Consider the following 114778-nt stretch of genomic DNA (forward strand, 5'->3'; position numbering starts at 1 on the left):
CTCCGAGAAGTTCGCGGCCACAGTCAAATCTGTTTCAGGTGCAGACTGTTCGGTTACAGCGTGACAACCATCTTGCCGGTGTTCGCACCGCGCATCAGGTCGATGAACGCTTGCGGTGCATTCTCCAGGCCTTCGACGATGGTCTCGTCCCACTGAATCTTGTTGTCGGCGAGCCACGCTGCCATATGGGTGCGGAATTCGCCGCCGAGGTGACGGTAGCCGCCCACGAGGAATCCGCGCAGGGTGAGCTGCTTGCCGATCACCAGTGCCAGGTTGTGGGGAGCGGTGGGCTTGTCGGTGGTGTTGTACTGAGCGATGGCTCCGCACAGGGCAATCCGGCCGCCCTGGTTCATGGCATCGATGGCGGCTTCGAGATGTTCGCCACCGACGTTGTCGAAGTACACGTCGATGCCGTCAGGGGCAGCAGCGGCTAGCAGTTCGGTGATCGGGCCGTCGTGGTAGTCGAATGCCGCGTCGAATCCGAGCTCCAGCAGTCGGGCGACCTTCGCCGGCGAACCGGCGCTACCGATAACTCGCTTCGCACCGAGCAACTTGGCGATCTGACCGACGAGCGATCCGACGGCACCTGCTGCGCCGGAGACGAATACGGTGTCGCCTTCCTTGAACTCTGCAACCGCGGTGAGGCCGGCATATGCGGTGAGACCAGTCATGCCGAGGGCACCCAGGTACGCCGTCGCCGGCGCGATGGACGTGTCGGCCGGAGTCACTGCGGATCCGTCGAGGATGGCGTATTCACGCCATCCGAGGCCGTGAACGACCACGTCGCCCACGGCGCGATCAGCCGACTTGGATTCGACGACCTCGCCGACAGCACCACCGTCGAGCGCTGCACCGACCTGGAACGGCGGAAGATAGGACTTCACGTCGTTCATCCGGCCGCGCATGTACGGGTCGACGGAGATGGCGATGTTGCGGACCAGGATCTGGCCGTCTTCGAGTTCGGGGAGTTCTACCTCGGCGGTGGAGAAATTCTCCGGGGTAGGCCAACCGTCGGGGCGTGAAGCGAGATGGATTTCTCGGCTGACAGTAGTGGTGGTGCTCATTCGTCGTCCTTACTTACTTCGAGGGTGACCTCGATGTTGCCGCGAGTCGCGTTGGAGTACGGGCACACCTGGTGCGCCTTCTCCGTCAGCTCGACGGCCTGATCGTGGGGCAGGTGGGGGAGTGAAACTTCCAGCGTCACAGCGAGTCCGAAACCACCTGCACCGTTGGGGCCGATGCCGACTCGCGCGCCGACTGCGGAATCGGCCACGTTGGCCTTCTCGGCTCGGGCGACCATCTGCAGTGCGGAGTGGAAGCAGGCTGCGTACCCGGCGGCAAAGAGCTGCTCAGGGTTGGTGCCTTCGCCGCTGCCACCCATTTCCTTGGGAATGGCGAGACCGAGATCGAGGCGGCCGTCCGAGGTGCGAGCGTGACCGTTGCGGCCTTCGCCGGTGGCAAGTGCTTCTGCGGTGTAGACGATGTTCATGACTTCTTCTTTCCGTCGGAGTGGGCATTGGATGCTTGAAGTGACTCGCCGAGACGAGTGAGAACGTCTCGGAGCTCAGTGAGTTCGTCGTTACTCAGACCAGTGGCGCCTGCGAGCTTGGCCGGGATGTCCTCGGCCTTGCTGCGCAAGGTAGAACCCGACTCGGTCAGATGGATCTCGACGCGACGCTCGTCGGTGGTGAGGCGTCGGCGTTCGATGAATCCCAGGCCCTCGAGCCTCTTGAGCAGCGGCGACAGAGTTCCGGTATCGAGATCGAGTGCCTCGCAGATCTCTCGCACGCCGCGGCCGTCCCGTTCCCAGAGTGTCAGCAGGACGAGGTACTGGGGGTACGTGATCCCCAGGTCGTCGAGCATTGCTCGGTACGCGGCCGTAGTAGCCCGCGACGCCGAATAGAGGGCGAAGCAGACCTGGCGTTCGAGGGCGAGTGGGTTGGTCACAAGAACAACTGTAGCGCACAGTTAAGTTGTGCACAACAAAGAAGTGTCAAACAGACCTGGGGGTGATCAACAGTCTGTCTACGGCGTCGACAGAATCTCGGAGACACGCTCGAGGAAGGTATGCACTGTCCGGGCCGCGGGTGCCGGAAACCTGGTGCGCACTGCCAATCCGTCGTGAGTGCGTGAGAACCAGAACTGAACGTCGTCCGCGCTCGACACGCGACTGAGTTGCTGCGGATTGATCGGCGCGGGCTGTGATTTGCAGGGCTGTGATTTGCAGGACGGCGATTCGCTGGACTGTGATGTACGGGGGCGCGATCCACCAGGCATGCTTCGGTAGTCGGCGTAGGACACCGAGAAGATGTCTCTGCGAGTGGGCGAAACCTCGGGCCCCAAGCTCCGCAACACTTGTCTCGAAGACACGGACGACAGTGAAAGTGACTCGTGGAAAGCGAGATTGACTGCCCGAGCAGTGCTGTGAAGATTGTCCATGCTCGTCACGGTGATGGGCGCATTGGCCACCAGCCAACCGAAGGTGTGGTTGTGTCGCGGTTCTCGACGGGTGTGGACAGGGAACAGTAGGGGTGTGTCCCTCTTGCCGGTCAATTGTGTTGTGGCCAAACCGATCGACGCGAGAATCGCGCCGAACGACGAGTGTCGATGATCGGCGCAGTTCTGGTCGAACAGCTCTGCTTCGCCGGCGTCGAGGAGCATCCGGGTGTCTGTGCCCTGGGGCGACATGGTCCCGGCGGGCAGTCCCAGATCTACGGGAAAATGGGGAGTGTCACCCCCGCATGATCGGAGGAAGGACCGCCAACCCGCAATGCGGTGGTCGCCGGGCTCTGGATCCGCGGTTGCCGATTCACGGAAGCAGTAGTTGAGGAAACTCCCGGGCTCCGGCAAGAGATCCGACGCGATCGGAACACGGTCCGCCCGCGTGTATTCGCGATACAGAGTGCTGATCTCGGTAATTGCGATGCTCATGGACCAACCGTCGCAGATGGCGTGGTCGAATCCGCAGATCACTGTTGACTGGTCCTCGCGGGTGATGGCACCGAGAAAGTACGCGGGAAACGCAAAAGGGTTGCACCATCGATCCAAGCGCTCGCCCAAGAGTTCTCGTACCTGTTCAGGTGTTCGTGCGTCAGCCACTGTTTCCTCACGCAGGCGCAGATCGCCGACGTCGGCGACGTCGACGAACAGTGCCGAGGATTGGCCCGGATCTTCGGCCTGGGAGAACGAGCACGACAGGGCGTCGTGACGGGACGTCCATTCCTCGAAGCTGGCCTTGAGTGCGTCCGTGTCGATGGGGCCGGGAACGTCGAAAGTGGCAGCGAGCCAAGTCGTATCGCCGCGGCTGCCGGCAAGATGCAGCTGCTGATTGGAGGTCGGAGGAACCGGATACGTCGATCCGGTGGAGATGTCGGTCGGCGTCCACTGCAGGATGCGGCCCGGCCGTGCCTCGAACCTGTCGAGAAAAGTGATGTGCATCAGGCGGTCTCCACTTCCTGACGCGCATCCGCCTGACGAACGACGCGGTAGTCGCCGGCATCAGCGACCGTTCTCAGGACGTTGCGGAGATGTCGAAGGTATCGATCCACCGATGTGTGTGCCTGTTCGGTGTCGGGAAAACTGACCATCACATACGTACGGTCCTCCTTCCTGTTGATCCACATCGACAGATCACCCGTCGTTCCAGGTCCACCCAGTGCGCGTGCTTCGAGTTCGTCGTGGTGCTCGGCACCGGGAATGAGGCGCATGTCGATGTACGACACCATCGGCGGGACCGACGTTCCGCCGAAGTCGGATCCGGTCAACTTCGACACCTGGGCGATCACCGAATGAATGGACACGTCCGCAAGTCCCTTCACTGCGACGCGAGCAGCGTGGGCAAGGGGGAGTGCATCGGTGAAGCTCGTGACACCACTCAGCGTGAACGAGACCGGGACGAGATTGATGAACCATCCTTGAGAAGAAAGGTATCTCGGATCGGAGCGAGTACCGACCGCGTTGAGTGCGAAGTAGTTCGCTCTGTCCGCGACCTCGATCTCGGTGAGGGCGAGGGCGGCGAATATCCCCGTGGAGAAGCCGACGCCACTGGCCTTGCACAGCGCTGCGAACGCGGCCGACTCGTCGCTGTCGAGAACGTCGATATGTGTGCGGGTCGACCGGGTCTGCTCGCCCCGCGGCACGCCGAGGTCGAGGGGGAACGTCGGGAGTTGTCCGGCATTGGCGGCGAGAATCGAAATCCACTGCTGCACAGGCGCTGCGGCCAGGTCGAGGTTCCCCGCTGCTGCCCGTTCTTCGCCGCTGTACTCGACATAACTGCCGGGAGAGGGAAGCTGATCGTCGATGCCGGCGCTTTCGGCGATGTACAGGGCACGAAGTTCTTCGACGCCCAGCATCAGCGACAGGCCGTCGGTATGCGAGTGATCGACGCCGTAGTAGATGGTGAAGCCGGCGCCCGTGCCGTGTTCGACGGCGCCACTGATGAACGAGGGCCACTGCAGTGGGCTGGTATCGCCGGCGAAACTTCGGCTCACGTGTTCGCGAACCGCATCTGTCGTGTTCAGGGGACCGACGCTGTGTGACGTGAGTTCGATCGTCGACGCCTCCACCACCCGACGGTCGATGACCCCACTACCAGCGGGATCTTCGGATGGTCTGACCTCGAACCAACTGTGCAGTGTGTTGTGCCGCAGGACAAAAGCCTGCACTGCCCGCCGCAGTGCCTCCCGATCGAGATCACCGGGCAGAGTGAAGGTGAATCCGATCCACGGTGACCAGTCGACGCCTTGTGAGCGCTTGTGGTCGGCGGTACGAATGTGTCCCTCTTGCAGGAACGAGAGTGGTTGATCGCTCCGTGGTGCCCCGGATGCTGCCGCCAGGGATTGCTCAGTAGGCCTGAACTCGGTGAGCGTCCCGGCTTTCGGTGCCCAGAGATCGATGGGTGTCATTTCCATGGGAGTTCTCCTCGATCGTTGCAGCGGTATTGATCGGTGCAGCGGGGTTCGTCGACGCTGCGGACGTTTCGGTCAGGAAGGCAAAATCCTCCATCTCACGGCGTAGCAACCCTGCGAACTGATGGATGTGGCGGCTCGTGCGCGCGTTGCCCGGGTGGCGTATGGCCAGATTGAGCCCTTCCGGCGTCCGCGTCAGCCAGATGTAGACGTCGGTTCCCGAATGATCGCGACTACGAAGGCCTCTGGTCTGCCAGCTCGTCCACTGCTCGGCGCCGGGAACGTGACGAACGTCCATGTAGGAGAGCACGAACGGCAGGTGCTGCGGGCAGTCGATCAGCTCGCACACTTTCGAATACGGCAAGGCCGCTGCGGGTCGGACGCGTCGTACCGCCGCGCCGGCAACCTGGGCCAGATCGCTCACGGTAGCGGCGGGGGCAATCGGAATCCTCACCGGCACAACACCGATGAACCATCCCAGGGATGCAGCCCATCGAAGCTCCGATCGGGTGTGTTGCGGCACGACGACGCGGAATTCGTCTGCACCGGTGAGATCGCCGGTCACTTTGGCCGCGCACGCGAGTATCGCGGCAAGGAAACCTTGGTTGCTGCGCTTGCTCGCTTCTGCCAGGCGTTCGGCTCCCCGGGCGCTCAGAAGCCAGGCGGACAGGCTTTGCTGAGGAACTCGGCGTCCGGTGACCGGTTCGGGTAACGCCGGAAAGAGCGGAGCCTCACCGTGCGTGTAGAACTCACGCCACGTCTGCACCGCAGGGTGGGAGCAGTCCGCGTGTTCCACGAGATCTCGTTCCGTGGTGCCGAAGTCGATGTAGCTCCCGGTCTCCGGCGGCGAGGTAGGGCTTCCCTCGCTCAACGATCGGTAGATCGTCTGCAGTTCATGCGCGGTCAGCGCAACCGAATATCCGTCCAGCAGAGCATGATCAGCGGCGAAAACCACGGTGAAATGATTGGGACTTTCAATCGTCGCGAATTGATACGCAGGCCAGACGAGTGGATCGGTCGACCGGTCGAGCAGTTGCTGCAGGTGCGTGAAGACGGACATCGAGGACGCCAGGTGTCCGACTTCGGTGCCCAGAATCCGGACCTCTCCGGGCCCCGCGGTGCGTCGGACTATCGCTTCGCCCTCTGTGGCGACGTGTGTCCGCAGCACTTCGTGGCGATCGATCCAATGATCGAGTGCAGCCGCCCAGATCCTTCGGTCGAGTCGATCGTGGATGCGAAACGAGGTACCCAACCAGGAGGGAGTGCATCCGTCGATCTGATGGTGCACCTGCTGTCTCACCTGTTCGGCATGTTTCAGGTGTGCTTCGTGAATGTAGCTGGCGGGACGCTGGTCGACAGGCCAATGCTCGGGCGGATTCACCGCAGCGGGAGTCCACTCGGTGACGGTCCCAGGCGGTAAGGGATAGTCGGCAAGTTCCGTGAATTCCATTGGGAAACCTGATCTCTCGAGATGGCGAAAGGTGGGGATCGTGAACGGGGCGGATGTTTGTAACCGAGAGTGACAGATGATTAGTCAAGGCAAGTAGAACGCGACCCGAGGCTGCGCGCAACTGCTTCGGTCCGGGATGTGACGAGGAACATTCCGCTCGTTATTTCGGACAATTCGAATACTGGACATCCGGTTTACAGCCCTGGTCAGCTGTCAGTTTATCGATCAATCACTCTGTGGTGAAACAAATTTCATCAACCTGCTTCAACAGCTGTGAGATTGCGACACATTCGAATATGCAAATAGTGGAATATGTTTGTGTGTAGTAAGTTTCGTAGAGATTCTGATGTATCTCTTTCTATTGCAACACGGTTCGTGTAGGTCCGGCGTGCGCACTCGGTGCCGCGGATTGTTCACCGAGTATTGACATGCTCGGCATCTGCCGGTCGTATGCAGACGGTATCTGTAAGCGATGACTGATCCGATGGAATACGACCTGGTTGTGATCGGCTCCGGCCCGGGTGGGCAGAAGGCTGCCATCGCGGCCGCCAAGCTGGGTAAACGGGTGGCGATGGTCGAGAAAGGCAACATGCTCGGGGGAGTGTGCGTCAACACCGGCACCATTCCGTCGAAAACACTGCGCGAGGCGGTTCTCTACCTCACCGGGATGAACCAGCGCGAACTGTACGGTGCGAGTTACCGTGTCAAGGAGAACATCACTCCGGCCGACCTGCTGGCGCGAACCCAGCATGTCATCACCAAAGAGATCGAAGTCGTGCGATCTCAGCTCTTGCGCAACCGTGTCGAATTGTTGGTAGGGGTCGGCTCGTTCGTCGACGAGCACACCATCCTCGTCGAGGACGCCTCGCGCGGAGACAAGATGACGATCACTGCGAAATTCGTCGTGATCGCGACCGGAACATTGCCTGCCCGTCCGTCCGGTGTGTCCTTCGACAGTCACCGGGTGCTCGACTCCGACGGAATCCTCGATCTGACCTCCATCCCGACCACCATGGTCGTGGTGGGTGCGGGAGTGATCGGTATCGAGTACGCGTCGATGTTCGCGGCGCTCGGCACCAAGGTCACCGTCGTCGAGAAGAGAACGTCGATGCTGGACTTCTGTGACCCCGAGGTCATCGAATCGCTGCGGTTCCATCTGCGCGATCTGGCGGTCACCTTCCGATTCGGTGAGGAAGTGACGGCAGTCGACGTCGGAGCGAACGGAACGCTCACGACGCTGCGCAGCGGCAAGCAGATTCCCGCCGAGACCGTGATGTACTCGGCTGGACGTCAAGGTCTCACGGCGCCACTGGCGCTGGAGAACGCCGGCCTGGAGGCAGACGAACGCGGGCGTATCTACGTCGACGACAATTTCCGCACCAAGGTCGAACACATCTACGCCGTCGGTGACGTCATCGGATTCCCCGCATTGGCGGCGACGTCGATGGATCAGGGTCGACTCGCGGCCTACCATGCCTTCGACGAACCCGGCGCGAAACTGATGGATCTGCAGCCGATCGGCATCTACTCGATTCCCGAGGTGTCGTACGTCGGCGCCACCGAAGTGGATCTGACCAAGGAGTCGGTACCGTACGAAGTCGGGGTTTCCCGATACCGTGAACTCGCGCGTGGGCAGATCGGCGGCGACACCTACGGAATGCTCAAGCTCCTGGTGTCGACGGATGACCTCAAACTGCTCGGTGTTCATATCTTCGGCTCGGGTGCAACGGATCTCGTGCATATCGGTCAAGCGGTGATGGGGTGCGGCGGGACCGTCGAATACCTTGTCGACGCCGTCTTCAACTACCCGACGCTGTCCGAGGCGTACAAGGTGGCGGCGCTCGACGTCATGAACAAGATCAGGGCTCTCAAGCAGTTCCACTAGGGGTCGGGGTGTCCTCAGGTACCGGTCAGGGTTGGTCGGTGTACTTCTCGGGTAGCACTTGTTCGAATACCTGAGGGTGATGTCAGGACTGGGGAAATAGGGCAGGGTTTACGTCTATGACCATTGCTCTGGAACTTCGTGTGGACTTTCGATGCTGATCGGACTGATAGCCGCAATCGTGGCGTGTGTCGGATACGGCGTTGCGTCGGTGCTGCAGGCGTACGGTGCGCGCAAGTCGGCAGCAGCCGCCGAGCAGCGGGGCGAGTCCGGGCACGTGACGGCCTCGGGTGGCCCGACCTTGCGGTCGACGTTCGCAGCCGCGCTGACGGCGTCGTTCATTCTGGGCACCGTGCTCGATGCGGTCGGATTCGCCGGTAGTGCGATCTCCGCGCGGCTCATTCCATTGTTCTTGTCGCAGACCGTGGTCAGCGCCAATCTCGTCATCACGGCGGTGCTGGGGACCGTGGTCCTGGGCATCCAGCTGCATCGCCGCGACTGGTTCGCGATCGCCGCTGTGATCGGATCGCTCCTACTGCTCGGCTTGTCGTCGGGTCACGCGGGCGGCGGGAGTTCCAATGACGTCGTCCACTGGGGCGTCCTCGTGGGCTCGGCGTTGATCTTGTCGATCGGCATCGGTTTGATCCGATGGTTGGGTTCACGCGCAGCAGTTGTCGCCGGATTGATCTCGGGTGTGCTGTTCGGCTGTCTGGCCATTGCCGTACGCGTGGTCTACGGAATCGATCCGTTCGAAATCGGCACGATGCTCCGCGATCCGGCCGGGTGGGCAATCCTCGTCTCGGGCCTGGGCGGTTTCTATCTGCACACGGTCGCGCTGCAGCTGGGGTCCGTCAACGGAGCGACGGCGGCCCTTGTCGTCGGCGAGACGGTTGTTCCGGGAATCGTCGGCGTCGTGGTACTCGGTGACGCGTCGCGACCGGGACTGGAATGGCTTGCCGTCGTCGGCTTTGTCGGGGCGATCGCCGGTGCCGTCGCCGTGGCCGTCTTCGGCGCCGCGACCCACGAGGAGAAGCCGGTCGAAGAAGTGACCGTTTGATGTGCCGGAAGTCGCGTGGATCGTAGTCCTTTCGAGCTAATACTTTTGGTGGATAGCGCTTTTCGCTCGAACTCTGCATGGCGTTGTTGCAACCGTTCGACGGCATCTGCAGTTCCAGGGTTCGCAAGAACAGTTGTCGCTGTTCGGTGGGCCCAGCGGTAACGGAAACCGCATTCTGGCAGATAGTTCTAGTGCGCGACCGATGCCTCGCATACGTCATGTGGTCACAGGCAGCGGGATGTTGACCGGAGGAAATCAATGAGCAGCTTGGACATTCAACGTTGGTCGAACGACTTCACCGCCCTCACCAAGGTCATATCGGAAGGCATCGAACAGTTTGTTCTTCGGTTCATTTCCAGCTGAAATGATCTGCTGAATTGTGATGAAGCAGAGTTACTTACGGAGTTTCCGAGGCCTGGGCCGGGGCGAGCACGTAGGAGAACACGTACGTCATCAGGGCGATGGCCGCCAGTACGATCAAGGACGTAGGGAATCCTCCCGCATCTCGTACCGGCTCGCCCGTAGCGATGACAGCCGCCATGAACACTGTCGCCACCAGTAGCGTCACCGCCATTGCCGAGTACGCAGCGAACCGATGCTTCCAGCGGCGGACAGTGCGCGCCGGCCATCTCCGGCCTGTGCTCAGCGCACAGCGCCCGCCTGCAACAGCGCTCGAGCCGACAATCAGCCCGACTAGTGCTCCGATGAAGGCGGGTATGAACAGTCCTACCCAGGACCAGGCTTCATCGCCGACTATCGGGATCATCACGGCGACACCTGTGACGGCGCCGGTGAGCGCGGCCAGACTCAGTTCCTTGTCGACCCAGCTCATGGATCAACTAGAACACAGGCACGATCGCGGGGCTGTGAAGTATTGCGATTCAAGGGCTGAAGAACTCGAGGCGGCGGTGCAGACGCGAGATCGACGGGTCTCCGATCGTGCGTCTGCCGTCTGTGCGTGCCTGGCTCGGGGTCATCCCGTAGAAGTCCTTGAACGCGCGCGCCAACTGGGACTTGGACGTGAAGCCGCAACGCTGCGCCAGCGCTTCGATCGTTTCGTTCGGCATCTCGGCTCGGGTCAACTCGCGATACACGAGTTCGAGACGCTTGCGCCGTATGACGAGCGCAATTCCGCCGTCGGACGCGAACGCGCGGTAGAGCTGGGCCCGGGAGACCGACAGGGCCGCGCACATGGTCGTAGGCCCCAGCCAGGTCTCGGAGAGATGCTCGGCAATGTAGGCGTACGCACGATCGCGGAGAGAGTGATCGGGCCGTGGCAACAAGTCGGGCTCGGCGATACCCAAGCTGACGCGGAGAAGTGAAGCGACGACGTCCTCGTAGCCGGCCGCGGCATCGGGGTCGAGATGCGGCAGCGCCAGTACGACCGATTGCAGGCACTGAGCGAGAACGTAGGCGGGAACTCCGCGCAGGACCGTTCCGTGGAGGGAACGACCCTTGGACTCGGCCTCGACGAGAGAGCGCGGGGCGAGGAGCGTGATGGTGCGCCCTGTCGCCTCGGCTTCGGCGGCGGCGGTCCAGGTCCGCCCTAGGTCGAAGAACGTGACGTCCCCTGGGCGGGCGACGAAATCCACCCCCTCGGCATTACCACTCACCTGCCCGTCGAGGACGACCTGGATCATGTACTGATCGTCGAGTCCGCTCTCGGCGATGACGATTTTGTTTCGGGTGTACTTCTGCGCATTGAAGGTAGTTTCACCGATCAGCGAGGTCCCGATGGGCAGAGCGGATATCGAGCCTTCGAGCGGAGTGTCGGCACCCACCGGTTCGGTGACGAAGAACGGACGCGTCGCGTCGCGCCAGAAGTCGTCGGCATCTGCGGGGTCGACCGATCGGGTCGACACGCGGATGCGGGCGGAATTGATCGACACGCGGGCATGATATGTCAGATCCTGCAGGCCGCAGTCACTCTCCCGCAAATAATCGTCGATAGTGATCGAGCCCACATATTGAGACAAAACGGACGAGTTTTTGAGACGCACGGCCCTCGCGTGTCGTGCAGATTCTGTCTAAGTTGTTCGTTATGGGTGGACAGGCTGTGAGTTCGGTTCTCGAACGAAATCTCGAATTCGGTGGGGCTCGGCTGCTCACTGGCCGACAATCGTGACGTCCCCTCCGAATCGATCACAGCTATCCCGAGCAAAGCGAAACCCGCGCGGAACGGGCTCGCTGCATCGGCGTCTCGCGGGTCGTGGACCGACCGCGGTACGCCCTCGCCTCCTGGCTTTGATGGAGCGCCCCGCGGGGTTGACGGTCATCGACTCGCCCCGAGGGTTCGGCAAGACCGAACTCGCGGCCTTGTGGTTGACGACTCTCGGGACGGTGCCGAGTAGACCGGTTGTGTGGGTGCCGGCACCGTCGAAACGGATGACCCCCGTCGACTACTGGAACTCGGCTTTCGCCCTGATTCAGGATTCGCTGGAATCGCTGAAGGCTCCGCCACGAATCCTCGACGATCCGGTGGGAGCTGTCGAATCACTTCTCCACTCCTCGGCTACGCCGTTCGTGTTGGTGTTCAATCGCATCGACCTGGTCGAGGGAGACGAGGTGGGGCACCAACTCGTTGACCTGATCGTGCGGTTGCCCGGGTTGAAAGTGATTGTCACGCTCCAGGATCGATCTGCAACGGACTTGCTCGACGGTGTACGCGTGGACGAGTACCTATGCATGAACGACCTCAGATACACACTCGACGAGTCCACGATTCTGTTTGCGGACGCCGGGATTCACCTTCCGTCCGGCATCGTGCATTCGATCTGCGAACGCGTTGCGGGTGTCCCTGTTCTGATGAAGGTTGCTCTGAGCGCGGTTGCGGGGCTGAGTGAACCGAATCGCGGGCGTGAACGCGTTCGGAAGCGGGTGGACCAGGCGATCCTCGCTTACGTCAGTCGCACCGCTCCTCGATCGGGCAAAGCGCTCGAGCTGTTCGACTTCGCGACGACGATCGCCGCCGCGGGCACGGTCACGCCTGCGATCGCGGCGGTCGTGTCCGACGACCTTGACGTGACGGGCAAACTCGACGTGCTCGAGTCTTTCGGGCTCATCTTCCGGGACGGCCGCGCCGGGGAGCCGGCCTGGTATTTTGCGCCATCAGTTCGACTGGCGCTCATACGGATACGGTCCGAACAAGGGTCGAGATTCGAAGACCCCTTTCCGATGCTCGTCGATCACGCTCTCGCGACTTCGGATTTCGCCAGTGCGGTCCGCTACGCGATGGACGGTCGTCAGTGGCTTCGCGCGCTCGACATACTCGAACGGCACTGGGCCGATCTCTTGGTTGATCACACTGGACTGATTCGAACGGCGTTGCAATCGATTCCCAGTGACGTCTTGGCCGAGAACCCCTCGATCCTGGTGGGGCGTGACCTACTCGAATCACGCCTTCGTCCACAGTTGATGAACGGCGATTCGCTACCGACGGAACCTGCGGAGTTGCGCGCAATAGGCGGTAGTTCGCAAGCATGCAGTTTGTTGAACGTCGGGACCGTCCAATCCGTCGTACTGAGAACGTCCGGAAAGTACCAGCGCTCAACCGACATCACACGCAAGTTGGCGCACGTCGTGTACGGACTCGGCGACGAATCGTTGGGCGCGTTGGGGTCTCAACTGCCCGCCCTGCGGCTGATCTGGGGAGTCTCGCACCAGCTGACCGGTGACCTCGGTGATGCCGCGGTGGAATTGCGGCTCGCGTATCACGGCGCCGTGCAGCACGGTCCGGAGTTCGTCCTGCGGCACGCCGCAGGCAACGCTGCGCTCAACTCCGCGCTGATCGGCGATGTCACACACGCGACAGAGTGGCTTCAAGTCGAAAGCATGCACCCGGACGTTTCGGGATGGTTGGGACCACCTTCGCATATGGGCGGAGCGATCGCGCGTGCACTGGTGGCGTACGACAGCGTGGACCGAATTGCGGGCGCTGCCGCGATGGACGTGCTCGCCGAGATCACGCCGCCAGGGGATCTCTGGGCATTTGCCGCCTACGCGTACACGAGATTCGCACTGCTGCAATCAGACCCGTTCTCGGGCCTGATTTCATTGCAGCGTGCAGTGGCTACGCATGGGCACGTGAATCCGTGTGAACGATCGCTCGGTGACGCACTTCTCACCGCAGCACGCATCGATCTTCTTTTGGCGTCCGGGGAGGGTGCGAAGGCACTGGAAGAAGCAGTTGCTGCCGCGCACACGTTTGCTGTTGTCACGGTTTCTGTCGCTCGTGCGCATCTACTGACCGGAGCGCCGGCACAGGCTTTGGAATTGTGCCGTGAAATTGACTGGAGTGGAGAGTATCTCACCAGAAATCGTCTCGAATCGCTGTTGATCGAATGCGTAGCGCTGTGCGAACTGGGCACAATCGCCGCTGCCGCGCGTCCATGGGAGCAGGCCCGCGGACTGCTCGAAACCTCGGGTGTCCTGTCGGCGCTGGCGACGATACCGCGGGATCTGATCGAGCGACTCGAGGAGCGGGCCGAGGGCTCGAGCAGTGCCGTCGCAGACTTTCTCGAATCCGAGGTGCCGCAGATGTATCCAGCGGTGATCGTTCGAGTCCAATTGACGAAGCGGGAGATGGACGTTCTCGTGGAACTCGGTCTCGGCATCCCGATCGGTGAGATAGCGCGAAAGTTGTTCGTATCCAACAACACGTTGAAGAGTCACCTGCGAGCCCTGTATCGCAAACTCGGTGCGCATTCCCGCGAAGAGGCCGTCGCGGCAGCGCACCGACACAACCTGCTCGGCAGCGGGCAGGACTGATTGCCGGTTAGTGCAGATTGCGCTGGGCGTAGACCTTCATCGCATCACGGACCAGCACAGCGGTGCCTTCGCCGTACTTGTCGTAGTTTGCAGTGAAGCGAGGGTCGTCGACGTACATCTGTCCGAGTCCGGTGAAGGCGTCGGCGCTGGGAGTCCTTCCCTGCCAACCGATTTTTATCCACTCGAACTGTCTCTTGGTGATCGACTGGACGTCGTCGCTATCCGCGGACAGACCGGCTGTCAGTGCGGTGCCGAATGCTTCTGCGATGTCAGCTTGAGTCTGCAGATGCGCCTTCCGGTCCTGCTCGGACATCGATCGCCACCAGTTGTCCCCGCTGGTGTAGGCGTCCTTGCCCCAACGCTCGATGACCTCGTCCTTGTATCGGGTGTGGTCGAACCCGTCGAAAACATCTTCCGGCATGAGTGATTCACCCTTCTTCGTCTTGTTCAAGGTCCTGTTGACCGATTCGATCTGTCTCGAGATCCGCGTGCGCTCTTGCTCGAGAAGTTCGAGGTGGGTACGCAGCGCGGCGGCCGTGTCGCGTTCACCGGTGAGGACTTCGGCGATGGCCGGCAATCCGAGTCCGAGTTCTCGGAGCAGCAGGATGCGCTGCAACCGCACCAGGGCGTCTTCGTCGTAGAAGCGGTAGCCGTTGGCGCCGATGCGGCTCGGTTCCAGGAGTCCGAGATCGCCGTAGTGACGCAGCGTTCTGCTGGTGGTACCGGCGGATTTGGCGAGTTCTTGGATGGACCATTCGCTCACGTGGAGTTCCTACTCTCGGATCGGTTGTGCTCATTCAGCATGCAAGTTGACGTTGCGTCAATGTCAAGAATGTTCTCGGGATGCATTGTCGGGAATGTTTTATGTCCGTTTCGCCGTATCGCCACGAACGGGTCTCCAACTGATTGATTCGATGACCTAGGTCACGTGATTTGGCTCACAAATTGTCAATTTGAATAGTTGAACAAGCCTCTGTTGACGCTTTCACATACCTCGACCACGATCATCTGAACAGATCGAGTTACGCGGTTGTTGAAAATGCACGGTAGTTGAAATGCACTGCAGACGGAACGGTGGTCCACGATGACTGAACTGGTGTCGGGCGTAGCCCAGGCCAAGCCCTATGACCTCGATGATCGGTACCGGTCGGGATCGGGACCGGTGCTGCTGACCGGTGTTCAGGCAATTGCACGCGGCTTCGTCGAGCAGCACGTTCGCGACATTCGGGCAGGTAAGCGTATTGCCACCTTCGTGTCCGGTTACCAGGGCAGCCCGCTCGGCGGCGTCGACAAGATGCTTCACGGCATGCCGAAGGTACTCGCAGAACACGACATCACCTTCATCCCCGGCTTCAACGAGGAACTTGCTGCCACCGCGGTGTGGGGAAGCCAGACGGACCTCCCCGCAGGAACCGCGACCCATGACGGCGTGACCGGCGTCTGGTACGGCAAGGGCCCCGGCGTCGACCGCGCTACCGACACCATTCGCCACGCCAACATGTACGGCGTGAACCCCAAGGGTGGCGTCGTCCTCCTGGTGGGCGACGACCCGGCGTCGAAGTCATCTACGGTTCCTGCCGTCAGTGAGCGCTCGCTTGCCGCGATGGGTGTGCCGGTTCTGTTCCCGCGCAATGCCGAAGAGATCATCACGATGGGTATGCACGCTGTTGCACTCTCGCGTGTGTCCGGTTGTGTCGTGGCGCTCAAGATCGTCGCCGACGTCGCCGACGGTGCCTGGACGATCGACGGCAGCATCGCGGACTTCGACATCGTGGTTCCGGAGGTGCAGTTCGAGGGCAAGCCCTTCGTCTACAAGCAGCGTCAGATGGCCGCGCCGCCGGACAGCGTCATCGCCGAGGCCGATCTGTACGGCCCGCGATGGGATCTGGTGCACGCGTACGGAACTGCCAACAATCTCGACGTCATCGAGGTCAACCCGTCCGGTGCGAAGATCGGTATCGCGGCCACCGGTACAACTTTCGACTCCGTTCGCCAGGCGCTGGCAGACCTCGGTGTCGACGACGCCGCGCTGCACCGCGCGGGTATCCGCCTCCTCCGCATCGGCATGTGTTATCCCGTTGTGGGCGAGAAGGTTCGCGAGTTCGCCGAAGGTCTCGAGCAGATCGTCGTGGTCGAGGACAAGACCGCGTTCATCGAGGCTCAGATCCGGGAAGTCCTGTACGGCACCGACGATGCCCCACGCATCATCGGCAAGCGCGACGGCCAGGGCCGTCTGCTCATGCCTGCCAGTGGTGAGCTGACCGCAGGTCGGCTGCTGGCCCCGTTGCGCCGCGTACTCAAGCCGCACGTCGAGCTCAAGCGCACCCTCCCGGCCCCGCTGTCGCTGAACGTGCTCTCCGCCAAGCGAACCGCGTACTTCTGCAGCGGGTGCCCCCACAACCGTTCCACCGCTATCCCCGAGGGTTCCATCGGCGGCGGCGGAATCGGTTGCCACACACTCGTCACCATGTCCGGCCGTGAGGACAGCGCTGTCACCGGTTTGACGCAGATGGGCGGCGAGGGCAGCCAGTGGATCGGGCAGGCACCGTTCACCGACGTGCCTCACTTGTTCCAGAACATCGGCGACGGCACCTTCTTCCACTCCGGTCAGTTGGCTGTCCAGGCGTGCATCGCTGCAGGCGTGAACATCACCTACAAGTTGCTCTACAACGAGGTAGTGGCGATGACCGGTGCGCAGGACGCGGAAGGTGCCCTCTCCGTTGCTCAACTCAGCCACAAGCTGACCACCGAGGGCGTCAAGCAGATCATCATCTGCGCCGACGAGCCTTCGCGTCACAGCAAGCGTGCACTGGCCAAGGGCACCAAGCTCTGGCACCGCGATCGCCTCGACGAGGCTCAGAAGGAGCTTCGCGAGATCAAGGGCGTCACAGTGCTGATCTACGACCAGCACTGTGCGGCCGACGCTCGTCGTCAGCGCAAGCGCGGCACGCTGCCCACTCGCAACACTCGCGTCGTCATCAACGAGGCGGTGTGCGAGGGGTGCGGTGACTGCGGCGTCAAGTCCAACTGCCTCTCGGTCCAGCCCGTGGACACCGAGTACGGCCGCAAGACGAAGATCGATCAGACGTCCTGCAACACCGACTACACCTGCATGGATGGCGATTGCCCTTCGTTCGTGACCGTCGAACTGGTACCGGGCAAGAAGGCTCCCAAGGCCGCACGTCCCGTCCCGCCGGTCGTCGCAGATCCTGATTTCGGCCCGCTCACCACCACGCAGAACGTTTTCCTGGCGGGTATCGGCGGAACCGGCATCGTGACCGTCAACCAGGTGCTCGCCACTGCTGCATTGCGCGCAGGCCTCGAGGTAGAGAGCCTTGACCAGATCGGACTGAGCCAGAAGGCCGGACCCGTCGTCTCGCACCTGCGTTTCAGCTCCAGCGCGCTCGAGCCGTCCAACCGCCTCACCCCGGGCAGTGCGGATTGCATCGTCGCATTCGACCTGCTGACCGCGACGGACAACAAGAACCTCGACTACGGCAACTCCGAGAAGACGGTCTCCATCGCGTCGACGTCGCAGACGCCGACCGGAGACATGGTCTACGACAAGGCTGTTCGCTACCCCGAGGAGACTTCACTCCTCGCCCGCCTCGACAAGGTGTCGCGCACCCTGCGTTCCTTCGACGCCCTCGCAGCGGCGCAGGAGCTGTTCGGTAACACCGCAGCTGCCAACTTCCTACTGATCGGTGCGGCCTACCAGAGCGGCGGACTTCGTCTGCCGGCCGAGGCCATCGAAGAAGCGATCGGCATCAACGGCGTTGCCGTGGACGCGAACATCGCAGCATTCCGTTGGGGTCGCGCAGCAATTGCCGACATCGCTGCATTCTCGGCCGTCACCACGCCGGCCAAGTCCGTCCGCGAACCCGTTGTCGCACCGGCTCACATGTTCGCCGGAACCACCTTCACCGGTGAAACCCTGCGACTGGTGGAACTGCGTGCTGCGCAGCTCATCGAATTCCAGTCCGTCAAGATCGCCCAGCGTTACATCGATCAGGTCCAGGCAGTCTGGACTGCCGAGCGTGCCGCAACCGAGCGGACCGACTTCAGCGAAGCGGTTGCCCGCGGCCTGTTCAAGTTCACCGCGTACAAGGACGAGTACGAAGTGGCTCGTATGCTGGTCGACCCCGCATTCATCGAGGACGTCAAGTCTCAGGTGCCGGCCGGGGAGAACCTGACCTACAAGCTCCACCCGCCGATCCTTCGAGTGATGGGCCGCAAGAAGAAGATCGGTCTCGGACCCAAGTCGCATGTTGCACTGAAGGTCCTGGCCAAGGGCAAGAAGCTTCGCGGCACCAAGCTCGACCCCTTCGGCTACATGCACGTCCGCAAGGTCGAGCGTGAACTGCTCGCCGAGTACGAGGCCATGATCGCTGACCTCTCTCGTACGCTCGCAACCGACGGATACGATCGCGCCGTCGAGATCGCGGCACTGCCGGACGTGGTTCGTGGCTACGAGGACATCAAGCTCGGCAACATCGAGCTGTACAAGACTCGCCTGCGTGAACTCGGTGTCGGTGAGTAGGAGCGCCGGCGAGTAGCTCGAAGAAACTGTGCCCCAGCAACCGTTGTTGCTGGGGCACAGTTGTGTTCGGAGCCGAATCGTGCGTAGACAGGTTCAGGAGGGCGGGAACTGCCCGTCGGCAACCACGGCGCTTCCGTTCCACGTGAAGTTCACGATGTTCGGTCCTCCTTGGGGGCAGCAGAACGCGTCGTCGTCCAGCAGCCATCGGTATTGGACGGATACCGAATCCTTGTTGCTGTCGATGACGTGTGTGTATGAATACGGCTTACTGGTAGCCGTGCCCAGGTAGGTTCCGTCGCGGAAGAACAGAACGTGTGTCTGATACGTAGCATCGCCGACGCCGTCGCCGTCGACCGAAACCCAGAGCAGGTCAGGGCAATTACCGACCTGCTCCTCGCTCGAGGATGTCGGTATCCAGTTACCTCCGTTGACGTCGGTACCCAGCGTGCTGATGGCATCGGTGACGAGCGGAGAGCCGACGTCGAGACAGGGACCCGAAGCGGGGATTGCTGTCGTGGATGCGCTTGTGCGGGTGTCCGATTGTGGCGGGGGAGAACTCGCTACCGTCGTCTCGGATTCGCTTGCCGTCGAAGACGCCGCCGCCGAACTTGCTGTCGTTGAACTCGCCGCTTCAGGTGTTCCTTCGGTCGACCCGCAACCGGCGACCGTCAGGGCAGTGGCCGTCACCAGTGCAATGGCCGCGGCGACGACCGAAATCGGAGCTTTCCTGCGCATGCGTCCTCCAGAGAGTATGGGTTCACGTGTTCACGTCCCTCCTTCGTTCTGTCGCCGGGATATGCGCTTGCGTTATCGAACAACTGGTAACGATCGGCTATCAGGCTTCGGTGTCGACGACTTCTGAGGCGTCGTATCGCACGGATCCGGCAACCACGGTCATTGCGATCTCCGTGGTCAGGAGAGAATCGGCCCCTTCGGTGAACGGATCTTGTTTCAGCACGACAAAATCGGCTGATTTACCCCGAACCAGTTGGCCGGTCACATCTTCCCATCTGCACGAGTAGGCAGCGTCACGAGTTGCGTGGGCCAACGCATCCGCAAGGGGGAGGGCGTACTTCGGCAGATTGGGTGCCAGTGACGGATCGATTGCGGATCGGCGGGTGGTGGCGATGAACATGTTCGGCAGCGGCGGGTGAGGCGCCGTCGGAGCGTCGGAACCCAACGCCAGAATCGCTCCGGCCTCGGTGAATTCAGGCCAGGGGTACGCGCGATTCACGCGATAGTCGCCGAGCATCGCCTGCCAGTTCTCCTGAATCGCAGGGTCAGCGTGAACCGGTTGCATCGAGGCGATGATGCCCAGGCGGGCCAGCCGTTCGACGTTGTCTCGCGTGATGGACTCCAAGTGTTCCATTCGGTGCCTGCGGGGAATGTCTCCGTTGGCGGCGATCGCGTACTCGAGTGCAGTCAATCCGATTTCCGACGCCTCGTCGCCGATCGCGTGCATGGCGATCTGCAGGCCGGCGGCGTCAGCTGCGGTCACGACCGGGATCAAGGACTCCAGATCCCAGATGGGCTCGGCGTTGGTGCCGTTCGAGTAGGGTTCTTTCATTGCGGCAGTGCAGCTGTCGATCACTCCGTCGATGATGATCTTGATTCCGGCGATGCGGAGCCACGGCCCTTGGATGCGTTTGTGGAGTTCGGTGGCCTGGTGAACTTGCCGCACGTTGTCGGCCTCGTTGTCTTCGCGGGTCATCAGCCAGTGAGCCGCGACTCGTAGCGGGAGGGTGCCGTTCCCGGCGTCCAAAGCTCTTTCCAGCGCGGCCAATTCGTCCGCGCCGAGGGCCATGTCCACCGCACCGGTCACGCCGTCCTCGAGATAGTGGCGGAACGTGAGCGCGAGGGCGGCGTCCCGGTCCTCGTCCGAAGCGAGTTCCGCCAGTTTCGGCCAGACGTAGAGCATCATGGCCGTCTCGTACAGCATTCCGGTGGCTTCTCCGGTGTCCGGATCCCGGCCGATACGACCGCCGATCGGATCGGGAGTGTCCGCGTCGATGCCGAGTTCTCGCAGTGCTGCGGTGTTCACCCAGACCGAATGTACGTCGTTGGCGTCGAGGTACACCGGGCGATCGGGTACGACGGCGTCGATCATCTCTCGCGTGGGGTGCTCTCCGTTCAGCGCCGAGAACAACCAACTGCGACCCAACAGGCGCGGCGCGTCCGGGTTCGATTCCGCGAATTGCCGGATGCTGGACTGAATGTCGGCAAGATCGGTGGCATCGAGGAGATCGAGCTTCTGCAGCGCGAATCCCATCATGACCAAATGTGTATGGGCGTCGACAAAACCGGGGAGCACGACCGCACCTTCCAGGTCGACCACCTCGGCGTTGGGAGCCAGGATTTCGGCATAGACGGTCTGGCCCACGAACCTGAGCTGTTGGCCCTCGACGACTATCGATTCGGCCCACCCGTCCTCGGCGGCCGTGAAGATCTTTCCGTTTCGGTAGTGAGTGATGCTGTCATTCATGACTTCTACGTGATCCTTACGCGATGACGGTGGTAGTGATGGCGGCGCTGTGGTGACGATACGCACCCTCGGTACGTGCGGAGAGCCGCGATACCAAGGCGAACGGGACCAACAAGACGAAGCTGATCCCCGAGATGATGACTCCGAAGGTCGGATAGCCGAGGCTCGCAGTCACCGAAGTGCCGAACAACGGCGCAAACGCGGAACCGATGAGGTAGGTACCGAGCAGTGGGGCGGACCATCGGCCGGCGGCGTCGAGGGCCGCCGAGATGGCGACCAAGACGATGAACGTTGCCGCGTAGGTTGTGTTCCAGGCGATCACCAGGATGAGGTAGATCGTGGAATCGGTTGCGAGGCAAGCCGACAGCTTCAGAATTGCCCCGAGGATCAGGAGTGCCGAGATCGACACTGTCCGGCTGACGCGGGAACCCAGCGCGGTCAGGACAACTGCCGCGAGGACACCACCTGCCGTTGATGCGCTCAGCGCGAGCCCCATCTGTTGGTCCGAAAGTCCGGCGTGCTCCGAGCCCATGATGCCGAGTACTGCCCACAGTGAGTCCTCGCTGATCGCCCAGACGGCGAGCATCGCGAGGAAGGCGGTCCCGGCAAAAGTGAGTCGTTTCGCGCTGACCCCGGCGGGGAGAGTTGTGGTCGCCTTGGCGGACTTCGTCGCCTCCGGCGACTCTTTCACCGGGGATGACGGCAACCAGGTCACCGTCGCGGCGGTGGCAAGCGCCAGGACCGCGACGATGCCGAAGGCGTTGGTCATATGTGTGCCGAGGATGGGAATGAGAGCGAGGACCGCTGTGACGACGACCCGATTCACAAGTCCGCTGATGCTTGATACCCGGTCCGGGTTCGTGAGCGCTGCCAATGCCGCGCCACCGACGGATGCGGCGCCACCAGCGCCGACGCCGCCGATGATGATCGCCGCACACGCGATTGCCGTGGTCGGTGCGATGGCCGCGACGCCGAATGCAGCCGCCATCGCGATCAGACTGATGCGGCCGAGCAGGTGACGACGCGGACCCGATGCGATCCGCGTGGTGGCGAGGCAGGTGCCCGCGCAGACCAGCAGCGACGCGGTCAGGACGGCACCAGCGGCAGATTCGGTGACACCGAGGTCATCGACCATTGCCACGATCATCAATGGGATGAGGTTCGCGGTGATGAACCCCATGACGCCGATGCTGAAGACGGCAACACCGCGGTTGGTGGTGAGTGGAACCCGGTCTGACTTCGTATTCGCAGAAGCGTTGTTTGGCACTAGGGCAACCCCAAGTCCTGAAGGGGGTGGCGGAACCGACCCCTGATGGCGTGATGCGAGTCACTTAATGAATGTGATTCGTTAAGTATGGGGACGGCCGAGGGCTCGGTCAAGAGGTATAACGAATTTGATTCGTTAATTGTATGTTTCGGGATATCGACTCTCCAAAGTGGCGTCACCGGTCTGTTTCTTGTTGCGAGGCTTATGCTTCCGCAATGGCTGAGATCGAGGAACGAACCCGCTACTTCGAGCGCTACGTCACTTTCATCGACGCGATAGTTGCCATCGCGATCACGCTGCTCGTCCTGCCGTTGGTCGAATTGACCAGCGACCACCACGGCACCACGTCCGAGCTGCTGCGCGAGCACGCGGCGCAATTCTGCTCCTTCGCCCTGAGCTTTCTGGTGATCTTCCGGCTGTGGTGGTCGCAGCATCGACTACTTCGTTTTGTGATCGACGGGGACAAGGTGGTCGTGCGCGGGCTGGGGTTGTGGGTACTGACGATCGTGTTCTTGCCCTTCCCGACGGCGCTGGTTGCAGCGCCGTCTCAGGACCTGGGAACCAGGGCTCTCTACATCGGGACGATGGCCGCCAGCGCTGCGTGCCTGGCGGTGGTCGCGTGGGGTCTGGTCCGCAACCCGTCGTTGAGCGAAGAGAGTGCACAGCCGCACTTCACGGCCGAGATCGTCACCGTCCTGATAATGCTGGTGGCACTGCTCGTCAGTGTGTTTGTCCCGGTGACGTCGTACTTCCCGTTGCTTCTTCTCCTCTTGTCGACCCCGATCGAAAAGCTGTGGGATCGAGCGGCGGTGAAATCGAGAGGCGGTGAAATCGAGAAGCGGTGAAATCGAGAGGCGGCGAAGGTGAAATGAGCTAGTCGGCGCGCGCGGTCATCGCGGATTTCTTCGCCTTGTTTCCGCAGATGTTCATCGAGCACCAGCGTCGGTTGTTGCCGCGACTGGTATCGACGTAGAGGCCGGTGCACCCGTCGCCTTGGCATGCTTTGACGCGGTCGCGGTCGGGACCGCCCAGTACCGCGATCGCGTCGGCTGCCACGATCGACAGGGCGTCGCGGACCGGATTGTCTCCGGTCGATTTCCAGAGGGCTCGGCCGCCGTAAAGGGTGAGGTGGGCGCTGCCGAGTTCGGATGCGGTGTTGACGATCGCGACATCGGCGCGTGAAGCCTGGCGGTTCTCGCACACGGCGGTTCCAATGCGATGAATGGACTCACGTAAATCCTGCGCGTCGTGGAGGTCGTCTGTCGTTGCTCTTGCCGCGGTGTTCATCAGATCGTTGGCGCGCAACCATAATTCGAGCCGCTGCGGGCTCGTGAGTCGCTCGAACCTCGAGCCGTTTCGATTGGTGAGGGTGGCGGTGAAGCGGAACGCGAGCGTGTCGTTGTCGAGTCGAAAGACGTCCCGAGCGGATTCATCAGCTCCTGCTTCGTTCACTTTCGCCCTCCTTCGTGGTGAACCATCTCAACCGGTTCGACACCAACTGTACCTGTATGAGAGTGTTGAACCGTCTTAGATGGTTCAACACTTTCGAGAGGGAAATCCATGACTTCTGTTTCCGTGGTCGGTTTGGGCGCGATGGGTCGTCCCATCGCTCGAAATCTGATGGGCGCAGGGTTTGACGTGACGGTGTGGAATCGCAGCCCTGAAGCGGTAACCGAACTGGTCGAGGAAGGGGCGACCGGCGCGAAAACCGTTGCCGAGGCATTCGAGTCCGGTGTGGTGCTGTCGATGTTGGCGGATGATTCGGCCGTGTCTACGGCCATTCTGGATCCCGCCGTACTCGCATCCGTTCCGAGTGGAACCGTGCACGTCAACATGGCCACCGTCAGCGTCGATCTTGCCAAGCGCGCCGCCGCACTGCACGCCGAGCACGGCATCGGTTACATCGCGGCGCCGGTGTTCGGACGCGTTTCTGTTGCTCAGGCTGGTCAGTTGAACATCATCGCCGGTGGCGACAGTGCCCTTCTCGAACGAGTACAGCCGTTCTTCGACGTCATCGGGGCTCGCACCTGGCCACAAGGTGAGCGTCCGGAGCAGGCCAACATCGTCAAGATCATCGGCAACTACCTCATCCTCTCCGCGATTCAATCCTTGGGTGAGGCAATCGCATTGGGGGAGAGGTCAGGTGTGGACGGAAGCCAACTCGTAGAATTGCTGACCTCCACGATCTTCCCGGGGCCGGTTTACTCCAGCTACGGAAACCTCGTCGCGTCGCGTCAGTACGAGCCTGCGGGATTCACCACAGCCCTGGGCTTCAAGGATCTGAGGCTTGCGCTCGACGCCGCCGACAGCGTCAATCTGGATTTGCCGTTCGGTGGCGTACTTCGAGGCGTGCTCACTCAGGCTCTGGCGAACGGTCAGGGCGAGATGGACTGGGCGTCGATTGCAGAACTGGTTCGTTCCGGCCAGTCGGGCGAAGGCAGTCCCGAAACACCGACGAGGTGAGCGCGACTTCGGACGGGACTGTGACTTCTGACGGGACTGCGACTTCGGCACTGGCGGAGACCGATTCCGTCCGGACACTACCGCTTTCCGGGTTGTCGGCACTCGCAATGGCAGGTTTCATCGCGATCACAACCGAAACCATGCCGGCCGGACTACTGGTGCAGATCGGGTCAGGACTGTCCGTATCTGTCTCCGGCGCCGGGCAATTGGTCACTGCATACGCGTTGGGCTCTGTCGTCGGGGCTGTACCGCTGATCGCAGTGACGCGGGGATTGCGACGGCGCGCGGTCCTGGTGTCGGCGATTGTAGGGTTCGGTGTCTTCAATCTGGTGACAGCGCTGTCGTCGAATCTTGTTCTCACCTTGGGTGTTCGGTTCCTGGCGGGCATGGCGGCAGGTGTGGTGTGGGGATTGCTTGCCGGGTACGCACGTAGGATGGCGCCCCCTCACCTGCAGGGGCGGGCCGTTGCGGTTGCCTCAGTCGGACAGCCGATTGCGTTGGCAATCGGCGTTCCGATGGGGGCGTGGCTCGGGACCTTGGCCGATTGGCGCGTCGTCTTCGCCTTGATGTCGGGTTCTGCGCTACTTCTGGTGGTGTGGATACTCGCAGTGATGCCGGACTTTCCCGGGCAACAAGCGGATCGGCGGCTGTCGGTGCGGAAAGTCCTGGTCTTGCCGGGCGTACGACCGATTCTCCTTGTCGCGTTCTTGTGGATCCTCGCGCACAACATTGTGTACACGTATCTGGCGGCGTTCCTGGATCGCATCGGTTTCGGCGATCGGTTGGGAATCGTCTTGTTCGTGTTCGGACTTTTCGCCTTCGTGGGCATCGGTGTGGTCGGGGTGCTCGTCGACCGGGCGCTTCGAAGCCTCACCGTGTTGAGCTTGGTGGTCTTTGCCGCAGCTTTGACGGCCTTGGGTGTCGGCGGCGAGAACTTCGCAGTGATCGCACTCAGCGTTGCAGTATGGGGTGTGGCATTCGGAGGCGCTCCCACTCTCCTTCAGACTGCGCTCGCGGAAACGACGGGTGACGCGGTGGACACTGCACAATCGGTTTTCGTGACGATCTTCAATTCGGCGATCGCAGCGGGTGGCGTCGTCGGCGGCCTGATCTTGGCGAACAGGGGTGCGGGAGCGTTGCCCTTGGTGGCGCTGGTGCTCATCGTGGTCGGTGTTCTTGTGGCCAGTGTCCGACAAATTGGACATCGCTTGTGATTCACTTCACGCATGCGGAAGTCATTGTCGGTGGTTGCGCTGGTTGCTGCTTGGTTTGTCGCAGGGGCGATGCCTGCGGGGGCGGCGGATGCGAACTGGTCCGGTGATTACTCGCTCAAGCGCTTCGCCGCGACCAAGACGGGTACAAGTCTGGCCGCCGGCCAATGGGAGCCGGATTTCTCCGATACGTACACGTTCGAGACGGACTGCTCGGGCGGAGTGTGTGTTGCCACTGTGGTGGGCGGGCCGGCTCCCGCCAATCCGACTCTGCCGCAGCCGGCGCAATACACCTGGGACGGAACCAGTTGGGTGCACCCCTATGACTGGGAGTGGGATTGCTACCAGGGTGAGGGTGTACCCAAGGTGTGGGCGCCGGCACACTCGGACGCGTACTACACACCTCAGCCCGATGGCAGCCTGAAGGGTTCGTGGCGTACCGACATCAAGAGTGGTCCCTGCGAGGGGTCGGTGATCATGCACATCGAGGCGTACCCGGTCGGTCGATCTACCGGATCTTTCGGTAGTTGAGAACGATCTTCGTCCCGAGTGTGTTGAAACAAATCTGAGCCCACGGGAATTGATCGAGCCCCATGCACGTTAATTGAGTCAGTAACGCTCAACTTTCTGCAAGGAGGCTTCGGAATGCCAGCATTCTTCGGGCCCGAGGGTCCCGGTCGCATCGATATTTCCCGGCTCATGAGCAGGGCCACCCAGCAACTCATGGCTGACGCTGCACGCGTAGCGGCTGCTCGCGGTGATTCGGATCTCGATGCACTGCACGTTCTCCGCGTCATGGCGGAGCAGGATCCGGTCCGCACGCTCATGCAGCGCGCCGGAGCCGACCCGAAATCCGTGGTCGACGCCGTCGACCTGCGACTGCCACAAGGCCGTGAGCAGGGTGCATACTCAGCTCCCGCGCTCAGCAGCGCCGTCAAAACTGCTTTACTCGAGGCACATCAACTGGCCCGAGCCCTGGGATCGACGTACATCGACCCCGAACATCTCTTCATCGCACTGGCCGGTGACCCCGATCATGTCCCGGGTCGCCTGCTCGCTTCCGCCGGTATCACGCCGGAGAAGCTGCAGGCCGCTGTTCAGAATCCCGCGGCCGGTCCAGTGGAGGACGAGTCCACCACTCCGACGCTCGACAAGTACGGCGTCGATCTCACCGATCGGGCTCGCAACGGCGGCGTCGATCCGGTGATCGGCCGCGCCGACGAGATCGAACAGACCATCGAGATCCTCTCCCGCCGTACCAAGAACAACCCGGTCCTGGTGGGTGAGGCCGGCGTCGGCAAGACTGCCATCGTCGAAGGGCTGGCCCAGCGCATCGTCGACGGGGACGTCCCGGAATCGTTGGTGGGCAAGAAGATCGTCCAGCTCGAACTGTCGAGCATGGTTTCGGGTACCCGCTACCGCGGTGACTTCGAGGAACGGCTGACCAAGGTGATCGACGAGATCACCGCACACAAGGACGAGCTGATCGTCTTCATCGACGAGATGCACACCATCGCCGGTGCAGGCGGCGGTGCCGAAGGCGCGATGGATGCCGGAAACATCCTCAAGCCCAAGCTCGCTCGCGGTGAACTGCACATCGTCGGCGCCACCACGCTCGACGAATACCGCAAGAACATCGAGAAGGATTCCGCGCTCGAGCGGCGCTTCCAGCCCGTACAGGTCGGAGAGCCGTCGATCGAGGACGCGATCGCCATCTTGAGCGGACTGCGCAGTCGCTACGAGGATCACCACAAGGTGCACTACACCGACGAGGCGATCACCGCTGCGGTGGAGCTGTCGGCACGGTACATCGGCGACAGGTTCTTGCCGGACAAGGCAATCGACCTGATCGACCAGGCCGGCGCCAGGCTCCGTTTGAGGACGGCCACCGTAGACACCGCTGCCCTGCAGCAGCGTCTCGAGCAGCTCGAGAGCGACAAGGAAAAAGCCGTCGCCGACGAGTTGTACGAGAAGGCGTCTACCCTTCGTGACGAGATCAACGGCGTCGCAAAGCGTCTCGAGAAGGCGGGATCCTCGGTTCCTTCGGAGGAAACTCCGGACGTGACCGCTCAGCAGATCGCCGAAGTTGTCGCTCGCGCCACGGGTATTCCGGCCAGCCAGATGACTCAGGCAGAGAAGGATCGCCTGCGCCGTCTGGAGGAGGAACTGCACGGTCGGGTCATCGGACAAGATGATGCCGTTCGCGCCATCGCTCGTGCGGTGCGTCGTAGCCGGACAGGTATGAGCGATCCTGATCGCCCCGTCGGCAGCTTCCTGTTCCTCGGGCCTACCGGTGTCGGTAAGACGGAGCTCGCAAAAGCTCTGGCTGCCACACTCTTCGGTGACGAGAACAAGATGTTGCGCTTCGACATGAGTGAGTTCGGGGAACGCCACACGGTCAGCCGATTGGTCGGTGCTCCTCCCGGATACGTCGGCTACGGCGAGGCAGGACAGCTCACGGAACAAGTGCGTCGTAACCCGTACTCGGTGATTCTGCTCGACGAGATCGAGAAGGCGCACCCGGACGTGTTCAACACTTTGCTCCAGGTACTCGACGACGGGCGTCTGACCGATGGCCAGGGTCGCACGGTGGACTTCAAGAACACCGTAGTGATCATGACCAGCAACCTCGGCTCGGACATCATCTCGAGCAAGTCCGGTGGACTCGGCTTCACCACAGGTGATGCAGAGTCGGCGGAGAAGCCACTGCGCGACCGCGTGATGGCCAGGTTGCGCGAATCGATGCGGCCGGAGTTCCTCAACCGCATCGACGAGATCGTGATCTTCCGCAAGCTCGACACCGAGCAACTGCACCGGATCACTGATCTGTTGCTTGACGACAGCCGGAAGCGGTTGCAGTCCAAGGGCATCGAGATCGAGTTCACCGCCGACGCGGTGGACTGGATCGCCGAGCACGGGCACCAGCCCGAGTTCGGGGCCCGGCCGTTGCGCCGCTCGATCCAGCGAGTGGTCGACGACAAGATCGCCGACATGCTGCTCGACGATCTCCTCGAAGAGGGTGGCAGCATCACCGTCGCGGTTGACGAGGGTGAGTTGGTGTTCAGCTAGGGGCACAGCCCCCGTGAGCGGTTAGGGAGTCTCTGGGCTCCTTAACCGCTCACAGGCGCGCAGCGCCCAAAATCTCCGCCGCCAGAGCGTCGTTGTGCCGGAAGAACCCTGCATTGGTGCGCGGGCGAGGGAACGCCGCCGACCAGTTGTGTCCGGCAACCCACGGCCCAGCAGCAAAGCGGCGAGGATGAGCAGTGTTGTCCTGATGAAGAATTCGCGACGTGCCGTCGACGGCGAGCTTCGCAGCACTGTCGGCGGTGGCGCGTAGTTCGACTGCCTCGCCCCGCCCGTGAAGTGTCCGCAGGAGCGAGTCACCGCTCGCGCTGATGGAAGCGACCGGCAAGCGTGCCTCGACGAGGGTATTCGCGGCCACGATATCGGTGTGCGACGCACTGCGAGCGACAAAGATCCCTGCTCCCGTTGCCGGGTCGATCTCGGTGGAGAACACCGAATCCGGCCCGAGGAACTGGACGATGCCGGCCTCGTTGAGGGCGACCAACTGTTCCAGACGCTCGGGCGGCGGACCACTGGCAATGAAGCTGAAGAACGAATGTAGCCAACCCTCGACGTCCTTGGCTACGGATTCGGCCGGGATTCTGCCGCGCCGCAACAATTCTCCGACAGTCATGTACGTCGACAGCAGCGCTGAGAAGACAGCTGCGTCGGCGCTGAAATACGGGTCCGACCGGCGTGCGACGTCTGCCGAGATGTATTCGGTGATCCGAGATTGGACCTCGGCAAGTCCGTCGTAGCGCTCACCGCCGAGTGGGCGGTTGAGCCGTTCGAGATCGATACGGTCTTCCGGCTTCGGGACCGCGTTCTCGACCAGTTCCTGCAATCGAGGCGATCCCCAAGCCAGCGAGGCGAATTCGGTGTCGAACTCCTCCCAGGTGCCCACCGTCCGATCCGGGTGCGAGGCGAACAGTTCGTGATAGTGGGCGCCTGCCAGTTCTTTCGACGCGAGCGGCCAGATGTCGTTTCGGAAATCCAAAGGCCCGTCGCCGGGAACAAGATCAGCGGTGAAGAACCGCGGTAGCGGTGGCCGGGCGTCAGCGATCGAGTACGAGATCTTGGAGTGATACGGCACGCCGCGACGAGATCCGGCATACAACAATGGTTCCCGACCCGAGGGAGCGTAGGTGAGGGCGCCGTCGTCACCGCGTTCGAAAACGCCGCCGCGGCTCTCGGCGAGTAGAACCATCCAGTCGATGAAAGCCAACCCGAGTCCGGCGATCAGTACCGGCTCGCCTGCTGGAATGACATCGGCGTCGAGGTCGGCGGTGTATCCCGGACCTACATAGGTCAACCCGTGCTCCGACGCGAAGCCGCTCAGTGAGGTTTCGCGCGGAGCAGCCAACGCATCCGGGTGCCCCTGTGCAAGAAGGACGGCCGTCGCCTCTATGACAACGCCGTCGTCCAGATGAACATTCTGTACTTCGCCCACGTTCACGATGTCGACCACGGATCGTCGATGAACCCGAACATCGACGTGCGCTGGAGCAGAGTCGACCGCGGTCTGGAACACCCAGTTCAGGTACCGGCTCTGCAATGACCTCGATGCAAACGACGACGGCGTGACGGTCGGCACTTCTGCCGCGATTTCAGGGAAGTGGGCAAGCTCTGCCGAGTTCTCGGCGACCCATTCCGCGAGCGTCGGACCCGGAAGTACCGGACCGGTCACTGCGGTGGTCTCGTCGGTGAACATGGTGACGTCTGCGGTCGTCGAATTCATCCACAGAAGCGGCGCCTGGCTGCCTCGCCAAATACGGCCGGCACCTGCCGGATACGGGTCGACAACATGAATGTCGATCGGTGTGGGATCGGCGTCCACCGATTCGTGAGCGAGGATCCGCTCGAGTACGCCGGTACCGCGGGGACCACCGCCCACGATCACGATGACAGTTGCTGTCCCCACTGAGGTACGGGGTCGATCGCCGGGCACGAGTCCTCCATCGGACCTGGCAGAAAGCACCCGCACCTCAGCTGAGGGGGTTGCTGCGACGTCACGGAGCCAGGACTCTCGATCGCTCTGGATGGTTAGTCCAGCTTATCTTCGGAGAATCGTGAGGCAAGGAATTCCGGACATCAGATCAGCGTGAATCAAACAGTTGTCAATCGCTATCTTCCGGTTTGAGTTGCAGGCAGGATCCGAGCGTGAACATCCCCGAAGCCGATTCGTGAACCGCCGACGCCGGGAGCGGTGGCCGAGATGGCGATGGTGTCGCCGTCTTCGAGAAAAGTACGGGTCTCGGAGCCCACAGCCACAGGTTCCTTGCCACCCCACGTCAGCTCGATGAAGGCGCCCCGCTGATCTCTGTCCGGTCCGGAAATGGTTCCGGACGCAAAGAGATCGCCGGTACTGGCCGCCGCGCCGTTGATAGTGGTGTGCGCGAGCATCTGCGCCGGCGACCAGTACATCTGCGAGTAGGGCGGTCGCGAGACGACGTGGCCGTTCCATTCGACGGCCAAATCGATGTCCAGTCCCCACTTCTCCTCACCGCGCAGGTAGGAGAGCGGTTCGGGGTCCTGCACCGGAGTGTCGATTCGGGCTGCTTCGAGGGCGAGCAACGGTACGACCCACGGCGAAATGGACGTCGCGAAGCTCTTCCCCAGGTTCGGACCGAGGGGGACGTACTCCCACGCTTGGATGTCTCGCGCAGACCAGTCGTTCACGACGACAGCGCCGAAGACGTGCTCGGCGAATTCGTCCGGGGTGATGGAATCGCCCATTTTCGAGGGAGTTCCGACGATGAACCCCATCTCGGCTTCGATGTCGAGGCGACGAGACGGTCCGAAGTCCGGGCTTTCCTGATCGGGTGCCTTCCGCTGTCCGCAGGGACGAACGATGTCGGTGCCGGAGACGACGATGGTGCTCGAGCGCCCGTGGTATCCGACGGGAAGGTGCTTCCAGTTCGGCATCAAAGGCGCGGCGTCGGGACGGAATAGCCGTCCGAGGTTGGTTGCGTGATTCTCCGAGGCGTAGAAGTCGACGTAGTCGGCCACGGCGATCGGCAAGTGCAGTGTCACCGCGTCGACGGAAAACACTGCATCCGAGTCTATTTCACCGGTCACGAGTTCCGAGATCCGGTTTCGCACAGATATCCACTGATCTCGGCCTAGGGCCATGAATGCGTTCAGGGTCGGTTCGGAGAAGACGGAATCACCCAGTGTGGCTGCGAGATCGACCACCGAGTCGGCGACCCGTACACCGATGCGCGGCGACCCTCCCGCGGGGGAGAAGACCCCGTACGGCAGATTGTCGAGCCCGAACAGTGAGTCGGCGGGAATGTCGATGGTCGTGACGGTCATACGAGTGTTCCTTCGGTTTTGTCGGAGCGGACGATCAATCCGAGCCCTTCTAGCTCGGTGAGAGGGTCCGAGATGCTGCAGGTACCGAACGAGAGGAATCGGCGACGCACCTCGCCGGCCTCGGGCTCGGTCAATCCGGCCAGGATTCGCGCGATTGAATCTTGATCACGCTGCGCCAGTGCGGCAACAACTTCCGAACGACCGGCGCCCCGTCTCGCAGCATCGACGGCCACCATGATGTTGAGGAAGCCGTGTTGCTCGAAGCCTGTTTCCGGATCGGTGTTGCGCACGCCGTGGTGCAGTCCCGCGGTTGCCTTGAACGGGATATTTGCTCGGACAACCGATATCACCGCATCTGCGAGCTCTTCCTCGTCCGGGTACGCCTCGGCGACAATCCCGCCGGTTCGAAACTTTGCGGAGTACCCGGCAGTTTCGAGAGCTGTCAGATAGTCCGCGCGCCGATCACCGCGGGGTACCTCGACAAAAATATCGACGTCGGGATGAGCGGCATGGACACGAGCGAGTTCCTCGAAGGCCGCATCGGCGTCCAGCCCGTCAGGAATTCCCACCTCGACGGCGGCGACGTGAACGCCACGGATGGCGAGCGCATTCGACAGCGCGGCCGCTGTATCGGCTGGGCCGGCCGGCACGGTCAGACTCAGCGTCACCGGGTTGTCTGCCGAAACATACGCGGCCAGTTCGCTCAATCGCGGTGCGGGAAAGACGAAGGGCCCGACCAGTGCGTCGTAGTCCGCCTGCAGGTAGGCGCCGTGGGCCGAAACTGCCTCGGCGAGAGGAGCATTGCCGGGTGGGAAGAGTGCTGCGTCGTCACACAGGCCGCGAAGGAGGGGAGAGATGACCGTCATTGCTGCGGCCCCCGTCCCGCCCAACTCCAGGCGTAGGCACCGTCTTCGCAAGCCAATGCCCCCTCGCCCAATTCGAGCGGCCGGAACGTATCGACCATCACGGCCAGTTCGTCGAAGAACTCGGCGCCGATGCTTCGCTCGTACGCGCCGGGTTGTGGGCCGTGAGCGTGGCCGCCGGGATGAATCGATATCGATCCCTGCCCGATGCCGGAACCCTTGCGTGCCTCGTAGTCACCGCCGCAGTAGAACATGATCTCGTCCGAGTCGACGTTGGAGTGGTAGTACGGCACCGGGATCGACAGGGGGTGGTAGTCGACCTTGCGCGGTACGAAGTTGCAGATAACGAAGTTGTTCCCCTCGAACGCCTGATGTGCCGGCGGCGGCTGGTGAACGCGGCCCGTGATCGGCTCGTAGTCCGAGATGTTGAAGGTGTACGGGTACAGGCAGCCGTCCCAGCCGACGACGTCGAAAGGATGCGTGGGGTACACCATTCGGGTTCCGACGATGCCTGCCGACGTACGGTGCTTGACCAGTACCTCGACGTCGATGCCTTCGGCGATCATGGGCGCGGTCGGTCCGTGCAGATCTCGCTCGCAGAACGGTGCGTTCTCGAGCAGTTGGCCGAAGCGGGAGAGATAGCGCTTGGGCGGGACGATGTGACTGTTCGCCTCGATGGCGTAAGCGCGGAGTGGCTTGTCGCCCTTGGGGATCCACCGGTGGGTCGTGGACATCGGGATCAGGACGTAGTCACCCTCGCGGGCGTCGAGCGTGCCGAAGACGGTCTCGACGGTAGCCTCGCCGGACTCGACGTAGACCATCTCGTCACCGATTGCATTGCGGTACAGGGGGGATGGTGCGGAAGCAACCACGTAGGAGAGTCGGACATCGGCATTGCCGAGTATGAGACGACGGCCGGTTACCACGTCGGTCTCGTTCCAGATGCTCTCGGGGAACAGTGCATGGAGTTTCAGATGGCGGGGTTTGAGGGGGTGGTTGGGCGTGGTGCTTTGGTCGCGCAGTTCCCAGACCGTTGCGTCGACGATGGCCGACGGAATTTCGCGGTGGTAGAGCAGCGACGAGTCGGAGGAGAAACCTTCCTCACCCATCAGTTCTTCGTAGTAGAGGTTGCCCGACTCGTCACGGTGTTGGGTGTGACGTTTCGGTGGAATGTTGCCGAGTTGTCGATAGAACGCCATGACGGGGCTCCTTCTGTGCTGTTCTGCCTGGCTCACATCCACCAGATAGTAAATACATTAACTAAAATGATGTGATGCGTGCAACCCTCGAGACGGTGTTGATTCGCGTCAGTTACGCCCGCGTACGTCGAATTGGCTGCGGTTGGTGATCAGTTTGTCCAGGAGCATGACAAGGATGCGCTGTTCGGCTTCGCTCAGGACGCTGACCCAGGCGTGCTCGCGTTCGTTTTGCTCGCGAAATGCCTCGACCATGGCTTCCCGGCCCTTGTCGGTCAGGTACAGCTGGACAGAGCGTCCGTCGTTCTCGGTGGGGCGGCGATCGATCAGTCCGTCTGCCAGCAGGGACTTGGACAGGTTGGAGACCGCGGCTCGACTCATCCCGGTGAGCTCGGCGGCAGCCTTCGGCTCGATCGGTCCGGCGAGCCAGGTGACGAACAATAGTCGGAACGACGACCATGACCAGCCGCGAGGGCGGTGGATCGACGACTCGAGATCGTAGGTGACGACGTTGGAGGCTCGATTGAGCGTCAGGAGTACCTCGGTGGCCAGCTGATCGCGAAAGCCGTGTTCGGTGGCCAGTCGCTTGTTGGCCAGTTCGATGAACGACCAGAAATTCAGTTCGCCGACGGTTGCCTGGTCATCGGTTGCCTGGTTGTCGGTCGTCGGGTCATTCATGGCCTAACCCTAGCGTGATCGCGTGGTTCACCACTTAATTAATGTGTGTATTACTTCTCTGGACTGTGACGAACCTTGACGACTCGGAAATTCGAGCGCTGTTCCGAACGATCGTGATTGCGCAAGGCGGAGACGACGGCAGGCGGGAGATCGAGCACCCTTCGTGGTGGGATCAGTTCGCCGAGGCGCAGTGGAAGGCTCGACGATGCCATCTGGTTGGTGTTCAGCGGACCAGAGTCATCTAGAATTCGATTCTCTTTTCCTCGTCAATATTGTGAATCATCGTCTCAGCTTTGCGAAATCGCAGACACAGAATGAGTCCTTACCTAGAATTCACTCACAAATCTGTCGGGTGTTGGATCCATGAGATCGACGTGTCCGTGAACTGTGAAAGTGAGTCGCAATGAAGCGCTCGTACCGAGCTCGCGCTCGAATCTGGATGGTTGTCCTGGCGTCGGCGACACTGGTGGTGACCGGGTGTGCGAGTAGCGGCCAAGGTACGACCACGGATGCATCGGACGTGACGGCCGGAGTTGTCGGCGACCAGAACGACGGGGGAGAGCCACGCTCGGGTGGCACGGTCTCGTTTGCGACGTACAACGGAATCAGCAGTCTCGACCCAGCAGACCGTCAGGACGGCGGCGCTACCGGTGGTAGCGAAATGGCAGCCATTTACGACCTTTTGATGCGCTTCGACACCGCTGCGGGAGAATATGTTCCCCACATGGCGCAGTCTTTGTCTGCCAACGACGACAACACGGTGTGGACACTGAAATTGCGCGACGGTGTCACCTTCAGCGACGGCACCGCGATGGACAGTGCAGCAGTGTTGTGGAGCATCGATCACTATATGCAGAAGAAGGGAACTCACGCGCTGGTGTGGAAGACCGCTGTGCGCGAGATGAATTCACCGGATCCGAGTACGGTCGTCTTCACCTTGGCGCAGCCGTGGGACGAGTTCCCGATCATGTTCACCACTGGCCCCGGCATGATCGTCGCACCCTCGTCGATGGCAACCGGCACGTTCGTCCCGGTCGGGGCAGGCCCGTTCACCGTCGAGAAGTTCGCTTCCCAGGACGAATTGGTGCTCGCTGCCCGTACGACGTACTGGGACGGGGCGCCGTATCTCGAGAAGTTGCGCTTCCCGGCAATTGTCAACGAGAAGAGCAAACTGGAGGGCCTACACACCGACGGAATTCAGGTTGCCTATCTGAAGTCTCCCGATTTCATTCACGAGGCTTTCGAAGCCGGCGATCCAGGATTTGTGTACTCGGCCAGCATGGCCGGAGTCCTGGCGATCAATCAGCGCGACGATCGGGCGGCGAAGGACGAGCGTGTGCGAAAGGCGATCGTCGCTGCGGTGGATCCGAATACGTTCAACGAGCGGGTTCAAGGCGGCTTCGGTGAACCTGGCACCGACATGTTCGCGTCGTGGTCGCAATGGCACGGTTCGGTGGCGGGAAACGGTTTCGATCCCGAGGCTGCGAAGAAGTATCTGGCCGAGGCGAAGGCCGACGGTTACGACGGAAAACTGACCTACGTCGGAATGAACGACCCGGCGACGCAACGCAGCGCGCTGACGTTTCAGTCGCTCTTGCAGGCAGTGGGTTTCACGGTCGACATCACCTACGCAACCAGCATCAACGATCTGATCTCCATGCTGTATGCCAAGCACGACTACGACGTGTCCTACTTCGCGTTCAACGTTCTCGAAGAGTCACCGTTCGTGCGTATGTACGGCAATCTGTTCAGTGAGTCGCCGTCGAATATCCTCGGCTACAAGAACGCTCGGATGGACGAGTTGCTCGGCAAACTGCAGACGGCGTCGGGGGAGGAAGAGCGTCGAGCCGTCATCGACGACATCCAGACAGTAGTCAACGAGACGGCGCCGATGGCTGTGGTCAACTCCGGCAAGGTCTTCATTCCGTGGCGCGAGAACGTGCACGGAGTGACGCCGAGTGCGGACGGAATTCTGCTCTTCGGCAATACGTGGTTGAGCTGACCCCCCGTGCGCCTTTTTGGTAGTGCCCACTACCAAAAAGGCGCACAGGGGCTTTGCCCCTAAAGCTCCGCTCGGACCAACTTCGCGGCTTCGACGAGGTTACGCAGCGACGCTTCGACCTCGACCGGGCCGCGGGTCTTCAAACCGCAGTCCGGATTGACCCACAACCGTTCGACTGGAACGGCTTTGAGTGCTTCGCGCAGTGACTCGGCGATCTCGTCGACGCTCGGCACACGCGGTGAGTGGATGTCGTAGACGCCCGGGCCGACGCCGAGGTCGAACCCGACCGAACTGAGATCGTCGAGCACCTCCATGTGTGATCGCGCCGCCTCGATGGACGTGACGTCCGCGTCGAGACCGGCAATGGCACCGATCACCGCTCCGAACTCGGAGTAGCACAGGTGGGTGTGGATCGCGGTGGAATCTGCGACGCCCGAGGTGGCCAACCGGAAAGCGCCGACGGACCAGTCCAGATAGGCGGGCTGGTCTGCCGCACGCAGCGGGAGTAGTTCACGTAGTGCGGGCTCGTCGACCTGGATGATTCCGATACCGGCGGCCTGCAGATCGACCGTCTCGTCTCGAATGGCCAGTGCGACTTGATTTGCCGAGTCGGCAAGCGGTTGGTCGTCGCGGACGAAGGACCAGGCAAGGATGGTGACGGGCCCGGTCAGCATGCCCTTGACCGGCTTGTCGGTCAGCGACTGTGCGTACGTGATCCAGTCGACGGTCATCTGCTTCGGACGCGAGACGTCGCCGTACAGAATCGGCGGACGCACGCAGCGGGTGCCGTACGACTGGACCCACCCGTTGGCGGTGGCGAAGAACCCGTCCAACTGTTCCGCGAAGTACTGGACCATGTCGTTGCGTTCCGGCTCACCGTGAACAAGGACGTCGAGATCCAGCTTTTCTTGGAGCGCAACAACTTCGGCGATCTCGGCGCGCATACGGTCGACGTACTCGGCTTCGTCGATCTCGTCCTTGCGCAGCGCCGCGCGAGCGATGCGGATCTTCGACGTTTGCGGGTACGAGCCGATGGTTGTCGTGGGGAGCGGCGGAAGAGAGAGCAACTCGTCCTGGGCCGCACGGCGTTCGGCGGCGGGTGCGCGACCGGTTGCCGAGTTCAGAACGGCGTCGAGACGGCCTCGAACACTCGCGTCGTTGAGTCTGCGATCGTCCTTGCGGGTCGAGGCGGCCGCTCGTGCCAGAGCGAACTCGTCTTCCACCGATTCTCGGCCCTGTGTGAGAGCGGTTGCGAGAGCAACTACTTCCTTGACCTTCTCGGTGCCGAACGCGAGCCACGAGCGCAGTGCCTTGTCGACCCCGGCTTCCGCGTCGAGCGTGTACGGAACGTGCAGCAGAGAGCACGACGTCGAGACGGCAAGCGTATCGACGCTTCCCAGCAGAGCGCCCAATGTGCTCAGTGCCGAGTCCAGATCCGACCGCCAGATGTTTCGTCCGTCGACCACTCCGGCGACGACCAGCTTGCGGGCGAGTTCAGGTACGGAGCCGATCGAATCCTGACCGGCCACCAGGTCGACGGCAAATCCTTCGACGCCGGTCGAAGCAAGTGCGGGCAACGCGTCACGCAGCGAACCGAAGTACGACGCCAACAGAATCGACGGTCGCTCCGAAAGTGCCGAAAGCTGTTCGTACGCAGCGCGTGCCGCTTCGATCTCCTCGTCGGTGCGATCGCCCACGAGTGCCGGTTCATCGAGCTGGACCCACCCTGCACCGGCCTTCGCGAGCCGGCCGAGTAGGTCCGCATAGAGGGGGAGTAGTTCGTCGAGCCGCGAGAGCAGCGGCTCGTCTGTGCCGACAGCCTTCGAGAGCAGCAGGAAGGTAACCGGTCCGATGACGACCGGGCGGGCTGCAATGCCGTCGGAAAGCGCTTCTGCCAGTTCGGACAAGACCTTGGACGGGTCGAGTTCGAAAGTGGTGGACGGTGAGATCTCCGGCACCAGGTAGTGGTAGTTGGTGTCGAACCACTTCGTCATTTCCAGCGGCGCAATGGTGTCCGTCCCACGGGCAGCTGCAAAGTAGCGGTCCAACGGATCGGCGACGGGCGCGACGCGATCGGGTAGTGCGCCGAGAAGAACTGCGGTGTCGAGCATCTGGTCGTAGAAGGAGAAGGTGTTGACCGGGATTGAGTCGAGGCCCAGGTCACGGAGGTCGGCCAAGCCCTGCCGACGGAGGTCACGGGCCACGCTCTGCAAGGCGTTGGCGTCGATGCGCCCCGCCCAGTAGCTTTCGGTTGCCCGCTTGAGTTCTCGATGAGGACCGATGCGCGGTGAGCCCAGCACGGTCGAAGTGAATGTCGTTGTCACGGAGTTTCTCCAGATTGCCAATGCATTGATGGCCACTGCCGGCAGACGGGTACACCTCACGAGACCTCGAGTTTCGGCGGGCAGCACTGCCCGCACCGCACACGAGGTCCGATGGAGATCTACACGCCCATTCCACGAGGCGGTGGACCGTCGGGCACGGCGTGCCCGACACAGTCGGCAGGTCTTCGGACTCGCGGGCACTCGATCGAGTTGGATCGAACCTACTGGCCGTCGCTTCCCAGGCGGATGCCCAGTGCACATAAACGGCGGTCGTTCCTGCTTACCGCTGCGGGACAGTCCCGGATTTTCACCGGGTTCCCTCTCACTCCGACAGCTTGCGCTGACGGGGCTTCGACGCCGGGAACGGTCTTCGGGGCTCCTCATGACCGTGCCGGGCGAACCAGCTGCATCGACCAGCATAAGGCCAACCCTCCCTGAGCGGTCAAGGAGAGTCGACGAAGCACTAGGCGCGAGACATGTAGGAATTCGAGTCCGGTGGTACGCGCGGAAGATTCTCCGAGGAGCGCAGATTTTCCGCCATTTCCACGAGCAGATCCTGCGACGACGGTGAGAGGTCGACGACTCGCGAGGTGAGGTTTCGCAGCCGCACGTTGTGCAACTGTTCGAGCAGAGAAAGGTCAGCTTCGCCACCGGAGATGGCGGGCGGAGTGTGGTCGGACGGGGCGTAGAAGTAGTCCGGATGGACGTTGAAGAAGTGCGCGAGGGCGGCAACCACTTCCGGTGACGGATTGGTTCGGACGCCGGTGCGCAGTTGTGACAGATACGGAGTCGAAATGCGGCAACCGAAATCGGTCATGCCGCGAACGACCATCGCATTGGTGACGTGAAAGTCGGCAGTCTCGAACAGCGAGTTCAATCGATCGTTGAACTGGTTCGACATGAGACGCCCCTTCCCCGTTACACAGGCTCCGTCAATTCAATTAACTGCATCATAGCCAGTTATCGAACGATTAGCTGTTTCGGACTTGCGTGACCGGGTAGTTTTCCGGGCAAATCCCTAGGGTATAAGGTCCCTACTTTGAGTGATCTGGACAAATTGCCATCGATGAACGAGCGGCGAACTATTTGCCGGGAAGCGGGTTCTCTCCCGTTCTGATCAGAGCCAGCCGTTCGACTCGGCAATCCTGACGGCTTCGGCACGGGTCGTGGCACCGGTTTTACCCATCGCGGCCGACAGATGATTTCGAACCGTTCCCGGGGAGAGGAAGAGTTCCGCCGCGATTGCCGCCACGGGCGCGCCGTCGTGTGCGGCCCGAAGGACTTGGGTCTCACGTTCTGTTAGGGGCGACTCGCCGCTGACGAGGCTGTCGGCCGCAAGGGTGGGATCGACGACGCGCAATCCGGCGTGGACACGTCTGACGGCGTCGGCAAGCTGCCTGGCGGGCGTGTCCTTGACGACGAACCCGCCGGCCCCGGCGTGCAGGGCTTTGCGAAGAAATCCGGGACGTCCGAACGTGGTGACGATCAGGACTCGGGTGTCGGGTGCTGCCTCGCGAAGGGCTGCCGTCGCGGCGATCCCGTCCATGCCAGGCATCTCGACATCGAGAAGCGCGACATCCGGGCGGTGCTCGAGAACTGCGGCCACTACCTCGTCACCGCGGCCGACCTCGGCCACTACGGACAGGTCGGATTCCAGATCGAGCAGCGCGGCCAGCGCTCCTCGCACGAGTGCCTGGTCGTCCGCCAAGAGCAGCCGTATGGATGCCCGCTCGCCCTGGTTGCTCACACTTTCTCCTGTTCGACTACCTGAAGTGCAAACCCCTGCGGCTGGGGATGAGTGATGATCACTCGAGCGCCCGACGCACCGGCTCGCTCTCGCAATCCGATCAGACCGTTGCCGGAAGACACCGACCCGGCCCCGTGTCCGTCGTCGACGACAGTCGCGCTTTTCTCGTCGACCGTGATCCGGCAGTGTGTTGCCCCGCTGTGCCGAACCACGTTGGTCACGCCCTCGCGGATCGTCCATGCGAAGAGTTCACGAAGCCGCGTAGGAACCATATCGGTACTGCTCGGCACCTCGTCGTCGATCCCTGCCGCACGCAATGCCTCTCGCGCACGGGCTATCTCGACGGGTAGCGAAATCCCACGAAATCCTTCGACTGCCGAGCGGACGTCTGCCAACGCGTCGCGAGAGAGTCTTTCGAGGTCGTCGAGTTCGCTGCGCGCGCGTTCGATGTCCACGTCCAGTAAGCGGTTGGCCAACTCGGCTTTGATCGTGATGACGGTCAGTGAGTGCCCGAGTATGTCGTGCAGATCACGCGCCATTCTCGTTCGCTCCTCCATGATCGCTTGCCGCTCCTGCTCTTCGCGTTCATGGAGCATGGCGAAGTTACGGCTGATCAGGGACATGATTCCCCACGTCGCAAAAGCGGCCGCGCAGACACCGAGTGAGAGGCCGGAGTAATTTCCCCACCCTGACGAGAGGCTCACTATCTCCACGGAGGCCGCGAACACCAAGGCGAAAATGCCGCCCGCGACGGTCGGGAGCAGCGTCACCGCTGTCACCGCGAGATAAGGGGCCGCTGCCAATCCCGTCGGCCCGACGCTGACGATCATCACGGCGGCCAACGCGGTCAAGGCGGACAGAGCCAGTGCAGCTTCGCGAATCGTCGGCCGAGTCATTGTCATTCGACGCCGCTGCTGCGTTGTGGCGAAGGTGTAGAGGTAGAGGGCACTGAAGGCGATCGTCGCGAGAATCCCTGTCCAGCCGCGCAGTTCGTCGCGTAGATTCCATCCCTCGATCAGCGGCCCGCCGAGAAATACCATCCAGACCGCCGCGAAGAGAACGCCGAAACGATTCCGCCGCGGGAGCGCGACGGAATCTTCTCGGTCAGTCGTTTGCGACAACTACACACGCTCCGTATCTCGTTGGAAACGCCAGATCGCTCCGCCGGCGAAGATGGCGAACCACACCAGGATATTGACGATCCAGGTCCAGTGAATGCTATTGCCCGTCAACGGTGCGTGGGCGAGGGCGTTGATGCCGAACATCGGGGTGAACTGTGCGATGGTCGCCCATACGGAACCGTCGGTGAGTGGTACGAAGAGTCCGCCGCCGAATGCGAGCAGAGCCAGTCCTGGTCCGAGCAACTGCATGACGTTCTCACTGGGGAGTAGGTACCCCATGAACAGGCCGAAGGCCGCGAAGATCGACGATCCCAGCCAGGCGATCAATGCCGTTGTGAACCAGAGTGATCCGTCCATCTGCGCTGAGGTGAACGCGCCGACGACGTAGACCACGAGAATCGAGACGAGACCGAGCAGCATCGCCATGATCAGTTTGACGGCGATGTAGGCCACCGGCGTCAGGGGAGTCAGCCGAAGTTGTCGGCTCCATCCCGACGCCCGTTCGATCGAGACCATCGCTCCGCCGCTGGTAGTGGCCAGCATCGCGCCGTACAGCGCCATGCTGATCATGATGTACGCGGCGACATTGCCATGCCCGATCCCGTGATCGTCGTCGCCTTGACCGAGACCGAAGACGAGGAAGAAGACAACCGGCATGACGAGCGTGAAGATCATCGTGCGCCGATTGCGGGTCAGACGACGGAATTCCAGTCGCAGAAGCGTCGTGTTGAATCCGCCGAGAGGTACGACGGTTCGCTCGGCTCCGTAGGTGTTCGGTTCGGTTGCAGTGGTCATCACTTCTGTCCTTCGGAGTTGTTCGACGTGAGTGCGATGAAGGCGTCTTCGAGACCGCGGGAGACGATTTCGAGATCGCGAGCCTGCGTGTTGGTCAACAGGAACCGTGCAACGGCGTCGGTGTCACCCGAGTGCACTAGCAGTGACTCGCCACGCACCTCGACGGCGTCCGAGTTCGGTATCGCGCGCAGGAGTTCGTCTGTGATGCCGGGGACTGTCGCACGCAGGGTCCGTCCGGACGCCATGGACTTGACCTCGGCTGTGGTCCCGTCTGCGACCACGGTGCCTTGCCGGACCAGGATGATGCGGTCGGCGTAGACATCGGCTTCTTCGAGGTAGTGCGTCGCAAAGAGCACAGTGCGACCGTGATCGGCGTCGGCGCGGATGGCGGACCAAAAGTCCCGTCGCCCTTCGACGTCCATGCCGGTGGTCGGCTCGTCCAGAATGAGCAATTGCGGGTCCGACAGCAACGCCATCGCAAATCGTAGGCGTTGTTGTTGTCCGCCCGAGCATTTGCTGACGAGGCGATCGGAGATGTCGAGGATTCCGGCTCTCCCCAGCACCTCGTCGACCGGACGGGAATGGGCGTACAGACTGGCGGTCAGCTGTACGGTCTCGGCCACTGACAGTTCTTTGAGCAGCCCGCCGGTCTGCATGACTGCGGACACGAGTCCGCGCGCGATCGCAGATCGAGGTGACATTCCGAAGACGCTCACCTCGCCCGACGTCGGCCGGGACAGGCCGAGAATCATGTCGATGGTCGTGGTCTTGCCTGCGCCGTTCGGGCCGAGGAACGCGACGATCTCGCCGGGGCGGATGCTCAGGTCGATTCCCTTGACTGCGTCGACGGTGCCGAAGCTCTTGCGAAGTCCGGTCAACCGGACGGCGTCGTGTGTCGATCCTTCACTGAGTGGATGCAGTGCCTGTGGTGAATGCCATGCCTGTGGTGAATGCCGTGCCTGTGCTGAGGTCATACATAGAATCTGCTCGCTTCGAGGACGTGAGCCCTCGTCCGTCCGTCATTCTTCTGCCATGACATTTGTCATCGGGTCGGCCGGTATCTGTTTCGGTGCAATCTGGCCGAGTCGGGCGAGGACCAAACCGGCGATGATGGCTGCACCGCCCGCAGCTTGTAGTGCGGTGACGGACTCCCCGACCAGGATCCAGGCGGCGACAACCGCACACAGCACTTCGGTCAGCGCTACCAGGGATCCGATGGTTGGTCCCAGGACCGTGATCGCGGCGATGCCGGTGAGATAGGCGATGACGGTGCTGACCAGGACGAGAACCGTTACCGGCAGCCACACGCCCACCGAGTGTTCTGCCACGACGGTGTTAGAGGCCGAGAACTGGAAGGGGAGGATGCCGACGAGTCCGAGGGTGCCGATGACCAGTGCGCTGACGGTGAGCCCGGACGCCGCGAGTACAACGGGATGGAGGTCGCCGTCCGCGCGCTCGGAAATGACGAAATAGACTGCAAGACAGGCAGCTGCCGCCAATCCCCAGGCGACGCCGACGGCACTGATCTCCGCCGATCCGAAGACGTCGATCACCACGGCGGCACCGATCAGGGCAACCGCTGCACCGAGAAGTGTCTGCACACTCGGGCGCGCGCCTTTGGTGATCCACACCCACCCGATGACGATGATCGGTGCAAGGTATTCGAGAAGCAGGGCGACTCCGACCGAAAGATGTTGCACGGCATTGAAGAAGCACAGTTGAACGCCCGAGATCGCGAACACCCCGTACAGCAGTACCGTTCGCGTGTGGGCGCTCACCTGGCGTAGGCGATTCCACTGGGTGGCTACTGCGATCACCATCATCACCAGTGCGCCGCCGGCAACGCGCGCGAATACTGCGCCGCCGGGGGACCACCCTGATTCGATGAGAGATTTCGCGAACGGGCCCGATACGCCGAACGTTGCCGCGGACAACAGAGCGAAGATCAAGCCGTTGCGAGAGTTCACGTCGTCACCCGTCAGGAGTAAAAGCGATTACGATGCTGACATTAGGTTGATACAGCTCAGGAGTCAAAGTGCATTTTGCTGGTGACACGGAATCGGCGCTCGTCTTCGCTGCCTCGTTGGTCAACACGGACCGCGGCGGGGCCGAACTGCTTCCGGATCAAGAGGAACTGACACGGTTTCTCGACGCGGATCACTGGACCGGCAGGCGGGACGGCACGCTGGAGGAATTGACGGCGGTTCGTGCACTGCGTCCCAGGCTGCGACAGTTCTGGGAAGTTGCGGGAGTGGACAACGCCGTCGAGGTGGTGAACACTCTGTTGCTCGAATCGGGTGCGCGGCCGCGGCTCACCAGGCACGACGACCTCGGTTGGCATCTGCACGTCACCGCCGACGATTCGCCGCTGGTGGACCGGATGGCCGCAGAAGCGGCGATGGGTGTGCTCGATCTGATCCGAACCGACGAATTCTCGAGACTGCGATGGTGTGAGGCCCCGGACTGCGGCGCGGTCTTCGTGGATCTGTCGCGCAATCGTTCGAAGCGATACTGCGACACCGGAAACTGTGGGAACAGGGCACACGTCGCCGCCTATCGTGCCCGCAGATCCGGGGCGTAACCGAGTGGTGGAGGGTTAAGACCAGGCTGAGTGAATACCTTGTCGGGAGCCAGGATCGGTCTAGCGTTGTGAAGTCGGAACAGATTTCGCGAAGCCAGGAGGATATTCGGTGGCCGATCGTAGGCGTCCGCTCAAAACGGTGACCGGTGTCAGCGGGGCGGCGAGCATCTACGACGCCGCGATCGATCCGAGGACTTCGACGCTCGCGTCCGCGATCGAAATCGCGAAGACGGCCGAGGCGAACAAGATCGACGGACTGTTTGCCGCCGACCTGTTGAGCTTCGGCGCGCAGGGTGCGATCGGCGCGCAGGAACCGCTGATCTTTCTTGCCGCGCTGAGTGCGGTCACCACCCACGTGGGCCTCATCGCGACCGTCACGACGACGTTTCATCACCCCTTCAACCTGGCGCGGTTGTTCGGCACCCTCGACCACGTCAGCAATGGTAGGGCTGCGTGGAATGCGGTCACTTCCTCACTCGGAGAAGAGAACTACAGCGATCTGACGCTGCCGAGCCCGGAGGAGCGGTACGCCCGAGCGGCCGAATCGCTCGAGGTCGTCAACGCACTGTTCGACAGCTGGAAGCCCGGCGCCCTGGTCCAGGGCAAGGGGCCCGCAGTGCTCGATCCGTCGCGGGTGGTCCCCATCGAGCACCGAGGCAAGTATTTCACCGTGCAGGGGCCGTTGAACATTCCCTCACTGCCGCAGCGTCGTCCGGTTCAATTCCAGGCAGGGCAGTCTGCCGGAGGTATCGAACTTGGTGCTCGCTTCGCAGAGGTCGTATTCACCTCTCTCCCAACCTTCGAGGACGCGGTCACCTACACGAAGACGATCCGCGCCCGGGCGGCAGAGTTGGGGCGTGGGGACGAACTGCCACTGATTTTCAGCTCGTTCCACGCAACGTACGGCGCTACCGAAACCGAAGTCGAACGATTGGTCAGAGAAGCCGAGGAATCGACGGACTTCGACGCCGGTCGCACGAGGCTTGCCGACATGTTCGGCGGCGGCGTGGATTTCTCGGAATTGCCGCTGGATCGGCCGATCCCGGAGTCGTTGTTGCCGGACCCGTCGTCGGTGAATCGACGACGGGGCCGGGTCGAGATCTTCGGCAAGCTCGCATCACAAGGAAAGACTCTGCGTGAGTTGATCATCGCGTCCAAGGACACCGGCCACTGGGCAGCGGCGGGCACCCCGGAACAGCTCGCGGACGCGATCGAGGAACGATACGACGCGGGCGTACTCGACGTCATCACGCTCGGTGACCTTGCCGATCCGCGTACACGCGATTTCGTCACGAACGGACTGCTGCCGGAACTACGCAAGCGCAGAATCGTGGGAACAGATTACGTCGGGGGTACCTTCCGTGAGAACCTCGAGTTGCCACCGCTGCCAACGGTTTCCAGCACCTAGTTGTTGGAGGAGAGTGAGCGCATGAAGAACATGAGGTTGGCCGGCCGTTCCGCCAGGCGACGCATGAAGTAGCCGTACCACTGGCTGCCGTAGGGAACGTAGACCCGCAGGTGATTGCCTTCGGCTACCAATCTGCGTTGTTCGCCGTCGCGGATGCCGTAGAGCATCTGAAACTCGAAATCCTCGGCTGTCCGTTCGGTCAATGTGGCGAGTTCGAGGGCGGCGTCGATCATGGTGGGATCGTGGGAGGCGACCATCGGGTACCCGTCACCTTCCATCAAGACCTTCAGGCAACGCAGGTACGACGCGTCGACTTCGCCGGGCTTTTGGAACGCAACGTCGGCCGGTTCCTTGTATGCACCCTTGCACAGCCGAATTCGTGAACCTGATCCGGAGAAGTGCCGGCAGTCGGCCTCGGTGCGGTGCAGATAGGCCTGCAGAACGGTGCCGAGCGTCGGGAAGTCGCGGCGCAACTCTTTCACGATGGACAGCGTCGAGTCGGTGGTGGTGTGATCCTCGGCGTCGACGGTGACCCACGCTCCCACTTCGGCCGCTGCTGTGAGAATTCGGTGTGCATTCGCCAGCGCAATCTTCTCACCGTCGCCGGGGAGCGACTGCCCCAGTGCGGAGAGTTTGAGTGAGACCTCGAAGGGGTGTTGCGTCCCGGCGGTGTCGGAAAGCGTTGTATAGGTGCGGAGAAGAGAGAGATAGGCGTCGACGGTCGCGGTTGCCTGAGCTGGATCGGTGGTGTCCTCGCCGAGGTAGTCGACCGTCGCGAACCGGCCACTGGTGAGGATGTCGCGTACGGCGGAGACCGCTGCGGGTTCCGCGTCGCCGGCGACAAATCTGTCTACCAGCCTGCGGGTCAAGGCCATTCCGGAGACTGTCTTCTCCAGTCGCGGCGAGCGCGCTGCCGCCAGAAGTACAGGGCGCAGCGGGTTGCTCAGGGACACGGCACTCATCAACGGTTCTCGCTTTCGGCTGAATCGACGTCCTGGTGGGGGTAACGATGATCGGTGGGAGGAACGAAGGTTTCCTTCACGGTTCGCGTCGAAGCCCAACGGAGTAGATTCTGTGGCGAACCGGCCTTGTCATTGGTGCCCGAGGCCCGTGCACCTCCGAAGGGTTGTTGTCCGACAACCGCTCCCGTGGGCTTGTCGTTGACGTAGAAGTTTCCGGCGGCGAACCGCAGACCCTGGTGGGCCTGATCGACGGCGGCACGGTCGGTGGCGATCACGGCGCCGGTCAGGGCGTAGGTGGATCCGCTGTCGATACGAGCGAGGGTGTCGGCGTAGGCATTCGGCGCGGAGTCGTCGTAAACGTGCAACGAGAGTATGGGACCGAAGTACTCGGTGCTGAATGCCTCGTCACTGGGGTCGTCGCCGAGCAGGACGGTCGGCGAGATGAAGAACCCTTCGCGGTCGTCGTAGTCGCCGCCCGCTGCGATGGTGAGGCTGCTGGTCGACTTGGCGCGGACGATCGCGGCGGCGTTGCGGTCGAAGGAACGCTGGTCGATGACGGCGCCGCCGAAGTTCGTCAGGTCGGTGACGTCGCCGTACTTCAGTGACGACACCGTGTCGATGAACGTGTCGCCCATCTTGGCCCACACCGACTTCGGGACGAATGCGCGTGACGCGGCCGAGCATTTCTGTCCCTGGTAGTCGAAGGCCCCGCGGATCAACGCCGTCGTGAGTACGTCCGGGTCAGCGGAACTGTGTGCGAGTACAAAATCTTTGCCGCCGGTTTCGCCGACGAGACGCGGATACGTCCGGTAGTTCGAGATGTTGGCTCCGACCTCACGCCACAATCGCTGGAACGTTGCGGTGGATCCGGTGAAGTGGATGCCCGCCAGGCGGGGGTCGGCAAGCGCGACCTCGGACACCATGGGGCCGTCGCCGAGAACAAGATTGATCACCCCGGGCGGGAGGCCGGCGGCTTCGAGTAGTTGCATCGTCAGGTACGCCGCGACGGCCTGCGTCGGTGACGGCTTCCAGATCACGGTGTTGCCCATCAGTGCCGGTGCGGTGGGTAGATTTCCGGCGATGGCGGTGAAATTGAAGGGCGTGATCGCGTAGACAAAGCCTTCGAGCGGCCGATATTCGACGCGATTCCACACTCCCGGAGCGGAAACGGGCTGGTCGGCGAGTATCTGACGAGCGAATGCGACGTTGAATCGCCAGAAGTCGATCAGTTCGCACGGTGCGTCGATCTCGGCCTGATATGCGGTCTTGGACTGCCCGAGCATTGTTGCGGCGGCGATGGTTTCACGCCACGGTCCGGAGAGCAGGTCGGCAGCTCTCAGGAAGACTGCAGCCCGGTCGTCGAACGAGAGGTCGCGCCAGGCGGGGGCGGCGAGGGTGGCGGCGTCGATTGCGTCTCGAACGTCCGAGTGCGTTGCGCCCGCAAATGATCCGATCACGGAACTGTGACGGTGTGGTTGAACGACTTTCTCCCGCTTACCTTCCGCGGTTCGGTGGACGCCACCGATGACCTGTCTGATGTCGGTCGGTGTTTCGGCCAGTTCGGTCAGCTTCATGCGTAGGCGAGATCGCTCCGGGCTTCCCGGCGCGTAATTGTTGACCGGTTCGTTGGAGGGGTGGGGGACATTGGTGACGGCGTCCATGACGATCCTTCGGCAGACTCAGGAGTGGGCAGTTGTCGTGTTGTTCACCAGTCAAGTCGAAAGATCTCGGTGAGTAATCCGCTGAGCGGCCAAATATCGGCGGCCGTGTTTGTCCGATTGGCTGAACTGTTTTCGCAGGAAAATGCACTATTCTCGAAATCAAGGCGTAGGAACGGTCCGGAAAGTTGGTGGTACGTGTCTATCCGTGGGGTCAGGCTCGACGCGGTCCTTGGAGCACTGGGTGGAGCCTTTGTCCAGCTCGTCCTCGCGCCGCCAGGCGACGACTTCTTCGTCGACTCCGTGGTGTTCGCGGAGGTCGGGGACCTCGTGCGCCCCAGAACTGCAGACGTCGAATCCTCTGAGCTCTGGCTCACTGTCGGTGTCGGTGCAGCCGAACTGGCGGCCTGGTTGAACCGCCTCGATCAGAGGAGCTCAGCGCCTCGGGCCGTCATGTCGAAGGAGGCCTCGGACACGTCGGTGCAGGAAGCGGCAAAGCGCGCCGGGATCGCGTTGATAGCGGTCCATGCGGACGCTCGTTGGGATCGATTGTTCACCACGGTCCGCGGCGTGCTCGATCATTCGGTATCCCGACAGGATTCGGACGACATCGTATTCGGCAGTGACACAGACTTGTTCGAGTTGGCTCAGAATGTCGCAGCACTCACTCGGGGAATGGTCAGTATCGAGGACGAGCGTTCTCATGTCTTGGCTTACTCGGCATCGGGGGATGCTGCGGACGAGCTACGCAAACGATCCATTCTCGGACGCGAAGGACCTCACGAATACCTCCGAAAGCTGCAGGAGTGGGGCGTCTTCGAGAGCCTGCGCCGCAGCGACGACGTGGTCGAGGTGCCTGCCCACGAAGACCTCGCAATCAGGCGACGGTTGGTGGTTCCGATACGCAGGATCTCCGAGAACATCAAGGGGGAGAGTGGTTTCAATTCTGGCCTGCTCGGCACTATCTGGGTTCAGGAAGGCCCGCTTCCCATTGCCGGCGACGCCGACAGCGTCCTCCGAGGCGCCGCTGCCGTTGCTGCTCGGCTGATTTCGCGTATTCGGGACGCACCGAACAACGAGGCGATACAGATTCAGCGGTTGCTCGGGGTTCGAGGCGGGGGCGTCGACGTTCCTTCCCTGGCGGCCTCGTTGTCCATTCCCATGTCCGGACCGGCGATGGTGATCGGGGTGGCGGGCGTCGGTGGCGGTGGGCTGCCGTCTTCGGGTGAACTCGTGTCGTCTTTGCGCCTGCACGCCAGCGCCTTTCAGCGTGAATCGCTGGTGAGTGCCGTCGGCACCCGGCTCTATGTGCTGTTTCCCCGAACCCAATCCGTGAAATCCACAGTCTCGTGGACCCGCGAAGTTATCGCGCGTTTGGACAAGGTGTCGCCCTCGGGTTTACGGGCCGCCGTGTCGTCTCCGGTCTCGACGCTTGCCGAGGTGGCTCAGGCTCGGGCCGAAGTGGATCGGGTACTCGACGGCACGTCGGGGGATGCTCGTGTGACCACTCTCGCGGACTCGCGTACCCCGGTGCTGCTGCGCGAAATCATGAACACGATCGCGGCCGACGAGCAACTGCATGATCCGAGAATCGACGCCCTGGACGTCTACGACAGACGTAACGGGTCGAACATGCGAGAAAGCGTCAGCGTCTATCTTGCGCTCTCGGGAGACGTCAGACGCGCATCCGAGCAGCTCCGGATTCACCCGAATACACTCCGGTATCGGATCAAGAGGGTCGAGGAGATAACAGATACCGATCTGTCCGAGCCGTCGGCGAGGCTGTTGATGGAGATTCAGCTGGCGGCCTCCGCTCGCGCAGTGAGGTCGCCGAACCTGTCGGACCCCAGCAGTACGCTTCGCGAATGATCGACTCAGCGAAGGTGCCAGGCGCAGCGCGCGCGTACTTCGACGGCGGCGATGTCCGCGACGTGTTCACCGAAGACGCGGTAGTGCGTGACGATGGCCGGACGTATTTCGGCATCGACGAAATCGTGGCGTGGAAGTCCGCCGTGTCGACTGCGTTCACCTTCACCCAGAAGATCGAGTCGGTGCACACGCCTGGCTCGGCCGTTGTCGTGTCTGTGAAGGTCGAGGGTGATTTTCCGGGAAGCCCGGTCCAGTTACATCACCATTTCACTTTCGACGGTGATCGGGTTTCCGCTCTCACGGTGTGCCCCTGATGCCCACAGCTGACGAACTTCTCGGGGTATCCGTCGTGGCCGATCTGGCAGGCTGCCTCGAGCGTGCGACTGGTGATACGCGCCTTTCCCTCGTTCGAGGTAGTTCATCCGAATTCGACGGAATGAGTCTCGGTGAGCGCACACGCGTCGTACGGGACGCGATGATTGCCGAACTGCCCGAGGACTTTCCGGTTTTCGCGGAGATCATCCGTCGTGGGCTCGAAGAGGAGACCTTCACGGGGTGGATGATCTGGCCGGTCACCGAAGCAGTTGCCGTCACGGCGACACGGAGCGGCTCCGAGTCGGATTTCGACGGTGGAATGGCACTCCTCGCTGAGCTGACTTCGCGTCTGACTGGTGAATTCGCGATTCGAACCTTCCTTGAAACGGACCTTCACCGTTCTCTGGCGATTGCACTCGCCTGGACCGGGCACGAAGACGAACACGTCCGGCGTTTGGCGACCGAAGGCACTCGTACACGTTTGCCTTGGGGAAGGCGAGTGAAAGAGTTGACGGCGCGTCCCGAGTCGACAATCTCCATTCTCGACGAGCTGTACCGGGATGATTCCGAATATGTACGCCGTTCGGTCGCAAACCATCTCAACGATCTCAGTCGTGCCGATGCAGCGCTCGCAGTATCGACCGCGAAGCGCTGGTTACAGACACCGGATTCCAACACACTGAAAATCGTCAAACATGCATTGCGGACGTTGATCAAGGCCGGCGACCCAGATGCTCTGTCCCTCTTGGGGTTCTCACCGCCCACCGACGTCGTGGTCGAGGGGTTCGTCATCGACCGCGAAACAGTTGATGCGGGTGGAGAACTCACCTTCGACTTCGCCGTCACGAACAACGGCAGCGAGTCCGTCACCGTCGTGATCGATTACATCGTCCACCACGTAAAGGCCAACGGGCAGACGACGCCCAAGGTCTTCAAACTGACGACACGAACGCTGGAGCCCGGGGTGCCGGCCCGCATCGCGAAGAGGCATTCCTTCAAACCGATCAGTACCCGGAAGTACTACGCAGGCGACCATGCCGTCGAGGTACAGATCAACGGCGTACGCCAGGTGCGAGGTGTATTCCGTTTGGATGCGTGAATGACCCCACCCGGTGAGACGGGGTCACTCGAGTCCTGAACGAATGCCGCACAGATGTCAGCGCATGACTTGTACTTGTTCGGCGATATCAGCGGCCAGGGCCATGGCAGTCAGAGCGAGGCCGTTGTTGAGGTCGTAGCGCAACTGCCCGACATTGTCGTTTTGGACAGCCCGTACTCGTTTCCACGTGGGCGATTCGGCTTCGACAGCGTCTGGGTTCTGTAGCGACACGAAGTCGGCCTGGTCGAAGATGGCGAGCTCCTCGAGGCTGTAGAAGGTCGAATCCTTCCGATCGGGTGCGGCATGGGCAGCGTCGGTCAAGACGTTCAAGCCGAGGTCCTGCGCAACCGACACCGCGAACGTGTTGTTTTGCAGCCAGATCTGACCGCTGTCTGCGCGGGCGATCGCGATTGTTTTTCCTTCGAGGAGACCACCGATCTTGGCCCGCGCTTGTGCAAGTTCAGCGTTGTATCGGGCGATGACGCGCTCAGCGACCTCGCGGCGATCGAGAGCCGTGAGTTGCGCGGTCATGGCGTGCTTCCAGGACGAGCCCGTCTTGCCTTCGTCGACGACGAGCACCGGTGCGATGTCAGTGCCGAGCAGGCCCTTGTCCTGGTAGTAATCCCACCCGCCTTTCCCGACGACCAACAGATCGGGGTCGTGGCTCAGTATCGATTCGGCATTCGGTTCGTTGTTCGTCCCACCGAGGCGAGCTGCGCCGGCGGGTACCTGCTGCATGAGTTGAGACTTCGGATCCCAATTGGTCGCGACGATCGGGTACTCGGCCAGTAGTGCGAAATCGAGGGCTCCTCGGGCTTCGAGCACCACGACACGCTTGGGGTTCCGCGGGAGGCGGTAGGCCTGGTCCGCGACGACGATGTCGACCCACTCGTCCGAGGCTTCGGTGCCGTTGGATTCGCTCGAACACGCAGACAGTGCGCCCAGTGCACCGAGCGCCGTCGCACCGGTCAGGAAGCCACGTCGTGTCAAGGAATCGATCAGACGGGTGAATTCGCGGTCCACATCTTTCGTCGACTGCAAGGCGGTTTCGGGCGCGGAAGGGGAAACCCTCGGTTGGAAGGTTTCGGTCGATTCGATCACAGGCATGAGAAGGCGCAGCTCCATCTGATGTTCCGGGCATTGGCAGGGTGCCCACTCAACGTATTCGAACTTCGTTGTCGGAGCCTTGCTCCAAAGCGCCAACCGCTCAGCGGATTTGGCCATTCTTCAACGGACTCGTGCTGGGGGACGCTCTCCTCGGACTCGGCTCGGAGTGGAGGGGCACGCCCATCCCATTCGAACTCGAGGTATCGTGGTCGACATGCAGCGCGTTTATTTCTGGTTTAGCAGGCCGGCCCCGGGTGGGCCTGCCGGCGTAACCACGCGCTGACAACCTCCACCCAAGAGCCGGACTACAGACCGGCTCGCTGGAGTTTCTCTTCATCTCTGGGGTCGGCCTGAGAACAGGAAACCGAAAACCCCATGACTGTCACCATCGACACCACCGCATCTTCGGACAGCCTCGACGATCAGCGCACTGTGAGTATCAGTCCGCTCGTGTCACCGGCGACTGTTCGTGCTCAGCACGCTCCGGACGAGGTCGCGGCCGCAACCGTGCGCACCGGTCGTGCTGACACCATCAACATCCTCAACGGTGACGACGATCGTTTGATCGTCGTTGTAGGTCCGTGCTCTGTGCACGATCCGGAAGCCGCGATGGACTACGCCCGCCGGTTGGCCGCCAAGGCCGAGGAGTTGCGGGACGATCTGCACATCGTCATGCGCGTTTACTTCGAAAAGCCGCGCACCACGCTCGGGTGGAAGGGACTGCTCAACGATCCGCACCTCGACGGAACTTTCGACATCAACACCGGGCTCGGTATCGGTCGCAAACTGCTTCTCGACGTGTCGAGTCTGGGTCTGCCTGTCGGTTGTGAATTCCTCGACCCGATCATGCCTCAGTACATTGCGGACCTGGTCAGCTACGGTGCGATCGGTGCCCGGACCGCTGCGAGCCAGGTGCATCGCCAGCTGTGCAGCGCACTGTCCATGCCCGTCGGCATCAAGAACTCCACCGAAGGTGACGTGCAGGTAGCCGTCGACGGTACCCGCGCTGCCGCCGCGAGCCATGTGTTCCCCGGTACCGACCTCGACGGTCAGGCTGCCTTGATTCGCACCGCCGGCAACCCCGACTGCCATGTCATTCTTCGCGGCGGCAGCGACGGACCCAACTACGATGCCGAGACTGTCGCGGACACCCTTGCTCGCCTGCACAAGTCGAACCTGCCCGAGCGCGTGGTCATCGACGCGAGCCACGGCAACAGCAGCAAGGACCACGAGCGTCAGGTCATCGTCCTGGACGACATTGCCCGTCGTCTGACCGAGGGTGAGCGGGGAATCGCCGGCGTCATGTTGGAGAGCTTCATCGAGGCCGGACGTCAGGACCTGACCTTGGGTAAGGCGGACGAGCTCACCTACGGTCAGTCGATCACCGACGCGTGCATCGACTGGTCCACCACGGCAGCGCAGTTGGATCGTTTGGCGCAGGCTGTTGCGGCTCGGAGGGGCTGACGCCCCCGTGCGCGTTTAGGGAGTGCCTGGACTCGCTAAACGCGCACAGGGCCGCTAGGCCAACACTTCTCGCGTGGCCGTGACCAGGCGTTCCAGCCAAGCGTCCGTGCCGACGGCGCGGCGCAGTGGCTCGTTGGGCAATTCGATGCTGACCGGCAGCCCGGCGGGCAACGTCGACCAGATGTCGGCCAGGGCGATGCCGCCGGTGCCGGGCACGAGGCGCTCTTCGCGGGCGTGACGGATCAGCTCTGCGTCGTCTGTGGGCGCGGGCGTCGAACCGTCGCACATCTGGGCGTAGTGCAGCCACTCAGGCGGGATGGACGCCAGATCTTCGAGCGTGGTCGCCGAGCGGTCGGTGTGCAATGCGTCGACGAGAACACTCCGAGCCGGACCGTCTGCCGCCGAGACGATCTCGATGGCTGCACGCGCATCGGGCACCGCCGTCCACGGCATGAATTCGAGCGAGGCGACGATGCCGTAGTTCGCGCACAGGTCTGCGAGGCGGGCATAGGAGTCCGTGAGACGAGCGCGGTCACGGTCGTCGCCGCCGACCAGAACGGCCTTGGCGTTGAGCTGCGCTCCCGCTTCGAGGAGCGGAACGTAGTCGGCGGGATCGAAGTCGGCTGCAAGACGGATGATTTCGAGATCGAATACCTCGACCGGTGAATCATCCAGTCGACGCACCAGTTCGTTCAACCCCTGCTTGTCCTCGTGCAGGGGGTACGCCGTCGTACCCGGTGCCGCGGGCATCAACCGGATACCGATCGTGTCGAAGCCGTGCTTTTCGGCCAAGTCGACATGCTGCATCGGTGCGGTATCGAGCACGGTGAGGGCCGCCAGCCCGAGTGAGAGTGTCATGCGTGCGCTCCAACTGTCTTGGCACCGGCCAGTTCCCGGCCTGCCAGGTAACCGAAGGTCATGGCCGGACCGAGGTTGATACCGCCGGAGGGGTAATGCCCACCCATCACGCTGGCCTGATCGACACCCACTGCAAGCAGTCCCTCGATGGGGCGGTCGTTGTCGTCGAGCACGCGCGACGAAGAGTCGGTGACAAGCCCGGCGAAGGTGCCGAAGCTACCCGGTACAACTTTCACCGCGTAATACGGACCCTTCTGCAAGGGCGCGAGTGACGGGTTCGGCCAGGGATTGGCGGTATCACCGGATCCCCGGTTGAACGGTGTTGCGCCGCGACCGAACTCGGGGTCGTCGCCACTGCGAGCTCCGGTGTTGAACGCCGAGACGGTCTTCTCCAACTGCGCCGCATCGACGCCGATCTTCTCGGCCAAGTCCCGAACAGTGCGCCCCCGCGTGAGGTATCCCGAGCGCAGATACGGCTGGATCGGGATCGGTAGTGGCTTGGCCATGCCGAGCGGGAGGTAGCGCACGTACTGCTGATCGGCGATCAGCCACGAGCACACCTCATCGCCCTCAGGAACCTGCTCGACCATCGCAAGCGTGTAGTCGTGGTAGCCGAGTGCTTCGTTGACAAACCGCCTGCCGTTCGCGAGAACCCCGATGACGCCGGGCTTTCCGCGGTCGAGGATGTGGGGGAACACACCTTCCTTGCCGTTGCGGTAACGAACGATGGAGACGGGGCAGTAGGCAACGGGGGAGGCGAGCGTGCGGTCGAGTCGTCCGCCCACGGATTCGCCGAGGGTGATGCCGTCGCCGGTGGTTGTCTTCGGGGTGAGCGACCAGTGTTCGTGTCCGGTTGGGGTGCGCGGGAACAATTCGCGTCGTCGATCGATGTCGTGTGCAAAGCCGCCGGTGGCGAGTACAACGCCACGCGTGGCTGTTACCGAGTACGCACCGTCCGGACCTTCGAGACGGACGCCGACAACGCGGCCGTCGTCATCGGTCTGCAATGCGGTCGCGGACGTCTTGACCCGAAACTCGACGCCCAGATCGAGCGCTGAACGCAGCATCATGCCGACCAGGGCAGTACCGTTGACGAGTTGCTGACCGCGACGCTTGGTGGCGAGGTCGAACATGTGCTTGGTGACTCGAACACCGCAGTGCGCAAAGGCTTTCGGTGACCGCGTCGAGTGGAGGAACGCCTGCAGATCGGGGCCGGCCATGATGCCCATTCCGAGGAACGACGTCTCGTACAACTGCCGACGGAGCAAGGCCGCAACATCTGGCCCGAGCTTTCGCAGACTCACCGGTTTCGGTCCGACGGACCGGTGACCGGTGCCGGCACCCGGTGTGTCACCGTGAATGTCGGCGATCTTGGCTCCGGGAACGAACTTCAGCGCGGTCTTGCGTTCGAAGAACTCGACCATCTCCGGTGCGCCGTCGAGGAGTGCATCCACCTTCGCGGCGTCGAAGTTGTCGCCGAGTCGGTTCTCCAAATATGTCCGCGGTGCCGAGCGATCCTCGACAACACCATCTGCGATGGCAAACATGTTGCGCGGAGTCCACATCCACCCACCCGACCATGCCGTTGCGCCGCCGCAGGTGTCGGCCTTGTCGACCACGAGGACGGACGCGCCGCCATTTGCTGCGGCAATCGCTGTGGAAAGCCCACCTGCGCCGGAGCCCACGACAACCACGTCGTAGGTGAGGGGGGTACTGCTGCTCATTTCTGCTCCTTGGCAGTTGTTGCGAGGGTCGGCGTCGACGACAGTTCGACAACCTTCCCGGTTCGTGACGATTCGTAGATTGCGGCGATGATGGCCAGCGACGCGCGGGCGTCGCGTCCGGTGACGGCGGGTTCGCGCCCGGTCAGGACGGCGTCGGCGAAGTCCTGCACCTGCAATGTATGGAAGTCGGTCAGTGCCGCATTGACCGCGCCCACATCAAGATTCGCGTCGGCGTCCGCGGAGTACGGCGACTGGAATTCCACTTCGCCTGTTACGGTCCAGATTTCGTTGACACCCTCGTGCCCTTCGGGGAACTCGAGGACACTGGCAATTGCTCCGGAGCGCCCGATCACCGTGACGCGGTTGCCCAAATTGTGATTGGCACCCGTGGTCGCGGTGACGGTGGCGGTGCCGCCCGAGGCAAAGGAAATCACCGCCGACGCGCTGTCCTCGGTCTCGATGTGCTCACCGTGAGTATGGGTGCGGATGAAGCCACTGACCGAGACGGCCTCGCCCATGAACCAGGCCAGCATGTCGATCTGGTGCACGGCCTGCGTCATGAGCACGCCGCCCCCGTCGGTGTCCCAGCGTCCGCGCCACGCGTCGGCCGAGTAGTAACTCGATGGACGATGCAGGATCACCGACGCCTCACCGAGCGTGGGAAGCCCGATCCGGCCGTCGTCGATCGCGTCCCGGATACGACGCGCTGCCGGCCAGAAGCGTCGTTGGAAGAGGACGCCGAAGGTGATACCGGCTCGGTCGGCGGCCTCGATCATGCGGTCGGCTGCGGCAACATCCACCGCGATGGGCTTCTCGCACAACACATGTACACCGGCCTCGGCCGCGGCAACGACGACCTCTTCGTGCACCGGGTGAGGCGTGCAGACGGTGCAGGCATCGAGACCGAGAGCAAGTAGTTCGTCAACGGAACTGACGGCTGCGGGAATGCCGTGGAGTGCCGCGAACTCCTGAGCGCGCCCAATATCGGGATCGCAGCAGCCGATCACCTCGACGCCGGGTACTTGTTGCAGAGCACGGGCATGGTTGCCGGCGATCTTGCCGCAGCCGACGATTCCGACTTTCAACGTCATCAGAAATGCTCCTCTGCTTCGACGTCCCGCGCCGCGGACTCGCCGCGGTCGAGACTGTTCAGTGCGGTGACGTCTTCGGCGGTAAGTGTCACGTCGAGAGCCGCCAGATTCTCGGCCTGGCGGGTCGGGTTAGCTGACCTCGCGACCGGGACCACGCCCTGCGAGGAGTGCCACGCGAGAACCACCTGCGCTGGGGTGCAACCGATTCGACCGGCAATCTCCCCGACGACGGCGTTGTCGAGCACGTCACCCCGACCGAGGGGGCTCCACGACTGGGTGAAAACGCCGAGCTCGTCGTTTGCCCGGCGCACCGGAATGCGAGCGAGCGACGGGTCCATCTGAATCTGGTTGACTGCCGGTGCCTCACCGGTTTCGGTGACGAGTCTGTGCAAGTGGTGCTCCAGGAAGTTCGACACACCGACGTACCTGACCAGTCCGGCATCGCGGCAGGCCAGCATCGCCTCGAACGACGCAACATAGCGATCGATTCGCGGGAGCGGCCAGTGGATCAGGAAAAGATCCAGCCGGTCGAGCCCTAGTCGTTCCAGGCTCTGCTCGAGGGCGCCCCGGATGTCGCCGGAAACCTGGTCGTTGCCACGAAGTTTGGTGGTGACAAACAGTTCTTCTCGCGGTACACCAGATTCTGCCAGCGCCACACCGACAGCATCCTCGTTGGCGTAGATCGCGGCGGTGTCGATGAGGCGGTATCCAGCCTCGATGCCGGAGAGAACGGACGTCGTGGCGTCCGCGCCGACGAGGGGCCAGGTTCCGAGTCCGATGGGCGGCAATGCAGTTGCGACCGGTGCGGCTGCCTGCGTAGTCATGCGTGAATCTCCTGACGGGCCGCAGCGGCGGCCGTGATCGTGACGGCGACATCGGCGGCGGTGACGAGTGCAGCGTGAATGGACCCGCCGTCTCCGCTCGCATCGCCGACGGTATGGACACCGAGGCGCGGTGCCAGTGAACGTAGTTCGGTCAGAAGCTCCGAGCGTGGCTCGACGCCCTGTGAGATCAGCAGTTCGCCGGGAGCGTCGACCTCGCTCAGCACACCGGCCGTCGAGATCGTGACCGAGTCGGTGTCGACCTTGGTGATGATCGAGCTCAGGTAGGTCGTGAGGTTCTCACTTGCGGCCAGGCGCGGCAGCAGCACGATCTTGCCGCGTCGTCCGACGTCGTGGGCGATGGTTTCCTGGGGACCGATCATCACGACCTGAGTGCCCTTCTGGAGGAGATCGTCGGCGACGGCCGCAGCCTCGCGATCAGCACCGAAGATCGTGATCGCATCGGGGGCAGGATCTTCGAGGACTAGGAATTCGCGGATGTCACGAACGGTGCGCGTTGCTGCTCGGGGGAGATCGACCGTGGGGCCTACGCCGCCGGCGGCCAGGACTATCGCGTCGAAGTCACGGCCGGCGAGTGAAGCGGCATCTGCCCTGGTCGACGTGTGGCACTGCACTCCGAGATCAGCCAGCTCGGCGAGATACCACTCCACGATCCGCCCGTATTCGGGATACTCGTGCAACTTTGACGCCAAGGCGAAGTCGCCACCGAGACTGGGGCGTTCGTCGTACAGGTCGACGCGATGGCCGGCGAGTGCGAGGTCACGGGCAGCTGCCATCCCGGAGGGGCCGGCTCCGATGACGGCGACTCGCACGGTGACATCAGCAGGCGTCGTGGGCTGGTCCAATTCACGTCCGACCCAGGGGTTCACCGAGCATGGGATCGGGCCGGCCGCCAGGCTGTCGATGCAGTAGTTGCATGCGATACACGGGCGGTAGCGGCCGCCGTCGATCGCGCGATTCGGGAAGTCCGGATCAGCGTGCAGAGTCCGTGCCATGCTGACGAAGTTCGCTTGCCCGGATTCGATGATCTGCGCAGCGATTTCGGGCGATGTAATGCGGCCGGCTACGCCCACCGGGATGTCGAAGTCGCGCTGGTACTGCTCGGAGTACGGTGCTAAGAGGCCACGCGACCATTCGCCGGGCTGGATGATCCACTGTCCCGCTTCGTAGTTGCCCGCCGAGACGTCGAGGAAATCGAGTCGGTCGGTGTCGATGGCGTCGATGCGGGCACGGGTCGTCTCGGCGTCGAGCCCGCCGTCGATTCCCTCGAAGGCTGAGAATCGAAGTCCCAGAGTGATTCCCGGAGCATGCTCGTGTACGGCGGCGATGACCTTGTTGACGAAGAGAGTCGGGTCCGCCCATTCGTCGTCACGGTGGTTGTAAGCGGGGGAGAGGAACTGGTGGATCAGGTACCCGTGTCCGCCGTGCAGGGAGATGACGTCGACGCCGGCCTTCTGGCATCGTGCAGCAGCCTCACCGAAGCACTCGATGATGTGCTCGATGTCGTCGCCGTCGAGTTGTTCGGGCATCTCGCCGCCGACCACCAAGCACGGAATCGGAGTCGGGGCAACGGGAACAAACCCGCTGACAGAACCTTGCGCCGTACGTCCACCGTGGTTGAGTTCGACTCCGACGAGCGCACCATGCGTGTGGATCGCGTCGACCATCTTCTTGATGCCGGGGATCCGCTCGTCGACGTCGACACCCATCTGCCGGATGCGCCCCTTGCCGTCGGCGCGCACGTAGCTCGCCTCGGTGAAGATCAGTGCTGCACCACCTTCGGCACGGCGGGCGAGGTAGGCGATGTACTCGTCCGTCATGGTTCCGTCGACCTCGCAGTAATTGCGCTCCATCGGAGCCGACACGAATCGGTTTCGGAGGCGGACGCTGCCCATGTCGAGAGGTTCGGCGAACGGCGCAGTCACGTTCATCAGCGCTCCTGGTACTTCGCGAGAAAGTACGTGTTCGGTTGTGCTCATGCGTGTGCCGCCTCGGAGAGCAGATCGCGCAGATGACTGCGCATGCGGTCCGTATCGGCTTCGACACCGGTCAGGAGAGTGAAGGTGTCCGAGGCTTGTGCCACCAGCATCTGACCACCGTCGAGAACCGAGCATCCGAGAGTGAGTGCAGCGTCGAGTAATTCGGTGCGCATCGGCCGATAAACGATGTCCGCGACCCATAACTCGGAGTGCAGTGCCGCGGGGTCGAAGGGGGTTCCGGGATGACCGACCATGCCGATTGGCGACGCATTGACGACTCCGTCGCACGTAGCCAGATTGTCGCCGATCTGATCGATCGTCAAAGCCGTTGTGCGCGTTGCAGGGAAGGCCGAGGACACGCGCGAGCACACATCGGCAGCACGTTCGGGATCGACGTCGGCGATGCGGAGGTCCGTCGTACCGGCCGCGGCGAGTGCGTACGCCACCGCGGAACCCGCGCCGCCTGCGCCGGCGAGTACCGCTCGGTTCAAGGTGGCGTCGGGTAAACCACGTTGCAGTGCGGTGAGGAATCCGCTGTGATCGGTGTTGTGGCCGATCAGACGGCCGTTGTCGACGACAACCGTGTTGACGGCACCGAGCAATCGGGCATTGTCGGACAGTTCGTCGAGTGCGTCCACGACAACCTGCTTGCACGGATGGGTGATGTTCAGCCCGGTGAAACCGCCTGCGACGGCGCTCCGCACCACCTCGCCGGTCTTCTCGACCGAGACCGTCAGGTTCTCGAGATCGATCAGTTCGTAGCTGTAGTCGACGAGTGCGAGTGCTGATGCTTCGTGCGAATGCAGCGCCGGCGAGAGGGAGGTCGAGATCCCCGCTCCGACGAGGCCGATTCGGTGACGTGTGAATTCGGTAGTCATGACATTCTCCTGCATAAGTGGGGACGGCCCCTCGCGGAAAATCAACGCGAGGGGCCGGTCCGGTCAAGCGTTGTTGCTGGTGAGCTCTGAGTCCTGCTTGGTCGGCAGGCTCGGCTTCGGTTGGCCCAGTTCAGCTGTGGGCGTCCGGTACGTCTCCGGCCCGGTCATGGCGGCGATGGCTGACACGACTGCAAAACCGAGGCACATCCAGGCAACCGGCGTCCAGTTGCTCTTGTCTCCAGCCGAAATCGCCTGGGCGATAGCGGGTGTGAAGCCGGCGACGAGTAGACCGAGCATGAGGCTCACAGCCATACCGGTGTATCGGACCTTTGCGGGAAACTGCTCCGGGAAGTACGCCGGGTAGGTACCGTTGGGCATCGCGTAGAAGATGCCGATCATGACGATTCCCGAAGCAAAAACCATGGGAACGCTCTGGGTTCCGATGGAATGGAAGAACACGAAGATCATCAGCCCCGCTCCGATCGCACCGATGACGAAGATCGGCTTGCGCCCGTAGCGATCGGAGAGAATGCCGAACAGTGGCTGCGTCAGTACGGCAACAAAATTGGCGGTCGCGATGGCCCACAGCATCGTGGAGCGTTCGAATCCGGATTCGACGGCGTACGCCAGCGCGAAGACGTTGACGATGGTGTTGATCATCGCGAAGGTCGAGCTCATGCTGATACGGATCACGGTGCGCCAGTGCGAGCGGAACATCTCGACGACGGGGATTCCCGCTGTCTCGTCCTGCTCTTTGAGTTCTTCGAACACTTCGGGCTCGTCGAGGGTGCGACGCAACCAGAGCGCGACGACGGTCACGATGATGCTGAGCCAGAAGGGAACTCGCCAACCCCACGAGTAGAGGTCTTCGTCGGGCAGGCTTGCCACCGGGATGAACACCAGGCTGGAGATGACGATGCCGAACATGATCCCGCTCATGGTGAACGAGGTGAAGAACGAGCGACGGTGATCAGGTGCGTGTTCGAGTGTCAGCGCCGACGAGCCGGGGGATTCACCGCCGGCCGAGAGCCCTTGAAGGAGACGGAGCAAGACGAGGATGATCGGTGCGGCTATGCCGATCTGGTCATAGGTCGGCAGGCAACCGACGATGACGGTCGCAACTCCCATGAGGAGAAGGCACGCGAGAAGTGCGTTCTTCCGTCCGTAGCGATCGCCGAGGTGACCCCACAGCACCGCTCCGAGCGGGCGGGCGACGTAGGCAACACCCAGGGTGCTGATCGAGAGCAGGGTTGCCGTTGATCCGCCGCCGGGGAAGAAGATCTTGGGGAACACCAGCGCGGCCGCGGAGCCGTAGATGAAGAAGTCGTAGTACTCGAGGGTGCTGCCGAGGAAGCCCGAAACAGCGGCGCGGCGCGCGTTCGCATTCGGATGTTCCTCGGTCGAGTTCGTGGAACCGGTGGAGGTAATCGGAGGTGCCATGTGAAGTCCTTTCGTCCCGATGGGCCGGCCGTGGTGGCACGTTTGGAGATGCACCACGCATCGGTGACGTCCCTCACCTTTCGGCGGCTGAGACGACAGTGCCACGAAGGACTATGGCGCGTCCAACACTAAATGAGTCTCAGATAATGACGTTATTGGTCTCAATGTCCGGGGTAGGCAGAATCTCCTCCGACGTCTCCAGTGCGACGGCGAGCGCATCGGTCATGTGCCGTGGTGACCAGGCAATTCCGTGATTCATGTACGTCGGCTCGCCGGTGAGCGGGACGAACACACTGCCAGGGGGCGTGATCGCAGCCATGCCCGATGTCATCAGGGCTACGCCGACGCCGGCAGCAACAAGCATCAGGATCATGTACGGATCGGTGATCTCCTGGACTACGCGGGGTCTGAAGTCGGCGTTCATGCAAGCCCGCATCGCGGTCTCCTGCAGTGCCGAGCCGGCCGAGAGCGGGGTGGTCACGAATCCGTCGCCGGCCAATTCGCGGAGATCGATCGCGTCCCTCTCGGCAAGCGGATGGTCGATCGGAAGCACGGCGCCGAACGCCTCCCGTCGAATGAGTCGGGTAGAGAGCGATGCGGATTCCACCGGCAGCCCGACGAAGGCGAGATCGAGGGCGCCGCTCTCGAGTTGAATGACCGCGTCGCGCGTCATGATCCGGCCGAGGAGTGTCAGTTCGACTTCGGGATAGCGCTGACGCAACGCGCGGGTCAGTGGCGGAAGTGCTTGATAATTGAGCACTCCGGTGAATCCGATCGTGACTCGTCCGTAGACGCCTCCCGACGATGCCCGCGTAGCGTGCCGTGCGGTCTCCATGTTCTCGATGACGCGATAGGCGTGGGGGAGAAAGGCATGTCCGCCGGACGTGAGTGCGACGCTGCGGGTGCTCCGTTCGAACAACTTGACGCCGATGTCCTTTTCAAGCTTTCGGATCATTTGGCTCAGCGGCGACTGCGCCATCTGGAGCCGTGACGCGGCCCGTCCGAAGTGAAGTTCTTCCGCAACCGCGACGAACGCGTGCAACCAGCGGGTTTCCATCGACAACGCCTCCAGGTATTTGACGTCGACGACAAACGCCATATATTCAGAATTTCTACACAGTGTGACGGCAATTATGCCTATTTGCAACATAAATTGAGTGCGTAACGCACAGAAACTCAGGAGTGAAGAGGATGCAGAGTTATCCGGAAGGTGTCACCGCGCTCATCACCGGCGGTGCGAGCGGAATCGGCGCCGCCAGCGCAAAGTTGCTGACGGAGAGGGGAGTTCGGGTGATCACGGCAGATCTTGCCGAGGGAGCGCACGAACAACTCGACGTGAGCGACCCGGACGCCGTCGACGCGCTTCGTGCCCGAGTCGGCAGTGTCGACATCTTGATCAACAGTGCGGGAATTGTCGGGCCGTCAGCGCCGCTGGTCGAGGTTGATCTTGCGGCCTGGCAGCGTACGTTCCGCATCAACGTGGAGGGAACATTCCTCATGTGCCGGGCATTCGCACCGGGGATGGTCGCGTCGGGGTGGGGACGGGTCGTCAATCTCGCGAGTATTGCTGCCAAGGACGGAAACCCGAATCAGAGTGCGTATTCGGCGTCCAAAGCGGCCGTTGTCGCGCTGACGAAATCACTCGGCAAGGAGGTCGCCACCACCGGAGTGCTGGTCAACGCGATAGCGCCGGCGGCGGTGGAAAGCCCCATGAATGCCGGTACCGATCCTGCCATTCTCGCCCGTTCGCAATCTTTGACGCCGATGGCGCGGATGGGGAAGGCGGACGAGATCGCCGAACTGATCTCCTGGCTGTCGTCGTCTGCGGTGAGTTACTCGACCGGTGCCGTGTACGACGCCAGCGGTGGCCGCGCAACGTATTGAAATACCTTCTTGGGGAGACCGATCAGAATTGGAGCAGTGACTGCCACAGTTCACGAGATGCATCCTGGTACTCGAGCATGTGCGAGATCAGGTCTCGCAGTGGCTGCGTTGGTTCGAGCTCTTCCGGAAGTAGTGGATTGCGGACGATGACCGCGATGATCGCGCTGCCCAGGGCAAGTGATTCGCGGGCGGCTTCCTCGCGGCTGATTGCCGCCAGGCGGGTTTGCGCCTGTGTGAGTGCTTCGCGAGCCTCGGCGATGTCGGCCAACAGCGCTTCGGAGTTCCAGAGTGTGCGGATAGTCGAATCATCCTCGGGGGTAAGGTGATCAACCTCCATCAGCGACGATTCGGGAGCGGCGCCGAGTCGGCGGAGAGTGTGGCGAGCGCTGTCGATTCCGCCGCCGAGATTGTTCGGACGGACGGCGAGTGTGGGCTTCCAGTCCTCGTAGCCCGCCAGGCGCAACGCTTGATCGTGCCGGCGGGCGGCGGTGCGGTCGCTTCGTTTGAGCCCTGAGTGCTCGACGGCGATCCAGGTGCCGTCCCAGGGGTGTATGCGATCGGTACGAGTTCGCCACCCCTCCACTTCGCTGTAGGTGGGGATGCCGTCCGGGTTGAGGACGTATGTTCCGCGAGCGGTACGACGCAGTTTGCCCTCGCGGCACAGACGGCCCGCTGCCACGCGAATGCTTGATGCGCTTACGCCGACAATCTGGCCGGCCCGGGTCAGCATGGCGGTGCTGAACTCGGTGTCCGGGCTCGCCGTTGCGAGGTCCAGCACGACTCGGGTTGCGGACATTCCTCGATCAGTTTGTAACAACTTTTGAACAACTCCTGACAAATTCTGTTACAAGTGGCATGGTGGGTACCGGGAAACCTTATCCGCGAGCAGTGAGGAAATATCGTGACCGACTCCGATCGACCAGGTGGCGATGTCTATGTGGAGCGTGACGGTGGCGTCACCGTCGTCGTGATGAATCGCCCCGATCGCAAGAACGCGGTGGACGGGCCGATGGCAGCGCAGTTGCGTGATGCCTTCCTGGAATTCGAGTCGGACGAGAGCCAGAAGGTGGCGATTCTGTGGGGTGCGGGCGGCACATTTTGTGCCGGTGCGGATTTGACCGCAGTCTCCGATCCCGCCCGCGTGCACGAGTTGCATCCGGAAGGCGGCGGCACCGGTCCGATGGGGCCGAGTCGGTTGGCGTTGTCCAAACCGCTGATCGCCGCGGTCAGTGGATACGCGGTTGCCGGAGGGCTCGAGCTTTCATTGCTCGCGGACCTGAGGATCTGCGAGGAAGATTCCGTGTTCGGAGTCTTCTGCCGACGCTGGGGAGTTCCGTTCATCGACGGCGGGACCGTGCGACTGCCGCGAATTGTCGGGCAGGGGCGAGCACTCGACATGATCTTGACCGGTCGTCCGGTCGATGCTCCGGAGGCGCTGGCCTTCGGTCTGGCCAATCGTGTTGTTCCAGTGGGGAAATCACTCCAGGCAGCCAAGGAACTTGCACACCAGTTGACCGCGTTTCCGCAACTTTGCATGCTCGCGGATCGCGCGTCGGCCTACCGATCTTTTGATCTACCACTTGCCGAAGCGCTGCGCGCCGAGGGCGTTGCAGGAAATCCCATTGTCATCGCTGAAGGTGTGCGCGGCGCTGCTGCGTTCGCCGCGGGCGCCGGCCGGCACGGCCGATTCGAGAACAACCGGAATTCGAATGAGGAAACTGAACCATGATGCCCATAACCAGAGATCTGATCGTCCGTGGCGCGCGACAGCACGGGGCGCGAACGGCCGTCGTCTTCGGCGATCGATCGATGACGTTCACGGAAGTGGACGAACTCAGCAGCCGATTGGCACACGCGTTCATCGCGCTCGGTATCGGGCATGGCGCACGGGTTGCGTTGCTGGTCAACAACTCTCTTGCCAGCGTGCCCGTCGATTTTGCCTGCGTCAAAGCCGGAATCAATCGGGTTCCGCTCAACTCGCGACTCTCGGTCGACGAGCACGCGAGGATGCTCGAGGACACCGACAGTTCCCACGTCGTCTTCGGTCATGACCTCGCGGACCGAGCCGCTGAACTCTCAGCCAGGTTTCCCGAGCGGACATTCATCGGGCTGGAAACGAACTCGGAGGGACAGAGGTCTCTGCTCGACCAAGCACAGAGCATGCCTTCGGACATGCCTGACATCGAGGTGGCTCCCGACGATGTGATCCTGACTCTGTTCACGTCCGGCACTACGGGAACGTTGAAGGCCGCGCAGCACACCCAGCGCAGCTACGCCGCCATCTGCCGCAATGTGCTGCTCAATCTGCTTCCGGCGACTCAGGACGACACGATGCTGCATGCGGCATCGCTGATCCATGCCAGCGGTGTGTTCGTGCTTCCGTTCTGGCTCCGCGGCGGAAAGACCGTCGTCCTTCCCGGATTCGACCCATCGACGTTCCTGAACTCGATAACCGAGCATCGTGCCACCGCAATCAATTTGGTGCCGACGATGATTCAGATGCTCCTCGAACGCCCTGATTTCGCGAGTGCAGACATCGCGAGTCTGAAATCCGTGATCTACGGTGCCTCGCCGATGCCGCTGGACACCATCGAGCGGGCAATGCAGGCATGGGGGCAACACCGCTTTCTGCAGTACTACGGGCAGACCGAGGCGCCTCTGTGTATCGCAGTCCTTCGGCCCGAAGACCACACGGAGGATCGACTACTGTCCTGTGGTCAGCCTGCCATCGACGTCGAGATCAGGCTGCTCGACGGCGAGGGACACGAAGTGCCGCAGGGGGAACCGGGCGAAATCGTGATCCGTTCGCCATCTGCGATCGCCGGATACTTCAATGCACCGGAACTGAATGCGGACACCTTCACCGAAGACGGTTGGGTCCACACGCGCGACATCGGCCAGTTCGACGCCGACGGATTCCTGTTCCTGAAGGACCGGGCTTCGGACATGATCATCAGCGGCGGATACAACGTCTACCCCCGTGAAGTCGAGGATGCGCTCCTGACGCATCCGGCTGTTCGTGAGGTTGCCGTGGTCGGCACCGCCGACGTCAAGTGGGTGGAGGCGGTCACCGCCGTCGTTGTCCTCGCGGAAGGAAACGTCGAAAACGACGCACTGCAAGCATCATTGGTCGCTCATGTCGGCGAGCGACTGGCGTCGTACAAAAAACCGCGGCGAGTGGTTTTCGCCGAATCAGTTCCGAAGACGGCCGTCGGCAAGCTAAATCGGAAGGCGCTGCGAGAGCAACTTCGCGACGCTATCTGACTCCGCGAGTACGGAATTGAACGCTGATCCTCGGCCCGAGTGCCCTCGCACTCTTGGGGACGCAGTGTTCCCAGGTGCGTTGGCAGGATCCGCCCATCACGAGTAGATCGCCGTGACCGAGATTGAACCGGATCGATTCGCCACCCCCGCGGGGTCGCAGTAGGAGCGGGCGAGCGGCACCGAGAGACAGAATGGCAACCATTGTGTCCTCGGTGCGGCTTCGTCCCGTGTCGTCCCCGTGCCAGGCGACGCTGTCGGAACCGTCACGATAGAAACACAGCCCCGACGTGGCGAAGGGCTCGCCGAGTTCGTCGAAGTAGTGGCTGCTCAGTACGTCTTTGGCTTCGGTGAGAAGCGCGTCCGGCAGCGGCTGATTCTCCGCGTAGAAACACACCAGACGAGGTACGTCGACAACGCGGTCATACATCTGGCGCCGTTCTGATCGCCACGGAACCGTAGCTTCCAGGTTGTCGAACACGGCTTCCGATCCCGTCAGCCAGGCTGGGCGATGGTCGACCCATGCACCGGCGGTGAGAATGCGTCGCTGCACCGTGCCGTCGAGATCGGCCAAAGAAACGCCGAGGTCACCGTTGTCGAAGAGAGACGGTTGCATCGTGGCGGTCATAAGGACCACAGTACACCGAAATCGAACATATGTTCCCATGAATTTTCAATTGCCCTGCTGGACGGCTGTTCATCCTTGCTGGGTGATGTTCGTCGGCGCGAACCTTTGAATACTGTTCTCACGCTATTTCGCCGATGAAGGGGATGTCATGACTGCTCCGCACCAATCTCATGCGAACCATCCTGTCCGACAAGGCTTTGCCATCGGGACCACGGTGGCGGCAGCCTGCCTGCTCTTCGTAGCGGGAATTGTCGCGCTGCTGCAAGGCATTGCCGCTCTCGCAGACAACGATCTTCTGATCGTCGGAGTCAATTACACCTTCGAATTCGACGTCACGACGTGGGGTTGGATTCACATCGTGCTCGGAATCATCGGCATCGCGGTGTCGCTGGGATTGTTCGTGGGAATGACGTGGGCTCGCGGGATGGCCTTCGTGATCGCAGCTCTCTCGATCGTGGCCAATTTCTTGTGGTTGCCGTATTACCCGCTGTGGTCGATCGTGATCATCGCTCTCGACGTCGCTGTGATCTGGGCCGTCGCGACGTGGCGACCCGACGAGGTCTGATCAACTGACCGGAGTGAGTGGTTCACCTGCGACAGGCGAACCACTCACTCCGCTGTGTCCGGGCCTCCACGGTTGGCCACATCACTGCACGGCGTCAACGGCGCCTCGGTGATTCGCGATCCTGGTCCTCGCGCGGACGCATGTCCTTTGTCGTTCGGTGTGGGAAGCCGTGGATCATCGAACAAGAAATCCAGCAGATCACGACCGTTGCGATTCCGAGTCCGATCGACGCGAATGGTTCTTGCGTGGCCAGCCAGACGCTCAGTCCGATTGCCGTCCCGACGATCAGAATCAGGATGGTGTCGAGTCGTGTCGTTTGCATCGAAATCATCGCCTGGCGCAGATTGTTTTCGGCGGCCCGCTTGCTTTGGCGGCCCGCCACCCGGCGAGTGACAGCCGGGGGCAGACCTTGCGCGGCTGACCCCTCGCTCTGGAAATCGCCGCCGCAAGTGATCAATACCCGCCACATTCGTCTGCGAAACTCCCCGCAGGAAGAACGGGACCTTAGACCTGCGGCCAGGGATGCCGTGCCTTGACTATGACGTAGCGTCATAGTTGATGCTGTTCGTATGCGAATCAGCGACGTGGCCAGGGCGGCAGGGACCACTTCACGGACCGTTCGGCACTATCACCGACTAGGCCTGTTGGCCGAGCCGAGGCGGCTGTCCAACGGATACAGAACTTACGAACTGCCCGATCTGGTCAGGCTGATGCGCATTCGTTGGCTCTCTGCCGCCGGCATTCCACTCGGCTCCATTGCCGCCATGATCGAGCCGAAGCCGATCGATGCAGGAGAACCGGACGACTTCGCCGACGACCTTTCCTCCCTGATTGCAGAGATAGACAGGAAGCAGCGTGTCCTCGCTGACCAGCGGGTGCGCCTCGAGGAAATGCTGTCGGCGCGAGGTGCCGGGCGGGTGGTCTCGCCGCTTCCCGTGGAGCTGGTGTCGGCGTTCGAAGAGTTGATCGCCTCGTCTCCGACGGACTCGGTGCGGCGCCTGTTCGAACGGGAACGCGACATGTGGGAGCTGGTGGCGATCTCGGGGGCAGCGCCGCACGAGTTGTTCTCCACGGCCACGCAGTTGCTGTCCGACGAGGATGGCCGGAAGCGAATTGTCGATCTTTACCGCCGCTTTGCTGCATTGGCTGGGCGCGAGGTAGCCGAGGCTTCGGACGAGATCGCGTACTTGTCGGGTGAACTGGAGGAATCGTTGGCCGGGGTGCTGGGCGACGTGTCCTCAGACGGAGGATCCGCAGGTGTGGGCTTCTCGGTCGGGATCGCAGATCTGGTGCCTGATCCGGCGCAACGGGAAGTGGTCGCGCGCGTCGCAACACGTCTCATGTCTAGCGGTACGGCGTGATCCGATCACTGTGGTTGCTCTCGACGGGCAGGGTAGACGGAAGTTCTGGTGATACAGCGACTTTCGGCTACTCGAGGGGGACCATGTCGATACCGGTGGCTTTTGTCGCGGCGAGTGTGATCGAGGCCGTGGCGATTCACTTCCTTGTTCCGTGGCAGTGGCTACGCGTCGTGCTGCTCATTGCAACGGTGTTGTCGCTGATTGCGATTGGCGGTTGGCTCGCCGGACGGGTCGTGCACCCGCATCTCGTGTCGGCTCGAACGGTGGTGTTTCGATCCGGCACGGGCATTCGTGTCGAGGTGGACCGATCACGGATTTCGCGGGCGAGCATGGTCCGACGATTCGGTGATACCGCCAATGCGGTGGTCGACGAGCGTCTCGTTCTGCCGGGGCCCGACGGGACTGTCGTGGACGTCGAATTCGATCGACCGCTGCCGGTCTCGCTACCGAAAGGGCTGTCGAAGGGATCTAGCTCCACCATGATCGGTGGGCTGCGGTTGCATGTCGACCAACCTCGAGAATTCTGTGCTGCCTTGTCGCCGAACTGAACTCACATCGCGTCTTCTGCCGTCGCTCGTCGTGCGACTGCCGCACCGGACTGCGCCTGCCACCGTTCTTCGATGCGGCCGTACCGCCACACGAGGAGGGCGATCATCCAGGTGACGACGAAGAGTCCGACGATGATGAAGCCCATCGCGCCGAGATCCAAGTTCCCGATGGCGCCGAGAATCCCGTCGTGAATGTCGAGTTTGTCGGTGAAGATCGAGATGATTTCCTGGGTCCCGATCAGCAGTGCCACTGCCACCGAGAGTCCGGTAATCACCATGTTGTAGTAGATCTTTCGTACCGGCTGGGCAAATGCCCAACCGTAAGCGAAGTTCATGAACGATCCGTCGATCGAGTCGAACAGAGACATCCCGGCGCAGAAGAGTATCGGTAGAACGAGGATCGAATACCACGGGAGCCCTGTCGCTGCCGCGCCGCCGGCGATCACCAACAGTCCCACTTCAGTGACGGTGTCGAACCCCAGGCCGAACAGGAGACCGACCGGGTACATGTGCCAGGGCTTTCGGACCATCTTCATCACCGGTCCCAGGATCTTGTTCAGGGCGCCGCGATTGTCGAGTTCCTTTTCGAGTTGTTCCTCGTCGAAGGTTCCGGCCTTGTACTTCGTGTACACCCGATGAATCCCGATGAGAGACAGAAGGTTCAGCATTCCGATCAAAATCAGGAACGTGCCGGAAATGGTGGTGCCGAACAAGCCGGTCCATTTCTCCAGATCGGAGTTGTCGTCGGAAAGGCTGGTGGCCAGTTGCCGCACACCCAACGCCAGAAGTGCGACGAGAACAAAGACGATGGTGGAGTGTCCGAGTGAAAACCAGAAACCGACGGACATCGGTTTCTTGCCGTCCGCCACCAACTTCCGAGTGGTGTTGTCGATGGCGGCGATGTGATCGGCGTCGAAAGCATGGCGCATGCCGAGCGTGTACGCCGTGACGCCGAGTCCGATGCCGAAGACACTGCCTTCGATCGTGTAGTGGCCGGGCACGACCAGACCGAGCAGAACTGCCCACCCGACGACGTTGAGTGCAACGACGGTGACGGTCATTCCGATGATGCTTCGACGCTGGCCTCGATCCAGACTGTGCCAGGCTCCGGCGATTCGGGTGCCCGTCGTGGTCATTGTCGTGGACATCGAACCTCACCGATCTTTCAGTCGCGGCCGGCGGCCACACTACTGAAATCGTATAAGTGTTCAACTGTTCAGATAAGCGCCTGGAGGTTACAAATCACCCATCCAGGAGTAAAGATTCTTTGCTCCCGGATGGGAAATCTTCAGGCAAACACGGTATTGACCAGGGCGACGTAGATCGTCGTTCCGACGACGATGCTCAAGACGGCGTTCTTTCGCCAGAGATGCGCGGCGATCGTGGCGCACACTGCGATCAGTTCGGGGAGACCGTGCGACGGTGCGGTGATCGACACGCCTTTGAGCGAATACATCACGAGGATCAGCATGACGCCGGCCGGCATGTAGACGCCCAGGTAGCCGACCAGAGCGGAGGAGCGCAGCGGCATGAGCGCGGCAAACGGTATCGCGCGCAGCGCGAAGGTGACCACGGCCATGACGGCGACCGCCGCAAAGATGTACGAGGTGTCAGGCATCGATCTTCGCCTTTCGTGAGTCGTAGACAAAGCGGCCGATCAGGAAGAGTACGAAGGCACCCATCGCAATTGGCAGCATGTGTTCCGGTGCCGCGAGCCGCGCGACCAGAGCGCAGGTGACCGCTGCGACCGGCACCGCGAATCCGTTTTGCGCGCGAATCGCTTCGATCGAGAGGACAACGAACAATGCCGTCAGGGCGAAGTCGAGACCGACGATCGAGTCCGGAATCCATTGTCCTGCCGTTGCGCCCAGGATCGCGCCACCGATCCAATAGGCGTGCAGGTACAGCTGGGAGTAGACGATGGTGCGGCCGGTGAGTGCCTTGGGATCGGCAGTCACCGACATCGCGTACGCCTCGTCGGTCAGCGCGAACATGCTGTAGAAGCGAGCGAAGGGATTTCGAATCTTTTCCAGCGGAAAGCTCAAGGCGTAGAACACATGTCGGAAGTTGACCAACAGTGCGGTCAGTGCGACGTACGGCAGTGGCGTCATGGCCGCGACCATTCCGACGGCGAGGAACTCCAGCGATCCTGCGTAGATCAGCGACGTGAAAACAACTGCCCACCAAGGATTGAGCCCCTGTTGGACCACGAGAACTCCGAGAGCTATCCCGAGTGGGAGCAGGCCGAACCCGACCGGCAGCGACAGCTGGAAGGCGTGCCGCCACGCCGGAGTTCGAGGCGGGGATTCGACGGCAGGTGCGGCCGTCGACGATGCTGGTTCGATCACGACGCAAATCTATAACAAAGATCGAGGTGATCGATTGCTCAGAATGCCCACATAGTGAACGGTGCGCAATAATAGTGCGATGGATGCCATGGATGACGCAATTTTGTTTCACCTTCGCCAAGACTCGAGTTTGACCAACACCGAGTTGGCGGATCTGGTGGGGTTGACGCCCTCTCCTTGCCTGCGTCGGGTGAAGAAGCTCGAAGCCGACGGAATCATCACCGGGTACCGCGCGATCGTCAGTCAGGAAGCGCTCGGTCGAGGATTTCAGGTGATCGTCACCGCGGAGATCGGAGTCAACGACCAGGCGACCATCGAGGACTTCGAATCTCAGGTCGCGGCGTTCGACGAAGTGATCGAATGTCGGCGACTGTTCGGAATACCCGACTACTTCATCCGTGTCGCCGTGAAAGATCTGGCGACGTACGAGAACTTCATGGTCACCAAGCTCAGCGGGCTTCCGGCCGTCTCGCGGGTGACATCGCTGATCACCATGAAGACCATCAAGAGCGTCGACTGACGCCCAGCCCCCGGTCCGAATCTGCTCTTTCGTGTCGGTGGTCGGCGTTAACGTCGGAACATGGGATACGAATTTCAAGTCACAGTAGATTCGGCGCACCCGCACGAACAGGCGAAGTGGTGGGCCGCGGCACTCGGGTGGGCAGCGGAGCCTAGCGACGAAGACTTCATCAGAGGCCTCGTCGCCGCTGGTCACGCCAAGGAATCCGACACCACGACCTTCGAAGGAGTTCTCGTCTGGCGTGAAGGTGCGGCCATCAGCGATCCGGAGCATCCCGAACGTCCCCGCGTTCTGTTCCAACTGGTACCGGAATCGAAAACGGTGAAGAACCGTCTCCACTTCGACATACGAGTGGGCGACAAGCGCGAGGATGTTGCAGCGCAACTCGAGAAGGTGGGAGCGACGATCCTGCACCGAGGAACACAGGGGCCGAGCGTGTGGATCACGATGACCGATCCCGAAGGTAACGAGTTCTGCGTCAGCTAGCGGTAGGAACTCGGCGTATCGCCGGTCCATCGTTTGAAGGCACGACGGAAGGCGCTGGGCTCGGAGAATCCCAATCGCGCCGAGAGTACTTCGACGGATTCTCCGCGTCGCAAACCGGCGATGGCTACGTCGCGGAGTACTTCTTCGCGCAGTTGATTGAGTGAGGTGCCGTCACGCCGCAGCAGTCGACGCAGATGGGGAACGCTGATCGAGAGCATTTCGGCGATCTCCTCGGCCGTGGAGGTTCGTCCCTTCACTCCGAGTTCGAGGACCCGTCGCACCTGTGCCGACGCGGTGCTGTCGTAGTCGCGTTCGGACATGAGCTGAATCGGCGATTCTCGGAGGTATTCCTCCAGTGTTTCTTCGGTCTGGATGATCGGTGCACGCATGGCCGAGTTGTCGAACTCCAGTGCCGCTCGCTGCGCGCCGAAGGTGACGGGCGCTCCGAAGATGTAGTCGTAGTCCTGGGCCAACCGCGCATCCGGCGCAGAGTACGGAAATTCGACGGCCCGTAGTCGGACGCGCTTTCCGATCAGCCACGCGGAGAAGCGGTGCAGCAAGATCAGGACAAAATCGGTCGTGACACGTTCTGCGACATCACGTTCGGCGACACCTTCGCGTGCTCGGACGGCGAAACTCACCCGAGTGCTTTCTTCGCCCTTCTCGATCGACAGTGGGGCCAGGGCCGGTAGTGCACGGATCACGTCGGACATTCGGACGAAGGCGGATCCGAGGTCAGGGCAATGGATCAACGTCAGGCAGATCAAACGGAAAGTGCCACGGGGCACCGGGGCGGATCCGAGGCCGAACAATTCGTCGTCGGTGATCTGCCAGGTGGATTGGATGAACGTGGTGACCTGAGTCGGGGTCAGCCGGGCGCGAGGGTCGGACAATGTCTCCAGATCGATCCCAGCAGCTCGCAGTGCACCAGACAAATCGACGTCGTTGTCCGGCGAGAACGCGAGGTAGCGGTGGACGAATGCGGTCGGGATGGTCCGCGCTGTCATGGGTGCGCTGCTCCTTGGAGCAGGTGGAGACGGCGTGCAGCTTCGGAAAGAATGTGGTCCTGCTTGCAGAAGGCGAAGCGCACCAGGTGCTTCCAATCGTCGCGGTTGTCCGCGAACACGTCGACCGGTACGGCCGCGACGCCGATACGCTCGGGCAGCGCGCGGCAGAACTCTCCCGCGTCGGTCTCACCCAACGGTCTGATGTCGGCAAGGAGGAAGTACGTGCCGCCGCCGGAATGCACCGTGAAACCGGCTTCGGTCAGGGCTTTGCCGAGCACGTCCCGTTTGCCTTGCAAGCTCTGTCGAAGTTCGACCACCCACGGCTGTTCGTTGGTCAGCGCATACGCAACGGCAGGTTGGAATGGTGCGCCGGCGACAAATGACATGAACTGCTTGGCAGCGCGAACGCCGTCGATGAGTTCGCGAGGGCCGATCGCCCATCCTGTTTTCCAGCCTGTGACGTTGAAAGTCTTTGCGGCACTGGACACCGTGACGGTGCGCTCACGCATACCCGGAAGAGACGCCATCGGCGTGTGGGTGAGACCGTCGAACACCAAGTGCTCGTAGACCTCGTCACTCAACACGATCAGGTCGCGTTCGCACGCGAGTTCGGCGATTGCTCGAAGTTCGTGATCGGTGAACACGGTGCCGGTGGGATTGTGAGGACTGTTGACGATCAGCATCTTCGTCTTGGCGGTGATCGCACTGCGCAATGCATCGAGATCGACCGCGAATCCGTCTCCCGCGGCGACCAGAGGAACAGTGCGACGCACCGCGCCGGCCAATGCGACGGATGCTGCGTAGGAGTCGTAATACGGCTCGATCAGCACTACTTCTTCGCCGGGTTCGACCAGCCCGAGGATCGCAGCACTGATCGCCTCGGTGGCACCGACGGTGACCAGAACTTCGGAGTCGGGATCACTGTCGAGCCCGTAGCGGATGCGCCGATCCTCCGCGATTGCTTGACGCAGGACGGGCATGCCCGGCCCGGGTGGGTATTGGTTGACGCCCTCGGCGATGGCTCGACGCGCTACTTCGAGCATGGCCGCAGGACCGTCGGTATCCGGAAAGCCCTGACCGAGGTTGACCGCGTCGTGAAGTGTGGCCAACGCTGTCATTTCGGCGAAAATCGTGGATGCGAACGGCTGCAGACGCGAGACGGTGCGGTTGCGGGGCGTCGAAGGCATCTTTGCAGCTTAGTCGGCTGACACCGCATCCTCACATCTGCTCGGGCGCGGTGCTTGTCACGTTTGAATCGCCGCCGTCGTCCAACTCTGTAGAGAGCATCGAATCCGGTGCTGTAGAAGATACGGAGGCTTGCCATGACTCGCATTCCCGCAGTGACACCGTCAGAAGCCAGTCCGTTGATCAAGGTGGCCTACAAATTTGCCGCCAGGCAGTACGACGAAGTTCCCGAGCCTTTTGCCGTCCTGGCCAATCATCGGAAATTGTTCGTCGCCGCTGCCCGTCACGAGATGGCCGTGCAGAAGGCGTCGAAGGTGCTGCCGTCGAACATTCGTGAATTGGCCGTCTATCGCGTCGCCTGGACGGTCGGCTGCTCGTGGTGCGTCGATTTCGGGACGATGCTGTCTCGTTTGGACGGTTTGGACGTCGACAAGCTGAAAGAGATCGCGAATTACCGGGATTCACCGAAGTACAGCGAGGACGAGCGCGCCGCGATCGCCTACGCCGATGCCATGACCGGTGACCCGCACGGGGAGAACGGGGTGACGGACGAGCAGGTCGCAGACCTCGAGCGCAGGTTCGGGCGCGCGGGCGTCGTGGAACTGACCTATCAGATCGGGCTCGAAAACATGCGCGCCCGGATGTACTCGGCGTTGGGGATCACCGAGCAAGGGTTCAGCACCGACTCCTGCCGCGTGCCCTGGGCGGAAGAATGATGCGGTAGCTCGTCTACGGCAACTATCGACAATGCTCCGCAGATACGTGATCATGATTGACTAGTTCACGCATCTGCGGAGCATTTCGGCTTGTTAGGTCCGCACTTGCGACCTACGATCACCTCGTGCCCAACATTCGAATCCGCGAAGCCGCCGGTCTGCTCGGTGTCAGTGACGACACCGTTCGGCGGTGGGTCGACGGTGGGCTTCTCGAAGCGACGACGGACGACTCCGGCCGCAAGGTCATCGACGGCGCCGAGTTGGCAGGCTTCGCCCGGTCCAACGCCGGACCCGCACCGGCCGATCCGCTCACGGGTGCGAGTTCGGCCCGCAACCGGTTCGCCGGCCTCGTCACCAAGGTCGTCACCGACAAGGTGATGGCTCAGGTCGAAATGCAGTGTGGGCCCTTCACTGTCGTCTCGTTGATGAGTACCGACGCGGTTCGGGAGCTCGGACTCGAGGTCGGGAGTATCGGAGTCGCAATCGTGAAGGCCACCACGGTCATCGTGGAAACGCCGTAGTTTTTGAACATACTGGAGGAAATTCGTGAAGCGTGTAGTCGGACTTGTTGCAGCAGGTGCCTTTTCGCTTGCCCTGGTGACCGGTTGTAGTTCCTCCGACAATTCGTCGTCGGAGACGTCGTCGGCCGCTCCGACCACAACCACTTCGAGCGAGAGTGCCACGGGAAGTATCACCGTCTTCGCGGCGGCGTCCCTCAAGAACACCTTCACCGAACTCGGCAAGGAGTTCGAGTCCGAGAACCCCGGTTCCGAAGTCACTTTCAGCTTTGCGGGATCTTCGGACCTCGTCGCCCAGATCACCCAAGGTGCACCCGCTGATGTGTTCGCTTCGGCTGACGCCGCCAACATGACCAAGGCCACCGATGCCGGTGTCGTCGCAGGATCAGCCTCGGACTTCGCGAGCAATACCTTGACGATTGTTGTGCCTCCTGGCAATCCGAAGGGCATCGCGTCGTTCGCCGACCTGGCGAAGGAGGGGACACAATTGGTGATCTGCGCTCCACAGGTTCCGTGTGGCGCGGCCACGAAGAAGGTCGAGACGGCTACCGGTGAGACCCTCTCGCCTGTCAGTGAGGAATCGTCGGTGACCGACGTTCTCAACAAGGTGACATCCGGCCAGGCCGATGCCGGCGTCGTCTACGTCACCGACGCGAAGTCCGCCGGTGACAAGGTGCAGACCGTCGCGTTCCCGGAAGCAACCACGGTGGTCAACCTGTACCAGATTGCGGTGCTGAAGGATTCGAAGAATTCGGAAACGGCAACCAAGTTCGTCGACCTCGTGAAGGGGCCGAAGGGCCTGGCAGTTCTGAGTGACGCGGGATTCGCTGCTCCGTGACACGCCTACGACCGGCAACCCGCGCTCCGCTCGGGTTGCCGGTGTGGATTTACCTTCCCGCGCTGATCGGCGGGGCGTTTGTCATAGCTCCCTTGGTCGCGATGCTGGCCACCGTGCAGTGGTCGCAGTTCTGGCAACTCGTGACTTCCGAATCATCGGTTGCTGCACTGAAACTGAGTTTGAAGACGGCGGCGATGAGCACGGTGCTGTGCATCCTGTTCGGGGTACCGATGGCCGCGGTGTTGGCGCGCAGTCACTTTCGGGGACTGTCCGTTCTCCGGTCCTTGATTCTGCTCCCGCTGGTTCTGCCGCCGGTCGTGGGCGGTATCGCGTTGCTGTACACGTTCGGACGCAAAGGCTTGATCGGTGAGCAGTTGGAAGTGCTCGGTATCCAGATAGCCTTCTCGACAACTGCGGTCGTCCTGGCGCAGACGTTTGTTGCCCTGCCGTTCCTTGTCGTCAGTCTCGAAGGTGCGCTACGCACTGCAGGCACGCGATACGAGGCAGTGGCCTCGACCCTCGGTGCTCGCCCTACCACCGTGCTTCGCCGGGTGACGCTGCCGTTGGTTCTTCCCGGTCTGGTGTCAGGGGCAGTTCTGGCTTTCGCTCGTGCGCTGGGAGAATTCGGTGCGACGCTGACGTTTGCGGGAAGTCTGCAAGGGGTGACGCGTACCCTGCCGCTGGAAATCTATCTCCAGCGTGAGACCGATCCGGATGCAGCGGTGGCGCTTTCACTGGTGCTGGTAGTCGTCGCGGTCGTCATTGTGGTTGCGGTGCGTGGACGCGGATCGGCGGGTTCGTTGTGAGTGGCCTCCACGTCGACATCGAGATTCCTGAGCGCGACGTCGTCGCGGCGTTCGACGTCGCGGCCGGTGAGGTGACCGCCATCCTCGGACCCAACGGCGCAGGCAAGTCGACCGTTCTGGCGGCAGTTGCCGGACTGCATCATCCGCGGCGCGGGTTGATCGAACTCAATTCCCGCGTTCTCACCGATACCAGCAGGGGAGTCGCATTGGCGCCGCATCGGCGCGGCACCGCCCTACTCGCGCAAGAGGCACTGCTCTTTCCACATCTCAGCGCGGCGGCGAACGTGGCGTTCGCGCCGCGCAGCGCAGGACGGTCGCGTCGCGATTCCGCCGAGACTGCTCGCCATTGGCTCGACGCAGTCGACGCCGGCGAATTGGCTGACCGCAAGCCTTCACAGCTCTCCGGCGGCCAAGCACAACGCGTCGCAGTGGCGAGGGCATTGGCTGCTGAACCCGAACTGCTGCTGCTCGACGAACCGATGTCCGCGCTCGACGTCGCGTCGGCCCCGGCGCTGCGGTCGTTGCTGCGCAGAGTGCTCCGGACCGGGGATCGCACAGCCGTACTCGTGACGCACGACGCTCTGGATGCGCTGGCCCTTGCCGACACCGTTGTCGTTGTGGACGGTGGCCGGGTTGTCGAACGTGGTGACGTGCGAACAGTTCTGACTCGCCCGCGAAGTGCGTTCGCCGCACGCATCGCCGGGATCAACTTGCGCAGTGGCACGATGGCAGGCGACGGTGTTCTCAGGAGCCCGACCGGAGTGGACATCGCAGGTCAGACCGAGTCCGAATTACTCGCCGGCAGTGCCGCTGTGGCGGTCTTCGAACCGCGAGCGGTATCGGTCTACCTTGAACCGCCGCACGGCAGCCCACGAAACGCGTTTGCAGTCACGGTCGCCGAGATCGAAAACCGAGGCGATGTCGTCAGAGTCCGAGCCGAGGACGACGCCGGCCAGCCTGGTTTGTCTGCCGACATCACGGCCAGTGCAGCGGCCGAACTCGATCTGGTTCCGGGAACGGCCGCTACGTTTGTGGTCAAGGCCACCGAAACACTGATCTACGCTCAGGGCGCCGGCTCGTAGACGTCCTCTGCGATCGAATCCGCATAGAGAGCAACGATTTCGGAAACATACTTCTCGGCTATCGGCTTGCGCCTGAGTTTCATCGTCGGTGTCAGCTCCTCGCCGCCAGGCTCCCAGAACGTGGTGAGCACGTGAAACCGCTTGATCTGCTCGGCCCTCGAAAGTCGCGAGTTTCCCTCGGCGACAGCAGCTGCAACGATGTCGACGATCCGAGCGTCCTTGGCGAGCACCGCGGCGTCGACCGCAAGTCCCAGTGACCGTGCCGCTCCGACCGCGGCGTCGGCGCTCAGAGTGATCAATGCTGTGTTGAACTTCCGGCGGTCACCGATCGTCACTACTTCACCGATCAACGACGACGACGTCTTCACCGCCGTCTCGATGGCTGCGGGTGACATGTTCTTTCCCGACGCATTGATGATCAACTCCTTCTTGCGATCGATCACCGTGAGGTACCCGTCCGCGTCGGCGGTGACGATGTCTCCGGTCGAGAGCCAACCGTCGGCGCTGATCGCCTCTGCCGTCTTCGCGGGTTCGCCGCGATACCCCTTCATGACCAGCGGTCCTCGAACCAGTAGCTCGCCATCGGCCTCGATGCGCATTTCCATGCCCGGGAGCAACTTTCCGACCGTTCCGAGCTTGGTCGGCTCGGCCGGCGCTGTACTCGCAATGCATGTCAGTTCCGACATTCCCCAGATCTCCGAGATCGGAACTCCGAGGGCCGCAAAGAATGCCAAGGTGTCCGGCGGAATGGGCGCTGCGCCGGAGATGGCCCACTTCAATTCGGCAAAGCCCAGTTTCGCACGCAGGGCGGAGAGGACCATCGCATCGGCTCGGGCGTAGTCCGCTTCCAGTTCGGCGGGGACTGTTTCACCGGCTCGCAAGTGTGCGAGCCGAGTGCGACCGACGTCGAGTGCCCACTGCAATGCCGCTCGCCGCGCGTCGTCCGGTTCGTTGGCGACGGCCGATTCGACGGCAACCTTCAGCTTTTCCCACACACGGGGGACGCTGCCCCAGATCGTGGGGCGACAGTCCGGAAGCGCAGCCGCTACCTGGCTCGGATCCGGCACGACAGTGATCTGGGTGCCGAACACCATTTGCATGTACAGGCAGGTGAGCCGATCGGCGATGTGCGCCGACGGCATGTACGAGGTGATGCGGTCACCGAACTCGACGGGGAGTACAGCACTGACGGCGGTGGTTTCGAACAACAGACAGGCATGAGTCGTCTCGACGCCCTTGGGGTTGCCGGTCGTGCCGGAGGTGTAGATCAACGTGGCGACGTCGTTCGGTTTCACCGCACGCCAGGTGCTCTCGAAATCGAAATCGGCGGCAGCAGAGGACTTCATCTGCTCCAGCGTCAGGGTGCCGGACTGCTGGGCAGACGGTTGCGCGTCGACGACCACGATCGTGTCGAGTGTGGCACCGGATCGGCGAACGGTATCCACGTACTGGGCCTCGCAGACGAGCACTCGCGCACCGGAATTGGCGAGGATGTAGTGGATGGCTTCGGGTGCCGACGTGTTGTAGATGGAGAAGGATGTCGCGCCGAGGTGTTGGGCGCCGACGTCGATCGGGTAGAACTCGATGCGGTTACTCATCATCAAGGCAACCGTATCGCCATGTCCCACGCCGATTCCGGCCAATCCCGCGGCAACATCGCGAACCTGTTCGCCGTACGCGCGCCACGTCAGTGTTCGCGCATCGCCGATGTCTCGCAAAGCCACCGCGTCGGGCGCTACCGCCGACACTCGCTGGAAGGCTGCACACAACGTAGTCATGATGTTCTCCTGGATGCCTTTGTCAGGGCTGATGCATTCGTCGGGGCTGCTGCTGTGGTTCTGGCTTCGAGTTCGCGGATCAGGTCGTGTGCCTGTTTGTCCCTGGCCAGGTAGCCGTCGGCAAGGACGTTGACGAAACCGCGTCCCCACGCCCAGGGCTCCCAGGCCGCGGGGGCAAGGGTCCGGCCGGCGCGGCGCGCGATCGCGTCGGCGATGACCGTCGCGGCACGGTCAGGGGAGATTCGATGGCGGAGGGGTCCGGGCAGTCGAGCGTCGAGCTTGCGCCCGATCTCGTCGTCGTCGAGAGTTGCGCGCGCAAGTTGTGTGTCCACCATCCCGAAGTACGCGACACCGGCCGTGGCGCCGTAGCCGGCAACCTCCAAACGCAGAGCCCGCCCGAGCGCTTCGACGCCGGCCTTGCTGATCATGTACGACGCTCCGCCCAAACCGGGGGCGAACGACGCGGCCGAGGACACGACGACGATGTGCCCACTGTTGCGGATCACCTCGTCGATGGTCGGATGCACGGTGTTGAAGACACCGGTGAGATTGACGTCGACTACTCGATCGAAGGTTTCGGGATCGACTTGGCGCAATGTTGCCGGGGGAGGGGTGATTCCGGCGTTGGCCACCACGACGTCGATTCTGCCCAGCTGATCGACAATCGTGCGAGCGGCTGCTTTCATACCGTCCCGATCGCGGACGTCGGCCGTCACCGTCACGACTCGCCGTGACTCGAATGCGCGCTCGGCTGCTGCCAGCGAACTCTGGTTGACATCGACCAGCGCCACCGTCGCCCCACGTCGGTGGAGAGTGCGCGCCAACGCCGCTCCGATACCGTCGCCTCCGCCGGTGATCAGTACGACCTTACCGGCGACGTCGTAGTCGATCCGGCGTCCGGGCAGTGGAATCCCCAGGTCGCGGACTGTTCCGGCAAGCGCCGACAAGCGTCCTGTCATGGCTTCAGCGCCTTCCGTGTAGAGCGCGTATGAGAACCTTGACCAGCCAGTCGATTCGGGCGGTCCGTCGAAACGTCGTCAGCGGTAATGGCGAACGGAACCGTTGCCTGGTCATCGAACGGGCATAGGTGAACTCTTTCAGTCCGTCGGGGCCGTGAACGCGTCCGAAACCGGATGCTCCGACCCCACCCAGTGGCAGGTTGGGAACTGCGGCATACATCACGTAGGAGTTCACCGACGCTCCTCCCGATCGGAGTCGATCTGCAATTGATACTCCGTCCTTGCCGAACACGCTTGCTCCCAAGGCGTATGGCGACGCGTTGACCAATTCCACCGCCTCGTCCATCGAGCTGACTTTGGTGATGGTCATCGTCGGGCCGAAGGTCTCCTCCGTGACGGCGAGGCTGTCTTCGGGCACGTCGACCATGATGGTCGGTTGCACGTACTGACCGGAGATCGTGCCGAGCCCGCCGAGAACGACACGTCCACCCCGCGATACCGCGTCGTCTATGTGGCGCCGGATGACGGCGACTTGCGCGGGCATGGTGATCGGACCGATCTTGTCGTCGGCAGCAGGACCTGCATGAATTCGAGCGGCCAGAGTGGTTGTCTTGTCGAGGAACTCGTCGTAGACGTGTTCGTGCACGTACACACGCTCGACGCCCAGACAGGTCTGACCGGAGTTGGACAACGCTCCCCACACCGCAGCGTCCGCGGCGGCGCCGACATCTCCGTCGGCATCGAGGACGAGTGCGTCCTTGCCGCCGCATTCCATCAACACCGGTGTGAGGGTCTCGGCGCAGGCTGCCATGACCTTCTTGCCAGTAGCAGTGGACCCGGTGAACCCGATCTTGTCGACGCCGGCCAGGCACAGTGCCGCGCCGACCCCACCGTCACCTGTGACAACTTGCAGCACAGGATGTTCAGTGACGACCTCGGCAAATGCTCGGGCCAACCATTCACCGACACCTGGTGCGAACTCACTCGGCTTGTAGACAACAGCGTTGCCGGCAGCCAGGGCAAACGAGAGCGAACCGAGTGGGGTGAAGACCGGATAGTTCCACGGACCGATCACGCCGACCACTCCGAGAGGCCGATATTCCACCGAGGCGGCCTGATTGATCGTCAACAGACTGGAACCGACGGTGTTCCTGCCCAGCACCTTTCGAGCATTCTTAGAGGCCCACGCGAGGTGTTCGAGCGCCATGGCAATTTCGAGCATTGCGTCGGGGTGAGGCTTGCCCATGTCCCGGTGAACGACGTCGGCGAGTTCGGATGCTCGACGAGCGATGATTCCTCGCCACCTATCCAGTCGGTGGGCGCGTTGCTCGAATGTCAGTTCCGCCCACCACGCGGCGGCGACTCGAGCTTCGCGCACTGCCTGTGTCACCGTGACGTCGGTCGCCTGCGCGGTCGTGTCGATCTCGGTTGTTGTCATCGCGAAGTCCCCTGAAGTGTGTGGTGGACGGCGCCGTCGGCCCAGTTGCGGGTCACGCGGTCGAGGATCGGTCGGGACAGAGACAGAATCGGGGCGAACCACGGCTGCGCCTGCACCGCGAACGTCCAGGTGAGAAGGCTTCCAGTCGAAGTCGGTTCCAGCACCAGATCTTCGGCGAAACGCTTGAATCCCGGGAGTGACGCAGACTCCACGTAGAACGTCATCCGGCGCCCCTCGTCCCAGCGGAAGAATCTCTCGTCCAGTGCGGCGAAAGCGCCGGCCCGCACAGTTCGCGTCGTACCGATGCCGAATGGTCTGGCCGAGGTCCAGTCGGATCCGGTGATCCCGCGCGCCCACGACGCGAGCGCACCGTCCGAGGTCAACGTCTGCCACAAGCTTTCACACGTCGCTTCGGACTCGATCCGGTGAGTGATCACCAGCGGAGCGGAGCGGATGAAGTCTGCGTCGGCCGCCGCGAGCGGGAATTTTCGCTTCACAGGTCTACCACCAAAGACCCACCGGTGGAACGTGATCGACAGGTCAACATCGAATCGGTGCGTTCCGATTCGGTGAGAAGGGTGTCCCGATGGTCGACGGTCCCCGCGAGCACCCGGACCTTGCAGGTACCGCAGAAGCCCTGCTGGCAGGAATACGCGACGCCGGGAAGTGCGCGTCGTATTGCTGCCAAGGCACTTTCGGACTCTCCGACATCGACGGTGAGACCGGTGCGCGCCAGGTGCACAGTGAATTTCTTGCCGTCGACTACCGGTAGCGGCGAGAAGCGCTCACTGTGTACCGATCCGGTCGGGTTGCTCGTGAAGGCTGCCGCGCGCACCATGTTCATCAGCGGCGTCGGTCCGCACGTGTACACCGCGGCGCCGGGATCCGTAGCGGAGAGCAGTGTTTCGACATCCGGCGGACCCAACTCGTCGTCCGGCCGGATGGTTACCCGGCCGTTGGAATACTCCTCGATCTCGTTCAGGAATGGCATAGCTGCCCGAGTTCGTCCGAGATAGTCCAATCGCCACGGGACTCCGCGGCGGTGACAGCGTTGCACCATGGGAAGTATCGGAGTGATCCCGATTCCGCCCGCAACAAAGAGGTACGACGGAGCAGTGACAAACGGAAATGCATTCCGTGGCCCTCGTACGTCCACCGCCATTCCAGGTTTGAGCGACTCGTGGATCTCGCGTGAGCCGCCACCGCCCTCGTCTATCCTTCGGACGGCGATCCGATACGAGGTCACGTCGTCGGGGTCGCCGCACAGCGAGTACTGTCGTTGCCTTCCAGAGGGGAGAAAGACGTCGAGGTGGGCGCCGGGAATCCACGACGGCAGGGCGATGCCTTCCCTCGGGGTCAAGGTGACACTCAGGACGTCGTCACACTCGAACCGGACGGACTTCACGTCCAGCGTCATGTCGAACCCGCTGTAGCGGACCGGGTTGGGACGCGAAAGTATCTGCGCTGCAGGACTGGTTGCGAAGATCCGACGGTATGCGCTGGTGGCCTGCGCGGCAAACCTCAACGACCGGGTCGGTGTGAAGCCGTGTGCGTCGTGAGGACGGTCGGCAGCCGTCTTGTTCATTCTTCACTCTTTTCGGAAGAACGATTGGCGGCAGGTGAGCGAGCGAGGTAGCGCATGGCTACGTCCATGTCCCCGATCTGGGACGGATGGAAGCTCGGCCGCAGATACGGAGGAATCTCGGTGATCAGGAATTTCATGTTCGGTACCAGTCCACGACGAGTGGCGCTGATCAGCTGCAGAGGCCACAGTCGACCCTTCGCCTTCGACGGGTCCTGCCGGAAAAGGTAATTCATCGAGGCGATGAACAGTACGAACAACGTGAAGCTGGCCAGCAGCGCCGTGCGAACGCGTCGGGAGTAGCTACCGTCGACGTACATGTAGGCGTCGAAAGCGACGTTGCGGTGCTCGACTTCTTCAGCGCCGTGCCACTTGACCATGTCGAGCATCACCGGGTGCATGCCGGCATCTTCGAGGGCGGGATCGGTGAGCAGCCATTCCCCGACCACTGCCGTGTAGTGCTCCATGGCAGCAAACAAGCCGAGACGTTCACAGAGCCAGGCGTGCTTGGCTTTTCCGGTCAATCCTTTGTCGCCCAATATCTTGTCCACGAGCCAGTCCATGCGGCGTGCCATCGGTTTCATGTCCATGCCGAGGTCCGCAAGGTGTTCGCGTGCACCTTTGTGCGAAGACGCGTGTGTTGCTTCCTGGCCGACGAAACCCACCACCTCTTCGTGCAGTCGGGTGTCCTCGATGAGAGGGAGCGCTTCGGCGAGCGTCGCGGACATGGCCCGCTCTCCCTCGGGTAACACGAGATGCATGAAGTTGATGACGTGGGTGACCATCGGTTCGTTCGGCACGTAGTGCAGTGGTACACCGTCCCAGTCGAATTCGACGTCACGGGCGGCGATGGCATGTGCTTCGTCGGTGTAGCGGCGAGCGCCGGACGGTGCGATGGCGGGTGTGCCTCGGAAGGCGTTGATGCCGAGCATTATCGGCTCCTCACGGTTTCTCGAGCAGTGGTGAGTGATGTGGACGAGACAGGTTGTACCTGCGTGTAGTGAGTGAGGTCAGCTCGTTTGGTCCTGGCGCGGAAGGATCGGTTGAATCCGGGATAGAAGGTGTAATTGCGGCCGCCGTCGACGAGGTAGTAGCTACTGCACCCGCCCGCGTTCCACACGCTGGTGGCGAGTCGGCGGTCTGTTGCGCGCACGAACTCGCGCTGCACGTCGGCGCGGACGTCGATGCTGCCGATGCCGCGCTCGTCCATCTGAAGAATGCAGCTCACGATGTATTCGACCTGCGCTTCGATCGTGACGACCTGCGAGGTGTAGACCACCGAGTTGGGGCCGAGGATCATGAAGCAGTTCGGAAAACCGCTGATGGTGGTGCCGAGGAAGGCCTCGGCACTGCCGTTCCACGTCTGCGCGAGGCTGCGGCCGTCCTGGCCTCGGATGATGTCGAACGACGGGTTGTCTCCCATCCGAAAGCCGGTTCCCATGACTATGGTGTCGACTTCCCGCAAGGTTCCGTCCGCGGTGAGAACTCCGCCCTCCTGCACCTCGACGATTCCGTCCGTCACCACCTCCACATTGGGTGACGCCAGCGCGGGATAGTAGGTGTTCGAGAACGTCGGACGCTTGCATCCGAATGCGTAGTGGGGGAGCAGCTTTGCGCGAAGCTCCGGGTCCCGCACCTGCCGGCGAAGGTGTGCTCGGCCGAGTGCGGCCAACCCTTTGAGCAGTGACGGCTTGTACACGAATCCGGGTACCAGGGCTTCTTGAAGTAGGTCGAGTCCCTTGCGTGCGAGTCGCTGGGTGAGCGGTACCCGCTCGAACAGCGCGCTGGGCCAGCCCGTCATCGGCTGATCCGGGTGCGGCAGGATCCACGTCGGTGTCCGCTGGAATATGGTCAGCGAGTTCGCGAGCGGTTGCAGTCTGGGGATGATCTGCACTGCGGAGGCGCCGGTGCCGACCACGGCTATGCGTTCACCGCGAAGGTCGTGGTCGTGGTTCCAGTCTGCGGTGTGGAACATCTGACCACGAAACGATTCGAGTCCGGGGAGGTCGGGTGTGGCGGGGGCGCTGAACGGGCCGGTGGCCGCCACCAGGAACTGTGCCTCCCACACGGTTTCCGCGGTGTGCACCCGCCAGATCTGGGCCTGCTCGTCCCACGACGCTTCTGTCACGTCCTGGTTGCAGTGGAAATGACCGGCCAGTCCGAAGCGATGGACGCAATCCCGGAGATAGTCGTAGATCTCGGGCTGTAGCGGATACAGCCGCGTCCAGTTCGGATTGGGCGCAAACGAGAACGAGTACAGAATCGACGGGATGTCGCACTGTGCACCGGGGTAGGTGTTGACCTGCCAGGTTCCCCCGGGCTCCGCAGCGCGTTCGAGAACGACGAAGTCGTCGATCCCGGATTGCTTCAAGCGGACAGCAGTTCCGATGCCGCCGAAGCCTGCTCCGATGACGACGACTCGTGTTCGGCGAGTTGGAGTTTCCTCTTCACCGGCCGATGGCCCCGAGGTTGGGTCGATGTCGACCATGTGTGACGCCTCCTGATTGGTGCGTGAACAACTGAACGAAGAGTAAGTCTGACATCAAGTGATGTCAACAGCGATTGATGTCAGAATTGAATTGATTGACATCGTGCGATGTCAGTTCGCTTGCCGAGGTCGCCGCGATAACCTGAGGTCGAGAGCACTGCCGGTCAGTGAGAACATGGGGACATGACGGATACCGAGGCTCGGCGCACCGGCCCGCGCAGGTGGCGTGGGCAGGAACCAGAAGATCGCCGCGCCGCGCGCCGGGCACAGCTGATCGAAGCCGGGTTGCAGATCATGGGCACCGAGGGTGCGGCCGCCGCGACCATGCGTGCGACCTGCCGCGAGGCTGCGCTGACCGAACGGTACTTCTACGAGAGCTTCGCCAATCGTGACGAACTGCTGGTCGCCGTGCTCGACGAGGTCGTTCTCGGGGCACGCGACACTATTCTGGACGCTCTCGAGGCGGCGCCTTCCGAACCGTCGGCCCTGATCCGTCACGTGGTGAAGGCCTTCACCACCTACGTATTCAAGGATCCGCGCCGTGGACGCATCATGTTCGTCGAATCCCAGGCGGAACCTGCGCTGTGGGATCGAGGGCGAGAATTGATGGCGGAGTTCACCAATCCGATCTCCGCGTCGCTCGAGCTGATGTACGGCGGCGAGGCAACCGACTCCGCGAACTCCGAACTCAATTCGGTGGGGCTGTTCGGTGCCCTCGCGTTCATCTATCAGGCGCACACCCCGTCCTCCAAGATCTCTCGAAAGCGTTTGGTGGAACACATTTCGCTCATGGTCGAGGCGCAGGCGACGGTCAACAGCACGCCCGCGAGAAAAGAATGACGTCCGCGTCGGCCACAGGCGGAAAGCGTCTCGGTCCCGAAGACCGGCGTGAGCAGATCATTGTCAGCGCGGCAAAGGTTTTCGAGGAGAAGTCTTTTGCCGACGTCTCGATGACCGAGTTGGCCAAGGCGGCCGGGGTCGGTCGTCCGCTGCTCAATCATTACTTCGGCTCCAAGCGGGAGTTGTATCTCGACGTCGTGCGGCGGTTCGTCTTCATTCCCGAAGTGGCGGTGGACCGCATTCCGCGATCGGCGAGCCAGGAGAAGCGGATCGGCGCCGTGATCGATCGGTGGCTCGACGTCGCCTGGCGTCATCGCGACATGTGGATCTCGACAGTCATGTCCGACGACCTCCGCCGTGATCCCGAGATGGATCGGATCCTGCAGGATGCTGACGACGTTGCTGCGCGACGCATGATGGATGCGCTCGAGATTCGACCGAGTGAAGGCAGCGAGGCTGCTGTTCATTCGATGATCGTGGCGTACGGAGGACTGGCGAAGGCCGCCAGTAAGCAGTGGTTGGTGACGGGAGCGCTCGACCGCGAACAGGTGCACCTTCTGCTGGTACGCAGTTTGCTCGCCATCGTGCGTGACGTTCTGCCGGCGTGCGAGGCGGATTCCTGATTACTCAGAGTGATCTCGCCACGAGGTCTTTCATGACTTCGTTCGATCCGGCGTAGATTCGCTGAATACGAGCGTCGGCGTACATCTGAGCGATGGGATATTCGAGTATGTAGCCGTACCCGCCGTGTAGTTGCACGCAGCGGTCGATCACGGCGCACTGCTGATCGGTGAGCCAGTACTTGGCCATCGCGGCGGTAGTCGCATCGAGCTGCCCGGCAAGGTATTTGACGATGCAGTCGTCGATGAACGTTCGTGAGATACGAGCGATGGACGCGCACTCGGCAAGTTCGAAGCGCGTGTTCTGCAGATCGAAGAGCGTTTGCCCGAACATGTTTCGGGATTTGGTGTACTCGACGGTGAGGGCGACTGCACGCTCCATTGCCGCAGTGGCTGCAACTCCGCAGATCAATCGTTCAGGCAGTAGCTGCTGCATCAGCTGGGCAAACCCTGTGCCTTCGCGGTCCCCGAGCAGGTTCGTTGCAGGCACCCGCAAGCGGTCGAAGAACAGCTCGGTGGTGTCCTGGCCCTTCTGTCCGACCTTCTCGAGTATTCGCCCGCGCTCGAAACCCGGTGTGTTGTCATCGACCTCGGCCACGATGAGCGACACTCCACGCGCTCCGAGGCTGGGATCGGTCTTGGCGGCAATGATCACCAGATCACAATTGCGACCGTTGGAGATGAATGTCTTTGCGCCGCTGATCAGATAGTCGTCACCGTCGCGGACGGCGCGGGTGGTGATGTTCTGCAAGTCGGATCCGGTGCCGGGCTCGGTCATGGCGATTGCGCCCACCCACTCGCCACTCGCCAGCTTCGGTAGCCAGCGCAGTTTGTGCTCGTGATCGGCGTAGGCATTGAGGTAGTGCGGCACGATTCCCGAGTGCACACCGAGTTGGAGTGAATGATCACCCGCCATCACCTGCTCGTGGAACAGCACGGCATCATGCGCAAAAGTTCCTCCTCCGCCGCCGTACTCGGTGGGTATCGACATGCCGGCGAGGCCGAGCGTCCCGAGTTCCCGATAGGCGGATTTGTCGGGAAAACCCTGGGACGCGAAGCGTTTCTGGTGCGGTGTCACGTGTTTGGCGAAGAAGTTCCTCGCCAGTTCGCCAACGGCCTCCAATTCGTCGTCCATCCACGGGGAGCGTCGTTCGGTGGTTCGGGTTGCGGTTGATACTTGCGTCATCGTGATTTCTCCCGATCGATGAAGTGCGACCCACGAGCGGATCTGGCTCCACCTATCATCCACACTGTTGACGCAGTGTCAATAAGCGGGTGGCCGAATCGACCTCCAGACCCGCTTCGGATACCAGGGCAGCCGCCCGCAAGAATGGGACGGCACAGACACGATCGAACCGGCGCGAAGGATGGGCAGTGGACCCCGAAGAAACATCAGCGGGTCACGAGTCCAACCTCCCGGCGCCGCGTCCGGCTCGCAGCGTCCTGTTCGGATTGCCGCCGGTGGGAAACCGGTATCCCGGAGCAATTCGGGTCGCACTCGCCTTGGCGATTCCTGCGGCTGTCGCGACACTGCTCGGATTCGGGCCCTCGTCCCTCCTGGTCGGGCTCGGTGCATTCGCGTCGATCTACGGTGAGGGACGTCCGTACCGGAGCAGATGGAAGGCAGTCGGTATCGCTGCGACGACGCTGACGATCCTGTCCTTCGTCGGGGCATCGGTGGGTGAGCCCGTCCACCGAGCCATCGCCGAGGGAGCGCCGACGGTGCTGCTCGTCTTTGTCGTGCTGATCATGGCCGTCGTGGTGTCGACCTGCGCCTTCACCGTCGACGCGCTTCGATTGGGTCCACCGGGCGCGTTCTTTCTGTTGCTCACCACCGAGATCAGTTCCGTGATCGCCACTCCCGGTCAGCCGCCGGTCGAGGTCGCGATGTGGACGGCAATCGGTGGGATCAGCGCGGTGGTCGTCTCGATGACGGGAATCCTGTGGGCACCGAGAACTGTCGAACGCAGCGCTGTACAGGCAGCCGTCTCGGCCGTTGCGGAGTACACGGAAGCGCAGGCGAAGTACGCCCCGCCGGAGCATGCGCGAGACAAACGTCACGCTGCAGCAGTGCGGCTGCACGACGCGTGGCAGTGCCTCTACCGCGGCGCAATCGTCGGGAAAGACCACCCGTTGACCCGTGAACTCGAACGAGCACAAATCGCGATGGCCAGGGCGATCTCCGACGACCACGATCCCGAACTCATGGCGGACCCCGCGTTCGACGTCGACGAGGTCGGGGCGCATCCGCCCCTGCCCGACCCGACGATCCGGTATCGGTTTCTCCGCGCCTGCAATCCGTCCAGCCGAGCGTCGATCACGGCACTTCGGCTGTCCATCGCCTGTATGGCGGCGGGAACCCTCACCGTTCTACTCGGTATCGATCGCCCGGACTGGGCGGTGATCGCCGCGGCGATGGTCCTGCATCAAGGACCGGATCGAATACTGGGCACCTATCGCGGAATCCATCGCATCGGCGGAACCGTCCTCGGGTTGATTCTGTTGGGCGCCATATACGCCTGGAGTCCGACCGGTCTGTGGCTGGTGGCTGTACTTGCCGTCCTGATGGCGGGGATCGAACTGTTCCTGGTGCGGAACTACGGGATCGCCGTCATCTTCATCACCGCTCTGGCAATTCTCCTCGGCGCTGCCGGTGGTGCACACGGGACCGTCCAGCATCTGATCCTCAGCCGCATGCTCGAGACGGCAATCGGCGTCGTCGTGGCGTTGATCGTCCTGTGGACGGTCGGGCGCGGGGCACATCGACGCACTCTGATCTGGGTCGACGAGCGTGCCGACAGCGTCCTGTTCAAGCTGCTGACCGAAATCCGCGCAAGGCACTATGCACCACAAGCGAATTGGTCCGAGCTTTCGGAGCTTCGACGCGACCTGGACTTCGAACTACGAGGCAGCACGATGGCCGGGATCGACGCCGCCCACAACGAACCCGAGTGGGCGTCGCAGCAGTGGAGAACGCACACCGCACTGCATCACCTGGGATCGGATGTGCTGCACCGACTGTGGTTCGGCACGCAGGTGTCCAGGTCTCACCTCGAAGAATGGGAGTCTCGCTACCTGCGCTCGGGTTCGGTGTGATCGAGCATCGGGACGGCACTGAACTTGGCTGGGTTCGCAATGTCGTAGGCCGCACACACAACTCCGTCGCGAACCGTGAAGCCGGCAACGCGAGCGGCGAACTGCGGGTACCGGTCATCTCCGGGGGAGCCGGCGAATACACCACCGAGCTGTCCGTTGACGAGAACCGGTGACATCGAAAACAGCGCCGCCGGTCCGTACTTGCGTGCCAGCCCCAGGTAGAACCGTGCCACACGATCACTGCCGCGCACGACGTTGACCGCCGTGCGAGTTGTTCCGCCTGCGTCGCCGATCAGCACGGCATCGGGATCGAGTGCTTCGATCACCGCGTTCAGATCCCCACTCGCGATAGCCATGACCAGTCTTTCGACGGCGGCAGCATGCTCCTCGCTGCTGACCGGGACGGGCGCCGACGCTGCGGCTCTACGGGCTCGCGAGGCCAACTGACGGGCGGCGGCGACTTCGATGTCGAGGATTCGGGCTACCTCGGCGAACGGTACGTCGAAGCCGTCGTGCAGGACAAAGGCAACGCGTTGCGCGGGAGTAAGAGTGTCCAGGACGACGAGGGCCGCAAAACGATTCTGTTCCTGCGTCACGACGTACTCGAGGGGATCGGGTGTCGCTGAGGGTGTGCTCACGGTGGCGTCGACGGGCGTGACGATCGGCTCCGGAAGCCATTGTCCTACATAGCTTTCTCTCCGGACTGCGGCCGATTTGAGATGATCGAGGCAGATCCGACCCACAACAGTGGTGAGCCATCCGCGCAGCTCGCGGATCTCCAGCTCTTCACCTCGCGTGGTTTCGGCTACTTGGAGTCGTATCCATGCTTCCTGCACCGCGTCCTGAGCGTCGCTGAAACTTCCGGTGAGACGGTAGGCCACCGACGTCAGATGGCCACGGTGTTGCTCGAAGTCCTGCGCGGTAGTCGGCGAAAGCATGCCCTCATGATACGGACTTCACACTTTAAATCCGGCATGAATGTAACCGTTGACCCAGGTAGTGGGTGCCGACGTATGGTTTCGACACTGCTAACGGCTCGATTCTGTCTTCACATTCATTGGAGTCTCACGTGTTTCGGTCTTCGCTCTTGTCGTCATTGAACTGTTGTCGTTGAACTGACTTTCCCAACACCTGCCTGTGCCGATCGCCGCACAAGGCGATCCGGACAGGTGTCGTCGTAAATTTCACCAATCATCCTCTAAAGGAAGCAACTTCATGATTCGCCCTCGCCTTGCGCGCTCCATAGCCGCAGTCGTCGCTCTTGTCACACTGTCCAGCCTTGCCGTGGCCTGCTCGGGCTCTTCCGACGAAGTCGTCAAGACCGCCGACGGCAAGACCGTCCTGCGGTACGAGGGCAGTACCGGACAGGTCATCTACCCCGAACTCGCTGCCGATCTCGGCTACTTCGACAACGTGGAACTCAACTGGATCGGCGACACGACCAGCGGTCCTCAGAGCATTCAGAATGCCGCGACCGGTCAGACCGAATTCGGTGGTGCGTTCAACGGTGCGGTGGTGAAGTTGGCTTCCGCGGGTTCACCGATCACCTCGGTGATCGGGTACTACGGCTCCGACAAGCAGAGCTTCAATGGGTACTACGTTCTCGACGACAGTCCGATCAAAACGGCCAAAGACCTGATCGGCAAGAAGGTCGGGATGAATACACTCGGCGCCCACCACGAGTTCGTCGTTCGTGAATGGCTTGCGCGGGAGGGGCTTACGCCGGACGAGATCAAGCAGGTTGAACTGATCGTGGTGCCTCCCGTCAACACGGAGCAAGCGCTGCGCCAGGGACAGATCGACGTTGCCACCCTCGGCTCGGTCTTCCGTGACTCCGCGCTCGAACGCGGTGGTCTTCGCGAGCTGTTCACGGACGAATCACTGTTCGGCTCGTTCACCTACGGCACGTTGGTGTTCCGTGACGACTACATCGCGAAGAACAAGGAAGCGGTCGCCGATTTCGTACAGGGAACAGCGCGAGCGATCCGCTGGACCCAGACGCACCCACGTGAGGAAGTGATCGCGAAGCTGACGTCGATCATCAACAGTCGCGGACGCAACGAGGACACCAAGCTCATCAGTTACTGGAAGAGCCCGGGAGTCGCCGGCCCCGGCGGAACGATCACCGATACCGAGATCAGCACGTGGATCGACTGGCTCACCCGTAACGGCGAACTCGAAGAGGGGAAGTTGAAGCCGTCGGACATCTACACCAACGAATTCAATCCATACGCCAACGGAACGTATTCACCCGACAGCGGCGCTGACGGACAGGCACTGGAGGCCGCAAAATGAGCACAGAACCGAAACTAAGGCTCGAGCACGTCACCAAGCAGTTCGACATTCGTGGGACCGACGAAGTTTTCACCGCGGTCGAGGACATCAACATCGACGTGGCGCCGGGGGAGTTCCTGGTCCTCGTCGGGCCGAGTGGGTGCGGTAAGTCGACTCTGCTGGACCTCCTCGGCGGACTGAGTTCGCCGACTTCCGGTCGAATCCTTCTGGACGGCAAGCAGATCACCGGACCCGGCTTGGATCGGGGAATCGTCTTCCAGCAATACGCGCTACTTCCATGGCGAACTGCACGTCACAACATCGAGTTCGGACTCGAAGCGAAGGGCGTGAAGAAGAGCGAGCGACGCGAGCTCGCCGAGCATTACCTCGAATTGGTCGGTCTGCAAGGTTTCGCGGATCGCTATCCGCACGAGTTGTCCGGTGGAATGAAGCAGCGAGTCGCGATCGCCCGCAGCCTGGCCTTCGACCCCGAAGTGTTGCTGATGGACGAACCGTTTGCAGCGCTGGACGCACAGACGCGAGAGTCTCTGCAGGACGAGCTTCTGCGCATCTGGAAAGCCACCGGTAAGACGATCTTGTTCATCACTCACGGAATCGACGAGGCCATCTATCTGGGGCAGCGCGTTGCCGTGCTGACGTCGAGGCCGGGGCGTGTCAAGACGATCGTCGACATCGACGTCGACAGGTCCGGCGACGACGTGCGATCCGGCGAGGAGTTCCGAGTGTTCCGGCACCGGATCTGGACGCTGCTGCACGGTGAAGTGGAACGCGCACGGGCGGGCGAGCTCGACCCAGCCAAGGAGGTTGCACATGTCTAGCGCATTGGCGACGCCGGAAGTGGTCGCGGACCCCGAACCGTTGCACGACAAAGCACCTGACATTGCGCAGCGGAGCCAGGCCGGCGGCAAGGCGGCGCGGTACGTTGGATCTGCCGCGTGGCGGATTGCCAAGCCGTCGATAGCGATCGCGATTTTCCTCGGGATCTGGGAAGCCGCACCTCGGTTGGGCTTGGTGGACAAGGTTTTCCTTCCGCCCTTCAGTGAGGTTGTGTCCGCGTTCTTCACTCTTGCCGGGAACGGTCAACTGCAAGAGCACGTCTCGGCCAGTCTGACGCGTGCGTTAACCGGATTCTTCGTGGCCATCGCGATCGCGATTCCGTTGGGAATTGCGATCGCCTGGTATCGTCCGGTCTCCGACTTCCTCAACCCGATTCTCGAATTGTTCCGCAACACAGCGGCCTTGGCTCTGCTTCCCGTCTTCGTGCTGATTCTGGGCATCGGTGAAGAGTCGAAGATCGCCCTGGTGATTTACGCCTGCACCTTCCCGATTCTGCTCAACACCATCTCCGGTGTGCGCACGGTTGACCCGCTGCTGATCAAGTCCGCTGCCTCTCTGGGGTTCTCGTCGATTCGACTGTTCCAGAAGGTAGTTCTGCCCGCTGCGGTGCCCACGATCTTCACCGGAATTCGCATGGCCGCCGCGTCGTCGATACTCGTGCTGATCGCCGCCGAGATGGTCGGTGCCAAAGCCGGTCTCGGATACCTGATCACTGCCTCACAACTCAATTTCCAGATCCCGAACATGTACGCGGGTATCGTCGCGATCTCGTTGTTGGGTCTGACAATCAACGCGATTCTGGTCCTGATCGAACGTCGGCTCTCACGCTGGCGCGTCACCACCTGATCTGCACCTTCACGGAAAGATTCTGCGAACTCATGTCCGAACGACAATTTCATCTGAACGCCTTCCTCATGGGCGTCGGCCATCATGAGGCGGCGTGGCGCCACCCTCGCACAAATGCGGCCAACTTGTTGGACGTCAAGCACTTCCAGGAGTTGGGGAGGATCGCCGAACGAGGAAAGCTGGACTCGGTGTTCTTCGCCGACGGCCTGGCAGTGGGCCCGCGGGTCAAGTACAACACGCAGGCGATTTTCGAACCCGTCACGTTGCTCTCCGCGATCGCTGCTGCCACCGACAAGGTGGGGCTGATTGCAACCGCGTCGACCAGTTACAGCGATCCGTACACTCTTGCAAGGAAGTTCGCGTCCCTCGACCACATCAGTGGGGGACGTGGCGGGTGGAACATCGTCACATCGGCGGGCGCCGACGAGGCGGCCAACTTCGGTCTCGATGCGGTACCGGCGCACAGTGGTCGTTACGAGCGCGCCGAGGAGTTTCTCGACGTGACACTCGGACTCTGGGACAGTTGGGAAGAGGGGGCGGTTGTCCTGGACGAAGAGTCCGGGATCTTCGCCGACCCGGATCGTGTCCATCGGATCGACCATGACGGCGAACGATTCACGGTAGCCGGTCCACTCAATTCGCCGAGGTCTCCACAGGGACGTCCGCTGCTCGTGCAAGCCGGTTCCTCCGAGAGCGGTAAGGATTTCGCGGCGAAGTATGCCGAGGCCGTGTTCACCGCTCAACGAACGCTCGAGCAAGGGCAGGATTTCTACACCGACCTCAAAGCGCGGCTGATCAAGTACGGGCGTAGTCCCGACGAGATCAAGGTGCTGCCAGGCATCGTTCCCTTCATCGCGGATACGGAAGAAGAAGCCAAGGCGCTGGAGCAGTCGTTCACGGATCTCATCTCACCTGAGTACTCGCTGCGCCAACTCTCGAACATGGTGGGCGTCGACCTCACCGAGCATTCGCTGGACGCTCCGTTGCCGCCGCTGCCGGACATCGATCGCATCCAAGGAAACAAGAGTCGATACCAGCTCGTCAAGGATCTTGCGGAGAGCGAAAACCTGACCGTTCGTGAACTGATCGGCAAACTCGGCGGTGGCCGTGGGCATCGGACATTTGCCGGGACACCGGAGCAGGTCGCGGACGAGTTGACCGAATGGTTCGACAAGGGCGCCGCGGACGGCTTCAACATCATGCCGCCCTATCTGCCCGGAGGGCTCGAGGTGTTCGTCGACCGGGTCGTGCCGATTCTGCAGGCGCGTGGGCTCTTCCGTACCGAATACACGGAATCCACCCTGCGGGGTCACTACGGCCTCGATCGTCCGGCGAATCGGTTTTCGCGGGCCGCTGACGCGGCAGAAGTGAGCGCGTGACGGAAACACTGCCCAAGGAACAGCCGGCGATTGCCGGGCTCAAGCCACTGGTCACAACGGTTTTCGTACCGGCGGCTATTTTCGGAATCGGTCAGGGCGCGGCCGCCCCCATCATGGCCGTCACCGCCCGCGACCTCGGTGCATCGGTCGCCGTCGCCGGATTGATCGTTGCACTCGGCGGTTTGGGTGCCGTCCTCGGCGATCTCCCGGCGGGCCGGATAGTGTCGCGATTCGGCGAGCGTCGGTCCATCATCGGCGGAAGTTCCTTGGGCGCGACCGGAGTGGTGATCTGTCTGCTTGCGCAGACTCCGTGGATGCTGGGTATCGGTGCTCTGCTGACCGGACTGGCGAATGCTGTGTGGGGTCTTGCCAGGCAGAGCTACCTCGCTGAGACGGTGCCGCTCGGCCTGCGGGCCCGAGCAATGTCGTCATTCGCCGCGATGTGGCGGTTGGGTTTCTTCCTGGGCCCACTCATCGGCGCCGGCGTGATTCTGCTGGTGGGCGCGCGCGGAGGATTTCTGGTCCAGTTGGTGGGCGTCGTACTCGCCGGGGCGCTGATGGCCCGCGTTCCCGACCCGCCACGAAAGGCGCAGGCGGGCAACGGCGATCATAGCCACGTCACGCTCCCGCAGATCCTTCGCCGCCACCGCGCCGCCCTGTCGACGCTCGGGACAGGCTCCCTGCTGATGGGCGCCGCTCGTGCTTCGCGGGAGGCAGTGCTGCCGCTGTGGGCATTGCACCTCGGGTTGGATGCGGCCCAGGTGAGTGTGATCTTCGGTATCGGTGCGGCAGTGGATCTGCTGTGCTCGTATCCCGCCGGGCACATCATGGACCGATACGGGCGCAGGTTGGTCGCGGTGCCTTCGCTGACGGTGATCGGTGTGTCGTACCTACTGTTGCCGTTCTCGACGAGTGCAGTGGGGCTGACCGTGGTCGCTGTCGTGATGGGGATCGGCAACGGACTGGGCAACGGCGTGATCATGACTCTCGGTGCTGATATCGCTCCACCCGAAGAACGCGCCGAGTTCCTCGCTGCATGGCGATTGACCCACGACACGGGCATGTTCGGTGGGCCGCTCGCGATCGGTCTCCTTGCCGCGGTGTTCCCGCTCGGGTGGGCGTTCGCCGCACTGGGCGCGACCTCGTTCGCGGGCGCAGCGATGATGTTCCGCTTCATTCCGGTCTACTCTCCGCGGGTGTCACCCCGCTCGCGCCTCGGGAAACGATAGGTAGGCTCGCTGCATGCGATTCGGACTGTTCGTACCTCAAGGCTGGCGTCTGGACCTGGTCGGCATCGACCCCGCGAAGCAGTGGGAGGTGATGCGAGACTTCACGCTCCGCGCGGAGGCAGGACCGTGGGAATCGGTGTGGGTCTACGACCACTTCCACACCGTTCCCCAGCCGACGGAAGAAGCGACTCACGAGGCGTGGACGTTGATGGCCGCGCTCGGTGCGTCGACGTCGCGTATCCGGCTCGGCCAGATGTGTACCGCCATGAGCTACCGCAACCCGGCGTACCTCGCCAAGGTCGCCGCGACCACCGACCTGATCACCGGTGGACGCGTCGAAATGGGAATCGGCGGCGGTTGGTACGAGCAGGAGTGGCGCGCGTACGGCTACGGATTCCCCTCTGCCGGTGAGCGTCTGGGTCGACTCGACGAAGGAATCCAGATCATGCAGCAGGCGTGGTCGAAGGGAAGTGCGACGCTCGACGGTAAGTACTACCAGGTCGACGGAGCGCTGTGTCGTCCACTTCCGTTGCAAGAGGGCGGAATTCCCATCTGGGTTGCCGGCGGCGGCGAGAAGGTCACACTCAAGATCGCGGCGAAGTACGCGCAGTACACCAACTTCGACGGCACCCCGGACGGCTTCGCACACAAGTCGGAGATCCTGAAGAAGCACTGCGACACCGTCGGTACCGACTTCGACGCGATCGTCCGTTCGGCCAACTACAACGTGGCCATCGGAGCGACGGAAGCCGAGGTGGCTCAGCGGTTGGAGACGCTGAAATCCCGGCTGACGCCGTTGGTCGGCGAAGCTGCTGCGGATGCGTCGCTCGACGCCTTCCGCGGAATGCCGGCGGTGGGTACACCGGAGCAGATCATCGAGAACCTGTCGGCGCTCAAAGCGCAGGGCCTCGAGTACGGAATTTTCTACTTCCCCGAGGCCGCGTACGACACCTCGGGGATCGAGATGTTCGAGAAGGAAGTACTGCCCGCGCTCGCGTAGCGGTACGGCTATCGCAGGGAGTCAGGAAGATCGGCCGGGTTGATCAGGACCCGGCGATCGGGGTGGGTGCGAACTTCTTCGGAATCGGGGATCCGGCTCTGCAGGAAGTTCCACTCGCTCGCACTGACAGCCGCGACAGCGCGTGCCAGCACCGCCGAGTCCTTGGTTCCCCATTCGATCGGCATGGGGCTGACCATCTGCCAGGTGTCAGCCTTGCTTCGGGTGGAACGATCCGAACGCAGTGCAACCGACGGAATGCGGTCGCCGACTCGCCACTTCGGATTGAGTCGTACATTGCGGCTGACGAGTGCGTACTTCGGTGCCCCAGCGGCGGGCTTCGCGATGTCGATCAGTGCGGTCAGCGTCGCCGCACGCGGGTGGACCTCGGTGACGATCGCCGGGACCAGCGGGTTGTCCGCATACAGAGATTCGACGCTCCCCACCTTGCGAGGTGCCCACACGGCCACCCACAGGGAACTGACCGCACCGATGACCAGGACTGCGCCGATGATGATGGACCACACCTCGCCCATGCTGATCAGCCAGGCGCCGACCGCGGCGAGGACGATCGCGAAGATCACCGCAGAAATCTGCAAGCGGCGTACGTCGGCCAGTGTGTCGTTGACCGACTTGGCGTGAGCCTTGTCGACAGTGAACTGGAAGTCAGCCACGAAAAATCCTTCGGGTGGTGCCGGACGATCTAGGACCGGCCCCCGATCGCCCGGGGACCGTCCACCAGCGTAGCTAGTTTCGCGCGCGCTCCCACATCTGCAGGTAAGCCTCGGCGCCGCGGCTCATGTCTTCGACGATGGTGTCGCCGTCGACTCCTGCGGCGATACGCATGTCCGCGATCCAGTCGGGAATCATCCCGTACTGCGCCACGCCGTCGGTGTTCACGTCGAAAACCCGGGTGCCGGCGCGCTGCTGGTCCATGACCGTGCCGTCGAAGGCGGTGTACGGATATTGCAGCGGGTTTTCGGCGGCGTCACCGCGCGGTGCGGCTTGGGGACCGAAGCCGTTGGTGTCGGCGCCGTAGCCGAAACCGAAGTAGTAGTTCTCGCTTCGCATTGCCCGCGCGTCGCGCCACTGGTCGATGAATCCGCGCTCTTCGGGCTTTTCGTCCGATGCGTCCAGTTGCCCGGCGTACAGGGCGACAAATCCGCCGAGCGCGTAGATCCGCTTGTACAGGCTCGGGTCGCTCCAACTGTGACTCGAGACGACACCGGAGTAGTTCGCAGCTTCGAGAATGTCGAGGGCTGCTTCGGCGGTCTTGACGCTCATGTGGTCGATGTCGACGATCATTCCTCGGTCCATCAAACCTTGGATCGTGTAAGCACCCAGGTCGGTCAGGCCGTGCGAATTGCATTGCGGACCAGAGGGGTACACCGGAAGCGTCACTCCGGGCGGGAGTACGGCGAGAAGATTCTGCGCGCCGTCGACCTTGGTGGGCAGCACGTTGTCCTCGGCAACTCCGGTGCAGGGTTCCGACTGCCAGAACTCCCCGGTGCCGAGGTAGTTGCCGATATTGACGGCCACGCCGGTAATTCCGCCGTCGAAACGAGCACCGCCGAGAGCGTTGTCGAACTTGTGCGTGACGATCATCTGCCGGACACCCAGGTCGTACAACTCGTCCAGACCGCGGTCGATGTCGTCCTCGGTGCACTGCGGAATCCCGTTACGCACAGAGCAACCGAAGGGTTCGGATACCTCCACCCCGAGGGTGACGGCCAGCTTTCCGTCGGCAGCCACCTTCCTGGCTTGTTCCGGGGAGCTCACGATGCGGAACCATCCGCGGCCGGGTCCGCCGTACTGGGCGTCGATGTAGTCCTGGAGTTCGCGTGTCTGCTGCGCCTGGATCCGGACGGTCTCCATCTCGTCGCAGGGATTTCGCTTGCTCGGATACAGCTCGCACAGGACACGGTTGGCGACAAAGAGATTGGTGAAGATTCGCAGTCCGCCGCGCCAGGCCCGCTCGACCCACTTGTAGTAAGTCTGCTCGTGCGTCAGCGAATCGTGAGCCGGCCAGTCGGCGAAGCTCGGCCAGCCCGTGGTGTCGTGAGTTTCGAAGGGATTTCCGTACGACAGAACATTTTCGAGGAGTGCCGGTATTCCGTCGGGTTGGTGGTCCGGGCAGTCGACGAGTGCAGCTGTGACACCTTGGGGGTCGAAAGGTCTGCCGCAGTGCAGGTTTCCACCCATGAACTCGGAAGCATTCATGTGCACGTGTGTGTCGATGAATCCCGTGACTTCACCGTTCGGCCCGATTTCTCCGGGAATACCGTTTGCACCCACTTCGGCTTCGGGGAAATCGGCACAGCCATCGCGGGGGACGAGAGTGAACGCAGATTCGGGAACGTCACCGGGATCGGACATCGTGAGCGTCGAATCTCGCGAGATCAGTTGACGGCCGTTCGAGGTTGCGGTCAGAACGAAGGACTCGCCGGTGGACATCACGGTCCAGTCGGTGGCTGGAGTTGCTTCGGAGGTGGCGAGAACGGAGTCTGCTCCGTCGTGCGAGAGCATCGACCCGTCCGGGCCGTACAGCATGAAACGACCCAACTGGGCCGCATGCAGGCGGAAAGGCTCGGCGTCGGCGGCTTTCGTGGCGTCGGTGAGGTACGCCGGTCCGCCCCGACGCACGAAGTCTCCGGACTCCGTGCGAAGCGCGTAGCAGCCGTTCGCAAGTGCGTACACCGAGTTCTGCGCGGTAGGAGATGGGCTCGGTGCCGCCGCACTGACGCCGGTCGTGGCGACGACGACGGCGGCAGTCAGCAGCGAGATGGTTCCGGCGAGCCGACCCCGTAGACGTGGAACTGAGCGCATGGTGCTGGTGACCCCCGGCCGATGGACACGACTGTGACAGGGCACACTCTACAGATAACTGGACGTATGTCCATTTATTTCTGGAACGTGTTGCAGAAATGCTCAGCCGATTGCAGGTCCGAGCAGGTCGTCGGCGTCGGTGATCCGGTAGGCGTAGCCCTGTTCGGCGAGGAATCGCTGACGATGTGCCGCATACTCCGCATCGAGAGTGTCGCGGGAGACCACCGAATAGAAGTGCGCCTGACCGCCGTCGTGCTTGGGTCGCAGGAGGCGCCCGAGTCGCTGAGCTTCTTCCTGTCTCGATCCGAAGGTTCCCGAAACCTGCACGGCGACAGACGCCTCCGGAAGGTCGATCGAGAAGTTCGCGACCTTGCTCACGACCAGCGTCTGGATCTCACCGTTCCGGAACTGATCGAACAGGATCTCACGTTCCTTGTTCTTGGTGGATCCCTTGATCACCGGGGCGTTCAGGGCTTCGCCGAGTTCGTCGAGCTGATCGAGATACGCGCCGATCACCAACGTCGGGGAATCCGGGTGCTTGGCCAGAATCGACTTCACGACAGCAATTTTGGTGTGCGCCGTCGAGCACAGTTTGTAGCGCTCCTCCGGTTCGGCGACGGCGTAGGACATGCGTTCGGCGTCCGTCATCGTCACGCGCACCTCGACGCAGTCGGCCGGTGCGATCCAGCCCTGCGCTTCGATGTCCTTCCACGGAGCGTCGTAGCGCTTGGGGCCGATGAGCGAGAAGACGTCGCCTTCGCGGCCGTCCTCACGAACCAACGTCGCGGTCAGACCGAGGCGGCGGCGTGACTGCAGGTCTGCCGTCATCCGGAAGACCGGCGCGGGGAGCAGGTGTACCTCGTCGTAGATCACCAGTCCCCAGTCGCGGGAATCGAAAAGTTCGAGGTGCTTGTACTCACCCTTCGTACGACGCGTGATCACCTGGTACGTGGCGATCGTGACCGGCCGAATCTCCTTGCGCTCGCCGGAGTATTCGCCGATTTCTTCCTCGGTCAACGACGTGCGGGCAATGAGCTCACGCTTCCACTGGCGACCGGCAACGGTGTTGGTCACCAGAATGAGTGTGGTGGCCTTGGCCTTTGCCATCGCTGCGGCGCCCACCATCGTCTTACCGGCGCCACATGGCAGCACGACGACGCCCGAGCCGCCGGCCCAGAACGAATCCGCTGCCATCTGCTGGTAGTCGCGGAGTTCCCAGTGGCCCTCTTCGAAAGCGAGATCGATCGGGTGCGCTTCGCCGTCCACGTAGCCGGCGAGATCCTCGGCCGGCCAGCCGACCTTGAGCAGCATCTGCTTGAGGCGGCCGCGCTCACTCGGATGCACGATCACGGTGTCGTCGTCGACTTTCTCACCGAGCATCGGCGAGATCTTCTTGTGCCGCATCACCTCGGTGAGCACTGCGCGGTCGAGGCTGACCAGGATGAGGCCGTGCACCGGGCTCTTGACCAACTGCAAGCGTCCATACCTGGCCATCGTGTCGACGATGTCGACCAGGAGTGGCTGTGGCACGGCGAACCGCGAGAACGACACCAGTGCGTCGACAACCTGTTCGGCGTCGTGCCCGGCAGCGCGGGCATTCCACAATGCCAGGGGAGTGATGCGATACGTGTGGACGTGCTCCGGGGCCCGTTCGAGTTCCGCGAAGGGGGCGATTGCCTGCCTGGCCTCGCCGGCACGCTCGTGGTCGACCTCCAACAGCAGCGTCTTGTCGGATTGGACGATCAACGGTCCGTCGGTCACGGAATCCTCCTAGTGAAACAAACGCGGCAGCCACAGAGCGTTGCGCCGCGTTGTCGGCTGACGCCAACCCTGCCATTGTCCTGGTATCAGAGCGCATACGCCAACAGGCGACGCTCGCACAGCCCGAAGCAGGGGTGCCCGAGTGTGGGCACCCCTACGTCAACAGGGCAGGACCGACTGCTATTCCGGGAGACCGGAGCCGGGTAGCACGAGGATCTTCACGTGTTCGTCGGGTGCGCGCAGAGCTGCGAAAGCGTCCGAGACACCATCGAGACCGACCCGGCCGGTGATGATCGCTTCGGCGTCGATCTCTCCATCGGCGAGTCTCTGCAGGGTGATGTCGTAGGCATTCTCGTAGGGGCCGTGACCGAAGTTGATCGAGATCCTCCGGAACTGCCCGACGACGGGAATGATCGTCTCGTCGCCGAACGGCGCAGCCAGCACCTGTATCCGCGAGTTGAACGGCAAGGTGCGCATCAGTTCCCCGATAACCCCCGCCCGGCCGCTGCATTCGTAGGCGATCAGGATGCCGTTTGCGGCCTGACCGACGAGTGGGTTGCCCTCGGCGACCATCTGATTCCACAGTTCGATCGGATCCTGCTCGGCCGGATCGACGACGATGTCCGCGCCCATCTTCTCAGCGAGCTCGCGTCGTTTGGGGGAGGGCTCGGACGCGATGACGATCTGTGCTCCTCTCGCCTTCGCCGCGACGACGGCACCAAGTCCGATCGTCCCGCAACCGATGACGAGCGCCGAATCGGCCGAGGTGAGGCCGGACTGTTGAAGGTGCATCTCGCCGACGTGGAGAGGTTCGGCAAGTGTGGCGTGCTCGAGTGACAGGTGATCGGGAACTTTGCGGACCCAGAACGCGTCGACGACGATGTGGTCGCCGAACGCGCCGTGGTATTCGTTCGAGTAGCCGATGATCGTCGGGATCCCGGTGGCAGTGTCGGTGGCCAGGCCGATGCCCGCCACCCTGTCGCCGATCGCGAAATCGTCTACTGCAGAGCCGGTTTCGGAGACGATACCCGCGTACTCGTGTCCCAGGACTACGGGGCGGTCGGGGTCGAAGGTGGCGAGCGGGTAGCCCCCGTCGTGTGCGACCTCGACGAACCGGCACGGGTCTTTCGACATGCTCAGATCACTGCCACAGATCCCGCAGGCGACGACGTCGATGCGGATCTGATGGGGTGCCAACGGCGGCGGGTCGGCTACCACCGCTACTGCGAATTCACCGTTCTGGAATCGGACAGCCCTCATGCGCGTACCGCTCCCGTCTCGGCGGACCGGCCGTAGTAGTCGGTGTGGGCTTTGGTGAGCGCTCCGACAAGCCCGCCGATCAGGTACTCGCGATTGTCCTCGGCGAACTGCATGCTCGCCTGACGCCCGACGTTCCGCTTCCGGAAGTGCGGGACCACCTCGGAGGCGAACAATTCGTAGCTGCGTTTGGTGTCCTCCCAGCTCGCCATGTCGACGTGAAGGATCAGGAACGTGCCGAACCCTCCCGTCTTCTCGATCAGGCGCTCGATCTGTGCGATCGCGTCCTCGGGGGTACCGATGATCGCCTGACCGAACTCGCCGAGAGTGTCGTTACGCCACTGGTCGATGATCCCTGCCGGCGTATCTGCCCAGGCCGGGGTCTGGCCGGTCTGCCGATTCACGTAGGAGGCCATCGATCCGATCCGTCGGCTCACGGCGCGCTCGGCCTCGGCTCGGGTCTCTGCGATGAACGTCGGAGTGACCACACGCCACGTCGCTCGGTCGGCGTGGTGGCCGTGCTCGGCCGAGACCTTCTCGTACACATCCCAGTTGCGATCCAGTGCGTCGAATCCGCTGGGTGAACTCGCCGCCAACGAGAGCAAGGAGAGGCCGTTCTTGCCTGCGAGTACCGAACCGTTGGGCGAAATCGTCGACGCTGTCACGGTCTCGATGCCATCCGCGCGGTACGTGGGCAGCTGTGCACGAGCATCACGCAACGTGAACCAGTCGGTTTCCATGTTGACGACCTCGCCTCGGAGCAACGCAAGGATGGCCTCGAGTGCTTCGCCCTGGCGGCGGCGCTGGTCCGACGGGTTGATACCCATCATGTGTGCGTCGAGGGGGATCTTGCCCGGGCCGGTGCCGAAGATGACTCGCCCGCGGGTCTGCAGATCGAGTTGAGTGATGCGGTCGGCCGTGATCAGCGGGTGGTGATAGGGCAGGGACGTCACGCCCGTACCGAACTGGATGCGCTCGGTCCGCTCTGCTGCGGCGGCGATGAATATGTCCGGCGCGGGCACGATTTCGGCGCCGGTCGAATGATGCTCACCCATCCAGGCTTCCTCGAAGCCGAGGTGATCCAGGTGCACCATGAGATCGATATCGCGTCTGAGTTGCAAGGCGGGATCTGCGTCGAGCGGATGGTACGGGGCAAGGAAGGCTCCGAAGCGGATGGACGATGCGGACCACACGATGACATCTCCTGTCGACAGGGAAGTGATTTGGCTCACTCGCTCTGGTGGAGATGTCTAACATGGATCACCTGATCCAATAAGTTGAATCTCCCGCACAGTGGGAGGTTTGTAATCACTTGTAGCTCAACGCTATCTGGTTTAGTCACGTCGTCTAATGTTGTTTCAAGTCGATCAACTGATTCAGGCATTTCGAGAAGGAGCGTTGAAGAGGTCATGCATTTGGACGTCACCATCACCCCCACCTCCTCGACCGTCGAACTGAACGGGGTCGACGACTTCACCAGTCTCTCGGTCGTCGTGGGCGGCGACGATCAGTCCGAGACTCTGCGTCGGGTATTGGAACCGTGGGGGGAACTCGAGGACGATCACGTCTGGCTCGACATTGCTCACCTGGAACAAAGCGTCGCGGCCCAGGTCGGAAACGCGCAGTGGAGGCAGAAGTTCTCCGCGATGGTGGACTACGCACGCGCCCGCGGCTGGGTCGATCGCGACAACAGGGTGCGGGCACACCGTGAATCACTCTGACTCCAGGGTCAGCGCTTCGGAGAACTTCGGCGAGCCCGTGCGAAGCTCGTTCGTATGACCGACTCCAGGCAGAACCGACAAGGCGACGCGACGCGCATGCGCTTGCTCAAAACTGCCGAGCGGCTTTTCGCGACAGAGGGATTGGATGCAGTCTCGTTGCGCTCGGTCAACGCAGCAGCCGGTCTCGGTCCGTCGTCTGTCCACTACCATTTCGGCACCAAGGACGATCTGGTCGCCGCGGTGCTGCTGGACATGGGAACGTCGGTGCGAGATCAGATCAGCGCGAACGTGGACGCCCTTGCCGCCGAACAGACGCCGCCGACGGTCGAGGCACTGGTACGGGCTGTCACCGCGCCCTACGAGGCGTTACTCCTTCGCCACCGCACGCGGGGAATGCGATGGATCAGGATCGTCACGCAGATCTCGCAGCCGCAGATGTCACGACCAGGGCATCCCGCCCTCGAGGCGACCGAGCTGCACCTTCGCGATCACCTTCTCGACCAGGTCCGTCGTACATTTCCCGCTACCGATCCGGAAAGGCTCGAGACTCGCTGGGCGATCGCCTTGATGGGCTTCCTCCAAGCATTGAGCCGGGCTGACGATTGGAGCGGAAGTGGCAAGCCGCTCGCGCCGGAGCGACTTGCCGACTTCTACGAGGATCAGGTCGTCTTTCTGATCGGTGGCGTGCGGCAGTTATTGGGATGAGTTCCTTATTTTTGCGCGACGACAGACTTTCGCATTTCCATTACATGAGTAATAGCCTCGGAAATTCCGGATCGATAACCGATATTCTTTTCGGAATCGCCCGGAGTGGAATCAAGCTCCGATTCGAGTCTCGTTTGAATGCGGTCCAGGGTGTGGATTGTTCTTTTCACGATGGTTAATTCTCTTTCTGCGGAGAATCCGAAAGTAGTATTCCGGACTGCCGAGCGTGTTCGTCGAGGACGCAGAGTGAAGCGAGGGTCATGCCCGCTGCGTAGCCGCGCGAGCGTGCGTCAGTTCCTCGACTACGTGACTTGAACAGGTTGAATGTTTCGTGCAGGTGCACGAGGGTGTCGGTGGGGGCCGGCATTGGTCAGCTTCGCAGTCAGCTCGTCTTTCTCTGGACTGTGCTGTCAGCTCCGCTTTCTCTTACGAATGAACTCCGAAGACTCCGCAGTTTTCGCCCGCTTTTCCGCGCGGCGTTCCTTGATCGACTGAGCGGGTTTCTTCATGTTTTTACCCGGTGCCTTGTCAGCCATTGTCGCTCCTCATTTTTCGAAGTGGCAATCACAAACTGACCTCGACCATACTTCATTTACAGAAAAAAGCCAGTTGCTTCTTTTCTGCTACTTTTTTCCGGAGTCGACGGGGCTGACGGAAGTAATGCGGTGCAACGTGAAACGGCGTACCGCACCACTTGCCGGGTCGAACGCGTCCAGCTGTCCGCCGCCCACGCTGACGGGGTCGACGATGCGATGGGTCGCCACCCCCTGGGCGTCGACGTACCCGATGTTGACGCTGGAATTGTCTCGTGCCGCCGTGGCCAGCAAGGCGATGGTGGCTGCGTTGTTCTCGCGCGAACCGTCCGTTCGAACGCCGCCACGGCCGGGGGCGGAAGCGCGGTCGCCCGCCCGCATCGTGCGTACCAACGACGCCAACTGATCCGCCGACGGGCTCGCAGGCATTCTCGACGCCGGTCGGCTGCGACGGTTCGGTACGCGAGCCCCGCGTGGGCGAAGATCGACCAGCGTTCCCGAGGAGTCTTCACCGGCCGGCGCAAATCCGGCTGCGCGCAATTCGGCCAGGACCTCGCGTAGCGGGGCTTGGGAGATCGCGACCGTGGGAGCCAATGCGCGCAATGCCAGGGACTCGGCCACCGCCGATGCGAGTACCTCCGCCAACAGTGATGCGTCCTCGCACCGGATGAACGACGCTGCAACCCCGGCGCGTAGTCGTCCGTGCCGACGGGCAACGTCGTCAATCAGATACGAAAGCGATTGGGGGACAGGTGTCTTCGATTTCGAAGCGAACATGGCATGCAGTTCGGTGGCCGTCAGACCGGCGTCGAGAGCACGTCGCACACTGTCCTCGCTGATGCGGTACATGGACGCCGATCCTGCCGACTCGATGTCCGCGACCAGGCTCACCTGCTCGAGCAGGTCCGGTACGAGCGGACCCGGCGCAACCAATGTCAGATCTGCCTGGACCAGGATGTAGTCGATGGGCTCGGGTAGCGCGGACTGCATTTCGGCTTCGGCGTCCCCGCCGTGCAGCAATGCGCGACCCGGGGACGACAAAGCGCCGCGGGCTACCAGTCCTAGCGCGGCGGCCTCGTCCAGAGTCCGCTCGATCGCGAAGGTCCGTAGGCGCCCGCTCCACCGCGGACGTCGCCACGCCAGTAGCCGACTGACCTCGACGGCCGAGGCAGTCTGACCGCTGTCGAGTTCGGCGAGCAGCCCCAGGATGGCCTGACGATCTCGGGGAGCCGCCGGTGCGCGGCCCTCCTCGGACAGTGCCGCGATCGGCTTGTCGGTGGAATCGCGCAGCCCGATCATCCACGGAACGCGCGGTACGTCGACCCAAGCGGACGCCAGGACCTCCCACCGTCGCGCTGTGGACGCGTTCAGCCAGCCGTCGACGGCGAGTGTGGGCGTCCAGTATTCGTCAGCGTTGTCCGAGATCGGCGCCGGGTCGGGCGTTCCGCTCGCGATGAGTCCGGCTGCCGAGAGCAATTCGACAAGCAGGCTCACTCGCGCTTCGTCGAGATCGGCAGTCTTGGCCACGCGTCGTAGTTCTCGAACGCCGAGTCCACCGGCTCGCAGGGCGGGGGCCGGTGCCGCTCCCAGAACTGCGATCACGTTCTCGCATTGGCGTACCAACTCGAGCGCTTCGCCAGCTGCTGCGGCGTTCACGTCCGCCGGTTTGAGTTTGTCGCCCCCGATGACCGGTGCGGTCAGTGTCGTCGGATCGAAAACCGGCTCGCCGCGGATGACCTGACGAACCGTCGCCGGAAGTTCGACTGTCTGCTCGTCGAGCCACCGCAGCAGGCCGGCTGCCAGCAATCGCTGAACCGGGCGCTCGGGCGGCGTTCCCGGGGCAGCGTCGCGGGTACGGCCGATCGGGCTGGAGTTGGCGAGAGTCTCGAGGAGATCCCGTTCCCGGGTGTCCAGAGCGTCGAGGGCCGCCGAGATCTCGGTCTCGGACATCGCCTCGGCAGGTTCGAGGGCACGCCCCACACGCCAGGGAATCATCCCGATGACTGCCGGGACGACGCTGATGGGATCGACACCCCAGATGAGGGCGGACTCGCGCATCTTCGACAGCGACTTGTCGACGGCCTTCTTGGTGACCTTGCCCTTGCCGGTCAGGGCGCGTTCGGCGATTGCACTGTTGAGCTCCGCCCGCGTCATCGGAGTTTCCTCGGCGCCGGCCAGCGCCAACAATTCGAGAAGACCGAAATCGAGGGTGTCGAGTTCGTCTGCGGCTCGGCTGACCGACGCGCGTTGCTGTGCCCGACCGCTGAGAACCACCATCGTGCTCGGCGGCGGCACGGCCAGATCGGGGCGCAGACGCAGCAATTCCGTCAACTCGGCGTCACTGCGCGCCGAGAGCCAATCGGTCAGACTTTCGGCTGCGGAACTGCCCGCCGGGGTGCCACGTGTTTCGGTCATCAGGTATCAGATTAGAGACCTGGTCTGTACGGCGTAACGGCGTCCTGTCAAAATGACTTCGTGGCCAACAATTCGAAGCAACACTATGTAGATCCAGGATGGCCGGAAACTGCAGACGGAGATCACGCAGTGACCGAATTGTCATCGACCCGTGCAGGTGGACTTTCACCCTTCGGCGAGGACACCACCTTTCCGGTTCCGGTGGAGTCACTCCCTTACGTACACCCGCACACCGTCATCAACCGATAACAACTCGACACGAAGAAGGCCCGCACCGATTCGGTGCGGGCCTTCTCTAGTTCGAGCGTCCGAGCGGACAGTCTTGCCGGTTTTACTTGAGGAACGTCTTCGCGGTGTCGGCGACTGCGAGGATCTGCGGGTCGACCGGGATGCCGTTGGCCTTGGCGAAAGCGATTGCCTGATCGATGGCGTCGGCAACCGGGTGTGCAACGGTCTGAGCGACCTGCTGTGCCGGAGCCGGAGCTGCCTGAGGAGCCGTGGTGGCCGGAGCGGAACGCTCGGTGGCGCCGCTGCTCAGTCCGAGGCTGGAGGAGCAGGACGGCCATGCGCCCCAACCCTGGTTTGCGAGAACACGCTCGGCAACAACGATCTGCTGCTCGCGAGAGGCCTGGTTTGCGGTGGCTGCGTACTGTCCGCCGCCGTGTGCGTTCCACGTGCTGGGGGAGAACTGCAATCCGCCCTGGTAACCGTTGCCGGTGTTGATGGCCCAGTTTCCGCCGGCCTCACACTGGGCGAGACGATCCCAGTCGGAGTCGGGGGCAGCGTTTGCGGTTCCGGTGGCTGCAATTCCTGCTACGCCCATGATGGCGCCGGTGACGGCGACCTTGGCGACAGTGCGGCCGGTGGTGGTGGGCTTGCGATGGCGTCCGCTCATGATGGTCGAAATCCTCTCCACACGCGCCTGCGAGGTCAGCTGTCGGGTTCGGGCTGAGAGGTCGCCCGGCCTCGCCTTTCCTGGCTGGAAAGGGTCTGGCTTCACCCCAAGATCCGGTCTTGC

102 protein-coding genes and 2 riboswitches (1 of these 104 cut by a window edge) are annotated in these 114778 nt (G+C 62.4%); of the genes, 41 read left to right on the plus strand and 61 right to left on the minus strand.

The window, feature by feature from the left end; translation table 11 throughout:
* Positions 1 to 53: 53 nt before the first annotated feature.
* The 6 genes from ACFQ6H_RS05445 to ACFQ6H_RS05470 all read right to left on the minus strand — a co-directional run bounded on the left by ACFQ6H_RS05445 (position 54) and on the right by ACFQ6H_RS05470 (position 6357).
* Positions 54 to 1064, minus strand: coding sequence for an NADP-dependent oxidoreductase (locus ACFQ6H_RS05445; RefSeq protein ID WP_378644530.1), 1011 nt, complete (start codon positions 1062 to 1064; stop codon positions 54 to 56).
* Positions 1061 to 1489: an organic hydroperoxide resistance protein gene (locus ACFQ6H_RS05450; protein ID WP_003939720.1), complete on the minus strand. Its 429-nt coding sequence runs from the start codon at positions 1487 to 1489 to the stop codon at positions 1061 to 1063. The genes ACFQ6H_RS05445 and ACFQ6H_RS05450 overlap by 4 nt, the downstream gene beginning before the upstream one ends.
* Complete coding sequence (locus tag ACFQ6H_RS05455) at positions 1486 to 1947, minus strand: MarR family winged helix-turn-helix transcriptional regulator (protein ID WP_095968728.1); 462 nt, start codon at positions 1945 to 1947, stop codon at positions 1486 to 1488. The genes ACFQ6H_RS05450 and ACFQ6H_RS05455 overlap by 4 nt, the downstream gene beginning before the upstream one ends.
* 78 nt (positions 1948 to 2025) lie before the next feature.
* Positions 2026 to 3438, minus strand: coding sequence for a condensation domain-containing protein (locus ACFQ6H_RS05460; RefSeq protein ID WP_378644533.1), 1413 nt, complete (start codon positions 3436 to 3438; stop codon positions 2026 to 2028).
* Positions 3438 to 4910 (minus strand): condensation domain-containing protein, encoded by a 1473-nt coding sequence (locus ACFQ6H_RS05465; RefSeq protein ID WP_378644536.1) that lies wholly within the window; start codon positions 4908 to 4910, stop codon positions 3438 to 3440. The genes ACFQ6H_RS05460 and ACFQ6H_RS05465 overlap by 1 nt, the downstream gene beginning before the upstream one ends.
* Positions 4843 to 6357, minus strand: coding sequence for a condensation domain-containing protein (locus tag ACFQ6H_RS05470; protein ID WP_378644539.1), 1515 nt, complete (start codon positions 6355 to 6357; stop codon positions 4843 to 4845). The genes ACFQ6H_RS05465 and ACFQ6H_RS05470 overlap by 68 nt, the downstream gene beginning before the upstream one ends.
* 472 nt (positions 6358 to 6829) lie before the next feature.
* Between ACFQ6H_RS05470 and sthA the strand changes: the two genes are divergently transcribed.
* The gene (gene sthA / locus ACFQ6H_RS05475) at positions 6830 to 8242 is read left to right on the plus strand and encodes a Si-specific NAD(P)(+) transhydrogenase (RefSeq protein ID WP_378644541.1); all 1413 of its coding nucleotides are present in this window, start codon (positions 6830 to 6832) and stop codon (positions 8240 to 8242) included.
* A gap of 151 nt (positions 8243 to 8393) precedes the next feature.
* Positions 8394 to 9296 (plus strand): hypothetical protein, encoded by a 903-nt coding sequence (locus ACFQ6H_RS05480; RefSeq protein ID WP_378543051.1) that lies wholly within the window; start codon positions 8394 to 8396, stop codon positions 9294 to 9296.
* Positions 9297 to 9693: 397 nt separating this feature from the next.
* Here ACFQ6H_RS05480 and ACFQ6H_RS05485 read toward each other — a convergent pair whose 3' ends face one another.
* Both ACFQ6H_RS05485 and ACFQ6H_RS05490 read right to left on the minus strand, forming a co-directional pair.
* Entirely contained in the window at positions 9694 to 10128 is a 435-nt protein-coding gene (locus ACFQ6H_RS05485; RefSeq protein ID WP_378644544.1) for a hypothetical protein, read from the minus strand.
* 49 nt (positions 10129 to 10177) lie between these two features.
* Positions 10178 to 11185 (minus strand): helix-turn-helix domain-containing protein, encoded by a 1008-nt coding sequence (locus tag ACFQ6H_RS05490; protein ID WP_378644547.1) that lies wholly within the window; start codon positions 11183 to 11185, stop codon positions 10178 to 10180.
* A gap of 358 nt (positions 11186 to 11543) precedes the next feature.
* On the opposite strand from ACFQ6H_RS05490, the gene ACFQ6H_RS05495 reads away from it, so the two are divergent.
* Positions 11544 to 14063, plus strand: a complete 2520-nt coding sequence (locus ACFQ6H_RS05495; RefSeq protein ID WP_378644550.1) for a response regulator transcription factor — start codon at positions 11544 to 11546, stop codon at positions 14061 to 14063.
* A gap of 7 nt (positions 14064 to 14070) precedes the next feature.
* Here ACFQ6H_RS05495 and ACFQ6H_RS05500 read toward each other — a convergent pair whose 3' ends face one another.
* Entirely contained in the window at positions 14071 to 14826 is a 756-nt protein-coding gene (locus ACFQ6H_RS05500) for a MerR family transcriptional regulator (RefSeq protein ID WP_378644553.1), read from the minus strand.
* Positions 14827 to 15147: 321 nt separating this feature from the next.
* Here ACFQ6H_RS05500 and ACFQ6H_RS05505 point away from each other — a divergent pair, with 321 nt between their 5' ends.
* A complete protein-coding gene (locus tag ACFQ6H_RS05505; protein ID WP_378644555.1) occupies positions 15148 to 18603 on the plus strand; it encodes an indolepyruvate ferredoxin oxidoreductase family protein in 3456 nt (1151 codons plus the stop codon).
* Between the two features lie 93 nt (positions 18604 to 18696).
* Here ACFQ6H_RS05505 and ACFQ6H_RS05510 read toward each other — a convergent pair whose 3' ends face one another.
* From ACFQ6H_RS05510 to ACFQ6H_RS05520, 3 genes are all read right to left on the minus strand, one after another.
* Positions 18697 to 19338, minus strand: coding sequence for an LppP/LprE family lipoprotein (locus ACFQ6H_RS05510; RefSeq protein ID WP_378543067.1), 642 nt, complete (start codon positions 19336 to 19338; stop codon positions 18697 to 18699).
* Positions 19339 to 19438: 100 nt separating this feature from the next.
* A complete protein-coding gene (locus ACFQ6H_RS05515; protein WP_378543069.1) occupies positions 19439 to 21085 on the minus strand; it encodes an amidohydrolase in 1647 nt (548 codons plus the stop codon).
* 16 nt (positions 21086 to 21101) lie between these two features.
* Entirely contained in the window at positions 21102 to 22352 is a 1251-nt protein-coding gene (locus tag ACFQ6H_RS05520) for an MFS transporter (protein ID WP_378644558.1), read from the minus strand.
* A gap of 215 nt (positions 22353 to 22567) precedes the next feature.
* On the opposite strand from ACFQ6H_RS05520, the gene ACFQ6H_RS05525 reads away from it, so the two are divergent.
* Positions 22568 to 23197 carry a TMEM175 family protein gene (locus tag ACFQ6H_RS05525; protein WP_378644560.1) on the plus strand — a complete coding sequence of 210 codons (630 nt, stop codon included), beginning with the start codon at positions 22568 to 22570 and terminating at the stop codon, positions 23195 to 23197.
* A 28-nt stretch (positions 23198 to 23225) separates the two neighbouring features.
* Here the strand turns inward: ACFQ6H_RS05525 and ACFQ6H_RS05530 are convergent, their stop codons facing one another.
* Positions 23226 to 23804: a CGNR zinc finger domain-containing protein gene (locus tag ACFQ6H_RS05530; protein ID WP_378631489.1), complete on the minus strand. Its 579-nt coding sequence runs from the start codon at positions 23802 to 23804 to the stop codon at positions 23226 to 23228.
* Between the two features lie 108 nt (positions 23805 to 23912).
* Here ACFQ6H_RS05530 and ACFQ6H_RS05535 point away from each other — a divergent pair, with 108 nt between their 5' ends.
* The 4 genes from ACFQ6H_RS05535 (at position 23913) to ACFQ6H_RS05550 (ending at position 29095) form a co-directional block, all read left to right on the plus strand.
* A complete protein-coding gene (locus ACFQ6H_RS05535) occupies positions 23913 to 24815 on the plus strand; it encodes an NAD(P)-dependent oxidoreductase (protein ID WP_378644563.1) in 903 nt (300 codons plus the stop codon).
* A gap of 20 nt (positions 24816 to 24835) precedes the next feature.
* Complete coding sequence (locus ACFQ6H_RS05540; protein ID WP_378644565.1) at positions 24836 to 26029, plus strand: MFS transporter; 1194 nt, start codon at positions 24836 to 24838, stop codon at positions 26027 to 26029.
* Between the two features lie 12 nt (positions 26030 to 26041).
* The gene (locus tag ACFQ6H_RS05545; protein WP_378543081.1) at positions 26042 to 26557 is read left to right on the plus strand and encodes a hypothetical protein; all 516 of its coding nucleotides are present in this window, start codon (positions 26042 to 26044) and stop codon (positions 26555 to 26557) included.
* A gap of 114 nt (positions 26558 to 26671) precedes the next feature.
* Positions 26672 to 29095 (plus strand): ATP-dependent Clp protease ATP-binding subunit, encoded by a 2424-nt coding sequence (locus tag ACFQ6H_RS05550; RefSeq protein WP_378644568.1) that lies wholly within the window; start codon positions 26672 to 26674, stop codon positions 29093 to 29095.
* Between the two features lie 49 nt (positions 29096 to 29144).
* Here ACFQ6H_RS05550 and ACFQ6H_RS05555 read toward each other — a convergent pair whose 3' ends face one another.
* From ACFQ6H_RS05555 to ACFQ6H_RS05575, 5 genes are all read right to left on the minus strand, one after another.
* The gene (locus ACFQ6H_RS05555; protein ID WP_378644571.1) at positions 29145 to 31037 is read right to left on the minus strand and encodes an FAD/NAD(P)-binding protein; all 1893 of its coding nucleotides are present in this window, start codon (positions 31035 to 31037) and stop codon (positions 29145 to 29147) included.
* A 176-nt stretch (positions 31038 to 31213) separates the two neighbouring features.
* Positions 31214 to 32404, minus strand: a complete 1191-nt coding sequence (fahA, locus tag ACFQ6H_RS05560) for a fumarylacetoacetase (RefSeq protein ID WP_378644574.1) — start codon at positions 32402 to 32404, stop codon at positions 31214 to 31216.
* Positions 32401 to 33270, minus strand: a complete 870-nt coding sequence (locus tag ACFQ6H_RS05565) for a hypothetical protein (protein ID WP_378644577.1) — start codon at positions 33268 to 33270, stop codon at positions 32401 to 32403. The genes fahA and ACFQ6H_RS05565 overlap by 4 nt, the downstream gene beginning before the upstream one ends.
* Positions 33267 to 34466 (minus strand): homogentisate 1,2-dioxygenase, encoded by a 1200-nt coding sequence (locus ACFQ6H_RS05570; RefSeq protein WP_378532145.1) that lies wholly within the window; start codon positions 34464 to 34466, stop codon positions 33267 to 33269. Before ACFQ6H_RS05570 ends, ACFQ6H_RS05565 begins: the two co-directional genes overlap by 4 nt.
* Positions 34467 to 34574: 108 nt before the next feature.
* Entirely contained in the window at positions 34575 to 35141 is a 567-nt protein-coding gene (locus ACFQ6H_RS05575; protein WP_378543091.1) for a MarR family winged helix-turn-helix transcriptional regulator, read from the minus strand.
* A gap of 403 nt (positions 35142 to 35544) precedes the next feature.
* Between ACFQ6H_RS05575 and ACFQ6H_RS05580 the strand changes: the two genes are divergently transcribed.
* Positions 35545 to 37143: an ABC transporter substrate-binding protein gene (locus ACFQ6H_RS05580; RefSeq protein ID WP_378644580.1), complete on the plus strand. Its 1599-nt coding sequence runs from the start codon at positions 35545 to 35547 to the stop codon at positions 37141 to 37143.
* Between the two features lie 59 nt (positions 37144 to 37202).
* Here ACFQ6H_RS05580 and metE read toward each other — a convergent pair whose 3' ends face one another.
* The 7 genes from metE to ACFQ6H_RS05615 all read right to left on the minus strand — a co-directional run bounded on the left by metE (position 37203) and on the right by ACFQ6H_RS05615 (position 45097).
* The gene (metE, locus tag ACFQ6H_RS05585) at positions 37203 to 39467 is read right to left on the minus strand and encodes a 5-methyltetrahydropteroyltriglutamate--homocysteine S-methyltransferase (RefSeq protein ID WP_378644583.1); all 2265 of its coding nucleotides are present in this window, start codon (positions 39465 to 39467) and stop codon (positions 37203 to 37205) included.
* A 158-nt stretch (positions 39468 to 39625) separates the two neighbouring features.
* A riboswitch (cobalamin riboswitch) is annotated at positions 39626 to 39827 on the minus strand.
* Between the two features lie 103 nt (positions 39828 to 39930).
* Positions 39931 to 40368 (minus strand): helix-turn-helix domain-containing protein, encoded by a 438-nt coding sequence (locus tag ACFQ6H_RS05590; protein ID WP_378532153.1) that lies wholly within the window; start codon positions 40366 to 40368, stop codon positions 39931 to 39933.
* Positions 40369 to 40584: 216 nt separating this feature from the next.
* Positions 40585 to 41214 carry a response regulator gene (locus tag ACFQ6H_RS05595; protein ID WP_378446171.1) on the minus strand — a complete coding sequence of 210 codons (630 nt, stop codon included), beginning with the start codon at positions 41212 to 41214 and terminating at the stop codon, positions 40585 to 40587.
* Complete coding sequence (locus ACFQ6H_RS05600; protein WP_378644586.1) at positions 41211 to 42254, minus strand: sensor histidine kinase; 1044 nt, start codon at positions 42252 to 42254, stop codon at positions 41211 to 41213. The genes ACFQ6H_RS05595 and ACFQ6H_RS05600 overlap by 4 nt, the downstream gene beginning before the upstream one ends.
* An 81-nt stretch (positions 42255 to 42335) precedes the next feature.
* Positions 42336 to 43130 carry an ABC transporter permease gene (locus ACFQ6H_RS05605; protein WP_214883687.1) on the minus strand — a complete coding sequence of 265 codons (795 nt, stop codon included), beginning with the start codon at positions 43128 to 43130 and terminating at the stop codon, positions 42336 to 42338.
* A complete protein-coding gene (locus ACFQ6H_RS05610; RefSeq protein ID WP_378644589.1) occupies positions 43130 to 44104 on the minus strand; it encodes an ABC transporter ATP-binding protein in 975 nt (324 codons plus the stop codon). Before ACFQ6H_RS05610 ends, ACFQ6H_RS05605 begins: the two co-directional genes overlap by 1 nt.
* A 45-nt stretch (positions 44105 to 44149) precedes the next feature.
* Positions 44150 to 45097: a DMT family transporter gene (locus ACFQ6H_RS05615; RefSeq protein ID WP_378644591.1), complete on the minus strand. Its 948-nt coding sequence runs from the start codon at positions 45095 to 45097 to the stop codon at positions 44150 to 44152.
* Positions 45098 to 45165: 68 nt separating this feature from the next.
* Between ACFQ6H_RS05615 and ACFQ6H_RS05620 the strand changes: the two genes are divergently transcribed.
* A complete protein-coding gene (locus tag ACFQ6H_RS05620) occupies positions 45166 to 45711 on the plus strand; it encodes a CGNR zinc finger domain-containing protein (RefSeq protein ID WP_378644593.1) in 546 nt (181 codons plus the stop codon).
* A 109-nt stretch (positions 45712 to 45820) separates the two neighbouring features.
* A complete protein-coding gene (locus ACFQ6H_RS05625) occupies positions 45821 to 47119 on the plus strand; it encodes an NtaA/DmoA family FMN-dependent monooxygenase (RefSeq protein ID WP_378644595.1) in 1299 nt (432 codons plus the stop codon).
* On the opposite strand, the gene ACFQ6H_RS05630 is transcribed toward ACFQ6H_RS05625, so the two are convergent.
* Both ACFQ6H_RS05630 and pruA read right to left on the minus strand, forming a co-directional pair.
* The gene (locus tag ACFQ6H_RS05630) at positions 47116 to 48081 is read right to left on the minus strand and encodes a proline dehydrogenase family protein (RefSeq protein ID WP_378644598.1); all 966 of its coding nucleotides are present in this window, start codon (positions 48079 to 48081) and stop codon (positions 47116 to 47118) included. The two genes, ACFQ6H_RS05625 and ACFQ6H_RS05630, sit on opposite strands and share 4 nt — an antisense overlap.
* Positions 48081 to 49742, minus strand: a complete 1662-nt coding sequence (gene pruA / locus ACFQ6H_RS05635) for an L-glutamate gamma-semialdehyde dehydrogenase (protein WP_378644600.1) — start codon at positions 49740 to 49742, stop codon at positions 48081 to 48083. Before pruA ends, ACFQ6H_RS05630 begins: the two co-directional genes overlap by 1 nt.
* A gap of 195 nt (positions 49743 to 49937) precedes the next feature.
* On the opposite strand from pruA, the gene ACFQ6H_RS05640 reads away from it, so the two are divergent.
* From ACFQ6H_RS05640 to ACFQ6H_RS05650, 3 genes are read left to right on the plus strand one after another with little or no spacing between them, the layout of a single operon-like run.
* On the plus strand, positions 49938 to 51608 hold the full coding sequence (locus tag ACFQ6H_RS05640) for a PucR family transcriptional regulator (RefSeq protein ID WP_378644602.1): 1671 nt from the start codon (positions 49938 to 49940) through the stop codon (positions 51606 to 51608).
* Positions 51605 to 51922: a nuclear transport factor 2 family protein gene (locus tag ACFQ6H_RS05645; protein WP_378543118.1), complete on the plus strand. Its 318-nt coding sequence runs from the start codon at positions 51605 to 51607 to the stop codon at positions 51920 to 51922. The genes ACFQ6H_RS05640 and ACFQ6H_RS05645 overlap by 4 nt, the downstream gene beginning before the upstream one ends.
* The gene (locus tag ACFQ6H_RS05650; protein ID WP_378644605.1) at positions 51922 to 53022 is read left to right on the plus strand and encodes a DNA alkylation repair protein; all 1101 of its coding nucleotides are present in this window, start codon (positions 51922 to 51924) and stop codon (positions 53020 to 53022) included. The genes ACFQ6H_RS05645 and ACFQ6H_RS05650 overlap by 1 nt, the downstream gene beginning before the upstream one ends.
* 57 nt (positions 53023 to 53079) lie before the next feature.
* Here ACFQ6H_RS05650 and ACFQ6H_RS05655 read toward each other — a convergent pair whose 3' ends face one another.
* Positions 53080 to 54129, minus strand: a complete 1050-nt coding sequence (locus ACFQ6H_RS05655; RefSeq protein ID WP_378644608.1) for an ABC transporter substrate-binding protein — start codon at positions 54127 to 54129, stop codon at positions 53080 to 53082.
* 375 nt (positions 54130 to 54504) lie between these two features.
* On the opposite strand from ACFQ6H_RS05655, the gene ACFQ6H_RS05660 reads away from it, so the two are divergent.
* The gene (locus ACFQ6H_RS05660) at positions 54505 to 55593 is read left to right on the plus strand and encodes a 3-deoxy-7-phosphoheptulonate synthase (RefSeq protein ID WP_378532181.1); all 1089 of its coding nucleotides are present in this window, start codon (positions 54505 to 54507) and stop codon (positions 55591 to 55593) included.
* A gap of 54 nt (positions 55594 to 55647) precedes the next feature.
* On the opposite strand, the gene ACFQ6H_RS05665 is transcribed toward ACFQ6H_RS05660, so the two are convergent.
* The 8 genes from ACFQ6H_RS05665 to ACFQ6H_RS05700 all read right to left on the minus strand — a co-directional run bounded on the left by ACFQ6H_RS05665 (position 55648) and on the right by ACFQ6H_RS05700 (position 65462).
* Positions 55648 to 56451, minus strand: a complete 804-nt coding sequence (locus ACFQ6H_RS05665) for a sugar phosphate isomerase/epimerase family protein (RefSeq protein ID WP_378644611.1) — start codon at positions 56449 to 56451, stop codon at positions 55648 to 55650.
* A complete protein-coding gene (locus ACFQ6H_RS05670; RefSeq protein WP_378644613.1) occupies positions 56448 to 58175 on the minus strand; it encodes an FAD-dependent oxidoreductase in 1728 nt (575 codons plus the stop codon). Before ACFQ6H_RS05670 ends, ACFQ6H_RS05665 begins: the two co-directional genes overlap by 4 nt.
* Entirely contained in the window at positions 58172 to 59266 is a 1095-nt protein-coding gene (locus ACFQ6H_RS05675; protein WP_378543130.1) for a Gfo/Idh/MocA family protein, read from the minus strand. The genes ACFQ6H_RS05670 and ACFQ6H_RS05675 overlap by 4 nt, the downstream gene beginning before the upstream one ends.
* On the minus strand, positions 59266 to 60090 hold the full coding sequence (locus ACFQ6H_RS05680) for an aldo/keto reductase (protein WP_378543132.1): 825 nt from the start codon (positions 60088 to 60090) through the stop codon (positions 59266 to 59268). Before ACFQ6H_RS05680 ends, ACFQ6H_RS05675 begins: the two co-directional genes overlap by 1 nt.
* Positions 60087 to 62039 (minus strand): FAD-dependent oxidoreductase, encoded by a 1953-nt coding sequence (locus ACFQ6H_RS05685; protein WP_378644794.1) that lies wholly within the window; start codon positions 62037 to 62039, stop codon positions 60087 to 60089. The genes ACFQ6H_RS05680 and ACFQ6H_RS05685 overlap by 4 nt, the downstream gene beginning before the upstream one ends.
* Before the next feature lie 44 nt (positions 62040 to 62083).
* On the minus strand, positions 62084 to 62965 hold the full coding sequence (locus ACFQ6H_RS05690; RefSeq protein ID WP_378644616.1) for a shikimate dehydrogenase: 882 nt from the start codon (positions 62963 to 62965) through the stop codon (positions 62084 to 62086).
* Between the two features lie 63 nt (positions 62966 to 63028).
* Complete coding sequence (locus tag ACFQ6H_RS05695) at positions 63029 to 64405, minus strand: MFS transporter (protein WP_378446190.1); 1377 nt, start codon at positions 64403 to 64405, stop codon at positions 63029 to 63031.
* Between the two features lie 139 nt (positions 64406 to 64544).
* A complete protein-coding gene (locus ACFQ6H_RS05700; RefSeq protein WP_378446534.1) occupies positions 64545 to 65462 on the minus strand; it encodes a LysR substrate-binding domain-containing protein in 918 nt (305 codons plus the stop codon).
* A gap of 134 nt (positions 65463 to 65596) precedes the next feature.
* Between ACFQ6H_RS05700 and ACFQ6H_RS05705 the strand changes: the two genes are divergently transcribed.
* Positions 65597 to 66289, plus strand: coding sequence for an SDR family NAD(P)-dependent oxidoreductase (locus tag ACFQ6H_RS05705; protein ID WP_378644618.1), 693 nt, complete (start codon positions 65597 to 65599; stop codon positions 66287 to 66289).
* Positions 66290 to 66311: 22 nt separating this feature from the next.
* Here the strand turns inward: ACFQ6H_RS05705 and ACFQ6H_RS05710 are convergent, their stop codons facing one another.
* Positions 66312 to 67085, minus strand: a complete 774-nt coding sequence (locus tag ACFQ6H_RS05710; RefSeq protein ID WP_378644621.1) for a hypothetical protein — start codon at positions 67083 to 67085, stop codon at positions 66312 to 66314.
* Between the two features lie 105 nt (positions 67086 to 67190).
* Between ACFQ6H_RS05710 and ACFQ6H_RS05715 the strand changes: the two genes are divergently transcribed.
* On the plus strand, positions 67191 to 68018 hold the full coding sequence (locus tag ACFQ6H_RS05715) for a crotonase/enoyl-CoA hydratase family protein (protein WP_378644623.1): 828 nt from the start codon (positions 67191 to 67193) through the stop codon (positions 68016 to 68018).
* Complete coding sequence (locus ACFQ6H_RS05720; protein ID WP_378644625.1) at positions 68015 to 69553, plus strand: class I adenylate-forming enzyme family protein; 1539 nt, start codon at positions 68015 to 68017, stop codon at positions 69551 to 69553. The genes ACFQ6H_RS05715 and ACFQ6H_RS05720 overlap by 4 nt, the downstream gene beginning before the upstream one ends.
* Here ACFQ6H_RS05720 and ACFQ6H_RS05725 read toward each other — a convergent pair.
* Entirely contained in the window at positions 69546 to 70178 is a 633-nt protein-coding gene (locus ACFQ6H_RS05725) for an alpha-ketoglutarate-dependent dioxygenase AlkB (RefSeq protein ID WP_378446195.1), read from the minus strand. The two genes, ACFQ6H_RS05720 and ACFQ6H_RS05725, sit on opposite strands and share 8 nt — an antisense overlap.
* 148 nt (positions 70179 to 70326) lie before the next feature.
* Between ACFQ6H_RS05725 and ACFQ6H_RS05730 the strand changes: the two genes are divergently transcribed.
* A complete protein-coding gene (locus tag ACFQ6H_RS05730; RefSeq protein WP_317556243.1) occupies positions 70327 to 70743 on the plus strand; it encodes a hypothetical protein in 417 nt (138 codons plus the stop codon).
* Positions 70744 to 70837: 94 nt separating this feature from the next.
* Here the strand turns inward: ACFQ6H_RS05730 and ACFQ6H_RS05735 are convergent, their stop codons facing one another.
* Complete coding sequence (locus ACFQ6H_RS05735; RefSeq protein ID WP_378644627.1) at positions 70838 to 71065, minus strand: hypothetical protein; 228 nt, start codon at positions 71063 to 71065, stop codon at positions 70838 to 70840.
* Between the two features lie 247 nt (positions 71066 to 71312).
* Here ACFQ6H_RS05735 and ACFQ6H_RS05740 point away from each other — a divergent pair, with 247 nt between their 5' ends.
* Together ACFQ6H_RS05740 and ACFQ6H_RS05745 are read left to right on the plus strand one after the other, a co-directional pair.
* On the plus strand, positions 71313 to 72104 hold the full coding sequence (locus tag ACFQ6H_RS05740; protein WP_378644629.1) for a MerR family transcriptional regulator: 792 nt from the start codon (positions 71313 to 71315) through the stop codon (positions 72102 to 72104).
* A gap of 83 nt (positions 72105 to 72187) precedes the next feature.
* On the plus strand, positions 72188 to 72652 hold the full coding sequence (locus ACFQ6H_RS05745) for a hypothetical protein (RefSeq protein ID WP_378644631.1): 465 nt from the start codon (positions 72188 to 72190) through the stop codon (positions 72650 to 72652).
* A gap of 2 nt (positions 72653 to 72654) precedes the next feature.
* Here the strand turns inward: ACFQ6H_RS05745 and ACFQ6H_RS05750 are convergent, their stop codons facing one another.
* From ACFQ6H_RS05750 to ACFQ6H_RS05760, 3 genes are all read right to left on the minus strand, one after another.
* The gene (locus tag ACFQ6H_RS05750) at positions 72655 to 73800 is read right to left on the minus strand and encodes a HoxN/HupN/NixA family nickel/cobalt transporter (protein ID WP_378644633.1); all 1146 of its coding nucleotides are present in this window, start codon (positions 73798 to 73800) and stop codon (positions 72655 to 72657) included.
* 140 nt (positions 73801 to 73940) lie between these two features.
* Positions 73941 to 74270, minus strand: a complete 330-nt coding sequence (locus tag ACFQ6H_RS05755; protein ID WP_378644635.1) for a branched-chain amino acid transporter permease — start codon at positions 74268 to 74270, stop codon at positions 73941 to 73943.
* A complete protein-coding gene (locus ACFQ6H_RS05760; protein WP_378543166.1) occupies positions 74263 to 75000 on the minus strand; it encodes an AzlC family ABC transporter permease in 738 nt (245 codons plus the stop codon). The genes ACFQ6H_RS05755 and ACFQ6H_RS05760 overlap by 8 nt, the downstream gene beginning before the upstream one ends.
* Before the next feature lie 79 nt (positions 75001 to 75079).
* On the opposite strand from ACFQ6H_RS05760, the gene ACFQ6H_RS05765 reads away from it, so the two are divergent.
* Entirely contained in the window at positions 75080 to 75520 is a 441-nt protein-coding gene (locus tag ACFQ6H_RS05765; protein WP_020970517.1) for an Lrp/AsnC family transcriptional regulator, read from the plus strand.
* A 60-nt stretch (positions 75521 to 75580) separates the two neighbouring features.
* Complete coding sequence (locus ACFQ6H_RS05770) at positions 75581 to 76006, plus strand: VOC family protein (protein WP_378644637.1); 426 nt, start codon at positions 75581 to 75583, stop codon at positions 76004 to 76006.
* Here ACFQ6H_RS05770 and ACFQ6H_RS05775 read toward each other — a convergent pair.
* Together ACFQ6H_RS05775 and ACFQ6H_RS05780 are read right to left on the minus strand one after the other, a co-directional pair.
* Positions 76003 to 77013, minus strand: coding sequence for an AraC family transcriptional regulator (locus ACFQ6H_RS05775; protein ID WP_378631561.1), 1011 nt, complete (start codon positions 77011 to 77013; stop codon positions 76003 to 76005). The genes ACFQ6H_RS05770 and ACFQ6H_RS05775 overlap by 4 nt on opposite strands.
* Positions 77010 to 78200: a pyridoxal phosphate-dependent aminotransferase gene (locus ACFQ6H_RS05780; RefSeq protein WP_378644639.1), complete on the minus strand. Its 1191-nt coding sequence runs from the start codon at positions 78198 to 78200 to the stop codon at positions 77010 to 77012. Before ACFQ6H_RS05780 ends, ACFQ6H_RS05775 begins: the two co-directional genes overlap by 4 nt.
* 135 nt (positions 78201 to 78335) lie before the next feature.
* On the opposite strand from ACFQ6H_RS05780, the gene ACFQ6H_RS05785 reads away from it, so the two are divergent.
* The 5 genes from ACFQ6H_RS05785 (at position 78336) to ACFQ6H_RS05805 (ending at position 82158) form a co-directional block, all read left to right on the plus strand.
* Entirely contained in the window at positions 78336 to 78914 is a 579-nt protein-coding gene (locus ACFQ6H_RS05785; RefSeq protein WP_378644641.1) for a carboxymuconolactone decarboxylase family protein, read from the plus strand.
* A gap of 125 nt (positions 78915 to 79039) precedes the next feature.
* Positions 79040 to 79435, plus strand: a complete 396-nt coding sequence (locus ACFQ6H_RS05790) for a molybdopterin-binding protein (RefSeq protein ID WP_378644643.1) — start codon at positions 79040 to 79042, stop codon at positions 79433 to 79435.
* A 25-nt stretch (positions 79436 to 79460) separates the two neighbouring features.
* Positions 79461 to 80270 carry a molybdate ABC transporter substrate-binding protein gene (gene modA / locus ACFQ6H_RS05795; protein WP_378644645.1) on the plus strand — a complete coding sequence of 270 codons (810 nt, stop codon included), beginning with the start codon at positions 79461 to 79463 and terminating at the stop codon, positions 80268 to 80270.
* Entirely contained in the window at positions 80267 to 81076 is an 810-nt protein-coding gene (locus ACFQ6H_RS05800) for an ABC transporter permease (protein WP_378644647.1), read from the plus strand. Before modA ends, ACFQ6H_RS05800 begins: the two co-directional genes overlap by 4 nt.
* Positions 81073 to 82158, plus strand: a complete 1086-nt coding sequence (locus ACFQ6H_RS05805; RefSeq protein ID WP_378543176.1) for an ATP-binding cassette domain-containing protein — start codon at positions 81073 to 81075, stop codon at positions 82156 to 82158. Before ACFQ6H_RS05800 ends, ACFQ6H_RS05805 begins: the two co-directional genes overlap by 4 nt.
* Here ACFQ6H_RS05805 and fadD11 read toward each other — a convergent pair.
* From fadD11 to ACFQ6H_RS05840, 7 genes are read right to left on the minus strand one after another with little or no spacing between them, the layout of a single operon-like run.
* Complete coding sequence (gene fadD11 / locus ACFQ6H_RS05810) at positions 82140 to 83936, minus strand: fatty acid--CoA ligase FadD11 (protein WP_378644649.1); 1797 nt, start codon at positions 83934 to 83936, stop codon at positions 82140 to 82142. The two genes, ACFQ6H_RS05805 and fadD11, sit on opposite strands and share 19 nt — an antisense overlap.
* Complete coding sequence (locus ACFQ6H_RS05815; RefSeq protein WP_378644651.1) at positions 83933 to 84895, minus strand: SDR family oxidoreductase; 963 nt, start codon at positions 84893 to 84895, stop codon at positions 83933 to 83935. The genes fadD11 and ACFQ6H_RS05815 overlap by 4 nt, the downstream gene beginning before the upstream one ends.
* 4 nt (positions 84896 to 84899) lie before the next feature.
* Complete coding sequence (locus ACFQ6H_RS05820) at positions 84900 to 86333, minus strand: aldehyde dehydrogenase family protein (protein WP_378644653.1); 1434 nt, start codon at positions 86331 to 86333, stop codon at positions 84900 to 84902.
* Positions 86330 to 86830, minus strand: a complete 501-nt coding sequence (locus ACFQ6H_RS05825) for an SRPBCC family protein (protein ID WP_378644655.1) — start codon at positions 86828 to 86830, stop codon at positions 86330 to 86332. Before ACFQ6H_RS05825 ends, ACFQ6H_RS05820 begins: the two co-directional genes overlap by 4 nt.
* Positions 86827 to 87918 (minus strand): PDR/VanB family oxidoreductase, encoded by a 1092-nt coding sequence (locus tag ACFQ6H_RS05830; RefSeq protein ID WP_378644657.1) that lies wholly within the window; start codon positions 87916 to 87918, stop codon positions 86827 to 86829. Before ACFQ6H_RS05830 ends, ACFQ6H_RS05825 begins: the two co-directional genes overlap by 4 nt.
* Positions 87915 to 88847, minus strand: a complete 933-nt coding sequence (locus ACFQ6H_RS05835) for a metal-dependent hydrolase (RefSeq protein WP_378644659.1) — start codon at positions 88845 to 88847, stop codon at positions 87915 to 87917. The genes ACFQ6H_RS05830 and ACFQ6H_RS05835 overlap by 4 nt, the downstream gene beginning before the upstream one ends.
* A complete protein-coding gene (locus ACFQ6H_RS05840; RefSeq protein ID WP_378644661.1) occupies positions 88847 to 90403 on the minus strand; it encodes a flavin-containing monooxygenase in 1557 nt (518 codons plus the stop codon). Before ACFQ6H_RS05840 ends, ACFQ6H_RS05835 begins: the two co-directional genes overlap by 1 nt.
* Before the next feature lie 183 nt (positions 90404 to 90586).
* Between ACFQ6H_RS05840 and ACFQ6H_RS05845 the strand changes: the two genes are divergently transcribed.
* On the plus strand, positions 90587 to 91243 hold the full coding sequence (locus tag ACFQ6H_RS05845) for a TetR/AcrR family transcriptional regulator (RefSeq protein ID WP_020908817.1): 657 nt from the start codon (positions 90587 to 90589) through the stop codon (positions 91241 to 91243).
* Positions 91240 to 91866, plus strand: coding sequence for a TetR/AcrR family transcriptional regulator (locus ACFQ6H_RS05850; protein WP_020970505.1), 627 nt, complete (start codon positions 91240 to 91242; stop codon positions 91864 to 91866). The genes ACFQ6H_RS05845 and ACFQ6H_RS05850 overlap by 4 nt, the downstream gene beginning before the upstream one ends.
* 4 nt (positions 91867 to 91870) lie before the next feature.
* Here ACFQ6H_RS05850 and ACFQ6H_RS05855 read toward each other — a convergent pair whose 3' ends face one another.
* Positions 91871 to 92998 (minus strand): acyl-CoA dehydrogenase family protein, encoded by a 1128-nt coding sequence (locus ACFQ6H_RS05855; RefSeq protein WP_378532766.1) that lies wholly within the window; start codon positions 92996 to 92998, stop codon positions 91871 to 91873.
* Positions 92999 to 93237: 239 nt separating this feature from the next.
* On the opposite strand from ACFQ6H_RS05855, the gene ACFQ6H_RS05860 reads away from it, so the two are divergent.
* Positions 93238 to 94959 (plus strand): FUSC family protein, encoded by a 1722-nt coding sequence (locus ACFQ6H_RS05860; RefSeq protein ID WP_378644663.1) that lies wholly within the window; start codon positions 93238 to 93240, stop codon positions 94957 to 94959.
* On the opposite strand, the gene ACFQ6H_RS05865 is transcribed toward ACFQ6H_RS05860, so the two are convergent.
* Positions 94935 to 95897 carry a sigma-70 family RNA polymerase sigma factor gene (locus tag ACFQ6H_RS05865; protein ID WP_378532245.1) on the minus strand — a complete coding sequence of 321 codons (963 nt, stop codon included), beginning with the start codon at positions 95895 to 95897 and terminating at the stop codon, positions 94935 to 94937. The two genes, ACFQ6H_RS05860 and ACFQ6H_RS05865, sit on opposite strands and share 25 nt — an antisense overlap.
* Positions 95898 to 96174: 277 nt before the next feature.
* Here ACFQ6H_RS05865 and ACFQ6H_RS05870 point away from each other — a divergent pair, with 277 nt between their 5' ends.
* Genes ACFQ6H_RS05870 through ACFQ6H_RS05895 form a run of 6 tightly spaced genes read left to right on the plus strand, consistent with a single transcriptional unit; the run spans position 96175 to position 102545 of the window.
* The gene (locus tag ACFQ6H_RS05870; RefSeq protein WP_378532247.1) at positions 96175 to 97254 is read left to right on the plus strand and encodes an ABC transporter substrate-binding protein; all 1080 of its coding nucleotides are present in this window, start codon (positions 96175 to 96177) and stop codon (positions 97252 to 97254) included.
* On the plus strand, positions 97251 to 98072 hold the full coding sequence (locus ACFQ6H_RS05875) for an ABC transporter ATP-binding protein (RefSeq protein WP_378644665.1): 822 nt from the start codon (positions 97251 to 97253) through the stop codon (positions 98070 to 98072). The genes ACFQ6H_RS05870 and ACFQ6H_RS05875 overlap by 4 nt, the downstream gene beginning before the upstream one ends.
* On the plus strand, positions 98065 to 98937 hold the full coding sequence (locus ACFQ6H_RS05880) for an ABC transporter permease (protein WP_378532249.1): 873 nt from the start codon (positions 98065 to 98067) through the stop codon (positions 98935 to 98937). The genes ACFQ6H_RS05875 and ACFQ6H_RS05880 overlap by 8 nt, the downstream gene beginning before the upstream one ends.
* Positions 98938 to 98969: 32 nt before the next feature.
* Complete coding sequence (locus tag ACFQ6H_RS05885) at positions 98970 to 100316, plus strand: LLM class flavin-dependent oxidoreductase (RefSeq protein ID WP_378532251.1); 1347 nt, start codon at positions 98970 to 98972, stop codon at positions 100314 to 100316.
* Positions 100313 to 101545 (plus strand): MFS transporter, encoded by a 1233-nt coding sequence (locus ACFQ6H_RS05890; protein WP_378532253.1) that lies wholly within the window; start codon positions 100313 to 100315, stop codon positions 101543 to 101545. The genes ACFQ6H_RS05885 and ACFQ6H_RS05890 overlap by 4 nt, the downstream gene beginning before the upstream one ends.
* A gap of 13 nt (positions 101546 to 101558) precedes the next feature.
* Positions 101559 to 102545, plus strand: coding sequence for an LLM class F420-dependent oxidoreductase (locus tag ACFQ6H_RS05895; RefSeq protein WP_378446226.1), 987 nt, complete (start codon positions 101559 to 101561; stop codon positions 102543 to 102545).
* A gap of 8 nt (positions 102546 to 102553) precedes the next feature.
* On the opposite strand, the gene ACFQ6H_RS05900 is transcribed toward ACFQ6H_RS05895, so the two are convergent.
* The 5 genes from ACFQ6H_RS05900 to ACFQ6H_RS05920 all read right to left on the minus strand — a co-directional run bounded on the left by ACFQ6H_RS05900 (position 102554) and on the right by ACFQ6H_RS05920 (position 109579).
* Positions 102554 to 103216: a DUF3239 domain-containing protein gene (locus tag ACFQ6H_RS05900; RefSeq protein ID WP_378532255.1), complete on the minus strand. Its 663-nt coding sequence runs from the start codon at positions 103214 to 103216 to the stop codon at positions 102554 to 102556.
* A gap of 73 nt (positions 103217 to 103289) precedes the next feature.
* On the minus strand, positions 103290 to 105368 hold the full coding sequence (locus ACFQ6H_RS05905) for a peptidase (protein ID WP_378644667.1): 2079 nt from the start codon (positions 105366 to 105368) through the stop codon (positions 103290 to 103292).
* A 102-nt stretch (positions 105369 to 105470) separates the two neighbouring features.
* Positions 105471 to 107129 carry a DNA repair helicase XPB gene (locus ACFQ6H_RS05910; protein ID WP_138872200.1) on the minus strand — a complete coding sequence of 553 codons (1659 nt, stop codon included), beginning with the start codon at positions 107127 to 107129 and terminating at the stop codon, positions 105471 to 105473.
* 180 nt (positions 107130 to 107309) lie between these two features.
* Complete coding sequence (locus ACFQ6H_RS05915) at positions 107310 to 108389, minus strand: alcohol dehydrogenase catalytic domain-containing protein (RefSeq protein ID WP_378644669.1); 1080 nt, start codon at positions 108387 to 108389, stop codon at positions 107310 to 107312.
* Positions 108386 to 109579, minus strand: a complete 1194-nt coding sequence (locus tag ACFQ6H_RS05920) for an LLM class flavin-dependent oxidoreductase (protein ID WP_378644671.1) — start codon at positions 109577 to 109579, stop codon at positions 108386 to 108388. The genes ACFQ6H_RS05915 and ACFQ6H_RS05920 overlap by 4 nt, the downstream gene beginning before the upstream one ends.
* A 216-nt stretch (positions 109580 to 109795) precedes the next feature.
* Here ACFQ6H_RS05920 and ACFQ6H_RS05925 point away from each other — a divergent pair, with 216 nt between their 5' ends.
* Complete coding sequence (locus ACFQ6H_RS05925; RefSeq protein ID WP_378644673.1) at positions 109796 to 110107, plus strand: hypothetical protein; 312 nt, start codon at positions 109796 to 109798, stop codon at positions 110105 to 110107.
* Between the two features lie 54 nt (positions 110108 to 110161).
* Positions 110162 to 110812, plus strand: a complete 651-nt coding sequence (locus ACFQ6H_RS05930) for a TetR/AcrR family transcriptional regulator (RefSeq protein WP_378446232.1) — start codon at positions 110162 to 110164, stop codon at positions 110810 to 110812.
* Positions 110813 to 111222: 410 nt separating this feature from the next.
* On the opposite strand, the gene ACFQ6H_RS05935 is transcribed toward ACFQ6H_RS05930, so the two are convergent.
* The gene (locus ACFQ6H_RS05935; protein ID WP_007733507.1) at positions 111223 to 111348 is read right to left on the minus strand and encodes a hypothetical protein; all 126 of its coding nucleotides are present in this window, start codon (positions 111346 to 111348) and stop codon (positions 111223 to 111225) included.
* Between the two features lie 87 nt (positions 111349 to 111435).
* On the minus strand, positions 111436 to 113760 hold the full coding sequence (locus ACFQ6H_RS05940) for a helicase-associated domain-containing protein (protein ID WP_378644675.1): 2325 nt from the start codon (positions 113758 to 113760) through the stop codon (positions 111436 to 111438).
* A 60-nt stretch (positions 113761 to 113820) separates the two neighbouring features.
* Here ACFQ6H_RS05940 and ACFQ6H_RS05945 point away from each other — a divergent pair, with 60 nt between their 5' ends.
* Positions 113821 to 114009 carry a hypothetical protein gene (locus ACFQ6H_RS05945; RefSeq protein ID WP_019744939.1) on the plus strand — a complete coding sequence of 63 codons (189 nt, stop codon included), beginning with the start codon at positions 113821 to 113823 and terminating at the stop codon, positions 114007 to 114009.
* Between the two features lie 82 nt (positions 114010 to 114091).
* Here the strand turns inward: ACFQ6H_RS05945 and ACFQ6H_RS05950 are convergent, their stop codons facing one another.
* Positions 114092 to 114655, minus strand: coding sequence for a transglycosylase family protein (locus tag ACFQ6H_RS05950; protein ID WP_378446234.1), 564 nt, complete (start codon positions 114653 to 114655; stop codon positions 114092 to 114094).
* An 8-nt stretch (positions 114656 to 114663) separates the two neighbouring features.
* A riboswitch (cyclic di-AMP (ydaO/yuaA leader) is annotated at positions 114664 to 114778 on the minus strand; it runs 106 nt beyond the window's last position.

It is taken from the genome of Rhodococcus sp. NPDC056506 (genome assembly GCF_042794945.1).
Lineage (GTDB): Bacteria > Actinomycetota > Actinomycetes > Mycobacteriales > Mycobacteriaceae > Rhodococcus_F.

Coding starts and splice junctions, on each gene's coding strand:
- ACFQ6H_RS05580 (WP_378644580.1), top strand. CDS start 35,545: ATGAAGCGCTCGTACCGAGCTCGCGCTCGAATCTGGATGGTTGTCCTG.
- ACFQ6H_RS05740 (WP_378644629.1), top strand. CDS start 71,313: ATGCGAATCAGCGACGTGGCCAGGGCGGCAGGGACCACTTCACGGACC.
- ACFQ6H_RS05470 (WP_378644539.1), bottom strand. CDS start 6,357: ATGGAATTCACGGAACTTGCCGACTATCCCTTACCGCCTGGGACCGTC.
- ACFQ6H_RS05510 (WP_378543067.1), bottom strand. CDS start 19,338: ATGCGCAGGAAAGCTCCGATTTCGGTCGTCGCCGCGGCCATTGCACTG.
- ACFQ6H_RS05755 (WP_378644635.1), bottom strand. CDS start 74,270: ATGCCTGACACCTCGTACATCTTTGCGGCGGTCGCCGTCATGGCCGTG.
- ACFQ6H_RS05695 (WP_378446190.1), bottom strand. CDS start 64,405: ATGGCACCTCCGATTACCTCCACCGGTTCCACGAACTCGACCGAGGAA.
- ACFQ6H_RS05820 (WP_378644653.1), bottom strand. CDS start 86,333: ATGACAACAACCGAGATCGACACGACCGCGCAGGCGACCGACGTCACG.
- ACFQ6H_RS05725 (WP_378446195.1), bottom strand. CDS start 70,178: ATGACCGCCACGATGCAACCGTCTCTCTTCGACAACGGTGACCTCGGC.
- pruA (WP_378644600.1), bottom strand. CDS start 49,742: ATGGACGCCGTCACCAATGTCCCCCACCCCTCCAACGAACCGGTCAAC.
- ACFQ6H_RS05495 (WP_378644550.1), top strand. CDS start 11,544: ATGGAGCGCCCCGCGGGGTTGACGGTCATCGACTCGCCCCGAGGGTTC.
- ACFQ6H_RS05780 (WP_378644639.1), bottom strand. CDS start 78,200: ATGCCTTCGACGCCCCGCAACCGCACCGTCTCGCGTCTGCAGCCGTTC.
- ACFQ6H_RS05840 (WP_378644661.1), bottom strand. CDS start 90,403: ATGGTCGACATCGACCCAACCTCGGGGCCATCGGCCGGTGAAGAGGAA.
- ACFQ6H_RS05670 (WP_378644613.1), bottom strand. CDS start 58,175: ATGAGCAGCAGTACCCCCCTCACCTACGACGTGGTTGTCGTGGGCTCC.
- ACFQ6H_RS05515 (WP_378543069.1), bottom strand. CDS start 21,085: ATGAATGACAGCATCACTCACTACCGAAACGGAAAGATCTTCACGGCC.
- ACFQ6H_RS05735 (WP_378644627.1), bottom strand. CDS start 71,065: ATGCAAACGACACGACTCGACACCATCCTGATTCTGATCGTCGGGACG.
- ACFQ6H_RS05630 (WP_378644598.1), bottom strand. CDS start 48,081: ATGAGTGCCGTGTCCCTGAGCAACCCGCTGCGCCCTGTACTTCTGGCG.
- ACFQ6H_RS05675 (WP_378543130.1), bottom strand. CDS start 59,266: ATGACGTTGAAAGTCGGAATCGTCGGCTGCGGCAAGATCGCCGGCAAC.
- ACFQ6H_RS05870 (WP_378532247.1), top strand. CDS start 96,175: ATGATTCGCCCTCGCCTTGCGCGCTCCATAGCCGCAGTCGTCGCTCTT.
- ACFQ6H_RS05605 (WP_214883687.1), bottom strand. CDS start 43,130: ATGACCACTGCAACCGAACCGAACACCTACGGAGCCGAGCGAACCGTC.
- ACFQ6H_RS05815 (WP_378644651.1), bottom strand. CDS start 84,895: ATGACAGGACGCTTGTCGGCGCTTGCCGGAACAGTCCGCGACCTGGGG.
- ACFQ6H_RS05450 (WP_003939720.1), bottom strand. CDS start 1,489: ATGAACATCGTCTACACCGCAGAAGCACTTGCCACCGGCGAAGGCCGC.
- ACFQ6H_RS05855 (WP_378532766.1), bottom strand. CDS start 92,998: ATGGACGACGAATTGGAGGCCGTTGGCGAACTGGCGAGGAACTTCTTC.
- ACFQ6H_RS05745 (WP_378644631.1), top strand. CDS start 72,188: ATGTCGATACCGGTGGCTTTTGTCGCGGCGAGTGTGATCGAGGCCGTG.
- ACFQ6H_RS05710 (WP_378644621.1), bottom strand. CDS start 67,085: ATGTCCGCAACCCGAGTCGTGCTGGACCTCGCAACGGCGAGCCCGGAC.
- ACFQ6H_RS05570 (WP_378532145.1), bottom strand. CDS start 34,466: ATGGCGTTCTATCGACAACTCGGCAACATTCCACCGAAACGTCACACC.
- ACFQ6H_RS05655 (WP_378644608.1), bottom strand. CDS start 54,129: ATGCCTGTGATCGAATCGACCGAAACCTTCCAACCGAGGGTTTCCCCT.
- ACFQ6H_RS05835 (WP_378644659.1), bottom strand. CDS start 88,847: ATGCTCGGCATCAACGCCTTCCGAGGCACACCCGCCATCGCACCGTCC.
- ACFQ6H_RS05590 (WP_378532153.1), bottom strand. CDS start 40,368: ATGTCGAACCAGTTCAACGATCGATTGAACTCGCTGTTCGAGACTGCC.
- ACFQ6H_RS05665 (WP_378644611.1), bottom strand. CDS start 56,451: ATGACACTCTCACTCGGGCTGGCGGCCCTCACCGTGCTCGATACCGCA.
- ACFQ6H_RS05485 (WP_378644544.1), bottom strand. CDS start 10,128: ATGAGCTGGGTCGACAAGGAACTGAGTCTGGCCGCGCTCACCGGCGCC.
- ACFQ6H_RS05935 (WP_007733507.1), bottom strand. CDS start 111,348: ATGGCTGACAAGGCACCGGGTAAAAACATGAAGAAACCCGCTCAGTCG.
- ACFQ6H_RS05845 (WP_020908817.1), top strand. CDS start 90,587: ATGACGGATACCGAGGCTCGGCGCACCGGCCCGCGCAGGTGGCGTGGG.
- ACFQ6H_RS05700 (WP_378446534.1), bottom strand. CDS start 65,462: ATGGAAACCCGCTGGTTGCACGCGTTCGTCGCGGTTGCGGAAGAACTT.
- ACFQ6H_RS05940 (WP_378644675.1), bottom strand. CDS start 113,760: ATGACCGAAACACGTGGCACCCCGGCGGGCAGTTCCGCAGCCGAAAGT.
- fahA (WP_378644574.1), bottom strand. CDS start 32,404: ATGACCGTCACGACCATCGACATTCCCGCCGACTCACTGTTCGGGCTC.
- ACFQ6H_RS05880 (WP_378532249.1), top strand. CDS start 98,065: ATGTCTAGCGCATTGGCGACGCCGGAAGTGGTCGCGGACCCCGAACCG.
- ACFQ6H_RS05925 (WP_378644673.1), top strand. CDS start 109,796: ATGCATTTGGACGTCACCATCACCCCCACCTCCTCGACCGTCGAACTG.
- ACFQ6H_RS05660 (WP_378532181.1), top strand. CDS start 54,505: ATGACTGTCACCATCGACACCACCGCATCTTCGGACAGCCTCGACGAT.
- ACFQ6H_RS05770 (WP_378644637.1), top strand. CDS start 75,581: ATGGGATACGAATTTCAAGTCACAGTAGATTCGGCGCACCCGCACGAA.
- ACFQ6H_RS05685 (WP_378644794.1), bottom strand. CDS start 62,039: ATGAACGTGACTGCGCCGTTCGCCGAACCTCTCGACATGGGCAGCGTC.
- ACFQ6H_RS05545 (WP_378543081.1), top strand. CDS start 26,042: ATGCGGAAGTCATTGTCGGTGGTTGCGCTGGTTGCTGCTTGGTTTGTC.
- ACFQ6H_RS05610 (WP_378644589.1), bottom strand. CDS start 44,104: ATGACCTCAGCACAGGCACGGCATTCACCACAGGCATGGCATTCACCA.
- ACFQ6H_RS05525 (WP_378644560.1), top strand. CDS start 22,568: ATGGCTGAGATCGAGGAACGAACCCGCTACTTCGAGCGCTACGTCACT.
- ACFQ6H_RS05875 (WP_378644665.1), top strand. CDS start 97,251: ATGAGCACAGAACCGAAACTAAGGCTCGAGCACGTCACCAAGCAGTTC.
- ACFQ6H_RS05690 (WP_378644616.1), bottom strand. CDS start 62,965: ATGACTACCGAATTCACACGTCACCGAATCGGCCTCGTCGGAGCGGGG.
- sthA (WP_378644541.1), top strand. CDS start 6,830: ATGACTGATCCGATGGAATACGACCTGGTTGTGATCGGCTCCGGCCCG.
- ACFQ6H_RS05765 (WP_020970517.1), top strand. CDS start 75,080: ATGGATGCCATGGATGACGCAATTTTGTTTCACCTTCGCCAAGACTCG.
- ACFQ6H_RS05705 (WP_378644618.1), top strand. CDS start 65,597: ATGCAGAGTTATCCGGAAGGTGTCACCGCGCTCATCACCGGCGGTGCG.
- ACFQ6H_RS05550 (WP_378644568.1), top strand. CDS start 26,672: ATGCCAGCATTCTTCGGGCCCGAGGGTCCCGGTCGCATCGATATTTCC.
- ACFQ6H_RS05650 (WP_378644605.1), top strand. CDS start 51,922: ATGCCCACAGCTGACGAACTTCTCGGGGTATCCGTCGTGGCCGATCTG.
- ACFQ6H_RS05895 (WP_378446226.1), top strand. CDS start 101,559: ATGCGATTCGGACTGTTCGTACCTCAAGGCTGGCGTCTGGACCTGGTC.
- ACFQ6H_RS05720 (WP_378644625.1), top strand. CDS start 68,015: ATGATGCCCATAACCAGAGATCTGATCGTCCGTGGCGCGCGACAGCAC.
- ACFQ6H_RS05445 (WP_378644530.1), bottom strand. CDS start 1,064: ATGAGCACCACCACTACTGTCAGCCGAGAAATCCATCTCGCTTCACGC.
- ACFQ6H_RS05850 (WP_020970505.1), top strand. CDS start 91,240: ATGACGTCCGCGTCGGCCACAGGCGGAAAGCGTCTCGGTCCCGAAGAC.
- ACFQ6H_RS05565 (WP_378644577.1), bottom strand. CDS start 33,270: ATGACGGTCATCTCTCCCCTCCTTCGCGGCCTGTGTGACGACGCAGCA.
- ACFQ6H_RS05600 (WP_378644586.1), bottom strand. CDS start 42,254: ATGGTATTTCTCGGCGGGCCGCTGATCGAGGGATGGAATCTACGCGAC.
- ACFQ6H_RS05645 (WP_378543118.1), top strand. CDS start 51,605: ATGATCGACTCAGCGAAGGTGCCAGGCGCAGCGCGCGCGTACTTCGAC.
- ACFQ6H_RS05575 (WP_378543091.1), bottom strand. CDS start 35,141: ATGAATGACCCGACGACCGACAACCAGGCAACCGATGACCAGGCAACC.
- fadD11 (WP_378644649.1), bottom strand. CDS start 83,936: ATGACTACGTTGTGTGCAGCCTTCCAGCGAGTGTCGGCGGTAGCGCCC.
- ACFQ6H_RS05785 (WP_378644641.1), top strand. CDS start 78,336: ATGACTCGCATTCCCGCAGTGACACCGTCAGAAGCCAGTCCGTTGATC.
- ACFQ6H_RS05535 (WP_378644563.1), top strand. CDS start 23,913: ATGACTTCTGTTTCCGTGGTCGGTTTGGGCGCGATGGGTCGTCCCATC.
- ACFQ6H_RS05830 (WP_378644657.1), bottom strand. CDS start 87,918: ATGAACAAGACGGCTGCCGACCGTCCTCACGACGCACACGGCTTCACA.
- ACFQ6H_RS05930 (WP_378446232.1), top strand. CDS start 110,162: ATGACCGACTCCAGGCAGAACCGACAAGGCGACGCGACGCGCATGCGC.
- ACFQ6H_RS05885 (WP_378532251.1), top strand. CDS start 98,970: ATGTCCGAACGACAATTTCATCTGAACGCCTTCCTCATGGGCGTCGGC.
- ACFQ6H_RS05460 (WP_378644533.1), bottom strand. CDS start 3,438: ATGCACATCACTTTTCTCGACAGGTTCGAGGCACGGCCGGGCCGCATC.
- ACFQ6H_RS05750 (WP_378644633.1), bottom strand. CDS start 73,800: ATGTCCACGACAATGACCACGACGGGCACCCGAATCGCCGGAGCCTGG.
- ACFQ6H_RS05465 (WP_378644536.1), bottom strand. CDS start 4,910: ATGGAAATGACACCCATCGATCTCTGGGCACCGAAAGCCGGGACGCTC.
- ACFQ6H_RS05730 (WP_317556243.1), top strand. CDS start 70,327: ATGACTGCTCCGCACCAATCTCATGCGAACCATCCTGTCCGACAAGGC.
- ACFQ6H_RS05505 (WP_378644555.1), top strand. CDS start 15,148: ATGACTGAACTGGTGTCGGGCGTAGCCCAGGCCAAGCCCTATGACCTC.
- ACFQ6H_RS05915 (WP_378644669.1), bottom strand. CDS start 108,389: ATGAGGGCTGTCCGATTCCAGAACGGTGAATTCGCAGTAGCGGTGGTA.
- ACFQ6H_RS05775 (WP_378631561.1), bottom strand. CDS start 77,013: ATGACAGCGCGGACCATCCCGACCGCATTCGTCCACCGCTACCTCGCG.
- ACFQ6H_RS05905 (WP_378644667.1), bottom strand. CDS start 105,368: ATGCGCTCAGTTCCACGTCTACGGGGTCGGCTCGCCGGAACCATCTCG.
- ACFQ6H_RS05865 (WP_378532245.1), bottom strand. CDS start 95,897: ATGCTTTCGCCGACTACCGCGCAGGACTTCGAGCAACACCGTGGCCAT.
- ACFQ6H_RS05480 (WP_378543051.1), top strand. CDS start 8,394: ATGCTGATCGGACTGATAGCCGCAATCGTGGCGTGTGTCGGATACGGC.
- ACFQ6H_RS05950 (WP_378446234.1), bottom strand. CDS start 114,655: ATGAGCGGACGCCATCGCAAGCCCACCACCACCGGCCGCACTGTCGCC.
- ACFQ6H_RS05680 (WP_378543132.1), bottom strand. CDS start 60,090: ATGACTACGCAGGCAGCCGCACCGGTCGCAACTGCATTGCCGCCCATC.